Origin of the sequence: Roseomonas genomospecies 6 (genome assembly GCF_008365375.1) — a bacterium.
In the GTDB taxonomy this organism is placed as follows: domain Bacteria; phylum Pseudomonadota; class Alphaproteobacteria; order Azospirillales; family Azospirillaceae; genus Azospirillum.
The window spans coordinates 1-92,298 of the sequence record NZ_QOKW01000025.1; the positions used below are offsets into that span (position 1 = coordinate 1).

Annotated in this window: 82 protein-coding genes, 3 tRNA genes and 1 rRNA gene; 40 read left to right on the forward strand and 46 right to left on the reverse strand. The window is 68.7% G+C overall.

The window, feature by feature from the left end; all coding sequences use genetic code 11:
• Positions 1-105, forward strand: a 5S ribosomal RNA gene (rrf, locus tag DS843_RS24005); the annotation flags it as partial.
• A 272-nt stretch (positions 106-377) separates the two neighbouring features.
• Here the strand turns inward: rrf and DS843_RS24010 are convergent.
• The 17 genes from DS843_RS24010 to DS843_RS24090 all read right to left on the reverse strand — a co-directional run bounded on the left by DS843_RS24010 (position 378) and on the right by DS843_RS24090 (position 13,094).
• Positions 378-452 (reverse strand) — tRNA-Gly (locus DS843_RS24010).
• A 4-nt stretch (positions 453-456) separates the two neighbouring features.
• Positions 457-533, reverse strand: a tRNA-Asp gene (locus tag DS843_RS24015).
• A gap of 4 nt (positions 534-537) precedes the next feature.
• Positions 538-613: transfer RNA gene (locus DS843_RS24020), tRNA-Asn, on the reverse strand.
• Positions 614-705: 92 nt separating this feature from the next.
• The gene (locus DS843_RS24025) at positions 706-1,080 is read right to left on the reverse strand and encodes a response regulator (protein WP_149471363.1); all 375 of its coding nucleotides are present in this window, start codon (positions 1,078-1,080) and stop codon (positions 706-708) included.
• A gap of 125 nt (positions 1,081-1,205) precedes the next feature.
• The gene (locus tag DS843_RS24030; protein WP_149471364.1) at positions 1,206-2,651 is read right to left on the reverse strand and encodes a TadE/TadG family type IV pilus assembly protein; all 1,446 of its coding nucleotides are present in this window, start codon (positions 2,649-2,651) and stop codon (positions 1,206-1,208) included.
• Positions 2,648-3,247 (reverse strand): TadE/TadG family type IV pilus assembly protein, encoded by a 600-nt coding sequence (locus DS843_RS24035; RefSeq protein WP_149471365.1) that lies wholly within the window; start codon positions 3,245-3,247, stop codon positions 2,648-2,650. The genes DS843_RS24030 and DS843_RS24035 overlap by 4 nt, the downstream gene beginning before the upstream one ends.
• A gap of 5 nt (positions 3,248-3,252) precedes the next feature.
• Positions 3,253-3,804, reverse strand: a complete 552-nt coding sequence (locus DS843_RS24040; protein WP_149471366.1) for a TadE/TadG family type IV pilus assembly protein — start codon at positions 3,802-3,804, stop codon at positions 3,253-3,255.
• Positions 3,805-3,813: 9 nt separating this feature from the next.
• Positions 3,814-4,650, reverse strand: coding sequence for a tetratricopeptide repeat protein (locus DS843_RS24045; RefSeq protein WP_286192287.1), 837 nt, complete (start codon positions 4,648-4,650; stop codon positions 3,814-3,816).
• Positions 4,647-5,645: a type II secretion system F family protein gene (locus DS843_RS31640; protein WP_149471367.1), complete on the reverse strand. Its 999-nt coding sequence runs from the start codon at positions 5,643-5,645 to the stop codon at positions 4,647-4,649. Before DS843_RS31640 ends, DS843_RS24045 begins: the two co-directional genes overlap by 4 nt.
• Positions 5,642-6,607 (reverse strand): type II secretion system F family protein, encoded by a 966-nt coding sequence (locus DS843_RS24055; protein WP_149471368.1) that lies wholly within the window; start codon positions 6,605-6,607, stop codon positions 5,642-5,644. Before DS843_RS24055 ends, DS843_RS31640 begins: the two co-directional genes overlap by 4 nt.
• A 15-nt stretch (positions 6,608-6,622) precedes the next feature.
• Complete coding sequence (locus tag DS843_RS24060) at positions 6,623-8,011, reverse strand: TadA family conjugal transfer-associated ATPase (protein WP_208852305.1); 1,389 nt, start codon at positions 8,009-8,011, stop codon at positions 6,623-6,625.
• A complete protein-coding gene (locus tag DS843_RS24065; RefSeq protein ID WP_149471369.1) occupies positions 8,008-9,219 on the reverse strand; it encodes a CpaE/TadZ family protein in 1,212 nt (403 codons plus the stop codon). The genes DS843_RS24060 and DS843_RS24065 overlap by 4 nt, the downstream gene beginning before the upstream one ends.
• A complete protein-coding gene (locus DS843_RS24070; protein ID WP_286192288.1) occupies positions 9,216-9,896 on the reverse strand; it encodes a CpaD family pilus assembly protein in 681 nt (226 codons plus the stop codon). The genes DS843_RS24065 and DS843_RS24070 overlap by 4 nt, the downstream gene beginning before the upstream one ends.
• A 23-nt stretch (positions 9,897-9,919) precedes the next feature.
• Entirely contained in the window at positions 9,920-11,365 is a 1,446-nt protein-coding gene (locus DS843_RS24075; RefSeq protein ID WP_286192289.1) for a type II and III secretion system protein family protein, read from the reverse strand.
• Between the two features lie 38 nt (positions 11,366-11,403).
• Positions 11,404-12,279 (reverse strand): Flp pilus assembly protein CpaB, encoded by an 876-nt coding sequence (gene cpaB / locus DS843_RS24080; RefSeq protein ID WP_286192290.1) that lies wholly within the window; start codon positions 12,277-12,279, stop codon positions 11,404-11,406.
• On the reverse strand, positions 12,270-12,842 hold the full coding sequence (locus DS843_RS24085) for a prepilin peptidase (RefSeq protein WP_149471372.1): 573 nt from the start codon (positions 12,840-12,842) through the stop codon (positions 12,270-12,272). Before DS843_RS24085 ends, cpaB begins: the two co-directional genes overlap by 10 nt.
• A gap of 39 nt (positions 12,843-12,881) precedes the next feature.
• Positions 12,882-13,094, reverse strand: a complete 213-nt coding sequence (locus DS843_RS24090; protein WP_149471373.1) for a Flp family type IVb pilin — start codon at positions 13,092-13,094, stop codon at positions 12,882-12,884.
• 722 nt (positions 13,095-13,816) lie between these two features.
• Between DS843_RS24090 and DS843_RS24095 the strand changes: the two genes are divergently transcribed.
• The 7 genes from DS843_RS24095 (at position 13,817) to DS843_RS24125 (ending at position 22,061) form a co-directional block, all read left to right on the forward strand.
• Complete coding sequence (locus DS843_RS24095; protein WP_149471374.1) at positions 13,817-14,971, forward strand: cytochrome-c peroxidase; 1,155 nt, start codon at positions 13,817-13,819, stop codon at positions 14,969-14,971.
• Between the two features lie 149 nt (positions 14,972-15,120).
• Positions 15,121-16,401 (forward strand): imelysin family protein, encoded by a 1,281-nt coding sequence (locus DS843_RS24100; protein ID WP_149471375.1) that lies wholly within the window; start codon positions 15,121-15,123, stop codon positions 16,399-16,401.
• A 109-nt stretch (positions 16,402-16,510) separates the two neighbouring features.
• Positions 16,511-17,767 carry a di-heme oxidoredictase family protein gene (locus DS843_RS24105; protein WP_149471376.1) on the forward strand — a complete coding sequence of 419 codons (1,257 nt, stop codon included), beginning with the start codon at positions 16,511-16,513 and terminating at the stop codon, positions 17,765-17,767.
• 34 nt (positions 17,768-17,801) lie between these two features.
• Complete coding sequence (locus DS843_RS24110; protein WP_286192291.1) at positions 17,802-18,929, forward strand: imelysin family protein; 1,128 nt, start codon at positions 17,802-17,804, stop codon at positions 18,927-18,929.
• 3 nt (positions 18,930-18,932) lie between these two features.
• Positions 18,933-20,042, forward strand: coding sequence for a DUF1513 domain-containing protein (locus DS843_RS24115; protein ID WP_149471377.1), 1,110 nt, complete (start codon positions 18,933-18,935; stop codon positions 20,040-20,042).
• Between the two features lie 134 nt (positions 20,043-20,176).
• Positions 20,177-20,434: a hypothetical protein gene (locus DS843_RS24120; protein ID WP_149471378.1), complete on the forward strand. Its 258-nt coding sequence runs from the start codon at positions 20,177-20,179 to the stop codon at positions 20,432-20,434.
• A gap of 43 nt (positions 20,435-20,477) precedes the next feature.
• The gene (locus tag DS843_RS24125; protein WP_149471438.1) at positions 20,478-22,061 is read left to right on the forward strand and encodes a gamma-glutamyltransferase family protein; all 1,584 of its coding nucleotides are present in this window, start codon (positions 20,478-20,480) and stop codon (positions 22,059-22,061) included.
• A gap of 40 nt (positions 22,062-22,101) precedes the next feature.
• Here the strand turns inward: DS843_RS24125 and DS843_RS24130 are convergent, their stop codons facing one another.
• A complete protein-coding gene (locus DS843_RS24130) occupies positions 22,102-23,448 on the reverse strand; it encodes an amidase (RefSeq protein WP_149471379.1) in 1,347 nt (448 codons plus the stop codon).
• A gap of 40 nt (positions 23,449-23,488) precedes the next feature.
• Positions 23,489-24,571, reverse strand: a complete 1,083-nt coding sequence (locus tag DS843_RS24135; protein ID WP_149471380.1) for an Ldh family oxidoreductase — start codon at positions 24,569-24,571, stop codon at positions 23,489-23,491.
• 186 nt (positions 24,572-24,757) lie between these two features.
• Between DS843_RS24135 and DS843_RS24140 the strand changes: the two genes are divergently transcribed.
• Complete coding sequence (locus tag DS843_RS24140) at positions 24,758-25,336, forward strand: hypothetical protein (RefSeq protein ID WP_149471381.1); 579 nt, start codon at positions 24,758-24,760, stop codon at positions 25,334-25,336.
• A gap of 417 nt (positions 25,337-25,753) precedes the next feature.
• Complete coding sequence (locus DS843_RS24145; RefSeq protein WP_149471382.1) at positions 25,754-26,233, forward strand: hypothetical protein; 480 nt, start codon at positions 25,754-25,756, stop codon at positions 26,231-26,233.
• 27 nt (positions 26,234-26,260) lie between these two features.
• Here DS843_RS24145 and DS843_RS24150 read toward each other — a convergent pair whose 3' ends face one another.
• Positions 26,261-27,277, reverse strand: a complete 1,017-nt coding sequence (locus DS843_RS24150) for a sensor domain-containing diguanylate cyclase (RefSeq protein WP_149471383.1) — start codon at positions 27,275-27,277, stop codon at positions 26,261-26,263.
• Between the two features lie 310 nt (positions 27,278-27,587).
• On the opposite strand from DS843_RS24150, the gene DS843_RS24155 reads away from it, so the two are divergent.
• Positions 27,588-28,898: a solute carrier family 23 protein gene (locus DS843_RS24155; protein WP_149471384.1), complete on the forward strand. Its 1,311-nt coding sequence runs from the start codon at positions 27,588-27,590 to the stop codon at positions 28,896-28,898.
• Between the two features lie 76 nt (positions 28,899-28,974).
• Here DS843_RS24155 and DS843_RS24160 read toward each other — a convergent pair whose 3' ends face one another.
• From DS843_RS24160 to glf, 4 genes are all read right to left on the reverse strand, one after another.
• Complete coding sequence (locus tag DS843_RS24160) at positions 28,975-31,929, reverse strand: PAS domain-containing protein (RefSeq protein ID WP_149471385.1); 2,955 nt, start codon at positions 31,927-31,929, stop codon at positions 28,975-28,977.
• Between the two features lie 236 nt (positions 31,930-32,165).
• Positions 32,166-33,932 (reverse strand): ABC transporter ATP-binding protein, encoded by a 1,767-nt coding sequence (locus DS843_RS24165; RefSeq protein ID WP_149471386.1) that lies wholly within the window; start codon positions 33,930-33,932, stop codon positions 32,166-32,168.
• Complete coding sequence (locus DS843_RS24170; RefSeq protein WP_149471387.1) at positions 33,929-35,092, reverse strand: beta-galactosidase; 1,164 nt, start codon at positions 35,090-35,092, stop codon at positions 33,929-33,931. Before DS843_RS24170 ends, DS843_RS24165 begins: the two co-directional genes overlap by 4 nt.
• Before the next feature lie 228 nt (positions 35,093-35,320).
• Entirely contained in the window at positions 35,321-37,636 is a 2,316-nt protein-coding gene (gene glf, locus DS843_RS24175; RefSeq protein WP_149471388.1) for a UDP-galactopyranose mutase, read from the reverse strand.
• Positions 37,637-38,198: 562 nt separating this feature from the next.
• Here glf and DS843_RS24180 point away from each other — a divergent pair.
• Positions 38,199-38,591, forward strand: coding sequence for a ribbon-helix-helix domain-containing protein (locus tag DS843_RS24180; RefSeq protein WP_149471389.1), 393 nt, complete (start codon positions 38,199-38,201; stop codon positions 38,589-38,591).
• An 84-nt stretch (positions 38,592-38,675) separates the two neighbouring features.
• Here DS843_RS24180 and DS843_RS24185 read toward each other — a convergent pair whose 3' ends face one another.
• The 3 genes from DS843_RS24185 to DS843_RS24195 form a co-directional block, all read right to left on the reverse strand.
• On the reverse strand, positions 38,676-40,247 hold the full coding sequence (locus DS843_RS24185; protein WP_149471390.1) for a GMC family oxidoreductase: 1,572 nt from the start codon (positions 40,245-40,247) through the stop codon (positions 38,676-38,678).
• A 28-nt stretch (positions 40,248-40,275) separates the two neighbouring features.
• Positions 40,276-40,794, reverse strand: coding sequence for a twin-arginine translocation signal domain-containing protein (locus DS843_RS24190; RefSeq protein ID WP_149471391.1), 519 nt, complete (start codon positions 40,792-40,794; stop codon positions 40,276-40,278).
• A gap of 104 nt (positions 40,795-40,898) precedes the next feature.
• The gene (locus DS843_RS24195) at positions 40,899-41,294 is read right to left on the reverse strand and encodes a VOC family protein (RefSeq protein ID WP_094306072.1); all 396 of its coding nucleotides are present in this window, start codon (positions 41,292-41,294) and stop codon (positions 40,899-40,901) included.
• A gap of 192 nt (positions 41,295-41,486) precedes the next feature.
• On the opposite strand from DS843_RS24195, the gene DS843_RS24200 reads away from it, so the two are divergent.
• The 7 genes from DS843_RS24200 to DS843_RS24225 all read left to right on the forward strand — a co-directional run bounded on the left by DS843_RS24200 (position 41,487) and on the right by DS843_RS24225 (position 48,573).
• Entirely contained in the window at positions 41,487-41,873 is a 387-nt protein-coding gene (locus DS843_RS24200; protein WP_149471392.1) for a hypothetical protein, read from the forward strand.
• 102 nt (positions 41,874-41,975) lie between these two features.
• Entirely contained in the window at positions 41,976-42,875 is a 900-nt protein-coding gene (locus DS843_RS24205) for an MBL fold metallo-hydrolase (RefSeq protein WP_149471393.1), read from the forward strand.
• A gap of 107 nt (positions 42,876-42,982) precedes the next feature.
• Positions 42,983-43,525 (forward strand): ankyrin repeat domain-containing protein, encoded by a 543-nt coding sequence (locus tag DS843_RS24210; protein ID WP_149471394.1) that lies wholly within the window; start codon positions 42,983-42,985, stop codon positions 43,523-43,525.
• Positions 43,526-43,651: 126 nt separating this feature from the next.
• Entirely contained in the window at positions 43,652-46,315 is a 2,664-nt protein-coding gene (locus DS843_RS24215; RefSeq protein ID WP_149471395.1) for a tetratricopeptide repeat protein, read from the forward strand.
• Positions 46,312-47,424 carry a glycosyltransferase family 9 protein gene (locus DS843_RS24220; protein ID WP_149471396.1) on the forward strand — a complete coding sequence of 371 codons (1,113 nt, stop codon included), beginning with the start codon at positions 46,312-46,314 and terminating at the stop codon, positions 47,422-47,424. Before DS843_RS24215 ends, DS843_RS24220 begins: the two co-directional genes overlap by 4 nt.
• Before the next feature lie 218 nt (positions 47,425-47,642).
• Positions 47,643-47,768 carry a hypothetical protein gene (locus DS843_RS31900; protein WP_286192292.1) on the forward strand — a complete coding sequence of 42 codons (126 nt, stop codon included), beginning with the start codon at positions 47,643-47,645 and terminating at the stop codon, positions 47,766-47,768.
• 103 nt (positions 47,769-47,871) lie between these two features.
• Entirely contained in the window at positions 47,872-48,573 is a 702-nt protein-coding gene (locus DS843_RS24225) for an SDR family oxidoreductase (protein ID WP_149471397.1), read from the forward strand.
• A 78-nt stretch (positions 48,574-48,651) separates the two neighbouring features.
• Here DS843_RS24225 and dctP read toward each other — a convergent pair whose 3' ends face one another.
• The 3 genes from dctP to DS843_RS24240 all read right to left on the reverse strand — a co-directional run bounded on the left by dctP (position 48,652) and on the right by DS843_RS24240 (position 51,991).
• Positions 48,652-49,644 (reverse strand): TRAP transporter substrate-binding protein DctP, encoded by a 993-nt coding sequence (gene dctP, locus DS843_RS24230; protein ID WP_286192293.1) that lies wholly within the window; start codon positions 49,642-49,644, stop codon positions 48,652-48,654.
• A 173-nt stretch (positions 49,645-49,817) separates the two neighbouring features.
• Entirely contained in the window at positions 49,818-50,960 is a 1,143-nt protein-coding gene (locus DS843_RS24235) for an MFS transporter (RefSeq protein ID WP_167525446.1), read from the reverse strand.
• A gap of 140 nt (positions 50,961-51,100) precedes the next feature.
• Positions 51,101-51,991 carry an HpcH/HpaI aldolase/citrate lyase family protein gene (locus DS843_RS24240; protein WP_149471400.1) on the reverse strand — a complete coding sequence of 297 codons (891 nt, stop codon included), beginning with the start codon at positions 51,989-51,991 and terminating at the stop codon, positions 51,101-51,103.
• Between the two features lie 135 nt (positions 51,992-52,126).
• On the opposite strand from DS843_RS24240, the gene DS843_RS24245 reads away from it, so the two are divergent.
• The 10 genes from DS843_RS24245 (at position 52,127) to DS843_RS24290 (ending at position 61,843) form a co-directional block, all read left to right on the forward strand.
• Positions 52,127-52,624, forward strand: a complete 498-nt coding sequence (locus DS843_RS24245) for a MaoC family dehydratase (RefSeq protein ID WP_149471401.1) — start codon at positions 52,127-52,129, stop codon at positions 52,622-52,624.
• 35 nt (positions 52,625-52,659) lie between these two features.
• Positions 52,660-54,066, forward strand: a complete 1,407-nt coding sequence (locus tag DS843_RS24250; RefSeq protein WP_149471402.1) for an MmgE/PrpD family protein — start codon at positions 52,660-52,662, stop codon at positions 54,064-54,066.
• A gap of 24 nt (positions 54,067-54,090) precedes the next feature.
• Complete coding sequence (locus tag DS843_RS24255; RefSeq protein WP_208852306.1) at positions 54,091-55,269, forward strand: acyl-CoA dehydrogenase family protein; 1,179 nt, start codon at positions 54,091-54,093, stop codon at positions 55,267-55,269.
• A gap of 159 nt (positions 55,270-55,428) precedes the next feature.
• Positions 55,429-56,619, forward strand: a complete 1,191-nt coding sequence (locus tag DS843_RS24260) for a CaiB/BaiF CoA transferase family protein (RefSeq protein ID WP_149471403.1) — start codon at positions 55,429-55,431, stop codon at positions 56,617-56,619.
• A complete protein-coding gene (locus DS843_RS24265; protein WP_149471404.1) occupies positions 56,616-57,380 on the forward strand; it encodes a GntR family transcriptional regulator in 765 nt (254 codons plus the stop codon). Before DS843_RS24260 ends, DS843_RS24265 begins: the two co-directional genes overlap by 4 nt.
• Before the next feature lie 82 nt (positions 57,381-57,462).
• The gene (locus tag DS843_RS24270; protein WP_149471405.1) at positions 57,463-57,672 is read left to right on the forward strand and encodes a hypothetical protein; all 210 of its coding nucleotides are present in this window, start codon (positions 57,463-57,465) and stop codon (positions 57,670-57,672) included.
• Positions 57,669-59,054, forward strand: coding sequence for an amidase (locus tag DS843_RS24275; protein ID WP_149471406.1), 1,386 nt, complete (start codon positions 57,669-57,671; stop codon positions 59,052-59,054). Before DS843_RS24270 ends, DS843_RS24275 begins: the two co-directional genes overlap by 4 nt.
• Before the next feature lie 14 nt (positions 59,055-59,068).
• A complete protein-coding gene (locus DS843_RS24280) occupies positions 59,069-59,674 on the forward strand; it encodes a TRAP transporter small permease (RefSeq protein WP_149471407.1) in 606 nt (201 codons plus the stop codon).
• A 53-nt stretch (positions 59,675-59,727) separates the two neighbouring features.
• Positions 59,728-60,999 carry a TRAP transporter large permease gene (locus DS843_RS24285; protein WP_149471408.1) on the forward strand — a complete coding sequence of 424 codons (1,272 nt, stop codon included), beginning with the start codon at positions 59,728-59,730 and terminating at the stop codon, positions 60,997-60,999.
• A 67-nt stretch (positions 61,000-61,066) separates the two neighbouring features.
• Positions 61,067-61,843, forward strand: a complete 777-nt coding sequence (locus tag DS843_RS24290) for a GntR family transcriptional regulator (RefSeq protein WP_149471409.1) — start codon at positions 61,067-61,069, stop codon at positions 61,841-61,843.
• A 12-nt stretch (positions 61,844-61,855) separates the two neighbouring features.
• Here the strand turns inward: DS843_RS24290 and DS843_RS24295 are convergent, their stop codons facing one another.
• The 16 genes from DS843_RS24295 to DS843_RS24370 form a co-directional block, all read right to left on the reverse strand.
• Positions 61,856-62,698 (reverse strand): ABC transporter permease, encoded by an 843-nt coding sequence (locus tag DS843_RS24295; protein ID WP_149471410.1) that lies wholly within the window; start codon positions 62,696-62,698, stop codon positions 61,856-61,858.
• Between the two features lie 2 nt (positions 62,699-62,700).
• On the reverse strand, positions 62,701-63,642 hold the full coding sequence (locus DS843_RS24300) for an ABC transporter permease (RefSeq protein ID WP_149471411.1): 942 nt from the start codon (positions 63,640-63,642) through the stop codon (positions 62,701-62,703).
• On the reverse strand, positions 63,639-65,237 hold the full coding sequence (locus tag DS843_RS24305) for an ABC transporter substrate-binding protein (RefSeq protein ID WP_149471412.1): 1,599 nt from the start codon (positions 65,235-65,237) through the stop codon (positions 63,639-63,641). The genes DS843_RS24300 and DS843_RS24305 overlap by 4 nt, the downstream gene beginning before the upstream one ends.
• A 219-nt stretch (positions 65,238-65,456) precedes the next feature.
• Positions 65,457-66,473, reverse strand: coding sequence for a helix-turn-helix transcriptional regulator (locus DS843_RS24310; protein ID WP_149471413.1), 1,017 nt, complete (start codon positions 66,471-66,473; stop codon positions 65,457-65,459).
• Positions 66,474-66,630: 157 nt separating this feature from the next.
• Entirely contained in the window at positions 66,631-67,038 is a 408-nt protein-coding gene (locus tag DS843_RS24315; RefSeq protein ID WP_149471414.1) for a glycine-rich domain-containing protein, read from the reverse strand.
• Positions 67,039-67,599: 561 nt separating this feature from the next.
• Positions 67,600-70,086, reverse strand: coding sequence for a sensor histidine kinase (locus DS843_RS24325; protein WP_149471415.1), 2,487 nt, complete (start codon positions 70,084-70,086; stop codon positions 67,600-67,602).
• On the reverse strand, positions 70,073-70,747 hold the full coding sequence (locus DS843_RS24330) for a response regulator transcription factor (protein ID WP_149471416.1): 675 nt from the start codon (positions 70,745-70,747) through the stop codon (positions 70,073-70,075). Before DS843_RS24330 ends, DS843_RS24325 begins: the two co-directional genes overlap by 14 nt.
• A gap of 38 nt (positions 70,748-70,785) precedes the next feature.
• Positions 70,786-71,664 (reverse strand): universal stress protein, encoded by an 879-nt coding sequence (locus tag DS843_RS24335; protein ID WP_149471417.1) that lies wholly within the window; start codon positions 71,662-71,664, stop codon positions 70,786-70,788.
• A gap of 13 nt (positions 71,665-71,677) precedes the next feature.
• Complete coding sequence (locus tag DS843_RS24340) at positions 71,678-72,334, reverse strand: TerC family protein (RefSeq protein WP_149471418.1); 657 nt, start codon at positions 72,332-72,334, stop codon at positions 71,678-71,680.
• A 27-nt stretch (positions 72,335-72,361) separates the two neighbouring features.
• Positions 72,362-73,894 carry a tripartite tricarboxylate transporter permease gene (locus DS843_RS24345; RefSeq protein WP_149471419.1) on the reverse strand — a complete coding sequence of 511 codons (1,533 nt, stop codon included), beginning with the start codon at positions 73,892-73,894 and terminating at the stop codon, positions 72,362-72,364.
• Positions 73,895-73,921: 27 nt separating this feature from the next.
• Positions 73,922-74,410: a tripartite tricarboxylate transporter TctB family protein gene (locus tag DS843_RS24350; protein ID WP_149471420.1), complete on the reverse strand. Its 489-nt coding sequence runs from the start codon at positions 74,408-74,410 to the stop codon at positions 73,922-73,924.
• Between the two features lie 72 nt (positions 74,411-74,482).
• On the reverse strand, positions 74,483-75,460 hold the full coding sequence (locus DS843_RS24355; RefSeq protein WP_149471421.1) for a Bug family tripartite tricarboxylate transporter substrate binding protein: 978 nt from the start codon (positions 75,458-75,460) through the stop codon (positions 74,483-74,485).
• Between the two features lie 38 nt (positions 75,461-75,498).
• The gene (locus tag DS843_RS24360) at positions 75,499-76,473 is read right to left on the reverse strand and encodes a Bug family tripartite tricarboxylate transporter substrate binding protein (protein ID WP_149471422.1); all 975 of its coding nucleotides are present in this window, start codon (positions 76,471-76,473) and stop codon (positions 75,499-75,501) included.
• Between the two features lie 53 nt (positions 76,474-76,526).
• Positions 76,527-76,694 carry a hypothetical protein gene (locus DS843_RS31365; protein WP_167525448.1) on the reverse strand — a complete coding sequence of 56 codons (168 nt, stop codon included), beginning with the start codon at positions 76,692-76,694 and terminating at the stop codon, positions 76,527-76,529.
• A 339-nt stretch (positions 76,695-77,033) separates the two neighbouring features.
• Entirely contained in the window at positions 77,034-79,934 is a 2,901-nt protein-coding gene (gene polA / locus DS843_RS24365) for a DNA polymerase I (protein WP_149471423.1), read from the reverse strand.
• 101 nt (positions 79,935-80,035) lie between these two features.
• Positions 80,036-80,698 carry a DUF6766 family protein gene (locus tag DS843_RS24370; RefSeq protein ID WP_149471424.1) on the reverse strand — a complete coding sequence of 221 codons (663 nt, stop codon included), beginning with the start codon at positions 80,696-80,698 and terminating at the stop codon, positions 80,036-80,038.
• A gap of 176 nt (positions 80,699-80,874) precedes the next feature.
• Here DS843_RS24370 and DS843_RS24375 point away from each other — a divergent pair, with 176 nt between their 5' ends.
• The 11 genes from DS843_RS24375 to DS843_RS24425 all read left to right on the forward strand — a co-directional run bounded on the left by DS843_RS24375 (position 80,875) and on the right by DS843_RS24425 (position 92,291).
• Positions 80,875-81,423: a hypothetical protein gene (locus DS843_RS24375; protein ID WP_208852307.1), complete on the forward strand. Its 549-nt coding sequence runs from the start codon at positions 80,875-80,877 to the stop codon at positions 81,421-81,423.
• A gap of 1,072 nt (positions 81,424-82,495) precedes the next feature.
• On the forward strand, positions 82,496-82,756 hold the full coding sequence (locus DS843_RS24380) for a BRO family protein (protein WP_149471425.1): 261 nt from the start codon (positions 82,496-82,498) through the stop codon (positions 82,754-82,756).
• Between the two features lie 13 nt (positions 82,757-82,769).
• Positions 82,770-83,927 (forward strand): hypothetical protein, encoded by a 1,158-nt coding sequence (locus DS843_RS24385; protein ID WP_149471426.1) that lies wholly within the window; start codon positions 82,770-82,772, stop codon positions 83,925-83,927.
• A gap of 440 nt (positions 83,928-84,367) precedes the next feature.
• Positions 84,368-85,486 (forward strand): hypothetical protein, encoded by a 1,119-nt coding sequence (locus tag DS843_RS24390; protein ID WP_149471427.1) that lies wholly within the window; start codon positions 84,368-84,370, stop codon positions 85,484-85,486.
• A 772-nt stretch (positions 85,487-86,258) separates the two neighbouring features.
• The gene (locus DS843_RS24395; RefSeq protein WP_149471428.1) at positions 86,259-86,513 is read left to right on the forward strand and encodes a hypothetical protein; all 255 of its coding nucleotides are present in this window, start codon (positions 86,259-86,261) and stop codon (positions 86,511-86,513) included.
• A 236-nt stretch (positions 86,514-86,749) separates the two neighbouring features.
• Positions 86,750-88,297, forward strand: coding sequence for a hypothetical protein (locus DS843_RS24400; RefSeq protein WP_149471429.1), 1,548 nt, complete (start codon positions 86,750-86,752; stop codon positions 88,295-88,297).
• A gap of 54 nt (positions 88,298-88,351) precedes the next feature.
• Positions 88,352-89,545 (forward strand): hypothetical protein, encoded by a 1,194-nt coding sequence (locus DS843_RS24405; protein WP_149471430.1) that lies wholly within the window; start codon positions 88,352-88,354, stop codon positions 89,543-89,545.
• A 695-nt stretch (positions 89,546-90,240) separates the two neighbouring features.
• The gene (locus DS843_RS24410; RefSeq protein ID WP_149471431.1) at positions 90,241-90,486 is read left to right on the forward strand and encodes a hypothetical protein; all 246 of its coding nucleotides are present in this window, start codon (positions 90,241-90,243) and stop codon (positions 90,484-90,486) included.
• Positions 90,487-90,887: 401 nt separating this feature from the next.
• Entirely contained in the window at positions 90,888-91,397 is a 510-nt protein-coding gene (locus tag DS843_RS24415; protein ID WP_149471432.1) for a hypothetical protein, read from the forward strand.
• A 24-nt stretch (positions 91,398-91,421) separates the two neighbouring features.
• The gene (locus DS843_RS24420; RefSeq protein WP_149471433.1) at positions 91,422-91,688 is read left to right on the forward strand and encodes a tape measure protein; all 267 of its coding nucleotides are present in this window, start codon (positions 91,422-91,424) and stop codon (positions 91,686-91,688) included.
• 225 nt (positions 91,689-91,913) lie between these two features.
• Positions 91,914-92,291 carry a hypothetical protein gene (locus tag DS843_RS24425; protein ID WP_149471434.1) on the forward strand — a complete coding sequence of 126 codons (378 nt, stop codon included), beginning with the start codon at positions 91,914-91,916 and terminating at the stop codon, positions 92,289-92,291.
• Positions 92,292-92,298 lie beyond the last annotated feature (7 nt).

Sequence of the window (92,298 nt, forward strand, 5' to 3'; positions counted from 1 at the left end):
TGGCGAGGCTCCCAACACCCGATCCCATCCCGAACTCGGCCGTGAAACGCCTCAGCGCCGATGGTACTGCGTCTCAAGACGTGGGAGAGTAGGTCGCCGCCAGGTCACCACGGCACACGCCAGACCAAAACCGGTCCGGACGCAGCGGAACATTGTACAGTCACGCGACAATCGGCTTCATGAACGACAAAGCCGGCGCTTCTCCGCAAGGGAAGCGCCGGCTTTTCGTCGTGTGCTAGGGGGCTGGAGTTGGGTCCCCTCCCTGACCCTTCCTCACCTTCGGCGGGGGCGGGGATTGGGGGGCGGGGAGCCTGAAATGAAGAAGGGCCGCTTGTTGGACAAGCGGCCCTTGAAGACACTCGGAAGTGCTTCGAAACTGGAGCGGGCGAAGGGATTCGAACCCTCGACCCCAACCTTGGCAAGGTTGTGCTCTACCCCTGAGCTACGCCCGCAATGTGGCGCGAGTGACGGGACTTGAACCCGCGGCCTCCGGCGTGACAGGCCGGCGCTCTAACCAACTGAGCTACACCCGCAATATGGCTCCGGATGCTGGACTCGAACCAGCGACACGCGGATTAACAGTCCGCTGCTCTACCGACTGAGCTAATCCGGAACGGAGGCCGGCTTATACGGCTCTCTGCGGCGGAGCGCAAGCGGGAACTTCACCGGTCGGCGATTTTTTTCCGCTTCCGTCCGGCAGCCTCCTCAGGCGACGCCGAGCAGGGCCTGCACCGCCCGGACGATGCTGTCCTCGGAGAAGGGCTTCTGGACCACGGAGAGCTGGCCCGGCTCTTCCTTGGGCAGGTTGTCGCTGTAGCCGGTGGTGACCAGGATGGGCAGCTCGGGGCGCTGCTCCTGCATGCGGGCGATCAGGCTGGTGCCGTCGAAATGCGGCATGCGCAGGTCGGTGATCAGGATGTCGGCGGGATCGTTCTGGTCGATCTTGAAGGCATCGAACCCGTTGCGCCCGATGCTCACGCGGAAGCCGCGCTCCTCCAGGGTTTCGGCAATGGTGACCGCCACCACCGGGTCGTCTTCGGCAACGATCACATGGAAGGTCTGGGCGGACGTCTGGGACATGGCGGGCGGGCCTTTCGTGTGCACGGTCCCGAATCCTGTAGCCCATCGGACGGCGGCGGACCAATGCGCAATAGGTCATAAACCGCCACCCCCATCCGTCCTCCAACCCGCCGTTCCGCCTCCGCTCAACGGATGATCCGCAGGTTGCTGAGCTGGCCGGCGATGGTGCGGAACACCGTCTGCAGCTCCGCGGAGGTCGGCGAGTCGAAATAGTGGTTCGGGCCGGGAGAGGCGCAGCGTTCGTAAAGGGCGCGGGTGGCGCTGTTGGCGCTGTCGCCGACGGTGATGGTGAACAGGGTGATCCCCGCCGCCTTCATGTTGCTGCACAGGGCCAGCATGCGGTTGTCGATCGCCGTCGTCACCTGGCTGGCGTTGGTGGTGCCCAGCAACCCGTCGCCGATGCGCTGGTAGCTGGTGTAGTCGCCCTGCGGCTTGTACTTGAACCACTCGTTGTTGCCGTCGGTCAGCAGGACGACCGCCTTGGTCATGTCGGGCGTCCCGTAATCGAGCGGCAGCGTGTTCGGCGTCGTGCCGCCCCACAGGCCGCGCCATCTCGGCGACAGGGTGAACCACCCCGCCTGAAGCCCCTGGTTCGCCATGGTGCCGCCGCGGTTCACCGGCTTCAGCCCGGCGATCTTGGCGAGCAGCGCCGACCGGTCGTTGGTCAGCGGCATGATCGGCGGCGGACAGCCCAGGTTCGGGCCGGCCATGTCATTGGTCTGGCGGTAGGTGCCGTCGTCCGTGATGTTGTTCGGGGTCCAGGGGTTGTCGTTGTTGTTCCCGCTGTATTGGTTGTTCGGGTACCAGAAGGGCTTGAAGGGGGCGCCGGACGGCGGAGTGTCCGTCTGGTCCTGCGACTGCTGGGTACGGGCCAGGACGCAGCCGCGCCAGCCCTGGGACGCCCATTTGGTGGCGTCGTAGCTGCCCGCTGCCAGCCAGTTCGTGCGGGTCTTGCCGATGTTGACCTCCGCCGCGTAGGGGGCGATGGAGACCCACAGGTTCTTTGGCGGGGTGGTGCCCGGCCCGAACAGGATGTTCACGAGGTCGGTGGCGGCGGTGCGCAGCTCCCCGATGCGGTTGTTGGTGGCCATGGAGCCGGTGACGTCCAGAACCAGAGCGAGTTCCAGCCCGGCGTTGGCGCGTTGCACCTCGTTGGTGACGGAGATGGTGAGCTGGTTCACCCGCAGGACGCGCAGGAAGGTGGTCGGCAGGGTGGCGGTGACGGTCACGCCGACGCGCTGGTTCGTCTGGTCCAGGGTCACCGCAGGGGTGCCGATGGTGGCGCCCATGAAGCCCGGCGGCAGGTTGGCGGCGACGAACATGGCGATGTCCCGCTGCGCCTCCGCCGTGGAGTTCAGCATCTTGCCGGCGGCCAGCGCCCCGGCGTCGATGGCGGTCTGAAGCCGCGACTGGATCAGGAACGCCCGCCCGTAATCCACCGCCAGCCCGACCATGCCCAGCAGGGGCACCGCGGCGGCGGCGAACATCAGCGCGGTGGCCCCCCGCCGGTCCCGCCGCACCGCACCCAGCGAGGTGAGAAGGCGGCCAACCGGTGCGAGCAACGTCCTCATGGCCCGGTCTCCAGCGTGGTGAGCGTGCCGAGCCGGGGCTGGTAGACGGCGCTGGCGTAGAGCGTCGTGGAGGTTCCGGCGTTGCCGAGCCACGGTCCGCTCAGCAGATAGGGGGTGAAGCGGTAGAACAGCTCCGTGAAGATGGCGTTGTCGCCGGGCTGCTGGGTGAAGCCGGGTGGCAGGGTGGCGACCCCGCCCGCAGCACCCAGATGGCTGGTGGCGGAGCCGGTGCCGGCCCGCTCCTGCCACATCACGCGCGACCCCTGGCCCATGTTGGCGACCGAGGAGACGATCACCTGCCCGCCGGCCAACAGGTCCAGCGGCTGGGCGACCTCCGTCGCGGCGAGGAACAGCACGCCGACCTCGTTGCCCTTCACCACCGTCATGCCGGCGCGCAGCTTGTCGAACTGGGTGGCGATGTCGCTGACGTTGGCGGCGGTGCGGTTCAGCGTCAGGGTGATGCCGACGTAGCGCACCACGTCCACCGTGGCGGTGACCAGCACCAGAAGCACCGGCGCCAGGAGCGCCATCTCCAGCGCCGCGATGCCGCGCCGGTCGCGCAACGGAGTCCGGTGGAACGGACGGGGTTTCGCCATGCCGGTCACTCCTCCACCATGAAGGGTTCGTTGCGCACGGCCAGCCGGGCTTCGTGGACCATCTCCGTCCGGCCCAGCACCACGGCGCCCAGCCCGGTCAGCGTCGGCTGTGTGTAGCGCAGCGCATAGACGACGACCTGCCCGCTGCCGCCCAGCGCCGCCCCGGTCTGCCCGGCGTCCCAGTTGGCGGAGCCGCAATTCAGGTCGGTGAGCGCGGTGGAGGGCGGGATGCCCCCGTTGATCTGGCCCAGCGCCGTGAAGGAGGCGTAGCTGTGGCTGCGCACCGTCAGGCGGCGCTGGTCGAGCACGCGATGGGTCAGCCGATGCACCGTGTCGCAGATCTGGGAGCGCCGGTCGGTGAAGCCGGCCGCCAGCTCCCCCGTGAAGCCGCTGCGGGCGGCGGCGCGGGCGGCGTGGTTCAGCAGCCCGTCCACGGTCAGGGTGTAGGCGACCTCGGCAAGGGCGATCATGCCCGCGATCAGCACCGGCGAGACGAGCGCCAGCTCCAGCGCGGTGGCGCCCCGGCGGTCCCGGGGAAGGGGGAAGCGGTTGCGCATGGGGCCGCCTCACGGCTTGGCGGCGACGAGGTGGCGCGCCGACTCGTAGAAGGCCAGGTTGGAGCGCACGTTGGCGTCGTCGAGGTCGAGCCGGGCCACGCGGGCCGCCGCCTCCAGATCGCCCTTCAACCCATAGGCCAGCGCGAGGTTCTGGCGCACGCGGGGCGAATCCACCCCGCCATGGACGAGGTTCTCCAGGATCGCCACCCCCTCCGCGTTGCCGTTCAGCGCCAGCGACAGGCCGAGATTCGCGGTGGCCGTCACGTTGTTCGGCTCGGCCTGGAGGACGTTGCGGTATTCGGCCTGGGCCTCGGCGTGCCGCCCGGCGAGGTCGAGGGCGACGCCGCGGTTCAGCCGGGCGCGCCGGTCGTCGTCGTTGCGGCGCAGAAGCGCGTCGAAGCGGTTCAGCGCGTCGGCCGGGCGGTTGGCGCGGATCAGCGCGCGGCCCAGCGCCGTCTGCACCTCCACATTGTCGGGCACGGCGGCGGCGGCCTTCTGAAGCTCGACCACCGCGTCGGCGGCGGCGCCGCTCTCCGACAGCGTCTCGCCGAGCCCGAGAAGCGCGCCGACATGGCCGGGCGCCTGATCCAGCACCGCGCGGTAGAAGCGCACCGCGGAGCCGGTGTTCCCCGCCTCCTGAGCGGCGCGGGCGAGGCGGAGCTGCACGCGCGCCTTGTCGTCCAGCGTGGCGTTCGCGGTCGGGCCGCTCCTGGACCCCACAGGCCCGCCCCCCGGCGCGGACGCGCAGGCGCTGACCGACAGCAGCAGAAGGACGGCCGCCGCGGCGCGGCCCAGACCGGAGAGGCGCTTCCCGGAAAGACGCTTGTGGGACGGGATGGCGATCATGGCTGACCTCCCTTGCTGGTCTGGCTGGAGTGGATGGGCTGGTTCGTGCTGGTGCCGTCGAAGCTGCGCGACACGTCGAGCATGGCGGGGCCGCCGACGACGATGAAGACGCAGGGCAGGATGAAGACCACCATGGGCAGGGTCAGCAGGACCGGCAGGCGGGCCGCCTTCTCCTCGAACCGGGCGAGGCGCTGGGCGCGCATCTCCCCGGCCAGGACGCGCAGCGCCTGGGCCAGCGGCGTGCCGTAGCGCATGGCCTGGATCAGCGTCGTCGCCATGCCGCGCACGCCCTCCATGTCCAGCCGGGCGGCCAGATTGGTCAGGGCGCCGCCGCGGTCGGACAGAACGCGCATCTCCGCCGCGGTGGCCGACAGTTCGGCGCTCAGCGCGGGATAGGCGGTCGCCACCTCGCGGGCCACGCGGTCCACCGCCGCCTCCAGGCCGAGACCGGCCTCGCCGCAGATCACCAGCAGGTCGAGCGCGTCGGGCAGGCCGTTGCGCACCTCCTCCAGGCGGCGGTCGCGCATCCGGCCCAGCGCCAGATCGGGCAGCCGCCAGCCGAGCAGGGCGCCGGCAACGATCTGCGCCGCCGCTCCCGGCGCGCCGATCAGCGAGGGCAGCAGGTCGCCCGCCGCTGCCGGGACCAGCGCCATCCCGGCGCCGATGCACAGCAGCTTGATGCCGAGAAGGGAAGAGAGGTGGCCAGGCTGGTTGTAGCCGGCGGCGATCAGGCTCCGGCGCATCCGCTCCCGGTCGGCGGACCCGACCAGCGGCGTGCGCGCCAGCCACGAGCCGACCCGGCGCAGCAAGCCCTGGCGCTCCGTCTCCGGACCGGCGGGCCGCGCGGTGCCGGCGCGCAGAAGCTCCAGCCGGGCCAGCAGCCGCTCGCGCAACGCGCAGGAGCGCAGCCCGGCGACGCCGGTCAGGATCATCAGCACGCCGAAGCCGAGGAGGACCGGCTGCGGGATCAGGCCGCCCAAACCGCCCCCGCTCATGACAGGGTCCTCCGGATGAGGAGCTGCATGGAGCCGACGCCGACCAGCAGCAGCCCGCCCGCCACCGCCAGCATCGTCTGGCCGCTCGGCTCGTCGATCAGCCGCATCGCGTAATCGGGGTTCAGCATCGCCATGCCGCCGCCGGCCAGGAAAGGCAGGGCGGCCAGCACGGCGGCGGAGCTGCGCGCCTCCGAGGTCAGGGCGCGGGTGCGCATTTGCACCCGGCGGCGCTGGCGGATCATGTCGGCCAGATTTTCCAACGGTTCCGTCAGGTTGCCGCCGGTCTCCCGCTGAAGAAGCAGGGTGACGACGAAGAAGCGGAACTCCGGCAGGCGCACGTTGGCGGCGGCGCGCCCGAGAACGGTTTCCAGGTCGATGCCCATGGCCGTCTCATCCACGATGCGGCGGAACAGAGGGGCGATGGGCTCGGGCAGTTCGCTGCCGACCATCCGCAGGCTTTCCGACACCGGAATGCCGGCGCGGGTGGCGCGGACGACGAGGCTGATCGCGTCGGGAAGCTGGTTCATCAGCGCTTCCAGCGTCCGGCGGCGGCTGGCGGCGAAGACCACGCGCGGGGTGACCAGAAGGGCCACGGCGGCGGCGGTCATGGCGCCCGCCTCGCCCAGCACCGGCCCGCCCAGCCACCAGCACAGGGCGGCGGCCACCGCGGCGGCGAGCAGCGCCCGCCACAGCCGGATGCCCGGCGGCAGATAGACGGTCTGGCGCCGGGCGTAGAAGCGCGACATGCGCCGCTTCACCCGGTCGGCGAAGGTCAGGGAACCGGCGCCGGTGATGTCGGGGCTGCCGTCCTCGACCACCGCCCGCGCCTGCGCCGACAGGGCGGCCAGCCGGCGGCGCAGCGCCTTGCGGCGGCGGAACGCGCGCAGCGTGGACAGGGCGAACAGCAGAGTCCCGACGCCGAGGAGGAGGGTGGCGAGCTGAAGGGCCTGGATGCGGTCCATCGCGGGTTCCTCCCCCTACAGGCCGGCGGTGGCGGCGTTCCAGGCCGCCTCCTGCCCGAAATAGGCCAGCCGCTCCGCGAAGCGCGGGCGCAGGCCGGTGGCGGCGTAGCGCCCCTCCAGAATCCCGTCGCGGCTCTCCCCGCGGAATTCGAAGGTGAACAGGTCCTGGGTCAGGATCACGTCGCCCTCCATGCCGACCAGCTCGGTGACGTGGGTGATGCGGCGCACGCCGTCGCGCATGCGCTGCACCTGGACGATGACGTTCACCGCCCCGGCGATCTGTTGGCGGATGGCGCGGCTGGGCAGGTTCATGCCGGCCATCAGCACCATGTTCTCGACGCGGCTCAGCGCGTCGCGCGGGTTGTTGGCGTGAATGGTGGACATCGACCCGTCATGGCCGGTGTTCATGGCCTGGAGCATGTCGAACGCCTCCGCCCCGCGCACCTCGCCGATGATGATGCGGTCGGGCCGCATGCGCAGCGCGTTGCGGACGAGGTCGCGCTGCGTCACCTGCCCCTGGCCTTCAAGGTTGGGCGGGCGCGTCTCCAGCCGCACGACGTGGGGCTGCTGGAGCTGGAGTTCGGCGGCGTCCTCGATGGTGATGACGCGCTCCGTCTCCTCGATCTGGCGGGACATGGCGTTGAGCAGCGTTGTCTTGCCCGACCCGGTGCCGCCGGAGATGATGACGTTCAGCCGGCAGCGCCCGATGATCTCCAGCGCGCGGGCCATCGGCTCCGACATGCTGCGGAACTCCACCAGCTCGCGGAAGCCGATGGTGCGGCGGGCGAATTTGCGGATGGAGATGCAGGCGCCGTCCAGCGCCAGCGGCGGCACCACGATGTTGACGCGGCTGCCGTCGGCCAGCCGGGCGTCCACCATGGGGCTGGATTCGTCCACCCGCCGCCCGACCGCCGAGGCGATGCGCTGCGCGATGTTCAGCAGATGCCCGGCGTCGCGGAAGCGCACCGGCATCTCCACCAGCTTGCCGCGCTGCTCCGCGAAGGTGCGGGAGGGGCCGTTGACCATGATGTCGGTGATCCCGTCGTCGGCCAGCAGCGGTTCCAGCGGCCCCAGCCCGATCATGTCGTGGACCAGCTCCGTCGCCAGCGTGGCCTGCTCGCGCCCGTTCAACTGGCTGCGGCTGGCCGTGGCGATGTCGTCGATCAGCCGTTCCACCAGCGGGCGCAGGGTCTCCGCCGGCATGTCGGCGATGGTCGCCGGGTCGATGCGCGCCAGCACCTGCGTGCGGATGTCGTTCAGCGAGCGGTTGACCGGGCGCACCGCGGCCAGGGGCGGCGGGGAGGGCGCCGCCACCGGAGCGGGGGCGGGCCTCGGCTCCTCGGGCGGCGGACTCGCCACGGACAGAGGCGCGGGTGCGGCCTTGCGGCCGAACAGCGTGCTCATCGCCGCACCCAACGGCGGAACAGGCCGTCCTGCGCGGCGGGCCGCCCGGCGACATCGGCGCCCAGACGCTCCATGGCTTCGCGGAAGCGGCGGCAATGGCGGAAGGCCGGCTCGCCGACGCCCGCGGCGACCGACAGCGGCACCGGGCGGTAGGGCAGGGCGTGCTCCGGCGGTTCGCCCAGCGTGCGCATCAGGTCCGCCGCCGGAAGCTCTCCCGGTGCGCCGCGCCGGTTCAGGACGGTGACGAGGCGCCCGCCGCCGGACCGCCGCCCCACGGCGGCGCGCAGCCGCACCAGATCGCGAAGCCCCGCCACGCTGGCGTCGCCCACCAGAACGGCGATGGACGCCGCCTCCAACGCGGCGCGGGCGGCCCCGCCCTGGGCGCGGCCCGCGTCCACGACCACGTAATTGTGACGCGCCTGCAACCGGGTCAGCACCGACAGGGCGGCGGCCGGGGCGATGTCGATCACGTCCTCCACCGGCTCTTCCGCCGCCAGGACGGACAGCCGGTCCGACGCGGCGACCATGGCGCGTTCCATGAACACGTCGTCCACCCGGTCGGGCGCCTCCACCGCCTCGCGCAGCGCCGGCTCGGGCCGCAGGTTCAGGGCCAGCGCCACGGTGCCGCTTTGCAGGTCCAGATCCACCAGCGCCGTGCGCCCGCGCGCTCCGTCGGCCAGCCAGCAGCCCAGATGCACCGCGACCGTGGTCGTTCCCACCCCGCCCCGCGCTCCGACCACCGCCACCAGCTTGCCCAGCCGGCCCGCCGCGTCGTCCGCCGCGGTTCCAGAGCAGGCGGCGCGCAGCGCGCCTTCCAGCAGGTCGCGGGACAGCGGCTTGAACAGATAGTCGGTGACACCGATCCGGCGCAGGTCGCGGTAAAGGCCGATGTCGTTGCTGTCGCCGACCGCGATGACCCGCACGGACGGGTCGCAGACCCCGGCAAGGGCCTCCATCGCCGCCAGCGGGTCGGCGACGCCGGTGATGTCGACCAGCAGCAGGTCGGGCGAGCGCTGGCGCTCCAGGTCGCGGGCGGCGCTGCGGATGTCGCCGGTCCGCACCTCGCAGGGCAGCAGGGACGGGGCGGTGCGGTTCAGCAGGGCGGCGCTGGCCGCGTCGGCGACGTAGGCGAGCAGGCGGGGGCCGGCGGCGCGGGCGGCGTCGGCCTGGGACGGCGCGTCGCCGAGAAGGGTGGCGAGCAGGCTCATTGGTCCTCCTGGCTTCCGTTCATGGCGGGGGACAGGATGAAGGCGCTGGTGCTGTTGCCCTTCACGAAGGGCTTCACCTTGTCGGCGCGGTAGCGCTGGACGGCGCCGGCCATGCGCTGCCCGTCGGCGGGAACGGTCTCGCGGCCCTGCAGGAGGTCGCGCGGGTCGGCCAGCATCAAAGCGAGGTTGCGCTGGTTGCTGCATCCCAGCGCCTCGGTCGGGCTGTTCTGGTACCAGCCGCTGTAGATGTCGCTCCACGCCTGGCAGTCGGGAGCCAGCGCGACGTAGGTGGTCACCTGGAGCGCCGGGGCGCCGGTCTGGTCGGGGGCGAAGGTGACGTTCTCCGGCGGCACCCCGGCCTCGCCCAGCAGGGAGGCGACGGCGGCCCGCGCCGGGGCGCCCAGCATCGGGCCGGTGACCGCCACATGGGGGGTGGTGTCGCGGCCCAGCCCGGCCACTGTGCGGGTCACGCGGGCGCGCTCCTCCGCCGCGATGGCGCCGCTGCGCGGGTCGATGGCGAAGGGGACGGCGTTGCCGATGGCCCTCACGGCGGGCACCTCGGCGGTGGGCATCGGCGGGGGCGTCTGCGGCACGGCGCAGCCGCCCAGCAGACCCGTGAGGAGCGGCAGAAGCAGCGTCGGCGTTCGCATGGCTTTGGAAAGCATGGCTCTGGGCATGGCGCTGTGCTCCGCGAAAGGGGTCATTGGAGGCTGAAGCCGGCGTCGCCGTGCAGGCGGGTGGCGCCCGGCCCGATGGTCAGGGGGGCGGCGCCGCCACCGGCGCTGCCGCCGCCCGCGGGGGGCTGGAGGCTCTGGGCGCGGTTCAGGAAGATGCGCTCCACGTCGGTCGCCGCGACGAAGCCGTCGGTGGGGGCGGAGAGCGCGTTGGCCGCGGACACCGGGCGGACGAGGTAGGGAGTCACGACGATGACCAGCTCCGTCTCGTTGCGGCGGAACTTGCTGGAGTGGAACAGCGCCCCCAGAACCGGCACGTCGCCCAGCCCCGGCACGCCGTCCAGCGTCGCCGAGGTGTTGTTCTGGAGCAGGCCGGCAATGGCGAAGCTCTGCCCGCTGGCCAGTTCGATGGTCGTCTCGGCGCGGCGCACCGACAGGCCGGGGATGCGGATGGAGTCGACCACGACGGCGCCGTTGTTGGTCAGTTCGCTGACCTCCGGGCGGACGCGCATGCTGATCTGGCCGCCGCCCAGCACGGTCGGGGTGAAGTCCAGGCTGACGCCGTACTTCTTGAACTGGATGGTGGTGGTGCGGTCGTACTGGGCGACGGGAATGGGGAACTCGCCGCCCGCCAGGAAGCTGGCGGTCTCGCCGGACAGGGCGGTCAGATTCGGTTCGGCCAACACGGTGATCAGCCCGTCCTCGGCCAGCGCGTCCACCACCGTGTTGATGTCCACCCGCCCGTTGCTGGAGCGGTAGCTGCCGCCGAAGGAGTTGGTGGGGGGGATGGCACGGATCAGGTTGCCGGCGGCGTCCAGAATGGGGCGCCCGGTGGCGATCCCGAAGGCGAAGGAGCCGATGTTGAACATGCTCTCGAAATTGACGCCCAGCTCCTTGGTCACCTGGCGCGACACCTCGGCCACGCGGACGCGCAGGTTGACCTGGGCGGGGGCGGCGACGGTCAGGCGGTTGGTGACGGTCTGCCCCTGCCCGACGTAGCGTTCGGCCAGCTCCACCATCTGCCGCGCCGTGGCGGGGGAGGAGACGGTGCCGGTCAGCGTGATCCCGTTGCCGGTGCTCTGCACGTCGATGGCGGCGTTGGGCACCTGGGCGACCAGCTTCGACCGCAGATCGCTCACCGGCATGGTGACCACGACGCTGAAGGAGGCGAGCGGCTTGTTGTCCGCCGACAGGGCATAGACGCTGGCCCGGCCCGGTGCCTTGGCGACGATGAAGAAGGCCTGCGGGCCGGACGCCTGCACGTCGGCGATCTCCGGGGCGGAGGTGAAGACGCTGGCCGCCGGGGCCGGCAGGTTCACCGGCTGCCCGCCGCCGACCTCCAGCGTGATCTCGCGGGGGCGCTGCTGCGACTGGGCGGGCGCCGCGGCCAGCGCCGCGAACAGCCCGGCGAGGAGGGCGGTCGCGGCGATTTTGAAAGCTGCGGCCCGGCCCATGGTGGTTGTCATCGTCATCGTCATGGTCTTCGTCCCCCCTGGATCGGCGCGCCGGTTCAGCGTTCGAGTGATTCCGTCTTGGACCCGCGGATGATGAGCAGCGTGGGCCGGCGGGCGGCGGGCGCCTCCGCGTTGTGGGGTGCGGGAAGCTGGCGCAGGGCCGGCGACACGTCCTCGGCCCAGGTGGGTGCGGAGGTGGGGTCCGCTTCCCCGGTCCCGGCGCTTTCGTCGGCAAGCAGGCTGCGCAGCGCGAGAGAGAGCTTGCCCATGGTGGCGGCGACGGTGACCGTCTCGCTCTGGCGGGCGGTGACCTCCAAAGTCACGGTGCGGGGAATGCGCCCTTCCGGGCCGCCCTTCCCCATGGACGCCTCGCCCAACTGCTGGTCGATGGCGATGACGCGCAGGTTCTGGAGCACGGTTTCGCCGACCGCCCGGCTGCGCAGGTCGCGCCCGGCGTGGGATTCGAAATTCTGGGTCAGGATCAGGTCCACCCGGTCGCCGGGCCAGATCAGCCCGCCGGTCGCGCTGACCGCGTCCACCGCCACCGACACGGCCCGGCTGCCCGGCGACAGGACGGCGGCGAGGAAGCCGCGCTCCCCCGGCGCCACGATGTGCCCGGCCATGATCGGCTCGCCCGACGCGAAGGACCGGCGGGTGACGGCGCCGCTGTAGGCGCTTTCCGCCACGCGGCCCCGCACCATGTAGCCATCCCCCAGACGGCCCGGCGGCCAGGGTTCCCAGCGCAGATCCTCGGCGCGCAGCAGCATGCCGGTGGAGATCGGACGGGCGGCGACCAGCACGGAGTCCATGGGCGCCGCCGGGGCCGGGACCGCGACCGCGGGGGCCGGCGCCGGCAGCATCGAGAAGGACACGTAGCCCACCAGCGACAGCCCGACGAGCAGCAGGGACAGGAATAGCACTCTCAGAACCATGCCGCTCCTCCGGTGGGGTTGGAAAGGGTGAGCAGCCCGCCGGCGGCCAGGGCGACGCCGTAGGGCACGGAATGGCGGGTGGCGATGCGGTGCGCCTCCGCCGCCAGGAGATGAGTCAGGACGCGGGCCGGTTTGGGACGCCCGCCGAAGCGGCGCAGCAGCCGGCGCGCCGGGCGCGCGTTGCGCAGGGCCAGCCACCCGGCGAGATAGAGAAGGGACAGAACCCCGCCGGCCAGCGCGGTGGCGGTCGCGAAGGGTGCCGCCCGCTCCACCCCGACCAGCAGCAGGAGGGCCGAGGCCAGCTTCACGTCCCCGCCGCCCAGCCAGCCCCGTCCGTGCAGGACGCACAAGCCCAGGAACAGCGCGGCGGCGGCGGCAAGGCCGGCCCACGGAAAGGGCGCGCCCTGCCACAGCGGAACCGCGAGGCCGAGCGCGGCGAGCAGGATGGACACCGTGTCCGGGATGGTGCGCCGGCACAGGTCGTCCGCCGCCGCCCAGCCCAGCGCAAGCCCCGCCATGGGCAGTGCCAGGAATGAGGGATCGAAACCGGCGATCGTTTCCATGGCGGGAGCTTTGCGTGGGAGGGGGGAAGCCGGCAGCGCTTACGGAATGGAGGTGGAGGTGCCGCTGACCGTTCCGCCGATCCCGGTGAACAGGGCGCTGACGTTGGTGCCGAAGGTGCGGGCGCCGCCGATGATGACGAGAGCGACCAGGGCCGCCGCCAGACCGTATTCGAGGGCCGTGATGCCCTTGCGGTCCTTGGCGGCGCTGCGGACGGGGGAGAGAATCGCGCGGATGTTGGCGAACAGGGTCATTGTTTGTCTCCGTCGATAATTGCGCTAAGAAGGGTTTCCGCTTCGATCTTGCGAAGCAGCGGGGATCGATTACTGATTTTCAGGGAATGCACGGCGTTTGTGATTGGAAGCATGTCCAAGCACGGCTTTTTAATAAACCTATCGATAGGGGTAGTCCGGCGGGCAGCCTGCGTTGTCTTCGCAATGCACGATGCAACTTTCCGCGTCGCTTCCATGCAAAGGCGCAGGGGAGGGCATGAGCAAAGGCGCGGCCACAAAGACGCGGAAATGATCACCCGTAAGAGGAACCGAATGACCGCTGGGCTGCTTTGAAGGAAATTGCCCGGAAAGTGGAAATATTATCGGCCTAAACCGAACCCGTGATCGTTCGCTCCATCCGGCGCGCGCGGAGCATTTGGACTCCCGCCGGTGGTGCCGCTCCACCCCGGAATGGCGGCAAGCCCTCCAGTCGGCGAGGCAGAATCGGTAGCCGGAGCGGGGTACCCTATCGGTCGTTCCAAAGCGACCGGATCGGATCGACCATCCGGGAACCGCGCAGGACGAACGACAGCGGCGGGTTAATCCCTCCGGTCCTACGACCAGTGGCAATAGGTCGCACCTTCGTGATAATGAGAATAACTATCATGCAGGCCGAAGGGCATGGATACTGTCGGCGGGTCCCGCTTCGGATCGCCCCCTCAAGGGTCGCCCCGGGACCGCTGCCGTCGAGGAGCGAGCATAGGATGTCATTGTTCGGCAAACACAATCTGCCCGTCGCGGCGCTGGCCGCGCTGCTGATCGCCGGCGCTTCCGGTGCTGCGGCCGATCCGGCGGAGGCGCAGAAGGCCAAGGCCGAGTTGGGCAAGGCGCTGTTCTTCGACAACAACCTGTCCTCCACCCGCAGCCAGTCCTGCGCGACCTGCCACAACCCCGATTTCGGCTTTGCCGACCCGCGCGGCGCCGCATCGGTGGGGGCGGATGGAAAATCGCTGGGCGACCGCAACGCGCCGACCGCCGCCTATGCCCATCTCGCCCCGCGCTTCGGCTTCAAGGCCAACGGGACGCCCTTCGGCGGGCAGTTCCACGACGGGCGGGCCGCCACCCTCCAGGAGCAGGCCGGCGGCCCGCCGCTGAACCCCGCCGAGATGGCCATGGCCTCCAAGGCGGAGGTGATGGAGCGGCTGAAGGAGAACCCGGACTACGCGCGGCGCTTCGTCGCGCTCTATGGCGCGGGGGTGCTGGACGACGCCGACCGGGCCTACGACGCGATGACCGACAGCATCGCCGCCTTCGAGAAGACCGACGTCTTCTCACCCTTCGATTCCAAGTACGACCGGTATCTGCGCGGCGAATACAAGATGACCGGCGAAGAGGAGCTGGGGATGACCCTGTTCTTCTCGCAGCAGTTCACCAACTGCAACGTCTGCCACCAGTTGAACGCCATGCCGGCGGCGAAGAACGAGGTCTTCACCAACTACGAGTACCACAACATCGGCGTCCCGGTGAACGCGGAGCTGCGGGCGGCAAACGGGGTGGCGGCGACGCACATCGACCATGGGCTGGCCGGGAATCCGGCGGTGAACGGCCAGAAGGCGCATGACGGGAAGTTCAAGACGCCGACCCTGCGCAACGTCGCGGTCACCGGCCCCTACATGCACAACGGCGTCTTCAAGGACTTGGAAACCGTCGTCCGCTTCTACAACACGTACAACAGCACCAAGCCGGCGGACCAGATCAACCCCGAAACCGGAAAGCCCTGGGGCAACCCGGAGGTCGCCAAGACCCTCTCCATCAAGGAACTGGAGGAAGGCCCGGCGCTCGATGACCGCCGGATCAAGGCGCTGGTGGCCTTCATGAAGACGCTGACCGACGCCCGCTACGAGCCGCTGCTGAAGTAGGGGGGCGGGCCGGCGGGGGCGGAAGCGGCAAAGCGCGCCCGACCGGACAATTCCATCTTGACAATGAGAGTGATTAGCGGCGCATGTTGAGAATGCTTCGCACTATCATGGCTTGACGCCACCGCTCACCGACGCTTGAGGAGACCTTCATGTTCAAGCACGCCTCCGGCCTTGCCGCCGCGGCTCTCATCGCGCTGGCGCCGCTCGCCGCCGACGCCCAGACGTCCAAGCCCGCCTACAAGGATGTGGTGAAGACCTATGCGGACATCGCCCAGGCCAGCTACGAGGACGCCGCCAGCACCGCCAAGGCGCTGAAGAAGGCCGTCGATGCGCTGGTGGCCAACCCGTCGGACGCCACTCTGGCCGCCGCCCGCACGGCCTGGCTGAACGCCCGCGTCCCCTACATGCAGACCGAAGCCTTTCGCTTCGGCAACCCGATCGTCGACGAGTGGGAGGGCAAGGTCAACGCCTGGCCACTCGACGAAGGGCTGATCGATTACGTGGACGACGGCTACGCCGGTGGCGACAGCAACCCCTTCGCCAAGGCGAACGTGATCGCCAACCCGAAGATCAAGGCCGGCGACAAGACCATCGACGCCCGCAAGATCACCAAGGAACTGCTGGCCGACAAACTGCACGAGGCCGGCAAGGTCGAGGCCAACGTGGCGACCGGCTACCACGCCGTCGAATTCCTGCTGTGGGGCCAGGATCTGAACGGCACGGGTCCGGGGGCCGGCGACCGCAAGGCCACCGACTTCGCCAAGGGCAAGGACTGCACCAACCGCCATTGCGACCGCCGCGCCCAGTTCCTGACCGTCGCCACCCAGATGCTGGTCGAGGATCTGGAGGAGATGGCCAAGGCCTGGGGCGCCAAGGGCAAGGCCCGCGCCTCCATCGCCAAGGCCAAGGAATCGGAGGGCGTCGCCCGCATCCTGACCGGCCTCGGCAGCCTCAGCTACGGCGAGTTGGCCGGCGAGCGCATGAAGCTCGGCCTCATGCTGCACGATCCGGAGGAGGAGCATGACTGCTTCTCCGACAACACGCACAACTCGCACTATTACGACCAGATCGGCATGGTCAACGTCTACAACGGCAGCTACACCCGCGTGGACGGCAAGGTCGTGACCGGCCCGTCGCTGTCGCAGTATGTCGCCGCCACCGCGCCGGAGGCCGACGCCAAGGTGAAGGAGGCGATGACCGCCACCACCGCCGCGATGAAGGTCATGAAGGACACCGCCGACAGCGGCAAGATGGCCTACGACCAGATGATCGGCACCGACAACGCCGAGGGCAACGCGATCGTCGCCACCGCGGTGGATCGTCTGGTCGATCAGAAGAAGGCCCTGGAAGGCGTCGTCGCCGCCCTGGGCGTCTCGGTCGATCTGGCCGGTTCGGACAGCCTCGACAACCCGTCCGCCGTCGGCAAGTAAGCCGACGGACCACGGGCCGCGCCCTTTCCTTCCGGTGTGGAAGGAGGGGGCGCGACCCGGCTCTTGCCGTCATGGAATGGGGCGGACCGCCGGAACCGATGCCTTGCCGATGAAAGCCCGTTTCGCCTTCCTGCTCGCCCTGCTGCCGGCCCTGCCGGCGGTGGCGGGCGACCTCGACGTCCGGATCGGCGAGAAGCTGTTCCGGCGGATGTGGGTCAGCGCCCCGACGGTGACTCACGCCAACGACGGGCTCGGTCCGCTCTACGACGCGCGCTCCTGCGCCGCCTGCCACCCGGCGGCCCGCCAGGGGCGCCCGCCCGATCCCGCCGCCCCCGACGACCGCGGCGTCGGCTATGCGGTGAAGCTTGGCGGGGACCCCGTTTACGGGCGGCAGCTCCAGACCAACGCGGTGCTCGGCTTCGCCGTCGAGGGGCGGCCCGTCCTGACCTACCGCGAGGAGACGGTGCGCTTCCCCGATGGAGACACGGCGACGCTGCGCCGCCCGGCGCTCTCCGTCGCCGACCTCAATTACGGGCCGCTGGCCGAGGCGACGGCCATCTCCGCCCGTGTCGCCCCATCGGTGCGCGGCATGGGCCTGCTGGAGCGCATTCCCGAGGCCGACATCCTGGCCGGCGCCGATCCGCAGGACCGCGACGGCGACGGCATCGCCGGGCGCCCCAATTGGGTGGCGCCGGATGGCGCGCGGCAGTTCGGGCGCTTCGGCTGGAAGGCCGTCCACCCGACGCTGCACCGCCAGAATTCGGAAGCCTTCAGCCTGGACATCGGCATGTCCACCCCGGCCTATCCGGACCCCTGGGGCGACTGCACCCCGGCGCAGACCGACTGCCGGAACGCGCCGCACGGCGACTCGCCGCAGTATGAAGGGCTGGAGATCCCCTCCACGGTGATCGGGCTGATCGACGGCTATCTGCGCACCCTGCCGCCGGACGGCGGGCTGGAGCCGCCGCGCGACGAGGCAGGGAGCGCGCTGTTCGCCGCCGCCGGCTGCGCCGCCTGCCACCGTCCCTCCTTCACGACGGCGGAGGATGCGGCGCATCCCGCCCTGTCCCGCCGGACCATCTTCCCCTACAGCGACCTGCTTCTGCACGATCTGGGCGACGATCTGGCCGACGGCGTGGCGATGGGCGAGGCGCGGGGACGCGACTGGCGCACGACGCCGCTGTGGGGCATGAAGCGGCTGGCCGGTTCCGATGGGAATCTGGCGCTTCTCCACGACGGGCGGGCGCGCAGCGTGACCGAAGCCATCCTCTGGCACGGCGGCGAGGCTGAGAAAGCGCGCGGCGCCTTCATGGCCCTGCCGCGCGGCGACCGCGAGAGGCTGGTGCGCTTCGTCCTGGGGCTGTAAAGACCGTACTGTTTGAATGGCATAGGTGATGAGAATGCAACGCCGCCGCATGATCGGCCTGATGTCGGCCGCCGCCCTGTCGATCCTCCTGCCGGGGCGGCTCGCCCTGGCGGCGCGGGAGCCGGCGGGGGATGCCGCCGTTCTGGGCGGCCTGGTCCGCACCCACATCCTGCCGCGCTTCGACGCGCTGGCCGATGCCGCCGGAGTCTACGCGGAGCGGCTAGGGCGGTTCGCCGCCGCGCCGACGGCGGACGGGCTGGAGGGGTGCCGCGCCGCCCACCGCGCGGTTTACGACGCCTGGGCCGGCGCCCAGCATCTGCGCGTCGGGCCGCTCTCGACGGAGCTGCGCGCCGACCGCATCGCCTTCTGGCCGGAGCGCGCCGGGGTGGTGCAGCGGCAAATCCTCGCCATGCTGAAGGCCCGCGACCCGAAGCTGCTGGAGCCGGGCGGGCTGGCCCGCCAAAGCGCCGCGGTGCAGGGGCTGACCGTGCTGGAGCGGCTGCTGTTCGACGAGGGCGTCACCGCCGCCGGGTTCGAGGGGGCCTCCTCTGGGGGTGATGAGGCTGGGCGCTTCCGCGGCGCGCTTGCCGCCGCTGTGGCGCAGAACGTCCTCGCCATCACCCGCGAGGTCCGCGACGGCTGGAAGGCGCTGGAGGTGCCGCTGACCGCCGGGGAGCCGACTCCGCTGGGTCCCGACGCCGGGGCCGCGGTCAACGCGCTCTTCTCCAGCGCGCTCACCGCTTTGCAGGTGGTGGCCGACCAGAAGCTTCTGGCCCCGCTCGGCCCCAACGCCGGGGAGGCCAAGCCCGCGGTGGCGGAGGCGCTTCGCAGCGGCCAGTCGGCGCGCAACGTCCGCATCAACCTGGAGGCCCTGCGCGCCCTGATGCTGGGCGAGGGCGGCGGCCCCGGCCTGACCGCGCTGCTGCCTTCCGGCGATGCCGGGGTCCAGGCCCGCCGCACGCTGGAGGAAGGCTTCACCGCCGCGATCCGCGCGGCGGAGGCGATCCCCGCCCCGATCAACGTCGCCGTCGCCGACCCGGCGATGCGCAAGACCGTGGAGACCGCCCTGCAACGGGTGAAGGACGTGCGCACCCTGATGACCGGCACGGTGGCGCCGCTGCTGGACATCAGCATCGGCTTCAACGAGCTGGACGGAGACTGAGCGATGGACGCGACCCGCCGGGGCACCCTGCTCCTGATTGGCGGCGGCCTGCTCGGCGCCCTCCTGGGGCCGGCGCGGGCGGATACCGCCGGGGGGACGCTGTTCCTCAACGCCTACGCCACGGCGGCGGCCTCGCCGGACTATGGTGTGGCGGCGCTGGACGGGGCGGGGAACGTGCGCTTCGCCACCCCCACGCCGGGCCGCGCCCACGGCGTCGTCCCGCACCCGGCGCGGGCCGAGGCCGTCGCCTTCGCCCGCCGTCCGGGCCGGTGGTTCATGCCGCTGTCGCTGGTGGACGGGCGTCCGGGTCCGGTGATCCGCGCGCCGGAGGACCGCCGCTTCACCGGCCATGGCGCCTTCTCCGCGGACGGGCGGCTGCTCTATGTGGCGGAGGACGACGTGCCGCGCGAGGCCGGGTCCATCGGGGTGTACGACGCCATGGACGGCTACCGCCGCGTCGGCGCCATGCCGACCCACGGGCTGGGACCGCACGAGCTTCTGATGATCGCGGACGGCACGGTCCTGGCGGTCGCCAACGGCGGCGTCATCACCCATCCGGACACGGGACGCGCCAAGCTGAACCTGGACGAGATGGACTCCTCCCTGACCTATGTGGAGGCGTCGACCGGTCGGCTGCTCGATCAGGCGCGCCTGCCGGAGGAGCACGCGAACCTCGGCATCCGCCACATCGCCGCCCTGGCGGACGGCGGCATCGCCTTCGGCGCGCAGGACGAGCGGCCCATCGGGATGCTCCAGCCGCTGACCGGAACGCACCGTCCGGGCGGCGGCGCGGTGCGCCTGTTCGAGACGCCGGACGACGCGCTGTCCCGCTTCGAGGGCTACATCGGCAGCGTGGCGGCGGACCGGGGCAAGGTCGCGGCCAGCTCCCCCAAGGGCGGCATCGTCGGGCTGTGGGACGACGCGACGGGCGCGTGGCTGGGGGCGGCGGCTCTGCCCGACGGCTGCGGGCTGGCTCCGGACGGCGACGGCTTCCTGGCGAGCAGCGGGCTGGGCGACCTCCGGACGGTCGGCACGGCGCCGGCTCTGCCCGGCGACGGTCTGCGGCTCGCCGATTTCCGCTGGGACAATCATATGACGCGCTTTGCCATATGACGCGCATCGCCACATGACGCGCGGCATCTGACGCCTCTATGAAAAAGCGCCGGGCGGCAGCCTGGGCGGTGGCCCGCCGGCTGCGGTGCTGGTAGGCTGAGGACTCTGCTGCCAAGCCACTGCCGCCGGACGCCATGATCGTCGATGAATATCTGGGGTTTCGCGCCGGGGATGAGGTTCTCGATCTTGCGGAGCTGACCGCCGGAACCGCGCGCATCAAGGAACTTCACCTCGTGCCCTGCGATTGGGCGAACGGGCCGACCGTCATCGCCGTGATGGTCAACGGCGCGGAACGCTACGTCATCCAGCTCAAGAAGGTGCACGCCCACGGCGCGGAGGAGCCGGAGGGACGGGGGCGCCGCGTGGTGCCGCTGCGCCGCAGCCCGCATTAATCTCTTCATTGACCCATTCCCCGGCCCGGAGGTTCCCATCGTGATGCGTGACTTCTGCCGGCCCGGGCGGTCGGCGCTGGTGGCGGGGGAGGCCGCCGTGGCCACATCCCACCCGCTGGCGAGCGCTGCGGCGCTCGAGATCCTGGCGGTGGGCGGCAACGCCGTGGACGCGGCCATCGCCGCCGTCGCGGTGCAATGCGTGGTCGAGCCGCACATGACCGGCATCGGCGGCGATTGTTTCGTCCTTTACGCCCCGGCCAACGGGCCGGTGGTTGCCCTGAACGGCAGCGGGCGCGCGCCTGCCGCCGCCAGCGTGGAGCGTCTGGCCGGGCTGGGCGTCACCGGCGAGATTCCGCGCCACAGCGCCCATGCCGTCACCGTGCCGGGCGCCGTCGCCGCCTGGACGCGCCTGCACGCCGATCACGGGCGGCTGCCGCTGGACCGGCTGTTCCTCCGCGCCATCCGCTACGCCGAGGAGGGCTACGGCGTCGCCCCGCGGGTGGCCCGGGACTGGGCGGCGGCGGTCCCCCTGCTGGCCGCGGACGAGGGCTGCCGCGCCGTCTTCCTGCCCGGCGGACGCGCGCCGCGCGCCGGGGAGCGCCACGCGCAGCCGCTGCTCGGCCAACGGCTGCGCGACATCGCGGCCCACGGGGCGGCGGCCTTCTACACGGGCGCCACGGCGGACTCGCTGGTCGCCTTCCTGCGCGCCCGCGGCGGGCTGCACACGCTGGACGACTTCGCGGCGGCGGAGGACGGGGCGGAGTATGCGGCGCCGATCGCCACCGACTACCGCGGCTATGAGATCCTCGAATGCCCGCCGAACGGCCAGGGCCTCGCCGCGCTGATGATCCTCAACGCGCTGGGCGGCTTCGACCTGTCGCCGTCGGTCGGCGACGCGGACCGTCACCATCTGCAGGCCGAGGCGACCAAGCTCGCCTACCACCACCGCGACGTCCTGGTGGGGGAGGGTGGGCCGGACGCGGCGGCCTCTCTGCTGTCGGCGGAGGCGACGGCGGCCCTGCGCCGCCGCATCGATCCGGCCCGCGCCCAGGCGCCCGCCCTGTGGACGGAGGCGGAGCACAAGGACACGGTGTATCTCTGCGTCGTGGACCGCGACGGCAACGCCATCTCCTTCATCAACTCGATCTTCCACAGCTTCGGCAGCGTGCAGCTCGACCCGGCGACCGGCGTGCTTCTGCACAGCCGCGGCACCTCCTTCCGCCTGACGGAGGGGCACCCGAACGCCCTGGCGCCGCGGCGGCGCCCGCTGCACACCATCATCCCCGGCCTGATCCGCAAGGACGGGCGCGCGGTCTGCCCCTTCGGCGTGATGGGCGGCCATTATCAGGCGGCGGGGCACGGGGCCTTCGTGTCGGCGGTGCTGGACCGCGGGCTGGACGTCCAGACGGCCATCGACCAGCCGCGCAGCTTCGCCTTCAACGGCGTTCTGGAGATCGAACCCTCCGTGGCGGAGGATACCGCGGCGGAACTGGCGCGCCGCGGCCACGCGGTGGTCCGCCGGAGCGAGCCGCTGGGCGGCGGGCAGGCGATCTGGATCGACCACGCGGCGGGCCTGCTGATCGGCGGTTCGGACTCGCGCAAGGACGGCTGCGCCCTGGGGTTCTGAGGCGGGTGGGGGCCAAACGCGAAGTCTCGCCCCCCTCTCTCTACGCCTCCGGCCCCACCACCGGCTCCACCGCCGCGGCAATGGACAGCAGGCGGCGGTCGGCCCCCGCGGCACCCACCAGCATGAGGCCGCTGGGAAGGTCGCCGGCACGCTGCATCGGCAGGCTGACGGCGCAGCGGTCCAGGAAATTGAACAGCGCGCAATTGCGCAGAAGCAGCAGGTTCAGCCGCGTGAACTCCGCGTCCTCCGCGAAGGCGTCGATGCGGGGCGCCAGCAGCGGCACGGTGGGCATCAGCAGCGCGTCGTAGTCCGCCGTGGCCCGGTCGGTGCGGGCGATGAGGTCGGCGCGGCGCTGCGTCACCTCGATGTGGTCGGCGGCGCTCATGGCATGGCCGCGCTCGATCCGGACGCGGACGCGCGGGTCGTAGAGGCCGCCCTTCTCGGCCAGCAGGGTGCGGTGCCAGTGGGCCGCCTCCGCCGCGGGGAGGCCGCCCTTGGCGTTGGCCGGGCCGATCTCCTCAAGCTCCGCCAGAGGGATTTCCACGATGCGCGCCCCGGCCTCCGACAAGCGGCGGCAGGCAGCGTCGAAGGCGCGGGCCACCGGCTCCTCCAGGCCGTCAAGCACGACCGCCTGCGGCACGGCGAAGCGCAGTCCGGCCAGCCCGACCGGCGGCGGCACCCACTCCGCCTCGCCGGCCAGGACGGCGTCGGCGATGGCGCAGCATTCCACCGTGCGGGCGAGCGGCCCGATGGAGTCCAGCGACCAGGACAGCGGAACGGTGCCGCGCAGCGACACCCGGCGCTGCGTCGGCTTGAAGCCGACGATGCCGCACAGCGCCGCCGGGATGCGGACCGACCCGCCCGTGTCGGTGCCCAGCGCCAGCGGCACATAGCCCGCCGCCACCGACACCCCGGCGCCCGAGGAGGAGCCGCCGGGGATGCGCGTGGGGTCGGCGGGGTTGCCGGGGGTGCCGTAATGCGGGTTCAGCCCGACTCCGGAGAAGGCGAACTCCGTCATGTTGGTCCGCCCGACCACCACCGCCCCGGCGGCGCGCAGCCGAGCCACCGCGTCGGCGTCGCGGGTGGCGGGGGGCGCGCCCTCCAGCGCCCGCGACCCGGCCCGCGTGGTGCGCCCGGCCTCGTCGAACAGATCCTTGACGGAAATCGGCAGCCCGGCCAGCGGGGAGGGGCGCAGCCCGGCGCGGCGCAGCTGGTCCTGGGCGTCCGCCGCCGCGCGGGCCTGTTCGGCGTGCAGGGCGGTGAAGGTCTTCCGCGCCTCCTCGCCCCCCGCCTCGATGGCGGCGAGGGCGGAATCGACGAGCTTGCGGCTGGTGGTGGCGCCCGCGTCGAGCTGGCGGGACAGGGTGGAAATGGTGGGCGTCGTCATGATGGCGTGAACCAACCGGTTTCGAAGGAGGGGCGGTACGTCAGGAGTCGCCGGCCAGGGCGCGCAGCTCGGCCAGACGGGCGGGGTCCAGCGGGATGCCGTCGCGCAGGCTGCGCGCGCGGCGGGCGTAGCGGCGCTCGCCCGGCATGCGGTCCTGACCCGCCTCCTTCACGTCCCCGATCAGCCCGGCGACGCGGTCGGCGAAGGCGCCGGTGCCGCCGCGCTCCGGGTCGATGACGATGAAGAGTTGGCCGGTGCAGGGCGTCTCGGCGCCGGGATGGGCGGACCAGTCCACCTCGCGCGAGAATTTGCCGCCGGTCAGCGCCGCCGCCAGAACCTCGATCATGAAGGCGATGGAGCCGCCCTTGTGGACGCCGGATTGCCCGCCGAAGGGCAGAAGCGCGCCGCCGTCGAGGACCGCCTTCGGGTCGGTGGTGGGCTTGCCGTCGCGGTCCACGCCGGAGCCGGGGGGAATGGAATGCCCCTCCCGCGCGGCGATGCGCACGTCGCCGTTCGCCATGGAACTGGCGGCCTGGTCGAAGACCATCGGATCGCCGCCGGCCACCGGGGTGGCGAAGGCCATCGGGTTGGTGCCGTAGACGGCGGACCTGCCGCCCGGCGGAACGACGCAGGCGAAGCTGTTGACGAAGGACAGGGCGACCAGCCCTTCCCGCGCGAAGGGCTCCACATCCGGCCACAGCGAACTGAAATGGTGGGAGTTGCGGATCGCCATCACGGCCACGCCGCTGGCCCGCGCCATCCCGACCAGCCGGTCCCGCGCGGCAAGAAAGGCGGGCTGCGCGAAGCCGTTGGCGGCATCGACGCGCAGGAAGGCGGGGCCGGCCTCCTCCACCGTCGGTTCGGCCCGCCCGTCCACCCAGCCGCTCTTCAGCGAGCCGACATAGCCGGGAATGCGGAACACGCCGTGGCTGGTGGAGCCATCGCGCTCGCAGGAGGCGCAGTTCTCCGCCAGGATGGCGGCCACGCGCTCCGACGTGCCGTGGCGCAGGAAGACGCGCTCCAGCAGAGCCACCAGATCGCCGAAGGCGACCGGCGTGGCGGCGGTCGTGGATGTCTGCGCGAAGGCCGCGGCGGCGCGGCGGCTGGGGGTTTCGTCGCTCATGCTCGTCCCTTCCGGATTTCTTGTGTGCCCTGAGGCGTTTGGCCCGGACTCTTGCCGGTCCGGCGACCACGGGACGCACCATAGCGCGCGGCGGCGGCGCGGGCGAACGGGAATGGCGTCCGTGTTGCCTGACCGCTTCGAATGCGCGAATATGCGCGCCGGATTTCGATCAAATGGAGAAGGCGGATGCATCACCCGGAGGCTCTGGAGCCCATCGTCGGCTTCCTGCGCGGAATCGGCATGGAAATCGAGTATGGCGAGCGGGCCCACAACGGCTTTCTGCCGGGTGTGAACATCCACGGCGGGGTGATTTGGGTCGATCCCGAGACTCTGCTCGGCCCGGGCGACCTGCTGCACGAGGCCGGGCATATGATCGTCGTCCCGCGCCGCTACTGGTCCCGGCTGGGGACGGATCTGCAGGAGGACATCGAGACCCTGCTGCGGGAGGAGACCGGTCCGGACGGAAGCCCCGACCCGATCCTCACCATGGCGGCCCGGCAGGGGGAGTTCATGTCCCAGGCCTGGTCCTACGCCGTCGTCCAGCACCTGAACCTGCCGATGGACTGCCTGTTCTTCCCCGGTTCCTACAAATACGACCAGTATGAGGGGACGCACCCGATGCTGGCGTGGCTGGAGCAGGGGACGCACATCGGTCCGGCGGCGCTGGCCCGCGCCGGGATGACCGGCTTCTCCGGAATGTTCGCCTATGTCGAGAACAACGGCCTGCCGGCCTTTCCCCGGATGAGCCGCTGGACGCTGGATTGACCGGCGGGCATCAATCGAAGCCCAACTGTTCGCAATCCTAATTGTTTGACTTTCCAGGCTGATTTTGGATGGCGGCAGGGAACCATGCCGCTGTCCGGCCCGTTGTCTGGGACGTCTGATGGCCGTCGGCGCCTCTGCCGCCGGTCTCCATGGAACTCCGGCACGGAGGAGCGGCAAATTGCCGCGTTCCTCGCCCCGCGGGCGTGAAAACGCGCGGAATCAGCCCTGCCATGCTTCCGGTGGGTGTTGATCGGGCGAATGCTGCGGTGCACAATAACTCAAGAGCCGGAAAGGCGCCAAGGGCGCTTGTTCTGGATCAAGGTCAAGGGCCGATGCCCGTGGCAAAAAGACGGGGTCCGACAGACTCCGTTTGCAGCGCCGGTTGCAGCGATTGAGTGTTTTGTAAGAGGGACCACGATGCGCGATCATTCCAGCCGCCATGACGACTCCGTTTTCGAATCCGGAGTCCTCTGGGGAACCTCCATCGCCGGCATCGCGCTGTCGGGTCTCATGGCCGTCACATGGAATCCCGCGGACGCGGCGTCTTCCGGGGCGGCCTCGGCCATCGTGGACCATGGCGCCCACCAGCTCGACCACGCCGCCTGCACGGAGGAGCTGTCGACGCTGCTGGCCCGCTTCCGCGACGACCCGCAGGTCCTGTGGATGTGGGTGGAACAGAGCGCTCCGGCGGGTCACGGCCTGATCGTGCGCACCAAGAACATCTCCGTGTCGCGCGACGCCCCGCGTCCCTACGCCTTCCGTCCCAACGCCGCCGTGAAGCCGGAGGAGGTCTGCGGCTTCACCAGCAATTCGGTGCACGCGCTGTCGATGGGCGGCATCGCCCAGCCCTACGGTGTGACCGCGCCCGACCCCTGGAGCGTGGCCGCCGGCCCGTAAGGGACGAAGACCCGCAGGGGCGGGCCGTCAGGCGACGACCGACCGCCGGATCTTCTTTTGGACATACATGGCGGCATCGGCGGCGCGCAGCGAGTCGTCCGGAGTCGTGGAGGCGGGGTCGGCGCTGACCACCCCGAGGCTGGCCCCCGGATAGTCGAAGGAACAGCCGCTCAGGCTGTAGCGGCCCTGGATGAGCGGGGCCAACCGGTCGCGCAGCGACTCGGCGGCGGCGTCCCCCGCCGCGCCGGGCGTGGCGCCCATGCCGACGACGACGAATTCGTCGCCGCCCAACCGGCCCAGCGTGTCGCCCGCCCGAAGGCCCGCGCCGATGCGCCGCCCCACCTCGATCAGGAATTCGTCGCCGGCCTCGTGCCCGTGGGTGTCGTTGATGGCCTTGAAGCCGTCCAGGTCGATGAAGCCGATCAGCACGCTCTGTTCGGCCCGTCCGGCCACGGCGAACAGCCGGTGCAGTTCCGTGACGACGGCGCGCCGGTTCGGCAGGCCGGTCAGCGCGTCGGTGTAGGAGTAGGATTCCAGGGTCGCGTTCAGCTCCCGGAACTGGGTCAGAAGCTGCTCGCGCTGGATGTGAAGGGCGATCAGCGAGGCGAACAGGCGCAGCACCTGCTCCCCCTTGGGCGTCAGCGGCTTGCTCTCCGAACTGGCGGCGCAGAGCGTTCCGAACAGGCTGCCGTCGTCCAGATGGACCGGGGTGCTGACATAGGTCCGGATGCCGAGCGCCGCCGCCGCCTCGCAGTCGCCCCAGCAACCGGGCACATCGTCGCTGTAGAGCCGCCCTTCGTCCAAGGCCCGCTTGCACAGCGTGCCCTCCCACGGGACGGCCAGCCCCTCGGGGATGTTCAAGGTCTTGGTGTTGCAGGAAAAGAGGATGCGCTGGATGCCGTGTTCCAGCTCGATCCGGGTGAGGTAGGTGGCCTCCAGCTCCGTCACCAGCTCCAGCAGAGAGAGCAGGGGCCGGGTCAGCTCCTCCACGGTCTTCGCCGACGAAAGGGTGTCGGTGAGTTGAGCGAACAGTTGGTCAGCCATCGGATCAGCCATTCCAGAATGCCGGCGCGCCGTTCCCGCGGTGCGTGCGGCGGCGCAACGTCAAACCCAGTAACGAGTGCTTTTATTAGGGCCAAGCCTAATAGAAAGCCGATGCCGAGGCAATGAACGAGTGCTTCGTCTTCTCCCGAGGCGCGGCGTGGGGCCACGGCCTGCGTGAGGGGCCGTTCGGGGAGAAGGCGGTTCATGCCGTAAGCGATTTGCCGAGAAATTCCGCATGGTGGCGTTTGACCGGGCATGCCGCCGCGGAGTAACCCTTGCCCTGCAACCATCGTTACAGGAACCGCAGTTCATGACAGCACCGCGCGACCGGGTGCTGGACGTCCACGAGCGTCCGCCCCCGGCCACTTTCCTCCTGCTCAGCCTCCAGCATCTGTTCGCCATGTTCGGCGCGAACGTCCTGGTGCCGATCCTCACCGGCCTGGACCCGTCGGTGGCGCTGGTCACCAGCGGGCTGGGCACCCTGATCTATCTGGCCTTCACCAAATGGCGGCTGCCCGCCTATCTGGGCTCCTCCTTCGCCTTCATCGGCCCGATCGTCGCCGCCACCCAGATCGGCGGCACCGGCGGCGCGCTGGTCGGTGCCTGCGCGGCGGGCGCCGTCTATGTGGCGGTCGCCCTGCTGATCCGCGCCTTCGGCGTCCGCTGGCTGCTGGCCATCCTGCCGCCGATCGTGGTCGGTCCGGTGATCGTGGTGATCGGCCTCGGTCTCGCCTCGGTCGCGGTCGGCATGGCGCAGAACACCGCGGGCGGCGGGGAGTACAGCCTGCCCCATTTCCTGCTGGCGCTGGCGACCCTGGGCAGCATCTTCCTCTATTCGATCGTGTTGCGCGGCTTCTTCACCGTGGTGCCGATCCTGCTGGGCATCCTGACCGGCTACGTCCTGGGCGTGCTGTTCGGCATGGTCGACTTCGGACCGGTCGCCGCGGCCCCGTTCCTGCGGATGCCGGACTTCCATCTGCTGTTCTCCGGCATGAAGGAGGGCGTGTCGGCCTGGGCGATGATCCTGCTGGTGGCGCCGGTGGCCCTGGTCACCATCGCGGAGCACATCGGCGGGCAGATCGTGCTGAGCCGCGTGGTGGGCCGCAACTTCATCGCCGATCCGGGGCTTCACCGCTCGGTGTTCGGCGACGGCGTGGCGACCATGGTGGCGGGCGCGCTGGGCGGTCCCCCGGCGACGACCTACGGCGAGAACATCGGCGTTCTGGCCGTGACCCGCGTGTTCAGCGTGTGGGTGATCGGCGGGGCCGCGACGCTCGCCATCGTCCTGGGCTTCGTGGGCAAGCTGTCGGCTTTCCTGTCCAGCATCCCCACGGCGGTGATGGGCGGCGTGTCCATCGCGCTGTTCGGCGTGATCGCCTCCTCGGGCATCCGCACGCTGATCGAGGGCAAGGTGGATCTGGGGGACAAGCGCAACCTGCTGATCTCCTCCACCATCCTGGTGATCGGCATCGGCGGCGCGTCGCTGAAGTTCGGCGACGGCGGATTCGTCGTCTCCTCCATGGCGCTGGCGGCACTGATGGGCGTGCTGCTGAACGCCGTCCTGCCCGGACGCGGCACCGGCGGCGACGCCGAGGCCATCCTGTCCTCCGACCACATCTGAGGCCTCCGCAGGCGCGGGACCCGGCGGGTGGTCGCGTCGGGTCCCCTCCCTCCTCCGCCTTCGGTGGGGGAGGGATTCATGTTTCCTCCCCCGCCAGGATCGCGTCGATCCGCCCGACCAGATCGTCGATCCGGTAGGGCTTCGCCAGAACCGGGATGCCCGTGGCGCGGGCGATGTCCTCGCTGTAGCCGGTCGCCAGGATGACCGGCAGGCCGGGCCGCCGGTCGCGGGCCTCGCGGGCAAGGTCGATGCCGCTCATCCCGCCGGGCATCACCACGTCGCTCAACAGCACGTCCACCCCCTGGTCCGACAGATAGGGCAGGGCTTCCTCCGCCGTGGCGGCGGACAGCACGGCGAAGCCGGCGTCCTCCAGCGCGGTGCTGAGGGTCATGGCGACGATGGGGTCGTCCTCCACCACCAGCACGCGGCCGTTGCGCCGCGGACGGATCAACGGCGGAAGTCCGGCCGGGGGACAGGCGGGTTCCACCGCCGCCGGCACCAGCCCCGAACGGCGGAGCAGAAGATGCACCGTCGTGCCCCGGCCCGGCGCGCTGTCGATCCAGGCGGTGCCGCCGGTCTGCCGGGCGAGGCCGTAGACCTGGGCCAGCCCCAACCCCGTTCCCTTGCCGACCTCCTTCGTCGTGAAGAATGGCTCGAAGGCGCGGGCGGCCACCGCGGCGGGCATGCCGCTCCCGGTGTCCGACACGGACAGCCGCAGGAAGTCGCCCTCCACCCCCCGCGGGTCGCCGTGGGGCAGGACCGCGTTGACCGCCTCCACCGTCAGCCGTCCGCCGAGCGGCATGGCGTCGCGGGCGTTGACGGCAAGGTTGATGATCGCCAGCTCGAACTGCGTCGGGTCCACCTCGACCGGCCAGAGATCCTTGCCGAAGCGGAGATCCAGCGTGATGTCGGCGCGCAGCGCCCGTTCCAGCAGGGCCGACATGGCGAGCACCCGGTCCCGCACGTCGATGGACTCCGGACGCAGGCTGTCCCGCCGGGCGAAGGCCATGAGCTGCTGCACCAGCTTGGCCCCGCGCTCCACCGCCTGCTGCCCGGCGCCGAGCAGGGCGTGGACCTGCGGCTCCTCCGTGCGGCGCGCGATCATCGACAGGCAGCCTTCGAGCGCCTGGAGCAGATTGTTGAAGTCGTGCGCCACGCCGCCGGTCAACTGGCCGACCGCCTCCATCTTCTGGGCTTGGCGGAGCTGGTCCTCGGCCTGCCGCAGGGCGGCGTCCGCCTCCTTCTGGGCGGTGATGTCGCGCCCGACGGCGTGGATGAAATGATCGTCCGGAACGGCGATCCACGACAGCCACAGATAGTGCCCGTCCTTGTGGCGGTAACGGTTCTCGAAGCGTGGGATGGTGTGCCCGGCGCCCAGCCGCGCCGCCTCGGCCCCCGTGCGCTCCAGATCGTCCGGATGCACCAGATCGTAGAAGCTGCGCCCCAGCAGCTCCTCCTCCGTCCAGCCCAGCAGGCTCGTCCAGGCCGGATTCACCGCTCCGATGGCGCCGTCGAATCCGGCGACCAGCATGATGTCGGTGGACAGGCGCCACATGCGGTCGCGGTCGGCGGTGCGTTCCGCGACGCGCTTCTCCAAGGTGGCGTTCAGGTCCCGCAGAGCTTCCTCGGCCCGCTTGGCCTCGGTGACATCACTGCCTTCGCAGAAGATGCCCGTCACCCGCCCGTCGGCGTCCTTGATCGGCTGGTAGACGAAGGTGATGAAGCGTTCCTGCGCCGGCGCGCCGGGGTGCCGGGCGATCCGCACCGGCAGGGCATGCCCGACGAAGGGTTCCCCGCTGTCGAACACGCGGCCCAGCAGCTCGAAGAAGCCCTGGCCGGTGACTTCCGGCAGGGCCTCATGCACCGGCTTGCCGATCAGGGGGCGATCGCCGACCAGCCGCCGGTAGGAGTCGTTGGCCAGTTCGAAGACAAGATCCGGGCCGCGGAACACGCACATGAAATTGGGCGACTGACGGAAGAGGGTGCGCATCCGCTCCCCCTCCGCGGCCAGACGGGCGTTGGCGCGGTGCAGCGATTCCTCCGCCTTCGCGCGCTCCAGGGCGGACCATGTGCGCTCCGCCACCTCCTCCACCAGCCGGACCTCGTCCGGGTGCCAGCGCCGGGGCTTCCGGTCGTGGACGTAGAGGGCCGCGACCATCCGCCCGTTCTTCAGCAGGCTGGCCGTGACGAGCGAGCCGACCTCCAGCGCCGCGAAGGACGCCAACTGGTCCGGCGCCGCGCAACGCGGGTCCGCCGTGGTGTCGTCGACGGCCAGTGTCTCGCCGCTGCGCAGAGCCTCCAGAATCTCCGGCCCGAAAGCCAGCAGGTCGTGGGTGCCGGCTTGATGGGCGACGGTCCCGTCGGTCCAGTTCCGCTCCGTCGTGAAGAAGCGCGCGGTCTCGTCCACCACCCCATAACCGACGCGGCTGGCGCCCAGATGACGGCCCAGGGCCTCCTCCGCCGCCGCCGCCACCTTGAACGGGTCGGAAAGCTGGCGCAGCCGGGCCTCCAGTTCCAAATGGAAGGTGGTGCGCCGGGCGGCGAGCACCTGGGCGGTCGTCTCGGTGGCGGCGCAGAACATGCCGGGGATGCGCCCGTCCTCGCCCCGCACCGGCGTGTAGGAGAAGGTGAACCAGGCATCCTCGCGGAAGCCGTAGCGCTCCATGGGGATCAGCAGATCCTCGAACCAGGACGCCTCGCCGGCCAGCGTGCGGTCGACCAGCGGCCTGATCTGGTGCCAGATGTCCGACCACACCTCGGCGAAGGGGCGGCCCAGCGCGTCCGGGTGCTTGGCCCCGAAGATCGGCACATAGCCGTCGTTGTAGAGGAAGGACAGCTCCGGCCCCCAGGCGACGAACATCGCCTGACGGGAGGACAGAACGACGCTGACGATGGTGCGCAGGCTTTGCGGCCAGCCTTCGGGAGGGCCGAGCGCGGTGGACGCCCAATCATGGGCGCGCATCCGCTCGCCCATCTCGCCCCCGCCGGAAAGAAAATCCAGGTCGCCGCCGGTCACCGGCAGATCCGTCATGCGCCGGCTCCGGCTTGTTTGGACGGAACGGCGGGCAGGGGCTTGGGCAGGGGCTTGGAATGGCTGACGTCGGTCAGGGCTTTCATTGCGCTTTCGGGCCGCGGCGGGGGTTGCGTCTGGTGTCTTAACACAGGACGCCCGGAAAGATACCCCGTCGAAGGGCGGCCGTCCCTGGCCGATCCGGCTGGTGCGGCCCCCGTGCCACGCTTCGGGGGCCGCAGATCCCCGTCCCTTGGCTAATCCGCCGCGAATCCCTGCGCCTGGAGCTGCCACAGGGAGTTGAACAGACCGCCGCGCCGCCGCAACTCGGAGGGATGGCCGTCCTCCGCGATGCGCCCGTCCACCAGAACCAGCACCCGGTCGAAGGCCGACACCGTGGACAGCCGGTGCGCCACCGCGACCACCGTCCGCCCCTGGGCCAGATCGGCCAGCGCCGCCTGGATCTCCTGCTCCGACTGGGTGTCGAGCGCGGAGGTCGCCTCGTCCAGGATCAGGATCGGCGCGTTCTTCAGGAAGGCGCGGGCGATGCCCAGCCGTTGCCGCTGCCCGCCCGACAGCCGCACGCCCCGCTCGCCCACCATCGTGCCGTAGCCCTCCGGCAATTGCCGGATGAAGCCGTCGCAGAAGGCGTGGCGGGCGGCCTCGAACACCTCCTCGTCGCTGGCGTCGGGGCGGCCGTAGCGGATGTTCTCCAGGATCGGGCGGTGGAACAGCGCGATGTCCTGCGGGACCACGGCGATCTTGGCCCGCAGGTCGTCCTGGGCGAGCGCGGTCAGCGGCTGGCCGTCGATGAGAATGTCGCCGCGCTGCACGTCGTCCAGCCGCTGGATCAGACTGATGATGGTGGATTTGCCTGCCCCCGACGGCCCGACCAGCCCGACCTTCTGCCCCGCCGGGATGATCAGGCTGAAATCCTCCAGCACCCCGCGCCCTTCAGGATAGCGGAAGGACACGGCGTCGAAGGCGATGGCGCCGCCGCCCGGCACGGCGGGTTGGGCCGGCACGGGGTCCAGCACGTCGTGCGGGCGGGCGATCACCCGCAGGCTCTCGTCGATGGCGCTGACCTGCTGGGTGGCGGTGACCAGCGCGAAGGCGAGATCGCGGGAGCCGTGCAGGATGCGGAAGGTCAGCGCGCTGACGATCACCACGTCGCCGGTCGTGATCGTCCCGTCCCGCCACAGCAGCAGCGCCCACAGCAGCATCGACCCGGCCATCACCCACAGGCAGATGTCGTGGACGACGCGGGTCTTCTCCAGATGCATCCAGCTTCGGCGGTGCGCCCCGGCCTCCACCGTGAAGGACCGCCGGAGGCGCTCGCGCTCCCGTCCGCGGGCGGAGAAGGCCTTCACCGTCCAGACGTTGGACACCACGTCCACCAGCTCGCCGTTGGTGCGGGCGGACTGTTCGGCGAAGGCGTGGTGCACCGCCCGGCCGCGCAACCCCAGCCCGACGATGGCGAAGGCGACCACCAGGGCGAACAGCACCAGCGCCGCCGCCATGCCCCAATGGATGGTCAGCAGCACCAGCACCGCCCCCAGGAAGTCGGTGACCGGCGGGACGATGTTCCAGGTCAGGGTGCGGAAGATGGTGGTGGCCGCGTGCTCGGTGGCGGCGATGCGGTTGCCCAGCGATCCGGCCAGATGCGTCGAGAAGTAGCGCATCGAATGGCCGGTCAGGTGCTGGAACAGGTCGAGCCTCATGTCCACGCCGGTCGCCAGCACGGTCCGGCAGCCGAGCCAGCCGCCCAGCCGCCACAGCACGTTCTCCGCCGCGATGAAGCCCAGGAACAGGCCGAGCGGCGTCCAGACGTCCGCCGCCGCCCGGTCGGGGGAGGCCATGGCGTCGATCAGCAGCTTCATCCCGTACTGGACGGCGACCGCGCAGCCGGCGGCCGCCACGATCACCGAGAACAGCCCGCCGAAGGACCAGGGCCGCCGCCGGATGTAACGCAGCAGGAAACGGCCCGGACGGTCCGGGATGGCGTCCGTGTCGGAGCCGCTCATTGAGCCGCCTGGAATTCCGGCTGCCCGAATTCCCGTTGGCCGAGCAGGGCACCGATGCGGGCCTGCCCGCGCTTCAGGGCGGCGGCCAGCGGCTGGTGGAGGCAACGCCCGCCGTTTTCGTCGCACAGGCCGTAGAGACCGGTCTCGCAATGGCGATCGTTGGTCCAGCCGGGATAGTCGAGAATCGGGTAGAGGCAGAGTCCCTCCACCGGCACGCCGGCGCGCAGAGCCGTCACCACCTGCTCCGTCACATAGTCGAGCCAGGGCGCGCGGGCATCGCCCTCGGCCCCGGTTTCCGCCACCAGCACCGGGCGCCCGTAGCGCTCGTGCACCGCCCCCAGGATGTCGGCGAAGGGGCGGTAGCGCGGGTCGTCCCGCCCGATGGTGCCGCCCTTCAGGAACCACTGGTTGTCGGAATAGTAGTTGACCCCGATCACGTCCAGATACTCCGGCTTGCCGCCCAGCCCCGGCCAGGCATAGCCGCCGATCATGTCCCACGCCTCGTATTGGGCCAGCCGGGCGGCCTCGGCGGCTCCGGCGTCGCCCTTGCGGTCGGGGCGGGGCAGGACGTGGATGACCGGATCGACCTGCACGATGCGGGCGCGCGGATCGGCGGCGCGGATCGCGTCGATGGCCGCGATGCTGGCGCGGACAAGCTGATGCTTGAGTTCGAACCCGCGCCGCTCGGCCATCGGGTTGAAGCGCTTCATGTCGCCGCCGGCCCAGGCCCAGAAGGAGATTTCGTTGACCGGGCAGTAGGCGGGCGCCTCCACGCCCTCATCCCGCAGCAAGGCCGCGGTGGCTCCGGCGAAGCGGGCGAAGCGCTCCACAAAGGCGGGGCGCCAAATGTCGATGTCGTCCGGCCAGCCGTAGTGGCAGAGGTCCCAGATGACCTGGACCCCGGCTTCCCGCGCCGCCCGGACCATGGGGAGCAGGCTGGACCAGTCGTACCGGCCCGGCGCGGTCTCGATCCGGTGCCAGCGCACGCCGTCGCGCACGGTGCGCAGCCCATGGGCGGCCATGCGCCGGTAGTCCTCGGCGGCCAGCCGGTCGTGACCGGTCGCCGCGATCAGGTCCAGCCGGCGCCCGTCGTGCCGCCGGTGCGTCGAGCACTCGAAGCCGCCGAGGAAGACGCTGTCGAACAGGGTGGGGATGTGCATAGGGGTGCTCTGTGTTTTTGGGGCGTTTGGGATGTGCGGAGTCTTGCCCCCTCCCTAACCCTCCCCCCGCTCTCGGCGGACCGAAGGTCCGCCTGCCGCGTCAGCGCAAACCAAAGGTTTGCGCGAGAGCTTCGCAGGGGAGGGGATAACTCCCTCCCTTGCCGAAGGCGGGGGAGGGAAGGGGCCCACGAAGTGGGAAGGGTGGGGGCAAGTGCGATGACGCTCCCGCTAATCCCCCATCCCCGCGACCCGCACCTCCCGCTCCGCACCCAGCGAGCCGAAGGCCCGCGCAGCGGCGGCCAGACCGCGGCTCTGCTGCTCCTCCTTCTCGATGCGGGCGTAGACCGCCAGCGCCTGCGCCACCACCTGATCCATGTTGTAGTAGCGGTAGGTGCCCAGCCTGCCCAGGAAGATCACGTCCGGCGTGCCGTCCGCCAGCGCCTGGTACTTGCGGAACAGCTCCTGGTTCTCCGGGCGGGGGATCGGATAGTAGGGATCGCCCTGCGCGGACGGGTATTCGTAGGTGATGCTGGTCTTCGGATGCCGCTGCCCGGTCAGGTGCTTGTACTCGGTGACGCGGGTGTAGGGCACCCCCTCCGACGGTTCGTTTACCACGGCGACGGGCTGGAACCACTCCCGGTCCACCGTCTCGTGCCGGAAAGACAGGGAGCGGTAGGGCAGCTTGCCGAAGCGGTGGCCGAAATACTCGTCGATGGGGCCGGTGAAGACGATGCGGTCATAGGCGATCTCGTCCCGCACGTCGTCGAAATCGGTGTTCAGCATCACCTTGATGTTCGGGTGGTCGAGCATGCTCTCGAACATCCGCGTGTAGCCGTGCAGCGGCATCGCCTGGAAGCTGTCGGCGAAGTAGCGGTCGTCGTCGTTGGTCCGCGTCGGCACGCGGGCGGTGACGGCCTTGTCCAACTGCGACGGGTCCAGGCCCCACTGCTTGCGGGTGTAGCCGCGGAAGAATTTTTCGTACAGCTCCCGTCCGACCGCGCCGACCACCACGTCCTCCGACGTGCGGATGTCGGCCACCGGCTCGGACCGGCTCTTCAGGAAGGCGGCGACGCCGGCCTCGTCCAAGTCCAGGCCGTAGAGCCGGTTGACGGTGGTGCGGTTGATCGGAATGGGGACGAGTTGCTCGTCCACCCGCGCCAGCACCCGGTGCTCGTAGGGGCGCCACTTGGTGAAGCGGGACAGATAGTCCGCCACCTGCTGCGAATTGGTGTGGAAGATGTGCGGGCCGTAGCGGTGGATCAGCACGCCCGCGTCGTCGTAATGGTCGTAGGCGTTGCCGCCGATGTGCGGGCGCCGGTCGATCAGCAGGACGCGCTTGTTCAGCCCCGCCGCCAGACGTTCCGCCAGCACGCTGCCGGCGAAGCCCGCCCCGACGATCAGGTAATCGAAGCCGGACCTGCGGCCCGCCGCGCGCCCGTTGACGTGCTTGGCCGGATACCCGACCGGATGAATCGCCGGTGCCGGGCGATGGGCCGGAGGTGCGGCGCGCCCGCGCTGGCGGGCCTGATCCATCAGCGCCTTCATGCGGCCCTGGGTCTTGTCCCAGGACATGTCGCGCAGGACATGGTCCGCGGTGGCGCGCAGCCGATCCGGGTCCGCGGCGTCGGCCAGGGCGGCCTCGACGGCGGCGACGAAATCCTCGGGAGCGTCGGCGATGCGCACGACGCCGCTGCCGCCGTAGCCGCGCACCACGTCGGTGATGGAGGTGGAGACGACCGGGCGCCCGGCGGCGAGATACTCCGGCGTCTTGGTCGGGCTGATGAAGCGGGTGGACTCGTTGCGCGCGAAGGGCATCAGGGCGACGTCCCAGCCCGCCAGATAATGGGGCAGGTCGTCGTAGCTCTTCGGGCCGAGATAGTGGATGTTCGGGCGGCGGGGCAGGTCGGCCGGGTCGATCTTCACCACCGGGCCGACCAGCACGAACTGCCAGTCCGGCCGCGCCGCGGCGGCGGCGTCCAGCAGGGCGATGTCCAGCCGCTCGTCGATGACGCCGTAGAAGCCCAAGCGCGGGTGCGGGATGGCCGTCTGGTCGGCGGGTTCCTCCGCGATGCCGCGGGCGGCGGCGAAATGGGCGACGTCCACGCTGCTGGGAAAGGCGTGCGCGTTGGGATGCAGGCCGCGCTTGGCCTCGTACAGGCTGACGCCGCCGGTGAACACCACATCGGCCCGCGCCAGCAATTGCCGCTCGCGCTCGATCAGTTCCGGAGGCGCGCCGTGGAAGGCCGACAGCTCGTCCATGCAGTCGTAGACCACCAGCGCCCCGCGCAGATGGCCGGACAGGCCGAGGCTCATCGGTGTGTAGTACCAGAGGATCGGATCGGTCACGCCCTCCTCCGCCAGATGGCGGTCGAGCAGTTGGCGCTGCGCGGTTTCGGACTCCTGGCCATCCATGCCGGCGGGAAGGCGGGGGACCAGGACATGGACGCCCTCATCCTCGCGCACGTCCAGCCAGGGCTCCGGCGTGTCGTTGTGGATCGGCTCCTCGACGAACAGAACGCGGTGGTCGCGCGCGAACCGCGACATAAGATGTTGGGGGCGCTGATAAACAAAGCTCCAACGCAGGTGTGAAAAGCAGATCAGGGTTTGCCGGGGATGATCGGTGCTCGTGGAGCGTGGAGAGTCGGCGGTCTGGCTGGTTCTTTTTCGGTTTCTGCCGATAGGGAACTGATGTTGGCCGGCCCAACTCATGCTTCCGTCCTCTCTTCAGTGATGCTGCCGGGAGTTCGCCACGAATACATTGGATTTTTGCGGCGCAGCGGATTGACGTCGTAAACCGGAAACCAATAACGGGGTCATGCAGGGCGGGTTCCGTGACAGAAATGCGCTGCGCAAACGGTTCCCCGATTTCTCATGGCTAGTTCTTTTGCGGCGGGTTGGCCGTGGTAAGCGCTTCTTTCAGCGGGCGGGGGTGGTATCAAGGGAAGACTTGGCGTCGCCGAGCCTTTTCCGCGCACCCGTATTTGCCAATCAATACTACGATGTCTTCAACCCAGAGAGGTGGCAGTCCCGGTAATTTGATGCGCCATGCTGATTTTCAGTGCATAGTGCAGTCAAGGAGCCGGGGCAGTCTGGAAGGAGACAAGGGATGTGCCGAATTTTCGCCGGTCAGGACCCTGAACGCTTCCGCATGGTAACCCGGCGGGTTCGCCTTAGCGGTCATTCGACGAGCGTCTGCCTGGAGGCGGCCTTCTGGGGCACGCTGGAGGAAATCGCGGCGATGCAGGGTGTGTCGCTTGGGCGCTTCCTGTCAAAGTTGCACGATGAAGTCTTGGCGCGCGGGGTGGAGCGGCGCAACTTTGCCGGCCTGCTGCGCTGCGCCTGCCTGACCTATGCCCAGGAGGTCAAAGGCCACCGCCCCTGCGTGGAAGAGCTTGAGCGGGAGGCGCGCACCGATTTTGCCGCGGTGGCCGCCGCCGCCCTTCCGGCGGGAATTCCGGCCTCGGTGGCGGCCCCTGAAAAAGAACGCGAGACGGTGTGAGAGCAAAAGAAGGCCCCCCTCCTCCGTCCGGAAGAGAGGGGCTGATGAGAAACCGTTATCCCGAATACTGGGACAGGGCAGCGATCAGATCGCGTTCTTTGCCATCTGGCCGGCGATGTAGTCGGCCTGACGCAGCGCCAGCGCCACGATGGTCAGGGTCGGGTTCTCCGCCCCGCCGGTGGTGAACTGCGAGCCGTCGGACACGAACAGGTTCGCCACGTCGTGGGTCTGTCCCCACTTGTTCACCACGCCGTCGCGGGCATTCCCGCTCATCCGGTTGGTGCCCAGATTGTGGGTGGAGGGGTAGGGCGGCGTCGGGAACGTCCGGGTCGCACCCACGGATTCATACAGCGCCATGCCCTGCCGGTAGGCGTGCCGGCGCATGGCGGCGTCGTTGGGATGATCGTCGAAATGGACGTTCGGGACGGGCATCCCGTACTTGTCCTTCTTGTCGGCGTGCAGGGTGACGCGGTTGCTCTCCTGCGGCATGTCCTCCCCCACCAGCCACATGCCGGCCATATGGTCGTAGCCGTCGAGCGCGGAGGTGAATTCCCGCCCCCAGGCGCCGGGATCGAGGAAGGCCGCCATGAAGGGCAGGCCGAGCGACAAGGTTTCGATCTCGTACCCGCCGACGAAGCCGCGGTCGGGCTTGTTCTTCGCCTCGTCGCGGATGATCCCGGCCATGGTGGTTCCGCGGTGCATGCGCACCGGCTTCTCGAACACGCCGTAGACCGAGCCGGTCATGTGCCGCATGTAGTTCCGCCCCACCTGGCCGGAGGAGTTGGCGAGCCCGTCGGGGAACATGGAGGACGCGGAGTTCAGAAGCAGCCGGGGGCTTTCGATGGAGTTGCCGGCCACCGCGACGATGCGGGCCTTCTGGCGCTGGATCGCCCCGTCCTTGTCGGCGTAGACGACGCCGGTCACCTTGCCCTTCGCGTCATGTTCGATCTTCAGCACCTGGGCGTTGGCGCGGACCTCCAGCTTTCCGGTTTCCTCGCCCTTGGGAATCTCGGCGATCAGGGTGGACCATTTCGCCCCCGATTTGCAGCCCTGGAAGCAGAAGCCGATCTGCTGGCAGGCCCCCCTCCCGTCGCGGGGTTCGGAATTGATCGCCATGTTGCCGGTGTGGCACTCCGTGTAGCCCATCTTGTCGGCGCCGGCCTTCAGGACCTTGAAGTTGTTGTTGCCGGGCAGGCCGGGGATGCCGTTGGTGCGGGTGACGCCCATGCGGTCCTCCGCCATGGCGTACCAGGGCTCCAACTCCTCCAGCGTGATCGGCCAGTCCAGCAGGTTGGCGCCCGCGACCTCGCCGTAGGTGGTGAGGGTCTTGAACTCGTGCGGCTGGAAGCGCAGCGCGGCACCCGCCCAATGCACCGTGGAGCCGCCGACCGCCTTGACGATCCAGGCCGGCAGGCCCGGGAAGTCCCGCGCCACCCGCCAGCTTCCCGAGGTGGTGCGCGGGTCGAGCCAGGAGATCTGGGCGAAGCTTGCCCATTCGTCGTTCTGGAAATCCTCCATGTTGTGGCGTCCGCCGGCTTCCAGGATCACCGTCCTGATGCCCTTCAGCGCCAGTTGCGTGCCGAGCGTGCCGCCGCCCGCCCCGGAGCCCACGATCACCACGACGCCGTCGTCGTTCAGGTCGAATTTCGCTGCCATGGCTGAAGCATCCTTCCTGAGACGGTGGTCAGAGCCACTCGATGTCGTTGAATCCGCGGTCGATGTAGCCGCCCTTGGACGCGCTCTCGCCCTCGTAGCCGAAGAGGGGCCAGACCTCCTGGTTGTTGTAGAGGCCGGTCACCAGCCCGCCGCGCACCGCCTGGAAGAAGGGATCGTTCTCGATCTCGTGCAGCAGGCGGACCCGGTCGGCCTCCCAGCCGATGTCGGCGTAGGGCGCGTCGTGCTTGGCCTTGGCCAGCCGGTCGAGCTTCGCCATGCCGGCCTCGTACAGATCCTTCAAGGCGGCGTCGGCGGCGGCCTTCTCGTCCTGCGCCTTCATGGCGACGGCGTAGAAGCGGTCGGCCAGCCGGTCGTGCGGGTAGATGTCGCGCGACACCCGGATCAGCGAGCGCATGGTGTCCGGCGCCAGCGCCTTGGTCTCATAGCCCCAGGCTTCCCGCGGGCAGAGGATCGCCCCGCCCGACACCAGGATGGCGGCCGCCGTGGCGGCGGTGGCCGAGGCCGCCAGGAAGGCGCGCCGGTCCATGGTGGGTTTTGGGGCGGGCTTTGAGGCTGGGTTCGTCGAAGAAGGCATCGCTTCCTCCCATGACCATTATGATTCTTGATGATTCTTGTTTCGGGGTGGCCGCGTCAGCGGTAGCGGCCATGGCGCTGGAGGACCTCGATCTTGTAGCCGTCGGGGTCCTGGACGAAAAAGAAGCGGGCCATGAGCGCGCCGTCCCGCGCGAACTCCTTGATCGGGTTGGGGCCGTAGCCGAGCGCGGTGAAGCGCCGGTGCTCCCCGTCCAGATCGTCCACGCAGACGGCCAGATGGCCGTAGCCGTCGCCATGGGCGTAGGGTTCGGTGCGTCCGTGGTTGATGGTCAGCTCGATCTCGAAGTCGTTCTCGGCGTTGCGCAGATAGACCAGGGTGAAGCCGTCGAAGGCGTAGCGGTCGGCGCATTCCAGGCCGAACGCGCGGGCGTAGAAGTCCCGCGACCGCTCCTCGTCGAGGACCCGGATCATCATGTGGATGGCCTTGGCCATGGGGGCTGGCTCCGTTCCGGTGGGTGGCTCCAGCCTGAATGCTAGTCATGCTGATTGTTGGCGTGGCAGTAAGTATCTACTACAGGCCGGACGCGGAGGGGGTAGCCCGGACAGTGGTACTCTTCCCGTCTTTCGGGGGCACCCCGCGCGCCGCGATGGCGTATCCTGCGGCTCCCGGAAATGGAGGTTCCCGTGCGACACACGACTGGCCGAATCCTCGCCGCCGCTCTTCTCGCGACGCTGGCGGCCATGACGGCGACAACGGCGGCTCAGGCCGCTCCCCCCGCGTCGGACTGGCGCGGCTGGCTGTCCGGCAAGACGGACGGGCTGCGCGACGGGGCGGAGCGCGCGATCATCCTGGGCGGCGCCCTGCTGTATCAGAACCGGCACACGGCGGCGGGGCTGACGCTCGGTTGCTTGGCCGGTGGGGCGGTGGGGGCGACGGGAGCCGTCGCGGCGGGTGCTGCGACCGGTGGGGCGGCCCTGCCGGCGACCGGCCCGGCGACGGCGCTGGGCTGCGCGCTGGGCGCCGCCGCCGGAGCGGCGATGGGGCGCCCGCTCGATCATCCGATGGAATAGTCCCCTGCGCTCCGTGACGGGGAACCATCGCAGGCACCCTCAGTTTGCCTACGAATGGTGAGCGGGCACGCCCCTCACCGGTCGCAGCAAGGAGGATGGGGCATGGCGCGGCAGATCCCTCTCGATTCCGCGGGGCGTGCCGACGATCCGGGGCGGGACCGGGCGCGCGACGACGGCACCCATGAGATCGCTCCCGATCTGGCCTACCGCCGCCTCGCCATCGTCAATGTGGTCTTCGTCGGCGCGCCCGGAGCGGGCGACCGGCAGTGGGTGCTGATCGACGCCGGGGTCATGGGCACGGCGGGCCTCATCGCCAAGGCCGCGGAGGAACGGTTCGGGCCGGCCTCGCGCCCTGCGGCCATCGTCATGACCCACGGGCATTTCGATCATGTCGGCGCTCTGGAGGAACTGGCGGACCGTTGGGAGGCGCCGGTCTACGCCCATGGCCTGGAGCATCCCTATCTCGACGGCAGCGCCTCCTACCCGCCGCCCGATCCATCGGTGGGCGGCGGCCTGATGTCCCTGATGGCGCCCCTCTATCCCCGTGGGCCGGTGGACGTGAAGCGCTGGCTGCGCGGCCTTCCGGAGGATGGCGGCGTGCCGGGGATGCCCGGATGGCGCTGGCTCGCGACGCCGGGGCACAGCCCGGGTCACGTCTCCTTCTGGCGCGAGGCGGACCGGACCGTCATCGCGGGCGACGCCTTCATCACGACGCGTCAGGAATCGGCCTACGCCGTGGCCGTCCAGGACCCGGAGATGCACGGCCCACCCATGTACTACACGACGGATTGGGAAAAGGCGCGGGAGTCGGTGGCGCTTCTGGCGGGGCTCGAACCCGAACTTGCGGTGACGGGGCATGGTCCCGCCATGCGGGGGGCCGGGATGCGGGCGGCGCTCCACGACCTCGCCCGCGACTTCGACCGGATCGCCGTGCCGGAGCAGGGGAAATACGTCCGGAATCCCGCAAGGGCCGAGGACGGCAGCGCCTATCGGCAACCGTGAACGGTCCCTCCGGTTGCTGAAGACGCGCCGGAGGGGGTGGCGCAACAAAGCGGCATGGCGGCTGTTTCACCGGTTTGAGCCGAAGCCTTGACCGGGGGAGCGCCGCCATGGGTGCGCAGGGGGAACCGCAACGGGAACCACGCCCGGAGCTGGACGAGGACACCATCGCCTTCGCCGGGAAGCTGTTCCATTGGGCGCGGAGCGGCGGCACCGCCGAGCTGACGGAACTGCTGGAGATGGGCCTGCCGCCCAACCTGCGGAACGACAAGGGCGACAGCCTGCTGATGCTGGCCAGCTACCACGGCCATGCGGAGCTTGCCCGCGCCCTGATGCGCCATGGCGCCGATCCGGAGCTGGCGAACGATCGGGGCCAGACGCCCCTGGCCGCCGCCGCCTTCAAGGGGGACGGCGCGGTCCTGCGCGTTCTGCTGGAGGAGGGGGCGGCGGTGGACGGCTGCGGGCCGGACGGGCGGACGGCGCTGATGACCGCCGCCATGTTCGACCGGGTGGAGATGGTGGACTTCCTGCTCGCCAGCGGCGCCGACCCCGGCGCGCGGGACACGCGCGGCCTGACCGCCCGCGAGGCGGCGCTCGCCATGGGCGCCGCGAACGCCGCCGCCCGGTTGGGGGCCGGCGGGGAAGCCGCCTGAACCGGTCTCCGGTGGGGCGGACCCGTATTTCCCCGGTGCGACCGACGCATCCGTACCCGCGGCGGCGCGGGCGCGCTACACTGCGCGTCCCGAACCCCCGCCCGCGGGCCAGACACACGGACCGTCATGAGCGCCAGCCGCGACCTTTCCCCCTCCAGACTTCAGGAGACGCTGGCGCAGGCCGTCGTCCATCACCAGAACGGACGGCTGGCGGAGGCGCGTCCCCTCTATGAGCGGGTTCTGCGTCAAGCGCCGGACCAGAGCGACGCGCTGCATCTGCTGGGCCTTCTGAAGGCGCAGACCGGTGAGCCGGACGCCGGGATCGCGCTGATCCGCAAGGCCGTGGCGAAGGACGGCCGGCAGCCGGTCTTCCGCCTCAACCTGGGCCGCGTGCTGGAAGCGGTCGGGCTCTGGGCGGAGGCCGCGGACGCCTACGGCCACGCCGCCCGCCTCGCCCCGCTGGACCCCGGTCACCACCGGCTGGAGGCCAATGCCCAGACCAAGCTGGGACGGACGGAGGACGCGGCCCGCGCTTTCCGCCGCCTGCTGGCCCTGGCGCCGGAGGATGGGGAGGCCGCCAACGCGCTGGCCGACGCCCTGTACGACCTGGGGCGGCCCGGCCCGGCGGCGGATTGGTACGGACGGGCGCTGGCGCTCGGCCCCGGTCAGGTGCTCGCCGCCTACAACCAGGGGGCCGCGCTGCGCGACGCGGGGCGTCCGAGCGATGCGCTCGCCGCCTTCCGCCGGGCCGCCGGGCTGGCGCCGCTGCTGGTCCAGGCGCTGGAGCAGGTGGCCGGGCTGTCCCACGCGCTGGGCGACGGGGCGGGAACGGCGGAGGCGGGGCGACGTCTGATGGCGCTGGAGCCCGGCCACGCCGAAGGAGCGAAGATTCTGGGCGCGGCGCTGGCCGCCGTCGGACCCTGGCTGGAGGGGGCGGCGTGGCTGGAGCGGGCGTCGGTCCTGGCCCCGGCGCCCGACGCCCTGCTGGTGCTCGGCAACCTGTGGCAGGAGCGGGGGCATCCCGCGGAGGCCCCGCGCTGCTACCGACGCGCGCTGGCGCTGGCCCCGGATTCGGCGCAGGCGCTGACCGGGCTGGGCATGGCGCTGTCCGCCCTGGGACGGATGGAGGCGGCGGCGACCGCCGCCCGGCGCGCCGTCTTCATGGTGCCGGAGGAGGCGGGCCACGCCCTGAACGCCGGGTCTGTCCTCCACCGGGCGAAGCGCGGGGAGGAGGCGCGGGCCTGGTTCCGGCGCGCCGTGGCCTTGCAGCCCGACGGGGCCGCCGGCTGGACCAACCTCGGCACCCACGCCATCGAGGCCGGCGCCTTCGACGAGGCGGTCACGCTGCTGCGCCGGGCGCTGGCCCTGCGCGCGGCGGAGCGGGAGGCGTTGGCAAGCTCCAACCTCGGCGTCGCGCTGATGGCGCTGGGCCGCCATGGCGAGGCGGTGGCCGCCCTGCGCGCCGCCCTGGACCGCGCGCCGGAGGATGCGGAGGTGCGGTCCAACCTGCTGTTCTGCCTGTGCTTCGACGAGGCGGCGGACCTCGGCGCGGTGTTCGCGGAGCATCGGCGCTTCGAACAGGCGGTGATGCCGGTGCCGCCCGCCGCCCCGCGCTTTGCCCAGCATTTCGCCCAGCATTTCGGTGACACGGACCGCGACCCGGACCGCCGCCTGCGCGTCGGCTACCTGTCCCCGGATTTCCAGCGCTATCCGGGGCCGGGCTATCACTTCCTGCTGCCGCTGATCGAACGCCACGACCGGGCGGCGGTGGAGGTCACCTGCTATTACGCCGACCTGCCGAAGGACGCCGCGACGGCCCGCTTCGCGGCGCTGGCCGACCGCTGGCGCGACGTCGCCGCCATGCCGGACGGGGAGCTGGAACGCCTGATCCGCGCGGACGGGATCGACGTGCTGGTGGACTGCGGCGGGCACATGTCGCGCAACCGCATGCCGCTGTTCATCCGCCGCCCGGCGCCGGTCCAGGTCAGCCTGCCGCTCTACCCGAACACGACGGGTCTGACGGCGATGGACTACCAGTTCTCCGACCATCGCTTCGCCGCGGAGAGCGCCGACGCCCTTCATACGGAAAAGCTGATCCGCCTGCCGGGAAGCGTGCTCTGCTACCGCCCCGCGGAGTCCGCCGTCGCACCTCCCGCCCGCCCGCCGGTGGAGACGGCGGGGGTGTTCACCTTCGGCTCCTTCAACAACCTGACGAAGCTGAACGGCTCCACCCTGGCGCTGTGGGCGCGGGTGCTGGCGGCGGTGCCCGGCGCGCGGCTGATGCTGAAATGGCGGGGGCTGTCGGGTGGCGGGGTGGCGCGGCGGGTGCTGGACGCCTTCGCCGCCCATGGGGTGGAGGAATCGCGGCTGCTGCTGCGCGGCACGACCCCGGACCCTTATGAGGACTATGTGCGGCTGGACTGCGCGCTGGACCCCGTTTTTGCCAACGGCGGGACGACCACCTGCGACGCGCTGTGGATGGGGGTTCCCATGCTGTCCCTGGCGGGGGAGGCGATGATTTCCCGCTGGGGTGCCACCATGCTGGGCAGCGTCGGGCTGGACGCGCTGCTGGTGGAGCGGGAGGAGGATTATCTGTCGCTCGCCGTCCGGCTGGCCACCGACCGCGCCTTTCTGGAGGCGCAACGCGCCGGGCTGCGGGAGAGGATGGCACGCTCCCCCTTGATGGACGAGGCGGGCTACACTGCGGCGGTCGAGGCCGGCTACCGCATGGCGTGGCGGCGCTGGTGCGCCGGTCTGCCGCCCGCCCGCATCGACATGAGCGCGGCATGACGGACGCCGTGTTCGACCTTTCATCCGCTCGGCGCATCCTGGTGGTGAAGCTGGACGAGGTGGGGGACTTCGTGCTCGCCACGCCCTTCCTGCGCGGGCTGCGGGCCTCGGTTCCGCAAGCGCGCATCCTGCTGGCGGTGCGCCCCGCCGTGGCCGACCTCGCCGCGACCTGCCCGTATGTGGATGCGGTGGTGGCGCCGCACCCGAAGCCGGACGGCGGCATCGACCTGCGCGCCGTCACGCCGGGCGCCGCCGCGTCCTTCGCGGAGGCGTTCCGGGCCGGTTTCGACCTGACGCTGGTGCCGCGCTACGACTTCGACCGGCATGGCGCCACGGCGTTGGCCGCGAACAGCCGCGCCCGCGCCGTCCTGGGCTTCTCGGAGACGGTCACCCCCTGGAAGGCGTCGGGAAACGCGGGCTTCGACCGCGCCTACACCCACCCGCTGAGGCCCCCGCCGGGCCGCCACGAGGTGGAGCAGACCCTCGCCCTGCTGCGCTTCGCGGGCGGCGTTCCGGACGATGCCGGGGTGGAGGTGCACCTGACGGCGGAGGACCGGGCGGAGGCCGCCCGCCTGCTGTCCGGCGCGGCGGGGGAGCGCGTGATCGCCGTGGCGCCGGGCGCCGCCGCCTCGCGCCGCGAATACCCGCCGGACCGGCTGGCGGCGGTGGTCGCCATGGTGGCCGGAGCGCTCGGCGCGCGGGTGGCGGTTCTCGGCACCGAACCGGAGCGGGGGGCCGCCGCCCTCATCGCCGCGGCCTTGCCGGGGCGGGTGACCGACCTCACCGGGCGGACCGGGCTGCGTCCGGCGGCGGCGGTGATCGAGCGGACGGCGGGGCTGATCGCCATGGATTCCGGTCCGGCCCATCTGGGAGCCGCCGTGGGCGTGCCGGTCGCCGTCTTCTCCTGCCATCCGGAGGGCGGAAACCCGAACCACTACCACGCGCCGGAGCGATTCCGCCCCTGGAGCCCGCGGGCGCTGGTGCTGCGGCCCGCCGGGGCATCGCCGCCCTGCCCGGCGGAAAGCTGCACGGCGGCCGAGGCGCACTGCATCGCGTCGATCCCTCCGGATCGGGCGGCGTCGCAAATCCTTGAACTGTTCAGCCGGTAAAGGCCCCCGTTCGACCGCACCCTCCCATCCCTGTGGCAGCCAAGCAACCTTTGGCGGTGCCGGGATGACGAAACCCAGCAAAAACGCCGCTTTCCGTTGTGTGGCGGGCCTGCATCACCCCCCGATATTTTGCGATATGGAAACCACGCCCCTGGCACGAACGGCCCGACAAACCGTATCTTATTCGCACTGCAACATCGGTCGGTTCGTGAGGGAACATGAAGTCGTTCTTGTCCTCGCTTCAGCGGGATTGGGCGTCCTGGAGCCCGGTCGAGCGCGTCGTCGCAGTCGGCTTCGTCACGGTGGCGCCGGTCGCTTCGGTGGCCTTTCTCCTCACCCTCTGACCGCACCCTCTCTGACCGCCGGCTTCCCTCGCCCGTCCATCCGGTGCGATACAGGAGGGGAAGGAACGGAGGAACCGTTCCGGCAGGAGAGGGATGAAGAACCATGGGCGATAAGGTTGCCATCATCACCGCGGGCGGCAGCGGCATGGGGGCCGCGGCGGCGCGGCGTCTGGCGGCGGACGGCTTCAAGGTCGCGGTGCTGTCCTCCTCGGGCAAGGGCGAGGCCCTGGCGGAGGAGCTGGGCGGGATCGGCGTGACCGGATCGAACCAGTCCGCCGAGGATCTGGAGCGTCTGGTGAACCGGACGATGGAGCGGTGGGGCCGCATCGACGCGCTGGTGAACAGCGCCGGCCACGGTCCCCGCAAGCCTCTGCTGGAGCTGACCGACGAGGACTGGCACAAGGGGATCGAGGTCTATTTCCTGAACGTGGTCCGCGCGGTGCGGTTGGTGACCCCGGTGATGGTGCGCCAAAAGGGCGGGTCGATCGTCAACATCTCCACCGCCTGGGCCTTCGAGCCGAGCCCGATGTTCCCGACCTCCGCCGTCGCGCGGGCCGGGCTGGCCTCCTTCACCAAGCTGTTCGCGGACCAGTACGCCGCCGACAATGTGCGGATGAACAACGTGCTGCCCGGCTGGATCGACAGCCTTCCGGCGACCGAGGAACGGCGCCGGGGCGTGCCGATGGGCCGCTACGGCAAAAGCGAGGAGATCGCGGCGACCGTCGCCTTCCTCGCCTCCGACGGGGCCGGCTACATCACCGGGCAGAACATCCGGGTGGACGGCGGCCTGTCCCGGTCCGTGTGAGCGGATTTTGAAAAGAACGGCGCGGGCGGGGTCCGGACCGGACCGCCGCCCGCGCCGCAGGGCGAAGCGGGGGACGCTTCAGCTCTTGTTGCCGACGATGCTCTGATACTGCTTCCAGATTTCCGGATAGCGCCGGACATACTCCTGGTTCACCTTCGTGGCGATCTCGCGGAACTTCGCCCGCTCGGTCTCCGGAGCCACGGCCAGCCGTCCGCCCTGGGCGATCATCTGGTCCATGGTCTTCTTGTCGGCGTCGATGGCGCGCTGCCACTGCTTGGCGACGATCTCGTTGGTGGTCGTCTCCACCACCTGCCGCAGGTCGTCGGGCAGGCCCTTCATCCACTTGTCGTCCACCAGGACCGAATAGGTCAGCAGGCTCATGCCCGGCACCAGGGAGGCCACCTTGGCGGCGTTCGTGCCGACCATCTCCCAGCCGCCGGCGGAGGTGTAGATTCCGTCGATGGCCCCCTGCATCAGGGCCGCCGCCATTTCGGAGGCGGGCATGGACACCGGGCTGGCCCCGAACTCGCGCATCAGCGATTGCAGGACGCGCCCGCCGGTCAGGCGGACCTTGCTGCCCTTCAGGTCGCCGATGGAGTCGACCTCCTTGTCCTTGAACAGGAAGATCAGGTCGGCGGTCCGCATCAGCCCCATGACGCGGATGCCCTTGTCGGCCACCAGCCCGGAGAGCAGCTTGGCGACCTCCTTGGCGGTTTCCGGCTTGGACATGGCCTCGTCGGTGACGGCGAAGGGCAGGTTCACCACGCCGTATTGCGGCGCGATGCTCTCAAGCTGCACGCTGACCGGCCAGACCATGTGCACGGCGCCGGAACCCAGCGCGGCGACGGCGTCCTTGTCCTTGTAGAGGGTGCCGGAATGGAAGACCTTCGGCTTGATGCGGCCCTGCGAGCGCTCCTCGATCATGGCCGCATACTCGTCCATCATCTTGGCGGTCCAGTGCGACGTCGCGATCTCGTCCGTCATCACCATTTCGATCGGCGCCGCCGTCTGCGCCCGGACCTGCTCCGGCGCTCCGGCGGCCAACCCGGCCACCGTCAACCCGATCAGCACCGTCCTTGCCACAAACGGTTTGAATCGTGACGGATCGAACATTGGCATCCCTCCCATGGCTGCGTTCGGACGCTTCTGGCCCGCTTGTCCGAACGATCATAGGGCAAAACAATGGGCGATGCCAACATTATTGTACGGACAACTCTACGCGATAGGGCCTATCACCTCCGACGTCACGCCGTCCGGCGCGACCACCACAGAACCGACGCCGCCCCGGCCAGCGGAAAGGCGGTCATCAGGGCGAAGGTCTCGCCGTAGCTGCCGACGCTGTTGAACAGGGTGGCGAACAGCGCCGGCCCGACGACCACGCCGGAGAAGGTGAACATCAACGCCCCGCCCGTCGCCGTGCTGGCCGTTCCCGGCGGGGCGACCCGCGCCACTTCCGCCAGGAACACGCCGTTCCAGCCGATGGCCGCCGTGCCGAACACCGTCAGGATGGCGAGCACCGCGGGCACCGGCCAGCTTGGCGCCAGGGTGGCGGTGGCGAGGGCGGCGGCGGCGGACAGGACCCCGATCCCGCCCAGGACGGCCACGCCGGAGCGCAGCCGGTCGGCCAACAGGCCCCAGCCGATGCGCGCCGCCGCCCCCGCCGCCTGCATCACCGACACGGCGAGACCGGCGGAGACGATGGACCAGTCCAGGTCATGGACCAGCATGTTCACCGTGAAGGCCATCAGCGAGAGCTGGATCGCCGAGAAGCAGAAGCCCATCAGCGCGAAGCCGCGCAGCGCCGGAACCCGCCAGACCAGCCGCGGCCCTTCCATCAGGTTGCCGCGGATCGGCAGGCCGGGGCTGCGGTCGTCGTCCCACATCCGGCGCCCCGGCGTGTAGATGACCAGCAGCAGCGCGAACATCCCGGCCACCGCCACCGCCGCCCCGCGCCATCCCGCCATTTCCCCGATTCCCGGCAGCAGCAGCCCGGCCAGCACGCCGGCCAGCGGCACGCCCGTCTGCTTCAGCGAGAAGACGAGGTTGCGCCGGGCCGGCGGGGTGAAGCGGTTCAGCAGGTGGGAGGAGGAGGGGTTGACCAGCCCATAACCGATGCCGATCAGCACCGACGCCAACGCGGCGACCCACAGCAGGCCGGTGGCGATGCCCAGGCACCCCACCATCCCCAGGGCCATGGCCAGGATGCCCACCGACCCGGCCCCCCAGCGCCGCACCACCAGCCCGGCGAAGGCCGAGACGAAGGCGGCGGCCCCATAGATGACGCTGATCTGGTAGCCGACCGCCTCCGACCCCACCCCCAGCGAGGCCGCGGCCAGCGGGGCCACGGTCGCCAGGGTCAGGACGGACAGGGTGGCGACGGTCTGCACGCTGGTGACTTCCGCCAATAAGAGCGGGAACGGGGCGGGCGGTGTTTCTTGCGTGGGCATGGGAGTCCGGACAAGTGGCGGGGGCGCGGCGCTGATGGGCAGGCGGTTGGACGGGCGATCCTGGGCAGGCGATTCCGGGCCTACAGCATTCCGGCGCGCCGGGCCAATGCCAGGATGCGATGGGACCCCTGCACCAGCGGGCGTTCGACCAGTTTGCCGTCCAGCGTGCAGACGCCGCCGCCCGCGGCCTCGAAGGCGGCGAGGACCCGCCCGGCCTGGACGACCGCCTCCGGCGACGGGGTGTAGGCGTCGTGGATGGCGGCGATCTGCTTGGGGTGGATGGCCGAACGCGCGGTGAAGCCATGCAGGACGCTGCGCGCCAGTTCCCGCCGGTAGCCCTCCTCGTCGTCCAGCGCGATCCAGGGCATGTCCAGCGCGTCCAGACCGAAGCGGGATGCTGCGTGCACGACGCGGCTGCGGGCGAACAGCAGCGGCTCCCACTCCAGCGGCACGCGCAGCTCCCCCGACAGGTCGGCCCCGCCGAACATCAGGAAGGACAGGCGGGGGGAGGCCGCGGCGATCGCCATGACGTTCTCCAGGCCGGCGGCGCTCTCGATCAGCGCGCCGAGCGTGCCGGGGAGGCCCTGCTCGTCCAGAAGGCCGGCGGCCAGCCGCACATCCTCCGCCCCGTCCACCTTCGGCAGCAGGATGCCCGCCCAGCCCGGCGCCCCGCCGTCCGTCAGGGCCAGTATGTCCAAGAGGCCGGTGCGGCTGCGCAATGAATTGGTCCGAACGAAAACCGCCGGGCCGGACTCCGTCGGGCGTTCGCGCAGGAAGGCGCAGACGGCGGCGCGGGCGCCGTCCTTGTCGGCGGGGGCCACCGCGTCCTCCAGATCGATGATCACCGCGTCGGCACCCGCCGCCAGCGCCTTGGCGAAACGATCCGGGCGGGCGCCGGGAACGAACAGGTAGGAACGGTGGGCGGAGGCCGGTGCGGGGGCCGGAGCGGGGGATTGCGGATTGTTGGCCATGAAAACGCTTTCCAAGGTTGGAGGGGCGTGTTATTTGTACGTACAACATGCTATCACAGACTTGGATCATGTCACCCTGAAATGATCCGGTCCACCGCCGATCCCCTTCGATCCGCAGACAAGAGATGCCCGCCCATGCCTGACATTCTGGAACCGCGGACCATCGTCGCCGACCTGGGCCGCTACCTCGAGGACTTCACCGTCGGCGACGTCTACGAACACCGCCCCGGCCGGACGATCACCGAAGCGGACAACATCCAGTTCAGCCTGCTGACGATGAACCGCCACCCCATGCACTGCGACCACGCCTTCGCCGAAAAGTCGGAGTTCGGCAAGCCGCTGGTCAACAGCGGGCTGACGCTGGCCATCGTGCTGGGCATGACGGTGGACGACGTCTCCTACAAGTCCGTCGCCAATCTCGGCTGGAAGGAGATCAAGCTGGTCGCCCCGGTCTTCCCCGGCGACACGGTCTACGCGCGCTCCAAGGTGCTGGACGTGCGCGAATCCAGGAAGCGTCCGACCCAGGGCATCGTGACCACCTACACCGAGGGCTACAAGGCTGACGGCACGGTCTTCCTGACCTTCGAACGGGCCAGCCTCGTGCCCAAGCGGGGTCACGGCATCGGCGACTGATCCGGACAATTCGAGAAGAACAAAAGGGAGGACCCATGCCCGCCACCGATCCCACGACGGAATCCATTGCCGCCACGTTGGCCGCCTTCGTCGCCGATACCCCCGACGACGCCATCCCGGAAGAGGTCCGCAGCCGCGCGCCGCACCACATGCTGGACGCGGTCGGCATCGCGCTCGCCTCGACCCGCTACGACTTCGCCCACAAGACGCTGACCGCCCTGCGCGGGCTGGCGGGGGAGGGGCCGGTGCCGGTGATCGGCATGCCCGCCTCGCTGCCCGCCCGCGACGCGGCGACGGTCAACGGGCTGCTCTGCCACGGTCTCGACTACGACGACACGCACATCGGCGGCGTCATCCACCCGACCGCCAGCGTGCTTCCCGCCGTTCTGTCGGCGGCGGCGATGACCGGTGCGGACGGGCGGTCGGTGGTCAGCGCCTATGTGCTGGGGGTGGAGGCGGCGGCCCGGCTCGGCTCGGTGGCTCGCGGCGGCTTCCACCAGGTGGGCTTCCACCCCACGGGCATGATCGGCGTGTTCGGCTGTGCGCTGGCCGCGGGGCGGCTGCTCGGCCTGACCCGCGCGCAACTGGCCGCCGCCCAGGGCATCGCCCTGTCGATGGCGAGCGGCAGCCTGGAATTCCTGGAGGACGGCGCCTGGAACAAGCGGCTGCATCCCGGCTGGGCGGCGGCGGCGGGCATCACCGCGGCGGCGCTGGCCCGCGAGGGCTTCGTCGGCGTCACCCGCCCCTACGAGGGCCGCTTCGGCCTGTTCAACGCCTATCTCGGCAAGGAGGCCGGGCGCGCCGAGCTTGGCATCGCCACCGCCGGCCTCGGCGAGACGTGGGAGTTGATGGCGACGGCGATCAAGCCCTATCCGGCCTGCCACTTCACCCACGCCTGCGTGGACGCGGCACTGGCCTTGCGCCGGGACGGGCTGGACGTCGCCCGCATCCGCCGGATCGAGGCGCTGGTCCCCGAACAGGTCGTCAAGACCGTCTGCGAGCCGGAGGCCAACAAGAAGCGCCCCGCCAACTCCTACGACGCGCAGTTCAGCGTGCCCTTCCTGGTCGCCGCCGCGCTGGTACGCGGGCGCCTGACCCTGGCGGAGTTGGAGAACGACGCGCTGGGCGACGCGGCGATCCTCGACGTGGCGTCGAAGGTGTCCTACCGCCACGACCCGGACTCGCCCTTCCCGAAGGCCTATTCGGGCGAGCTGGTCGTCACGCTCGACGACGGGCGGGAGCTGCGCCACCGCGAGCACATCAACCGCGGCGCCGCCGACCGCCCGCTGTCCAACGCCGACATCGTGGACAAGTACCGCGGCAACGCCGCCATGGCCGTCCACGAGACCGCCGCCTCCCGCATCGAGGACGCCGTCCTCGGCCTCGACCAAGCCCCGCGCGCGGCGGACTCCCTGTCCGTCCTGTCGCCGTCCGTCCGCTGACCATCCTATCCGGGGAAGCTGCCCATGAGCGCCACCACTGCCACCATGACCGACGCGGAACGCGACGAGCAGGAACGCCTGATCCTCGACAGCGTGGACCGTTTCCTCGACCGCCACGTCAAGCCGGTCGCCCTGAAACTGGAGCACGACGACATCTACCCCGACGAGATCGTCGAGCGGATGAAGGAACTCGGCCTGTTCGGGGCCACGATCCCGGAGGAGTATGGCGGGCTGGGCCTGCGCCCCTCCACCTACGCCAAGATGATCGAGCGGATCTCGACGGTCTGGATGTCCCTGACCGGCATCATGAACTCGCACCTCATCATGGCCTTCATCGTCAACAAGACGGGAACGGAGGAGCAGAAGGCCGCCTTCCTGCCGCGCTTCGCCACCGGCGAGCTGCGCGGCGGCCTCGCTCTGACGGAGCCGGACTGCGGAACCGACCTTCAGGCCATCCGCACGGTGGCGCGGCGCGACGGCGACGATTACGTCATCAACGGCTCGAAGACCTGGATCACCAACGGCATCCAGGGAAGCTGCTTTGCCCTGCTGGTCAAGACCGACCCCACCGCGCAGCCCCGCCACAAGGGCATGTCGATGGTCCTGGCCGAGAAGGGGCCGGGCTTCACGGTCAGCCGCAAGCTGGAGAAGCTGGGCTACAAGGGCATCGATTCCGCCGAGCTGGTCTTCGAGGACTACCGCGTCCCGGCGGACCGGCTGATCGGCGGGGTGGAGGGCCGCGGCATGGCCTGCGCCATCTCCGGCCTGGAGCTTGGCCGCGTCAACGTGGCGGCGCGCGGCGTCGGCGTGGCCCAGGCGGCGCTGGACGAGTCCGTGAAGTACAGCCAGCAGCGCAAGACCTTCGGCAAGCCGATCCACGAGCATCAGGCGGTGGCGATGAAGCTGGCCGACATGGCGACCCGCGTGTCGGCGGCGCGGCTTCTGGTCCAGCAGGCGGCCAACGCGCTCGACCGCGGCGAACGCTGCGACTACGAGGCCGGCATGGCCAAGCTGTTCGCGTCGGAGGCGGCGGTGGAGAACGCCATGGACGCCATGCGCATCCACGGCGGCTACGGCTATTCCAAGGAGTTCGTGGTGGAGCGTCTCTACCGCGACGCCCCCCTGCTGTGCATCGGCGAGGGCACCAACGAGATCCAGCGCATCATCATCGCCAAGCGGCTGATCGAGCAGAATCCGGTGTGAGGGGGCGTTCCTGAACTGGGCCCCCCTCCCGGCCTCCCCCCACTTCGCGGGGGGAGGAGTTAAGCCCTCCCCCGCCGAAGGTGGGGGAGGGTTGGGTGGGGGCCCGACGCAACCACGCCCACTCCCCACACCCCGCACACCCCACCAGGGAGACACCGCGTGCTACCCCTCGAAGGCGTTACCGTCATCGCCGTGGAGCAATACGGCGCCGGCCCGTTCGGCACCATGCTTCTGGCCGACCTCGGGGCCGAGGTCATCAAGGTCGAGAATCCCGCCGAGGGCGGGGAGATCGGCCGCCATGTCGGCCCCCATTACTTCGGCCCCGGCAACAGCCATTTCTACCAGTCCTTCAACCGCAACAAGCGCAGCATCACCCTGAACCTGAAGCACCCCGAAGGCATGGCGGTGCTGCACGAGCTGGTGCGCCACGCCGACGCCGTGCTGGACAATCTGCGCGGCGACCTGCCGGACAAGCTGGGACTGACCTACGAGCATCTGAAGGCCGTCAACCCGAAGATCGTCTGCGCCCATCTGTCCGCCTACGGGCGGCAGGGGCCGCGGCGGGCATGGCCGGGCTACGACTATCTGATGCAGGCGGAGGCCGGCTACCTGTCGGTGACCGGCGAGCCGGACGGCCCGCCCGCCCGCTTCGGCATGTCGGTGGTGGACATGATGACCGGCCTGATGACCGTCTTCGGCCTCGTCTCCGGCGTGGTCGGGGCGCGGGCCAGCGGCCAGGGCACGGACGTGGACGTCAGCCTGTTCGACACGGCGCTGCACAACATGACCTATCTCGCCACATGGTACCTGAACGGCGGTCACAACCAGGGGCGGGAGCCGCGCTCCGCGCACCCCTCTCTGACCCCGTCGCAGCTTTACCGGACGCGGGACGGCTGGCTTTTCATCATGTGCAACAAGGAGAAGTTCTGGCCGGTGCTCTGCGACCGGATCGGCAAGCCCGAATGGGCGGAGGACCCGCGCTTTCGCAGCTTCAAGGACCGGCTGGCCAACCGCGAGGCGCTGACCGTCCTGCTGGACGAGGCGCTGAGCCACCGCACCACGGCGGAGTGGGTGGAGATCCTCGGCGGCGCGGTTCCCGCCGCTCCGGTCCTCGACATCGCCCAGGCGCTGGAGAATCCCTTCGTCCGCGAGAGCGACCGGGTGGCCGACTTCACCGGTCCGGACGGAACGGACGCGGTGCGGATGCTGACCGGGCCGGTGCGCATCGGCGGCGAGACGCTTCCCACCCGCCCCGCCCCGGCTCTGGGCGCCGACACGGAGGATGTGCTCGGCCGCATCGGCATCGGGCCGGAGCGCATCGCCGCCCTGCGGGAACAGGGGGCGCTGTGAAGACCGCCGTTCGCCAGACCACCGCCCGCCCGTCCGCCCCGGAGGGGCCGCGCTTCCAGGAAATCCTGGAGGCGCTGCGCGCCGACATCACGGACGGGCGGATCGGGATCGGCGAACGGCTGCCGACCGAGCAGGAACTCTGCCTGCGCTTCTCCGCCAGCCGCTACACGGTGCGGGAGGCGTTGCGCCGGCTTCAGGATCTCGGCCTGATCGCGCGCCGCCAGGGCTCAGGGTCGGTGGTGACCGCCGCCCGGCCCGACGGGCGGTTCCACAACGCGCTGTCCAGCCTCGCGGAGATCGGGCAGTACGCCTCCTCCACCCGGCTGGAGGTGCTGGCGGTGGAAAAGATCCTGGTGGAAGGGCGGACGGCGGAGCTGCTCCAGTCGCCGCCCGACACGCCCTGGGTCCGGGTCGTGGCGCTGCGCCGCCAGCCGGGGGAGCGGACGCCGCTCTGCTACACCGAGGTGTTCCTGCCCGCCGCCTTCGACGACGTGGCTCAGGCCATCGGGACCTTTCCGGTCGCCGTCTACGCCGTTCTGGAAAACCGGTACGGCCTGCGGATCGAGGAGGTGGTGCAGTCCATCGAGGCCACCTCGGCGGACGCCAATCTGGCCTCGCGCCTGTCGGTGGAGGTCGGCACCCCGATCCTGGTCGTGATCCGGCATTATCTGGATGCCGAAGGAAAAGTGCTGGAGGTGGCGGTCAACAGCCACGCCGCCGGGCGATACCGCTATGAAATGACGCTTCAACGCTCCGGATGAGACACGGGGGCCGCCAAAGGCCCCACCCGCGGAGAACGGCCGGAAGAGCCGCGCGGGAGCAGCACCGGAAGGGAGGGAAGGAATGACGGAACACTCCATCGGGGACAGCGCCGCCTGCGCGCGGACCCTGGCCGCGCTCCAGGGGGTGGCCCTGGACGATGCGGACGCCGCCCTGTGCGGGCGCCTGCTGGCCGCCGTGCCGGGCATCCTGGCGGCGGCGCATCCCGGCGGCCCGCTGTTCGACGTGCCGCCGAACGCCCACACGGCGCTGATCGCCGGGGAGCGGGCATGACCGATCCCGCCACGCTGACCCTGACGGAGGCCGCAAGGGCGGTCCGCGACGGCGCCCTGCGCGCGGAGGCCCTGGCGGACGCCTGCCTGGACCGCGTCGCCCGGCTGAACCCCACCCTCAACGCCTTCCTCTCGGTCGAGGCGGAGGAGGCGCTGGCCGCCGCCCGCCGAGCCGATGCCGAGATTCGGGCCGGGCGGCTGCGCGGGCCGCTGCACGGCGTGCCTCTGGCCCACAAGGACATGTTCCACCGCGCCGGGAAGCCCTGCACCTGCGGCTCCCCGATCCGCCGCGGCTTCCGCCCGGAGCGGACGGCCACGGTGCTGGAGCGGCTGGACGCGGCGGGGGCGGTGACTCTCGGCACGCTGCACATGGCCGAATTCGCCATGGGGCCGACCGGGCACAACGCCCATCTCGGGCGCTGCCGCAACCCCTGGGACCCCGACCGCATCACCGGCGGCTCCTCCTCCGGGTCCGGCGCTGCGGTGGCGGCGAGGCTGGCTTTCGGTTCGCTGGGGTCGGACACCGGCGGATCGGTGCGGCTTCCCGCGGCGCTCTGCGGCGTGGTCGGGCTGAAGCCGACGCAGGGGGCGACGCCGATGGACGGCGTGATGCCGCTGTCGGAAAGCCTGGACTGCGTCGGCCCGCTGGCCCGCAGCGCGGAGGACGCGGCGACGCTGTTCTCGCTCATCACCGGGCGGACGGACGCCGCGGAGGGGATCGGCCAGGGGGTGGAGGGCCTGCGGCTGGGCATCCCGAACCGGTTCTACTGCGACGGGCTGGACCCCGCCGTGGCCGCCGCGCTGGAACAGGCGCGGGCGGTGCTGGAGCGGGCGGGCGCCCGCTTCGTGGAGGTGGACATCCCCGACCACGAACCCTACGGCGACCTCGCCAACCTCGTCTTCACGCCGGAGGCGGCGGCCATCCATGCGCCCTGGCTGCGCGAGCGTCCGCAGGATTACGGCCCGCAGGTGCGCGCCCGCCTGCTGCAGGGGCTGATGGTGCCGGCGGCCACCTACCTCCAGGCGAAGCAGCTCCGGGCGCTTCACCTCCGGGCGATGATCGACGGCCCCTTCACCCAATGCGACGCGCTGTTCGTTCCCGCCCTGCGGAGCCGCGTGCCGACCGCCGCGCAGACCGATGTGGGGGCCGGGCCGGCGATGGCGGCGGTGGTCGCCGGGGTGGCGGCGCTGACCCGCCCGGTCTCCTATCTGGGCCTGCCGGCGCTCGTCACGCCCGCGGGCTTCGACCCGGACGGGATGCCGGTGGCACTCCAGCTCATCGGGCGCCCGCACGCGGAGGCCACGCTTCTGCGCATCGCCGACGCCCATGAACGCGCCGCCGGATGGCTGCGCCGCGTCCCCAAGACACAGGTCTTCTCGTGAAGGGAGTTCCGCCCATGCCGGGAACCGATACATTGACCTCCGCGCCTCCGCACGGCCATGCCGCCGCTGCCGACGCGCGGCCGGCAGCCGCTTCGCCGCCGGGCCGCGGCCTGCCGGTCTGGTGGAGCTTCATCGAGGACCGCATCCTCCTGAACGTCGCGACCATTCTGATGATGGCGGCGATCGGCTTCATGTTCTACGAGGCGGCCAGCCGCTCCCTCCTGTCGGAAAGCCATTGGTGGGCGGAGGAACTGGTCCGCTTCCTGGTGGTGTGGAGCGTGCTGCTGTCGCTGGGCGTCGGCACGCGCCACGGCCACTACATCCGCATGGACCTGCTGCTCAACCTGATGCCGCGCCGGGCGCGGCTGGCGCTCGCCTGGCTGAACAGCCTGATCGGGCTGGCCTTCAGCGTCCTTCTGGTCATCGCCGGCGTGCAGGAGGTCTCGCACCTTCAGGCCGTGGGCATGTTCACGGAATCCAACCTCGACCTGCCCCTGTGGCTGGTGCGGCTGGTGCTGCCGCTGGGCGGGGTGCTGTACGGCTTCGCCTTTCTCGGCAACATCGTCCTGCTGCTGCGCGGCCACGACCCCGACCCGCCCGCCGAAGGCGAGAACCTGTAGGCGCCGGCCATAAAAGGGCCAAAAAAGGGCCAGAAAAGGGGAGAGGAGACACCATGACCACCGTCATCGCCGTCGTCAGCCTGCTGTTCTTCGTGGCCGCGGGCGTGCACATCGCCCTGGCGCTGGGCGTCATCGCGGTCGGGCTGCTGACCTTCAACTTCAACATCCCGGTCGTCCTGGTCGCGCAGATGGCCTGGGATTCCGTCGACAAATACGCGCTGGTCTGCATTCCGTTCTTCATCTTCGCGGGCAACCTGATGTCGCGCGGCAACCTCGCGCTGGTCATCCTGGAACTGGTCGGCACGCTGATCCGCTACTTCCGCGGCGGCATCGCCCTGGCGCTCGCCATGTCCAGCGTGTTCTTCGCGGCGGTCAACGGGTCGTCGGTGGCCTGCGCCGTGGCGCTCGGCCCGGCGGCGGTGAAGCTGATGCCGAACGAGGGCTATCCGCCCCGCTTCGCCGCTTCGCTGGTCGCGGTCTGCGGCACGCTGGGGCTGATGATCCCGCCGTCGCTGACCTTCATCCTGATCGGCTCCATCGTCGGGCTGCCGATCACCGACCTGTTCATCGCCGGCATCGTGCCCGGCCTGTTCGAGGCGCTGCTGCTCGGCATCACCACGCTGATCGTCAGCCGGGTCAAGGGCTACGGCCATGTCGGGGAGCGACCGGACTGGAAGGGCTTCGGCCAGCGCCTGCCGGGTGCGGCCGGAGCGCTGATGATGCCGGTGCTCATCATCGGCACGATCTACATGGGCTGGTTCACCCCGACGGAGGTGTCGGCGCTGGCCGCCGTCTACGCGGTGGTCCTGGTGACGCTGGTCTACCGCACGGCCAACCTCGTCGCGGTGTGGGAGACGGCGCGGGAGTCGGTGCTCCAGACCGTGATGATCTACGGCGTGCTGCTGGGGTCCGGCCTGCTGACGGCGGTGCTGACCCGCCTCGGCCTGTCCGCCGAACTGACCGCGATGCTGAAGGACGCGCAGGTCTCCCCCTTCGAGTTCCTGCTGGCCGTCAACCTGCTGCTGCTCGTCATCGGCATGTTCCTGGACGGCGTGTCGATGATCGTCCTGCTGTCGCCGATCCTGTTCCCGATGGCGCAGGCGGTGGGGGTGAACCCGATCCATTTCGCCGTCATCATGACCGCGCTGGTGGAGGTGGCGACCCTGACGCCGCCGGTCGGCCTGAACCTGTTCGTGATGAGCCGCATCACCAAGATGCCGCTCCATTCCATCGTGAAGGGCGTGCTGCCCTTCTACGGAATGCGGCTGGTCGCGCTGGTCGCCATCAACGCTTTCCCGGCCCTGTCGCTGGTCCTGCTGACGTAGTCTGCGTTCGCACGCCGGTTGCATCGGCGCGCCGGCTCGTCCATCTTCCGGCATCATGGGGGACGCGATGTCGGAAGAAGCGGACGGCGTGAGGGAAGGCGGCGGCGAAAGCGCAGCGGAGAGGGCGGAAACCCCGCTCTACCAGGAGATCGTCCGCACCCTGCTGGAGGAGATCGACGCCGGCGCCTACGCCGTCGGCGACCGCCTGCCGACCGAGCAGGAACTGTGCAGCCGCTTCGCCGTCAGCCGCCACACGGTGCGCGAGGCGCTGCGCCGGCTTCAGGAGATGGGCTACATCCTGCGCCGGCAGGGATCGGGATCGGTCCTGGCGGCGCGCCGCGCGGACGGACGCTTCGTCAACTCCATCAGCACCCTGGACGAGCTGGTCCAGTACGCCACCTCGACCCGCCTGGAAATCCTTTCGGTGGACCGCATCATCGTGGAGGAGGAACTGGCGGGCCGGCTGGGCTGCCGTCCCGAGACGCAGTGGTTCCGCGTCAGCGCGCTGCGCCGCACCCGCGAAACGTCGGAGCCCTTCTCCTACGTCGAGGTCTACATCGACGCGGCCTATTCCGACGTGGTGCGCAACCTGGACGTCGTGCAGTACGCCATCTACACGGTGCTGGAGCAGCGCTACGGCGTCCGCATCGCCGAGGTGATGCAGGACATCGAGGCCGCCCCGGCCAGCCTGAACGTCGCCTCGCGCCTGCATGTCCCGCCGCAGTCGCCGATCCTCGTCATCACCCGGCGTTATTTCACCGAGGACGGACGTCTGGTGGAGATCGCCGTCAACACCCATCCCGGCGCCGGCTTCCGCTACACCATGACGCTCCAGCGGCGCTGAGGGGCCGGGCCGCTACGGGCGCCGCCGGAAGGGCCGCGGCCATCGGAACGGCGTTCCGCGCGGGTCGAGGCCCTCGCGCAGGCTCTCGGCCAGCAGGTTGATGGAAAGCGCGATGGCGGCGACGGTGACCGTCGTCGCGGCGATCAGGTGCGGGGCGCCGCGCAGGTCGGCCAGACCGTCGCGGATCAGGGTGCCCAGCGACACCGACGGCTCCTGGATGCCCAGACCCAGGCCGCTCAGCGTGGCCTCCGCCACCATGACGGGACCGATGGACAGGGCGGCGCGGATGGCGACCGGCCCGGCGATCGCCGGAAGGAAATGATGGAGGACCGTGTGCAGCGGCCCCGCGCCGAGGGCGGCGGCGGCGGCCACATGCTCGGCGGTGCGGTTCGACAGGGTCAGCGCCCGGCACCAGCGGACATGCGAGGGCCACGCCGCGAAGGCGAGCGTCAGCACCACGGCATCCGTGCCCGGCCCCAGAAGCGCCGAGGCGACAATGGCGAGCGACAGTTCGGGAAAGCCGTGAAGCAGATCGGCCAGCCGCAGAACCGCCGCGTCCACCCGCCCGCCGATCCAGCCCGCCACCCCGCCCAGCGCGAAGCCGAGCCCCACGGCAAGGCCGAGCGCCAGCCCGGCGATGGCGAAGGAGGTTCCCGTCCCGGCGATCAGCCGCGCCGCGACGTCGCGGCCCAGCCCGTCGCACCCCAGCGGGTGGGCGGCGGACGGCCCGGCCCAGGCCCGCCCGAGATCCATGGCGGACGGATCGAGCGGAAGCAGAAGCGCGGCCAGGGCCAGCGCAGCCGCCAGCGCCGCCGCGAGCAGAAGGCCGGCGCGCCCGGCAAGGGAGCGCGCCATGGTCACGGCGCCTTCCCGCCGTCGCGCAGCCGTGGGTCGGCGAGGCCGATCAGCAGTTCGGCGGTCAGGCTGACGGCGACCTGCATCAGGACGAAGACCAGGACCGCGGCGCCGGCCACCGGGTGATCGCGCGCCAGCACCGCCTGGACGGTCAGCCGCCCGATCCCCGGCAGGGCGAAGACGGCCTCGACCGCCGCCGTTGTGGTGAGGATCGTGCCGGTCACCGATCCGATCCCCGCCGTCAGCGGCACCAGCGCGTTCGGCAGGGCGTGGCGCATCAGAACGGCGGCCCGCCCGAGCCCCTTTGCCTGCGCGGTGCGGATGAAATCGCGCCCCAGCACGTCCGTCACCAGCGTATGCGTCAGGCGGGCGACGATCGCCGCCGCCGGCAGGGCCAGCGCCGCGACGGCCCATGGCGCCGTGCCCGAGCCGGCCAGCATCAGCCACGTCGCCAGCGCCAGCGGCGGCACGGACAAGGCCAGCACCGATCCGATGGTGAGGGCCGTGCCCGGCCACGACCGCCGTCCGCCGGCCGCGGCGAGACCCAGGGCGAGGCCGGCGGGCAAGGCCAGCGCGGCGGCGCCCGCCAGCAGACCCAGCGTCACCGGCAGGGCCTCGCCCACAAGCTCCGTCACCGGCACGCCGCCGTAGCGCAGAGACTGGCCGAGGTCGCCCCGCAGCAGGGCAAGGGCGTAGGACAGGAATTGAGCGGCCAACGGCCGGTCCAGACCGGCGTCCTCGCGCAGCCGACGGACCATCTCGGGGTCCGCGGCCCCACCGTCCACCATCAGCATGACCGGATCGCCCGGCAACGCGCGGGACGCCAGAAAGCTCGCCAGCACGGCGGCCCCGCACAGGATCAGCAGCCCCGGCAGGCGCCGGACCAACCGCCAGGGCAGGCGGCGCCGAGAGGGAGGGCGCCCGGTGACCCCGCGTCCCGTCACGGCAGCCGGGTGGAGCGGTAGTCCGGTGTGCCGTCGGGCCGGATCACCATCCCCGTCACGCCCGGGCGGACCAGCGCGACGAACTGCGGCACCGGCAGGGGCACGGCCACAGCCTCCTCCCGCAACAGGTCTTCGGCCTCGCGGTAGAGCGCGCCGCGGGCGGCGGGATCGGCGAGGCCGCGCGCCCGGTCCATCAGCCGGTCGAAATCCGCGTTGTGCCAGCGGCTGCGGTTGGTCGGGCTGGCGCTGTGCCACTGGCTGGCGAGCTGGTCCACGGGATCGGGGAAGTCCGCCGTCCAGCCGTTGATGAACAATGCCTCGCGCCCCTCGTTGATCGCCGCCACGTAGACGGCGCGCTCCTGAATCCGCACGCCGACCGGTATCCCCAGCACCGCGCCGAGCTGGGCCGCGACGTAGGTCGCCTCCTCCCGCACGTTGGGGGCGCCGGCGATCTGGAGCGGTGGCAGGCCGCGCCCGTCGGCGTAGCCGGCCTCGGCCAGCAGAGCCTTGGCCCGGTTCGGATCGGCCCGGTTCGGATCGCCCCGGTTCGGATCGTCAGGCGCCGGCGTCGGCGCGTCGGGACGGTAGCCGCCCAGGCCGGGCGTGACGAAGCCGTTCGCCAGCACGGCCCGCCCGGCGTACAGACCGTCCAGGGTGGCCGCCCGGTCGAGCGCGTGCCGCATCGCTTCGCGCACGCGGCGGTCGCGGAAGGGCGGGTACAAGCTCTGGTTCAGGGCGAGGTAGCGCACCTGCGCGCGGGCGAAGGCCCGGACCTGCCCGTCGTAGCGGGGCTGGCGCACCACCGTGCGCACGACGTTCTCGGGAAGCGGTGCTACGTCGAGATCCTTGGCGTCATAGCGCGCCAGCAGCGTGTTGGCATCGGGCAGAACCGCCAGCGAGACCCCGTCCACGGCGGGGGCGCCGCCCCAGTAGCCGGCGTGCGCCTCCAGACGCACCGAATCGCCCCGCCGCCAGGACAGAAGGCGGAAGGGGCCGGTGCCGCCGGACGCCCGCTCGTGCCACGCGGCCCCGAACTCGGCCTCCATCCCGCGGTCGACGAACAGGAACGGGTAGAGCGGGAACAGCGCGTCGGGTTCGGTCAGCCGCACCACGACGGTGTGGGGATCGGGAATGGACACGCCGGCCAGCGATGCGGCGTCCCCCTTCTGCAACGCCGCGGCCCCCTCGATTCCACGCAGATAGAAGGCGCTGTAGCCGGGCTGCGGCTTGCGCGTCAGGTGGCGTTCCCAGGTCCACAGGACGTCGGCGGCGGTGAATTCCCGTCCCGAATGGAAGCGCACGCCCGGACGCAGGGTGAAGCGCCAGGTCCTTCCGCCGTCCGGCGTCTCCCAGCCGGTGGCCAGCGCCGGAACGGCGTTGCCCCCGGCGTCCATGGCGGTGAAGCCCTCATAGACCTGCCGCAGGACCCCCGCGGTAACCAGACCGGGAAAGACGAACGGGTCGATGGTCGTCAGGTCGTCGGACAGGCTGGCCCGCAGGGTTCCCGCCTTCGCCGGAAGCGCGACGCCGCCCGCACCGGCACCGATGGCGGCCAGAAGAATCAGGAGCAGGCGCAGGAGCGTGGACAGGGACATGGGCGGAACGTCGCGGCTCGTGGACCGGTGGCGGGACAACCGGACGCGCCCGTCTCCTTCGCGGCTTCAAGCCAGGGCGGAGCCGGAGCGGCGCCGGACGTCCGACATATGTATGCACAAGCGTGCGGCCATATCCAGATATTCACGCGCCCGGTGTCGTGGCGGGCAGGATAACCGGATTCCGTCAGATGCGCGACCCGAAATGCCAGCAGATCATCGTCACCTGACGCACGATTCCCGCTGGTTGCGCAGTCCGGTCTTGCCCAGGATGGAGGAGACCTGGTTGTAGACGGTGCGCCGTTCCACCCCGCGGTCCTCGGCGATCTCGTCCACGCTCCGCCCGGAACAGAGGGCCAGCGCGATCTCGGCTTCCGAGGTGGTGATCTGGAGCAGGTCGGAGACGGCGCGCGCCGACACGGTGGGCAGCGCGTCGGGATCGACGAGGGTCAGCAGAAGGATGCCGTCCATCGGGCCGTTGCCTCCGACGCTCGGGGCCGGCGGTTCCGACAGGGTGGCGAAATAGGGCGCGGGCTGGTCCATGCGCGACACGCGCAGCGTGACCGGTGTGCGGGTGCGGCGGCGGAAGAATCCGGCGGCCCGCTTGGTCAGCTCCGCCTGCTCGGCGGGCGCGTCCGGGATGCACAGCCGACCGCCCAGGACGGCCAGCCCATCCCCCCGCGACACGATGGAGACGAAGGACCGGTTGCCGTCGATGACCTGACAGCGCGGCGTCAGCAACGCCGCCGGGTAGGGCAGCGCGTCAAGAAGCCGCACGACGAAAGAGGGCTGGTTCGGCTGCGGCAGAACGCCGCTGTTCAGGGAAAGAAGGCTGTCGAAGCCGCCCCGGAAACTGTCCATCACGTTGTTGGTCACGTCGCGGCGGATCTGGTACCACCAGCCGTCCGTGTCATCCAGCCTCTCGTAGGTGATCTGGATGATCCGCCCGTCGGAATGCAGCGTGAAGGACTGCCAGAACCGGTTGAACCGGCGCACGTCCTCGGCATAGCCGATCCACCGCTCCGGGTCGGAATAGATAGCGTCCGACCGGAACTTCTTGTGCTTGACGCATTCCCACACGATGTCCCGGAACGTGACGGAGTTCGAGAAATCGATGAAGGGATAGATCGTCTTCTGCTTGTCGTTGGTCGCCAGCAGCGTGTCGCTCTTGTCGAAGACGGTCAGAGCGGCGTTCATGTCCCTGGCGCGGCTGGAAAGATCTTGGAACAACTCAGACATCAATCCCTCCCTCCCGATACCAGGGTTGACGGGCCGCTCCCCCTGACGGCGGCCGGAACGGTCCATCAGGGGGGCGGCTGCGGGACGGCCCGCCGCTCCATCGAATTTAGCAACAAGCAGGCCGCATTATGCAACGGTCAATACGATGGTATGACGATCAGGCCGCCTCGACCGTGAGATAGCAGGCGGCGAGTTCCTCCGCCGGGACCTCCACGCCGAGCGTCGCACGGAAGGCGTCCTGGGTGTTGGCGACGGCCTTTTCCCAGGTCTTGGCGTCCGGGGCGTCCGGGTGATGGTGGACCCGGCCGCCGACGAGCCGCATCATGTCCGCCTCGTAGCGGTCCATGAACAGGATGTGCTCGTGCCACGCCGCATCCGCCGCCTTCGTCGGCACCAGGATCAGGTTCGGCTTCGCCGCCACCACGACCAGGAACTGGCGGTAGGCCTCGACCGACTCCGTGGCCTGCTCCGACGTGTAGCCGGCCATTTCGAGCCGCTTGTTGATGAAGGAGAGGTCGAGGTTCGCCGGCTGGACGGTCGAGGCGTGTTCGCGGTTGTCGTTCATGCTGAATGATCCTTTTCGGAAGGGGATGTGTTTCACTTCAAACGTCTCTGCCCGAAGAGGCCGGCCCGTGGTCCGCGGCGAAACGGCGGTCACCGGGAAGCGGGGCCGAATTCAAGCGGGAGAGGTCCTGACCGGCGGCGTCCGGCATGATCCGGCCACCGCCATGGGCAAACCGCCAAGGCTGCATTCGCGTGCGCAGCGCACCCCGTAAGCTTTTGCAACAGGCCCGCCATGCGCCCCTCCTGCATACCCGGGTGTATCATAGTGATGGTTGTGGAGCCGCTCAAGCGGATATCGCGTATTTGTAATTAATCAGGTCGGCTACGGCTCCCTTGAATGGCATACGTATGTAACGTGCGCCGTATCAGTTGTCGTTCTTCGGTGTGAAACATTGCGGCCGGTTGATTTGTTTCCGTCGCCGTCCGCAAAAAAAGGTCGATGATTTCCGTTTAAGGTTGCAGAGATGCTTCACCGAGCCCTGCCTTCGGGTGTGATGTCTTCAGGGAAGCTCTTTTTCCTTGCCGCTGCTCCAGGCTCCGCCCGCAAAGGCTTCGCGGCGGGTCAGGGCAGCAGGATGGCCGATTGCCACTGTTGCAGGAACCGCTCCCGCTTCAGCCGGTCCAGGAAGACCAACAGGGCCGGGCTGAGCGCGATGGGGTGCAGCGGCGCCGCCGTGCTGGAGCGCAGGCCCGACGCCGACGCCTCCCGCTTGATGCCGGAAGAGATGGCGTAGAGGGCGGAACGGTCGGCCACCACCTCCTGGCCGCGCGGCGACAGCAGATAGTCGATGAACTGGCCGGCGAGCTGCGGGCGGGAAGCGGTGCCGGGGATCACCGCCACGCGGGAGATGACCAGCGTGTAGTCCTCCGGCACCACGATGCCGATGGGCGCTCCCGCCGCGGCCCGCGCCCGCGCGTAGGAGCCGAGAACGTTGTAGGCAATCAGCACCTCCCCCCGCTCCACCATGTCGAGGATCTCGCCGGAACAGCAGGCCAGCCGCGCGTGGGCGTTGCCCATCATCGCCACCAGTTGCCAGTACTGGCCGAAGAGCAGAGCGTCGTGGGCGGCCAGCAGATAGCCGATGCCGCTGGCGGCCGTGTCGTAGGTGGCGACCCGCCGGCTGAAGCGCGCCGGATCGTCCCGCAGCAGGCGGATCAGGGCGGGGCGGGTGCGCGGGGCCTGATCGGCGGCCAGAAGGTCGCGGTTGTAGGCGATCACCGCCGGCTCGAAGGTGAAGCCGAACGCCTCGTCCCGCCAGTTGGCCCAGTCCGGCAGCGCGTCCGTCAGGGCGGAGCGGTGGGGCTGGGTGTAGCCGTCGTTGACCAGCTTCACCTGAAGGTCGGAGGCGGAGCTGATGAGCAGATCGGGCTTCTCCGCCGCGGGCTGCCGGATGGCCTCGGCGTAGAGGTCGGCGGTGTCCATGTCCTTGTACTCGACCGTGACGTCCGGGCGGAGTTGCTGGAAGTCGAGGACCAGCGGCTCGATGGCCTGCCGGTCGGTGGCCGAATGGATGCGCAGCCGCTCCCGCTCGCCGCCGGGAGCCGGGTAGGTGATCACTTGCGCCGCCTGCGCCCAGGGTGCCCACAGCAGGGCGAACAGGACCAGCAGGGGCAGCAGGGTCCGGCCCGCGCCTCCCCCCGCCACGGCGGCGGCGCTCTCGGCCACCGGAAAGTCGATGCGCGCGATCAGCCCGCCGCCGGGGCGGTCGAGCAGGGCGAAGTCCGCCCCGTGCGCCTCCACCACCGACGTCACGATGGCCAGCCCCAGACCGCTGCCCGCCACCCCCGCGGCGGAACTGCCGCGCCCGAACCGTTCCAGCACGCGGCGCTTCTCCGCGTCCGGCACGCCGGGGCCGCGGTCGGCGATCTCCACGCGCAGGCCGCGCCCGTCCGGCAGGGGCGCCAGCGTCAGGTCGATGGGGCCGGACGGGCCGGCGTACTTCACCGCGTTGTCGAGCAGGTTGGTCAGCGCCTCGCGCAGGCTGATGGCGTCGCCGGGGACGGTGGCCGGCTCCGCCGCGCGGTCGATGTCCAGGCGGATCGGCGTGTCGCCGGCCACCGCCCGGGCGCGCTGGAACACCTGCTCCAGAAGGGCGCCGAGATCGACGTCCTCCGGCTTCAGCGCCTCGCTGCGGTGGATCACCATGGCGTGGTTGAGAAGCTGGCTGGTGAGCTGGCTGGCTTCGACCGCGTTGCGGTGCACGCGCTGGGCGATGCGGTGCAGGGCGTCGGGATCGTCCTCGTCGATGGCGAGTTCGGCCTGAAGGCGCAGGCTGGCCAGCGGCGTGCGGATCTGGTGGGCGGCGTCCGCCAGGAAGGTCTGCATGGTGTCGAGATTGGCCTTGAGCCGCGCCATGAGCTGGTTGATCGCCTGGACGAGCTGCGACACCTCCTGCGGCGGCGGCATGGCGATGGGGGAGAAGTCGTGGGGCTGCCGCTCGCGGATCATCCGCTCCAGCGACCCCAGCGGGGCCAGCGCCTGCCGCACGCCGAACCAGATCAGCCCACCCGCCGCGACGACGGTGAAGGCGATGGGAAGGAAGGCGTTCGCCAGGATGTCGCGGGCCAGCGCCCCGCGCTCCTCCCGCGTCTGGGCGACGGCGATGGTGACCCAGCCGCCAAGCTCCGGCTGCGCCGCGAAGCGCTTCAGGACGGCGACCCGCACCGGCATGCCGCGGAAGACGGCGTTCCCGAACCGGGTGGCATCGTCGCTTCCGGTCCTCGCCGCCGTCACCGGCAGGTCGTGGTAGCCGGTGACCAGTTCGCCGTCCGGCGCGGTGATCCGGTAGAACACGCGGTCGCGCCGGGCCTGGGCCAGGATGCCCAGCGAGGAATAGGGCAGGTCGACGGAAAAGCGCCCGTCCTCCACCCGCACCGTGTCGGAGATCGACAGGGCCGACGCCATCAGCAGCCGGTCGAAGGCGGCGTCGGCGGCGCGCTGGGCGTAGGCGCTGACGAACAGGAACAGGCCGGCGGTCAGGACGGCGAGCACGCCGAGCAGCCGGATGAACAGCCGCCGCCGCAGCGAGAACCCCTCAGCCTTCGGCACACACTTCCGCCACATAACCCAGCCCCCGAACCGTCCGGATCTCCACCGACGCGCCCTCCAGCTTGCGCCGGAGGCGGGAGACATACAACTCGATGGCGTTCAGCGCGGTGGGCTGGTCCAGGCTGAACAGCCGGTCCATCAGATCCTCCTTCGACAGAACGGTGTTCAGGTTGCTGAGGAACAGCTCCAGCAGCCGGAACTCGCGGCCCCCCAGATCGACGGGCCGTCCATCGACCAGCACCTTCTTGGCCGCGGAATCGAAGACCAGATTGCCGAACTGCGTCCGCGAGGAGGCGAGCCCGTGCGAGCGGCGCAGCAGGGCGCGGCAGCGGGCCTCCAGCTCCCGCAGGTCGAAGGGCTTCACGATGAAGTCGTCGGCGCCGAGGTCGAGCAGATCGATCCGCACATTCACCTGAGACCGGGCGGTCATCACCAGCACCGGCGTGGCGTCCCGGCGCTGGCGCAGGCGGTTCAGCAGCGTCTGCCCGTCCACCCCCGGCAGCATGATGTCGAGCAGGACGAGCTGGTACGCCTCCTGGCGCAGCAGCTCCTCCGCCTCATCCCCGGTCGGCGCCCAATCGACGGCGTAGCCCAGCTTGCGCAGCCGGTGGACGATGGCGTCGGCCAGATCCTCGGTGTCCTCGATGACGAGTATGCGCATGGTCCGTCTCCCGGTGCCGGGGCACCGTAATGCACAAATCAGTGCGCCATGAAGATGGGAATGGCGGGCGGTTCGCGCAGCACGTCCAGCGTCACGCCGCCCCACACCCGTTCCCGCACGCGGCTGTGGCCGTAGGCGCCCATCACCAGCAGATCGCAGCCGGCCTCCACCGCCGTATCCTGCAAGGCCCGCCCGACGGCGCGGCCCGACGCCGCGACCTTGCGGATGGATGCCGCGACACCGTGCAGGGCGAGGTAGGCCGACAGGCGGTCGGGGTCTGCGGCTCGCCCGGGATCGGCGACCTCCGCCGACAGGACGACCACCTTGCCGGCCCGTTGCAGAAGGGGCAGCGCCGCGGCGACCGCCCGCGAGGCCGCCGCCCCGCCGTCCCAGGCAACGGCGACCGCGGAGCCGACCGACGCCGGTTCGGTTGCCGGAGCCAGCAGCAGCGGGCGGCCCGAGCCGAACAGGGTGGCCTCGATGGCCGGACCCATGGCGTTGGTGCCGTCGGAGGTCTGGGCGATCACCACCAGATCGGCGAGCCGCGCCTCCTCCGCCAGGGTTTCGGCCAGCGGGCCGGTCGCCTGCTGCCAGGAGGCGGACAAGCCGTCCGCATCCTCGCCGCCGCCAGCCAGGCTGTCCGCCTCCGCGGCGCCGAAGCGGGTGCGGAATTCCTCGAACAGGTCGTGGGCAGCCCCGACCACCCGCGCCTGATCCTCCTGTCCGATGCGGATGAGCTGCTCGACCAGCGCCTTGGGAATGGCGGCGCTTTCGACCGAGGTGCGGATCTCGACCTGCGGCATGACGCTCAACCCTTCCACATGGGCGCGGAAGCGGTCGGCGAGCAGAAAGGCCGTGGCGATGGCGCGGTGGTCCAGCGGGCGGCCGGTCAGGGGGACGAGTATCTTCTTGATCATCGCAAGCGCTCCGTCACGATAGGCCGGTGGTGTGCATCAGGACTTCGTTGCTGCCGCGCCAGATCATGTCGAGCGCCACATAGGTGATGATGAGGAGACCGACCCAGCCGACCCAGCGGTGCTTGTGCAGGACATGCGCGATCATGTTGGCCGCGGCCCCCATCAGCACCACGGACAACAGCAGGCCGATGACCAGGATGGTCGGGTGATCCTTGGCGGCACCGGCCACCGCCAGCACGTTGTCGAGCGACATCGACACGTCCGCCACGATGATCTGCCACACCGCCGCGCCGAAGGTGGTCGTCGCCACCGCCGCGCCGACCGCGGCGTCCCCGGGCCCCGTCGCCGCCAGCGCCTCGTCGGGGGCCACCTCGTCCGCCCCGTGGGAGCGCAGCTCGCGGAACATCTTCCAGCAGACCCACAGCAGCAGGATGCCGCCGGCCAGGGTCAGGCCGATGATGGCGAGAAGCTGGGTGGTGATGAGGGCGAAGAAGATGCGCAGCAGGATCGCCGCGCCGATGCCCCAGAAGATCACCTTGCGGCGCTGCTCCAGGGGCACCGCGGCGGCGGCCATGCCGACCACGATGGCGTTGTCGCCGGCCAGAACGAGGTCGATGGCGATGACCTGTCCCAAAGCGGCGAGCTGGGACCAGAGATCGACGCTTTCCATGGAAATGTCCTTCGAGGGATGGAGGTCTTACGTCGCGGGATGGGTGCCCGACGGCGACGAGCGGCCGGTGTCGCCGCCCGTGCTCTTCCGGTGGCGCAGGACCAACGGGCCGATCACCAGCAGGGCGGCGATGATGAGCAGGACCGCCGAGATCGGGTGGGTCAGGAAGACCGACGGGTCGCCCTGGCTGATCGCCAGCGCGCGGCGGAACTGCTGTTCGGCCAGCGGCCCCAGGATCAGCCCGACCACGCAGGGCGCCACCGGCACGTTCAGCACCCGCATGCCGAAGCCGACCAGCCCGATCACCCACAGGATGATCAGATCGACGATGTTGTTGTTCAGCGTGTAGGCGCCCAGCGACGAGAATACCAGGATGCCGGCGTACAGCCAGGGCCGGGGGATCAGCAGCAGCTTCACCCAGAAGCCGACCAGCGGCAGGTTCAGCACCAGCAGGAGCACGTTGCCGATGTAGAGGCTGGCGATCATGCCCCAGACCAGTTCCGGGTTGTTGTCGAACAGCGTCGGGCCGGGTTGCAGGCCGTATTGCTGGAAGGCGGCCAGCATGATGGCGGCGGTCGCCGAGGTCGGCAGGCCGAGCGCCAGCAGCGGCGCCAGAACGCCCGCGGCGGAGGCGTTGTTGGCGGCCTCCGGACCGGCGACGGCCTCGATGGCGCCCTTGCCGAACTCCTCCGGCTTCTTCGCCAGACGCTTTTCCACCAGATAGGACAGGAAGGTCGGGATCTCGCTGCCGCCCGCCGGCAGGGTGCCGATGGGGAAGCCCAGCAAGGTGCCGCGCAGCCACGGCTTCCAGGACCGGCTCCAGTCCTCGCGGCTCATCCATTTGGAGCCCTTGAGCGCGTAGATCTCCTCCGTCTCGAAGCGGTGGCGGGAGGCGACGTAGAGAGTCTCGCCGACCGCGAACAGGCCGACCGCGACCACCACCGTGTCGATGCCGTCCAGCAGTTCCGGAACGCCGAAGGCCAGACGCGCCTGACCGGTCTGCATGTCGATGCCGACCAGACCCAGCGCCAGCCCCAGGAACAGGCTCGCCAGACCGCGCGCCAGCGAGCTTCCCAGGACGGCGGTGACGGTGGTCAGTGCCAGAACCATCAGCGCGAAATACTCCGCCGGGCCGAACAGCAGAGCCAGCTTGACCATCAGCGGGGCGACGAAGGTCAGCGCCGCGGTGGCGATGGTGCCGGCGATGAAGGACCCGATGGCGGCGGTGGCGAGCGCCTGGGCGCCGCGCCCCTGGCGGGCCATGGCGTGGCCGTCGATGGCGGTGACGATGCTGCCGGACTCGCCCGGCGCGTTCAGAAGAATCGAAGTCGTCGAGCCGCCGTACATCGCGCCGTAATAGATGCCGGCGAACATGATGAAGGCGGAGGTCGGCTCCAGCCCGTAGGTGACCGGCAGCAGCAGCGCCACGGTCAGCGCCGGGCCGATGCCGGGCAGCACGCCGACTGCGGTGCCCACCGTCACGCCGACCGCCGACCACAGGAGATTGTAGGGTGTCAGCGCCACGAGGAAGCCGTGGCCCAGGGCGGCAAGGGTTTCCATTGTGCAGTTTCCTTCCCGAAGCGGGGCTTATTCGGCGTCGGCTGACGTGAGCCGTTCGACGATGCTGCCCTCGGGCAGGTTCAGGCCGAGCCCGTAATTGAAGGTCACGAAGGTGAAGGCGGCGAGAGCGAGGCCGATGGCCAGATTGACCGCGAGCCGCCTCCCCCCGAAGGCGCGGGCGACCGCGGCGAACAGGATGGTGGTGGAGGGTATCCAGCCCAGCGTCTCCAGCAGCAGGAACTGGGCGGCCAGACCCGCCGCGACCAGCGCCACCGCCCAGAGGTCCAGTTCCAGCCCTTCCGCATGGGCGACCGCCCCGGTGAAGGCTTCGCGCAGCAGGGACAAGCCGACCAGGGCGAGGCCGCCCGAGATCAGATAGGGAAACAGGGCGGGGCCGACCACCGCCCGGCCGACGGAGGGGGTCAGCATGGTTTCGACCGCGATCAGGCCCCCGAGCGCGATCAGCCCGCCGCCAAGCACCGCCTCTCCGGCGCGCATGCTTCGACCGGTGGTCATCGGTTCATCCTCCCAAAGTGTTTTCTTATGAACCGGCGGGCGTGGCGCCGTAGACCCGCCCGCCGGGCACCCTCACTTCACCAGACCGAGATCCTTCAGCGTGCCTTCGATCTGCGTGCGCTCCTGCTTCAGGAAGGCGGCGAACTCGGCGGAGGGCTGGTAGAGGTCGATCCAGCCGCGCTGCTTCACGGCCTGCTTCCACTCGTCGCTGGCGACGGCCTTGGCGACGGCCTCCTGGAGTTCCTTCAGCTCCGCCGGCTTGGCGGAGGACTGGGCGAAGACGCCGCGCCAGTTCACGAACTCCAGGTCGATGCCCTGCTCCTTCATGGTCGGCGTGTCGGAGCCCGGCAGGCGCTGCGGGGCGGAGACGGCGATGGCGCGCAGCTTGCCCGCCTGGAACTGCGGGGCGAACTCGCTGTAACCGCCCATGCCGAGCGTAACGTGGCCGCCGAGCGCGGAGGCCAGAAGCTCGCCGCCGCCCGCGGTGGCGACGTAGTTGACCTTGTTCGGATCGACGCCGACCGCCTTGGCGATCAGGCCCGCCAGGATCTGGTCGCTGCCGCCCGCCGAGCCGCCGCCCCAGGACACCGAGCCGGGGTCCGCCTTGAACTTCCGGATCAGGTCGTCGAAGGTCTTGATGGGCGACTCCGGGGGAACGACGATGGCGGTGTATTCGCCGGTCAGCCGGGCCAGAGGGGTCACCTGATCGAGCGTCACCGCCGATTTGTTGGTGACGATGGCGCCCAGCATGATCTGGCCGCCGACCAGCACCGTCGGCGTGCGTTTCTTCGCGGTGACGAACTGGGCGAGGCCCACCGTGCCGCCGGCGCCGGGGATGTTCACGACCTGGATGTTGGAGGCCAGCTTCTGGTCCTGAAGAACCTGCTGGAGGGTGCGGGCGTGCTGATCCCAACCGCCGCCGGGGCTGGCCGGGGCGATGATCTCCAGGCCCTTGATCTCGGCGAGCGACGGGGTGGCGGCGAGGGAGGCCGTGGCGAGCACGGCGGCGGTCAGGACGCCCTTCACGGCGCCCGGCATGCGGATGGACATGGCGTTTCGCTCCATGGATGTGTTTATCGTTGCGGCAATCACGGCTTGACGAGGCCGAGGTCCGTCAGGACGCCTTCGATCCGCGTCCGCTCGTCCTTGATGAAGGCGGCGAACTGGTCGGGCGGCAGGTAGAGGTCGATCCAGCCGCGCTCCGCGGCGATGCGCTTCCAGTCGTCGGTGCGGACCATGGCGCCGACCGCGTCGTCCAGGACCTGCTTTTCCGACGCCTTAAGGTTGCCCGGCGCCATCACGGCGCGCCAGTTGACCAGTTCCACATCCACGCCCTGCTCCTTGAAGGTCGGGATGTCCACGCCGGGGACGCGCTGCGGGGCGGAGATCGCCAGCGCCCGCAGCTTCCCGGCCTGGAGCTGCGAGGCCATCTCGTTGTAGCCGCCGGTCGCCACGGTGATGTGGCCGCCGAGCACCGACGCCATCATCTCGCCGCCCGCACCGGCGGCGATGTAGTTCATCTTGGACACGTCGCCGCCGACCGCCTTGACCAGCAGGGCGTAGAGGATGTGGTCGGGGCTGCCGACCGCGAAGCCGCCCCAGGAGACGGAGCCGGGATCGGCCTTGAACTTCCTGACGAGGTCGTCGAGCGTCTTCAGCGGCGAATCCGCGGCCACGACGATGGGCTGGTATTCGCCGGTCAGCCGGGCCAGCGGAGTCACCTGATCGAGCGTCACCGGCGACTTGTTGATGAGGATCGCGCCGATCATTCCCAGGCCGGAAATCATCAGGCCGGGATTGCGCTTCTTGGCGGTGACGAACTGGCTGAGGCCGATGGTGCCGCCGGCGCCCGGGATGTTGACCACCTGGACGCTGGAGGCCAGCTTGTGGTCCTGAAGGACCTGCTGCATCGCGCGCGCATGCTGGTCGTACCCGCCACCGGCGTTGGCGGGGGCGATGATCTCCAGATTCTTGATCTCCGCGGACGCGGGTGCGGCGAACAGGGCGGCAGCGGCCAGCACGGCCGCCGCCAGCATCCCCTTGGCGGGGTTGCCGAGGCTCATGGTGTTTCCTCCGGATGGGCTTTTTGCTTTTTTGGCGTGGCGCTTGGCGCGCCTTACGGGGCCTTGGCGGTGGGCTGCCGCGGACGCGCCTCGTGGATGATGACGGAACCGCCGGCCCCCGCGCCGCAGGCGGCGCCATGGAAGGGCAGGGTCCGTTCATCCGCCGGTTCGGTCTTCGCCGTGGTGTCCGCCGGCTTCTTGGCTGCGGGTTCGATCGCCATGGTGGGCTTTCCAGGACGGTGGTTGGCTATTCCAACTGTTTAACAGGCGAACCTGTCATGAACCTGTCAGCCACCAGCCGGGCACGCAAAAATTCGGCGCCCCACCCCGAATGAGGCGGAGACCGGCCTTCGGCGGTTGTTCTCCCGTGAAGGTGAAGGTGAAGGTGAAGGTGAAGGTGAGGGGGGCCAACCTTGCCATACGCGCTGACATGAGGTCAGAGCGATGTCGGGAGCGCCGGTGGGGGAACGAGGGCTTGTCCTTTTCAGGCGAAGGATGACGCCGCCCTTACGGACCGGCCCTTCGGTCCACAGTCCCCCGATCCACAGTCTCCGCAACCCTCAATGCGCCTCGTCCCAGTTGCCGCCGATGCCGGCCTCCGCGACCAGAGGAACGCCGAGCGTGGCGGCTCCCTCCATAACCTCGCGCACCAGCTTGGCGGCGGCCTCGGCCTGATCCTCCGGGGCTTCGAACAGCAGTTCGTCGTGGACCTGAAGCAGCATCCGCACGTCGTCGAATCCGGCCTCCTTCAGGGCGTCGGGCACGCGGGCCATGGCGCGCTTCATGATGTCGGCGGCGGTGCCCTGGATCGGGGCGTTGATCGCCTGACGTTCCGCGAAGGCGCGGCGCGCCGCGTTCTTCTCGTGGATGCCGGGGATGTAGCAGCGCCGCCCGAACAGCGTCACCACATGGCCGTTCTGGCGGGCGAAGGCCTTGGTCCTTTCCATCCACACCTTCAGTTCGTGGAAGCGCTCGAAATAGGCCTTGATGAAGGCGTTTGCCTCGCCCGGCGCGATGCCGAGCTGGCGGCCCAGCCCGAAGCCGGAAATGCCGTAGATGATGCCGAAGTTGATCGCCTTGGCCTTGCGCCGGATTTCCGAGGTCATCTGGTCCAGCGGCACGCCGAAGACCTGGCTGGCCGTCGCCGCGTGAATGTCGATGCCGTCGCGGAACGCCTGTTTCAGGGCGGCGATGTCCGCCATCTCCGCGACCAGCCGCAATTCGATCTGCGAATAGTCGACGGAGATCAGCTTGTGCCCCGGCGCGGCGACGAAGGCGCGGCGGATCTTGCGGCCTTCCTCCGTGCGGACGGGGATGTTCTGCAGGTTCGGATCGGTCGAGGACAGGCGGCCCGTGTTGGTCGCCGCCATGGCGAAGGCGGTGTGCACCCGCTCCGTCCCCTCCACGATCTGGGCCTGGAGCGCGTCGGTGTAGGTGTTCTTCAGCTTCGCCAACTGCCGCCAGTCCAGCACGCGCTGGGCGATGACGTGGCCCTGCTCCGCCAGCTCCTCCAGCACGCTGGAGTCGGTGGAGTAGGCGCCGGTCTTGCCCTTCTTGCCGGTGCCGAGCTTCATCTCATCGAACAGGATTTCGCCGAGCTGCTTGGGCGAGCCGATGTTGAAGCTGCGCCCGGCGTGCCCGTGAACCTCCTTTTCGATCTCCGCCATGCGGACGGCGAGGTCTTGCGAGAGGCGGGCCAGCGCCGCCCGGTCCACCCGGATGCCGCAGGATTCCATATCGGCGATCACCGGGACCAGCGGGCGTTCCAGCGTCTCGTAGACGGTGACCATCCGGTCGTCCACCAGCCGCGGCTTCAGCACCCGCCACAGCCGCAGCGTGACGTCGGCGTCCTCCGCCGCGTAGGCAAGCGCCTTGTCCAGCGGCACGCGGTCGAAGGTGATCTGGCTCTTTCCGCTGCCGCAGACCTCCTTGAAGGGGATGGTCTTGTGGGCGAGATGCAGCTCCGCCAGCTCGTCCATGCCGTGGCCGTGGGCGCCGCCCTCCAGCACGTAGGAGATCAGCATGCTGTCGTCGATGGGCGACACGCGCACGCCGTGGCGGGCGAAAAGCTGATGGTCGAACTTGAAATTGTGCCCGATCTTCAGGATCGCCGGGTCCTCCAGCACCTCCCGCAGGGCCTTCAGCGCGTCCTCCGCCGGGATTTGCTTCGGCGTTTCCGGCGCCTCGAAGGACAGCTCCCCGCTGGCTGCGGCGTTGGGGGCCTGATGCGCCAGGGGGATGTAGCAGGCCAGCCCCGGCTCCGTCGCGAGCGAGATGCCGACCAGCGTCGCCGTGGCGGGGGTCAGCGAGTCGGTTTCCGTGTCCACGGCCAGGATGCCGGTGGCGCGGGCGCGTTCCAGCCAGACGGCCAGGGCGTCCAGGTCCTGCACCAGCTCGTACCGCTGCTCCACGTCGGTGGGCGGAGCGGGGCGGCTGCGCGGCGCGTTTGCGGGCTCCGCCGAAGCGGTTGGGACGTCCTTCACCGGAGCCGCGGACGGCGTGGAGGAGGGGAGCGCACCGTCGGCGATGGTGCCGTCCTTGCGCATTTCCGCCTCGACGCGGCTGACGATGGTGCGGAAGCCCTGGGCCCTCAGGAAGTCGATCAGCTTCTGGTGGTCGGGCTCGCGGACGCGCAGTTCCTCCAGCGGTTTCGGCGCCGGGGCGTGGTCGTCGAGCAGGACGAGGCGGCGGGAGATCCGCGCCTGTTCCGCGAAGTCGATCAGCTTCTGGCGGCGGGCCGGCTGCTTGATTTCCCCGGCGCGGGCCAGCAGCGACTCCAGGTCGCCGTATTCGGTGATGAGCTGCGCGGCGGTCTTCACGCCGATGCCCGGCACGCCCGGCACGTTGTCCACGCTGTCGCCGGCCAGAGCCTGCACGTCCACCACCTTGTCAGGGGCGACGCCGAACTTCTCGAACACCTCGTCGGGACCGATGGGCTTGTTCTTCAGCGGGTCGAGCATCCGCACGCCGGGGCGGACGAGCTGCATCATGTCCTTGTCGGACGACACGATGGTGACCTCGCGTCCGGCCTCGTTCGCCAGCCGCGCGTAGGTGGCGATCAGGTCGTCGGCCTCGTAGCCCTCCAACTCCAGGCAGGGCAGGCAAAAGGCCTCCGTCGCCTCGCGGATCAGGGCGAACTGGGGCTTCAGCTCCTCCGGCGGCTCGGGTCGGTGGGCCTTGTATTCGGGATAGAACTCGTTGCGGAAGTTCAGCCGCTTCGAATCGAAGACCACCGCCACGGCGGACGCCTTCAGATCGGCCAGCAGCTTCAGCAGCATGTTGGAGAAGCCCAGCACCGCGTTCACCGGCGTGCCGTCCGGACGGTTCAGCATCGGCAGCGCGTGGAAGGCCCGGAAGATGAAGCCCGACCCGTCCACCAGATACAGGCCGCTGCCGTCCCCGGCGGGTGCGGGGGCTTCGGTGACGGTCTGGAGCGTGTCGGTGGTCTTGTCGTCGGACATGGTGCGGCCTCTTCCCTTCGGGGCGATACCATGGCCGAAGGCGGCCCGAGAGTCGAGCCTGCCCGACGCCGCCGGAAGGCCAGCCGCGGAGAGCCGGAATCTCAGTCGCCGGTTTCGCTGTGCGGCGCGGCGACCGGCTTGGATTCGGGGGAGCCGCGTTCGCGCAGATAGATGCCGAGCACGACCAGCACGCCCATGGACAGGAACTCACTCTGCCAGTTCTGGAAGCTTTCGTACCAGAATTCCGGATCGGCGAGGGTTTCGCCCATGGACCTGGTCGGCTGGTGGTGCCACGCGGCCTCTTCGTTCGAGCGCCGCGTGCTGCCGGCCAGATGCAGGGTGAAGGACAGCACGAACAGGGTCACCAGGGCGATGCTGAGCGAATGGGAGTAGAGCCGCAGCAGGAGGCCGCCCCGGTGCACCGGCCAGGGCGCGTCGGGGTCGCCGCGCCGCCGTTCGGGCGCCTCGTCCTCCGGGTTGGCCTCCCCCGGCTTCCTGGACTCAGAGGAGCCCTTCTGGACCAGGATGGCGGTCAGGAGCACATAGACCGACATCTGGAGGAACTCGCTCTCCCAGTTCTCGAAGGTCGCCGACAGGAAATGGCCGGTGGTCAGATAGTCGAGGAATCCGACGGGCGGCTGGGCGTGGAGGCGAAGCTCCTCCGCCAGAGCGCGCCATCCGGCGAGCACCTGCCCGATGATCGAGACGAGAAACAGTCCGAACAAGGCGACCGACAACCCGTTGTCCCGCAGGAAGCGACGCATGTGCTGCCCCCTTGCCTGATGCCAAGCCCCAGTCCGTCAACGCCTGGCCGGGCCGGAGGTTTCGCCGGCGCTCCATGACCCGCAACCGCGACCGCCCGAAGAGCCTCGTCAGGAACCTCGAAAGGTGCGGTTCTGTTGATGGGTGGCCTCCCACAACAACCCTTGGTCCACCTCCCATGAACCCGTACGTCGCCGGAGCCATCGCCGGTCTGGCCGGTACCGCCGCCATGACGGCGGCCATGCGCGCGATGTTCCGCGCCCTGCCGGAACAGGACCGCTATCCCCTGCCGCCGCGCCTCATCACGGACCGCGTCGTCGGCCCGACCGGGCTGATGGACGCCCTGGACGAACCGGAGCGCCGCGATCTGACGCTGGCCCTGCATTACGGCTATGGCGCCGCCGCCGGGGCGCTCTATCCGGCGGTGGCACAGCGGATCGGCGGGCCGGTGGTGGCGACGGGAATCGGCTATGGCCTTGCGGTCTGGGGCGCCAGCTATCTGGGATGGATTCCCGCGATGCGCATCCTGACCCCCGCGACCCGCCATCCGCGCGCCCGCAACACCCTGATGCTGGCCGCCCATGTGGTGTGGGGAGGGGTGACGGGGGTTACCGCGGCGTATTTGGTAGGTGTGAGCGGGAGCACCGGTTTTGACGGCGTGCCGCGACAGGAACGCTGGAATGCGAACGGGGCAAAAACGAAAAGAGCTCAGCCCGTATCAGGCTAAGCCCTTGAGAAAACTGGCGGACCCGAATGGATTCGAACCATCGGCCTCTGCCTTCGGAGGGTAAGTATCGACGATTTATTTCTTTGTCTTTACAATCCACAATATGTGCGATTTCAGTAATCTCTACGTCCAATATCTATGCTTTATATGACTTCATTTTGACTTTTACATTCATGCCCGACATATCCCGGCAGAAATGCCGGGATTGACTGGCGGGTCACACCTCTGAAATGCAGTGGATGTGCAATTGCAAGCGCCTAACAGAAAGGGGGGCTAGAAGCCCCCCGTGCTTTGTGCTTCGGTAGACGATCCCCCTACCAAACTACGAAATAACCTCTCGTCCAGCCTCCCATTCGTCGTGCCTTCCGATCCGCAGCACGCTTTGAGGCATGAACGCTCAGCAGTGTGTCGCCATCGTAAACGAAATACATCGTTGCGCCTCTGTCTCTCGAGTGCGCCTACGTGCGGGGGGAGGAAAATGACTCGTCCTTGCTCATCAAGTCGAGCATGTCCGAAATGATCGCCAAAATGCCAGTGAGCGCGTCAGCCGCATTCACCTCACCACGCATGACCTCACTCATCAGGCGGTTGACAGAGTCAACAAGCTCGCAGGTATTCATAACCAACAACCTCGTCAGACAACCACAAAACGGGGAAAAGATACAAAAACAGGACGTCATGTCAATACCGAAGAATGTGCATTCTCAACATGCGCAGCCTAAAAAACAGCATCCAAAGCGCGTTTAAGGGCCGTGCGAAGAAGCTTGCTAGCTTCCTTCTTCATTGCAGGGGAAAGGTGCATTCAAGCGCACGACTAAGCCGCATTCTCGGGGATCTCATGACCAAAGTACTTTAGTCGCGCAAGGGCGATTGCTTGAACAAGACGCGGCGCTTGATCGCCAAAACTCAGGTTAACATCCCAAGCGGAAAGGTTGCGGACTCTCACCCCACCTATGGCCCGACTGCGCGAGGGTCCAATTCCCTTCCTCATAGAAGACGGACATCCCCCGGCTAACTCGGTTCCTCGTAGAGCGACAACCGAGCGGCGCTAATTCCCTTCCTCATAGAGACGATGATCCAACGCCGCACCGTCACCGGCAACGGCGAGATGTGGTTCTGCGTCAAGGACGTTGCAGCCGCTCTCGGAGTCCAGATGGACGCTACCAGCTACGTCAAGTACCACGGCATCAAGCCTGACGAGATTAAAAGCTACGCCATAGCTAAAACCCCCGGTCGGCCTCCGCTGTTCATCAACGCAACGGCAGTCCGCCGTGTGGCCCAGCGCTCGAACAAACCCGCCATCCCGGCGGGCCTTTTGAGCAAAGTACTTTAGGAGACCCCCCACCATGTTTGACACCGCTATCGCGGAACAGGCGACCGTCGATCTGGCGGTGCCAACCTCCAAGGGTGACCTGACCGTCGCCCAACCGGACATCGAGGCCCAACTCACCGGCATCGCCCAGGCGATCAAAGTGGAGATGAAACGCACAGTCGAAACGGTCATCAAGATCGGGACGCTGCTGCTCCAGGCCAAGGAACTGACCGCCGACCCGAAGTGCGGGATCGACGGGCCGAACCCCGACGCGCGGTTCGGGAAGTGGGTGCGTTCGAATTTCGAACACACCCACGGACGCACCGTCCTGTCGCAGATGATGAACGTCGCCCGCGTCTACGGCGACCGTGATCCGTCCGAACTTGCGGGCTTTGCCCATTCCATCCTCTACGAACTGGCCGCGCCCTCGACCCCGGCGGACACCCGCGCGCAGATCGAGGCCAGCATCACCAGCGGCACCCGCATGACCGTCTCGGACGTGAAAGGCGCGATCCGCGATGCCCGCGATGCCCGCGATGCCCGCGATGTCCGCGATGCCCGCGATGCCCGCGATGCCCGCGATGCCCGCGATGCCCGCACGTCTTCCCCTGCGCCGCAGGACGAGGACGAGGACGCGAGCGACGACGTACCGTTCGATGTGGACCCGCCGAAGACCTCGACCGCACCGACCGTGCCGGATACAACCTCCAACGTTGCTGAGAACGACAACGAAGGGGAAACGAACACGGTGGGGATATTCGACAGAAAGCGCGACGAGGAAGGTGAGTTCCGGGCCGAAGTCGCAAACCTGATCAACATCAGGTGCGAAATGACCAGTGACCTGTTCATTCAGGACTTCGTCAAGAACGCCAAACCGGACTACTTCGTGGATCTGGCAAAGACGAAGCTTCTGGACGAACTTCGCGCTGGATGCTCTGCCGAGGACGCCATCGCCCTGGCACAGCAGACCATTCGTGAGGCGGAGGAAAAGCTGCGCGAGCAGATCGATGCCATCCTCATCGAGGCGAGCAACAAGGCCATGGCTTCGTTCATGAAGCAGGTGGATTCAAACAAGGTGCTGAACGACCCGACCTCTGGGAAGCTGCTTCAGCGCGTGCTGGATTACCGCAGCAGCAGCCTGCAAGAACGCCGAACGGCGCTGAAGGCCCTACAGAACAAATCCAAGAACTGACACCAGAAAGACCCGCCATAACCGGCGGGTCATTTTGCAAGGTCAACCAAACTATGAGCTTTTCAGTACTATGGCAAGTTACAAGGACATCAAGATTGCAACCACGGCAGTGCTTGAGGATTTGGCCACCAACGATCACCGCCTGACCAAGGAAGAGATTTTCGCCCGCGTGCGGAAGTACAACAAGCGCATCAGCGGAAGCGAAGAGAATTACATTCTCTTTGGCGAAGCACTTCGCATACTGGCGCACCGAAGCGCGGTTCGCCGCGACACCTGCCGAAGCCATCGGCTTCGCTCTCGACCGCTACGCCCGCATCGGATAAACGTTAGTGAGAGCAACGAGGGGAAAACAGTACGGTAGATATATTCGACCGCATTGTGACGAGGTAGCCGTATTTTCCACATTGGATGTAAGTCCAATCATTAGAGGTAGGAAACATATGACAATAAACTGGGATCGTCATTGGCAATTCTATGCCGTTCGACCGACGTTCTGTGAGAAACCAAACGAAGGAATTATGTGGCCTAAAAGAAGTATCCAAGAAATACAGGAGCATAATTCCAATATAATGCTTGGATGGGAAGCTTTCATATTTAAGCTGCCAAACCCTTTTCTGATGTCGAATGAGTGTCCAAAAATCTGTAAAATTTCCTGGAAAGGAAAGGACGCCTTTATTTATCCTCCGTTCCAAATTAATGAGCCTCAAGAAATCGCGGGTGCTTTCAAGGACGCAGTGATACCAAATCGCCTGTCGTTTCCGCATACGTCAGGCACACAGCTACCTTCGCATGCAATAGGTGGTCTCAGCACTCAGTACCAGTCATCCGATGGAGATAAGCAATGCCATGGAATTCGTATTGATGCTGAACAAGGATTTGAAGTTTCAAGTTTCCTGAAGCTCTTCAGCGACCATGTTGCCCAGAATGCATTTCAGTGGTGGCTTAGGTCACCCGATACGCCATTTCATGGTCCACTCCGCTTTGTTGTCGAGCTAGACAAAGATCACGGGGTCCGCGAGATGATGAGATACAGCGGAGCGCAATCTATTGAGGGTACGTGGTTCACAGCACGGCAAACGCAGTCCTTATTCGGATTTGAGCGTCTGATAACTCCTGAGATATGGCATCGGTGCGTTATTGATGCGTCCTTGGAATGGAAAGTAGAAACAGGAATAATGTCATTTATTGATGCAATTTGTCACTACAAAGCAGAGGACGACGAGCGATGCATTCTCAACCTTGCTATATGCTTCGAAATATTGGAGAGCAAGAGGCAAATTTTAGACAAGGGGCGCGCACATTCGTCAAACAAAAAGCTACTTGAGCACAGCATTCTCGCATCAGGAAAGATAAAAGATATATTAAGAAAGCTAATTATTGATCGCGACCATGTTTCTCACGGGCGGAAGCCATATATTATTGGATCAACGCAAGAAATAAGTATGTCTGATTACTTGGAAGCGATTCTTGAGGTAGTTAACAGATACATCAAACTACTGAAGCCTGGAGAGTATGAGGAAATGTTGAAACAAGATTTGCATAGTACACGAAAATCATAAGAGATGAAATTTCTTTGACGCACCCGCCACCGCGAATATATCGCAAAGCTACAAGATGTTACGAGGCTGATGCCTGAATATCACGACGCAAAATGTAGTGCGTCGCTTCGCAACATCTTGTATACCCTCTCCGCCGCGAGACATCACGCCACGTCGAGAGGCAGAATCCCTATTTTGCCTGTCTCAAGTCCCATTTTCGAATAATCGCCTAAGGTCCATTATGACAAACCGGCTGCTCAAAGCGCTCCTAATCACTTGTGATTATTGAATTTTTAGCAACCTATCCACAACAGGCCATTCATTCCCATGGAGAGTTATTTTATCCTAGCCATTTCGCAGCTTGGCTGTACAGTCTGCTGAGCCGCACTACTCAATTCAATGCTCTGCAAAGCCTCTCGGGAGCGTTGCAGGGGCGTGAAAGTGGCGGAAAACCTAACGGAATGGCGTTGAAGGCCGGTTTTCGCGCAACGTTTGACCCTGGAAATCAAGCGTTTTCGCAAAGCCGTGGAAAGCCATCGCATGGGGTGCCGCAATGGTTTGGGTAATGCTTCGAGGGGACCCACAAGGGGTAGTATCCCCTCCCGCTGGGAAAGGCCGCAGGTGGTGGGGGTGGGGCGTGATAATGTCCAGCGTTGAGTGCGAATGAAGCAAGATCATCCTTAGCTTGGACTTTTTTTGTTCAACTCGTGTACAAACGTGATGAACTGTAGTATAATTCTGCGAATTGTTTCGAAAAATGGAGTCAACATCACATCTGAGAAAGGACAAAACGATGCTAGTACGTGAAAGGGTATTGATGGAGCCTGATCCATCACGCTTCGCCACCTATGAGGAACTTGCGAAGTTGCTCGGCATTCAGGCGGACAGCGTCAAGGCCGCAGTATGCCGCTACGCGATCCCTCGCGTGATGTACGCGAAGAAAGCCTATGTCGATAAGGCCGCTGCCCTGAAGATGTGGGGCGTTACTCTGGAGTTGCCCGAAGAAGCCATTAAGCGGCAGGTGGCGACCGTGAACTCAATTCGTTAACCGATAACGTAAGGATGAACAAGATGACGTTTGATTTTCACTAGGCCATTTCCGCCGATTGGACGGCAACTCTTGCCTTTGGTTCTGGAAAAGACACCAAGAAAGGCGAATGGAAGAACGACTCTATTAACCGTCATCAGCTTATCGAGGGCTTGACGACGCATAAAGTCGGCGCGAAAGACGGGCCTTGCTTTCTTCAAGGTGAGTGCGCCGAAGGCATCCGCCTGAACAGCGCCATGAGTCGCCTGTTCATCGTCGGCATCGACGTGGATAACGGCATGCCGGGTGCGGAGATTGATCGAATCATCTCCGAACGCGGGCTGTTCGCCATCCGCTACACCACCCATTCCCACGGACGCGACGTGACCGAGGTGCGCAAGGATGACCTTGTCCGTTTCCAGCGGGACAACCCCGGTGCAGGCGTGCAGGAGTATCTGGCGACGAAGAAGGGCTATCTTTCCCCCATCCTCGACTCCATCGCCGCGACGGATGAGGCCATGACCGCGAACGGTCTCGTGATGCGGGTGACGCACGCACCGATGGACAAGAACCGGGTGATTTTCGTGCTGGCGAGGCCGTGGGCTGTGACCGACTACCCGACGCAGGATGAGGCACGGAAAGCCTGGAAATCAGCATACAAGGCGTTTGCGGCGTGGTTGGGTATCGAGGTGGATGAATCCTGTAGCGAGGTCGCACGCCTCTTCTACCTCCCCCGTCACGCCGAGGGCGCACCCTTCGAAACGAAGGTTCACGAAGGGCGCGCGGTCGATATCTTCGCGCTGCCCACGAGCGGCGGGGCGAACCCCTACCTTGACGCAGCGAAGGGGATGGGGGCTGCAACGGGCGAAGGCGAGACCTACCAGACTTTGCGGCGATGGGCGGGGGCGGGCTTCGCCAATGCCTTCCTGATGGGCGACTTCCTGGCGGAGTGTGCGCCCGACCGGCTGCGGAGCGAGTTCGACCGTGACGCGGCGAAGCGGCACATCGAATGTCCCTATGCCGATGAACACACCGACCCGACCAAAGGAGGCGGGACCTTCGTCATGAACGCGGGCGACGGAAACACCTCTGCCGGGTTCGTGGTGAAGTGTATGCACGGGCATTGCGCCGACCGTGACCGGTTGCACTTCGTCGAAGGGATGCTTCGGGACGGTTGGTTCACCCTCGCGGACATGGCCGACCCGCGTTGGTATCTCGACGTTGAGGGGCTGGAGTTCGGGGACCTGCGCGCGACCCTGTTGGGGGAGACGGTGCTTGACCGGCTTACCGAAGGATTCGACGGCGGGACCGCGCTCGAAAGCGGCGACGGGATCACGCTGGACTATGGACGCGCGGCGCTGGCGGACTTGGTGCGGCGCGGGGCCGATGACTTCGAGGCCATCGCGTTGTGCCAGACCCTTGCGGAGAAGGGGAAGCGTCTGGGACTGACCAAGACGGATTGGAGAAGGCTCTACCGCCAGATCAAGGACGAAGCGAAGGCGACGACGCGAGCGTCCGACAAGAAGGCGAACAGCGACACCCGACCAACCGTGTTCGTGGATGCGGACTTCCGCGAGGCCGTGGGCAAAGTACTTTCGGTGCTGGTGGAGGGGAACACGCCCCCACGCCTGTTCAAGTTCAACAGCACCCTGTCCCGCGTCGAGCGTCTTGACCGCGACCAACTGTCGATCCGCCCGCTCGATGACAGGAAGTTGCGCCGCGAATCCTCTCAAGTGGTCAGGTGGTTAAAGCCGTCTGATGGGGATGACTTCCGTGAAGTCGCTCCGCCGATGGACGTGATTTAGGATATTCTGGCGACACCTCCTAATGAACTCCCGTTCCCGGTTCTTGATGGTGTCGTGGGGACTCCCTTCTTCACGAAGGACGGGCGGTTGCACCAAACACCGGGTTACGACGAGGTGTCACGAATCTACTACTTCCCATCCAACGGGTTCGTGCTACCGCCGGTGTCAGACAAGCCGTCTCCCGAAGAAGTCGCCCGCGCAAAGGGACTCCTCCTTGACGATGTGCTGGTGGATTTCCCGTTCTACGGAATGGTTGAGGCGGAGCGGGCGCACGCGGTCGCGATGCTTCTCCAGCCCTTCGTGCGCCAGATGATCGAAGGCCCCACGCCGGTGTACTGGGTCCACAAGCCCGCGCCTGGAACCGGAGCGGGGAAGCTTATCAACACCGTCTCCATTCTTGCGGTGGGGACCGATGCCGAGGCCATCACCGAAGAACGCAGCGAAGACGGCTGGCGCAAGAAGATTACAATGGCAATGCTGTCCGGTTCACCGCTGTTCTTCCTCGACAACGTGAACTATCCGTTGGACTCGGGAGCGCTGGCGTCCGTGATCACTCAGCGTTTCTGGCGTGACCGATTGCTTGGATCGAACGACGAAGTCAACGTTCCGGTGAAGTGCCAGTTCATCATGACGGGAAACAACGTCACGATGTCCGGTGAACTTCTGCGTCGCTGTGTCCGCATTTTCATCAACGCGGGGCTTGCAGACCCGACCACGCGGACGGGGTTCAAGCACCCAGACCTTGAGGCATGGGTGAAGGAGAACCGCAGCGAACTGGTTTGGGCGTGTTTGACGCTGATTCAACACTGGATCGCGTCAGGCAAGCGGAAGTTCGACGGGAAGCCCCTGGCGTCCTTCGAGGCTTGGAGCAGCGTCATGGGCGGGATTCTCGCGTCCGCTGGGATTGACGGCTTCCTTGCGAACCGTTCGACGATGATGAAGGACGGGAACGAAGAGCTTCAGGCGAAGACAGCATTCGTTCAGGCGTGGTGGGATCGTTATGGCGGAGGCAACGTCACCACAGGCGACGACCTGTTCGACATCGCGTCCGACAGTGAACCGGCCCTCGACATCCGGGGTGGGACGGACACCGCGCGGAGACGGTCGCTCGGCATGCTGGTAAGGGCGATGAAGGACCAACTCTTTGAAATCTCAGAGGAAGGAGGCGAGACGATCACGGTCAAAGTGGTCAATGGTGTCGGGAACGCGCATAAGAAGGTTGCCGGGTGGCGGCTTGAGCGGCAGTGAAGCGGCGGGGGGGTGGTTCATCTCCCGCCCTACCGGCGGGTAGTGCGGGGGCCTGCGGGGAGTGTGCGGGGACTCCCCGCGTGACTCCCCGCAAGAAAAACCAAGGTTTTTCAATGGTTTAGAGTGCTTTGCGGGGAGTGCGGGGACTTTCTCCTATTTCTGAGTATGCAAATCAAATTTTTTTGAGCACACGCATAGCAATCGATCACGCGAGAAAAAAATGCGAAGTGTGTGTGTAAAACGCGGGGCCAAGTCCCCGCAGTCCCCGCGGAAGCGTATAAGTCATTGATAATGAAGAGTTTTTCTTGCGGGGACCCCGGTGAAGAGTTCCCGCAAAAGTCCCTGCACTCCCCGCAAGTCCCCGCTGGTCCCGCCTCTGACCTTCTCATAACAAATCACCACATCGTGGGGCGCTTCAGAAACAATAGAAGGGGCGACAACCTACCAATTAAACGCCGCTTATGCTATAATACACCATAACGTCATCCCTGTTCTTCAATCCTAATAAAAGCGCCACTTGCATCTTGCGGTGGCGCTTTTATTTTGAGCCGCTATATTGCATTATTCAACAACTTGTCGTATAATATTGAAATTGTTTTGGTAAGCCATAAAACACCTCTAGACGGGGCGGAAGAGTAAAACGCAACGCGCTTGCTCTTCCGTATCCTGTCCACCATTCATAAGGAGCGTTGGCTATGCATGTGACATCGTTCAACAACCTTCCCACCACACCAGAATTCATTCCCGTTGGAGAATTTGCCCGCATCATCGGCTTGCATGTCGAAACCGTCCGCCGTGCATATCGAAAAGGCTTCTTCGCCGGATATACGGTGCGCCAAGGGCGCGGGCGGGGAGGCGAAATTTATATCTCGTCTGAATTTCTACGCGAACGCGCCATCTCTTTCCCGACATCCCCAAAAACCAAGGATGAAAAGCAATGACCGATTTCGTTCTGACAGCCGGTATCGACTTCGTCAGCGCATAGAAGCAGGTAGACAAGTTCGTCGCTGAGACGGAACGCAAGGTCAAACGCCTGTCCGATATCCTGGCACGCGCCAACGCGCCGGGCGGCTCCAATTCCCGTCCTGGCATCTCGGGCGGCTCGAATGCCGGGCGCAACGCCGTCGATATTGCACGGCAAGCCATAGCCAATGAGCGCGCCTATCAGGCCGCTCTGACCCGTACCGAATCGATGGTTCAGCGCATCGGGCGGCAGATGGACGGCAACGCTGATATGATCAACCGCGCCCGCGCAGCCCTGTCTTCTTACAACAGCACCCTCCAGACGTTCGGTGCCCGGTCCATGGAAGGCGCGAAGGCGTAGGGCGAATTCGCCCGCAGCATGAACACCCTCAACCATGAGATCGCGCGCACCAACGGCTTGCTACCGACCCTGAACCGGGGCTTCGGTGGAGTCATCTCCGCGCTTGGTACCTTGTCCCCTGCGGCGGGCGGCGTGGCGCGAGACGTGGGCACGGTTGCAACGGGCCTACGCGCCGCTGGCGTGGCCGCTGGTGCGGCTGTGGGTGTTGTCGGCGGGGTTGCCTTGAGCTTCACCGCACTGAGTGTAGCGGCCCTCGCAGCGGGCGCGGCAATGGCAAGGCCGGTTGATGCCATGAACCTGCTGATCGGGAAGCTGAACGCCTCCACCGGCAGTATGGAATCGGCCAAAGTACTTTACGCCGATACGGTCGCCATCGCGAACCGCCTTGGCGTGGCCGTGGGTGACGTGGGTTCGGCCATGGCCCGTTTCGCGGGTGTCGGTAAGGATATCGGCTTGGCGAACAGCGACGTTTCCAGCCTTACCGAAACCTTCCTCAAGTTGGGCAAGGTGTCCGGTCAGACGGCGTAGGAAGCGGCTTCCTCCCTGACGTAGCTGTCACAGGCTCTTGCCAGCGGTAGGCTTCAGGGGGACGAGTACCGGTCCCTTGCCGAGAACATGCCCGCCCTGACTCGCGAAATCGCCCGCACGATGGGCGTGACGACAGGGGAGTTGAAAGGGCTTGCCAGCGCTGGGCTAATCACCACCGACATCGTGTTGAAGGCGCTGCGCAACATGACGGATCAGGTGAACAAGGACTTCGCCAGCATCCCCCGCACCGTTGAACAGATCAACACCGCTATCAGCAATCAGTGGGATTAGCTTCTCATCAACTTGGATAGCAAGTTGCGCCTGAGCGACTTGTACAAGTTCTTTTTGTAGCTACTGGAAAAGGCACTTCAGGCGGCGAACAACATGCTTGCCGGTCCCAAGCCCACCGAACGGGTTGCTGACCTTCAGGGGTAGATTGCAAGGCTGGATTCGTAGATTGCTCGGAACCCTATCGGTTGGATGCGGAAAGGGCTTCAGAACCAACGTGCTGAGCTTGTGAGGGAACTGGACGCGGTTCAGACGGATATGGTCCGCGCTGCCGTAGACGCCGGACAAGCCACCATCGATGCGGACAACCGGGCTTGGGAACAGCGTGTCAGCGTTGCCAAGCGCGGTACGAAAGACATCATCGAAGCGAACGACCCGATTGCAAAAGCGCATGCCGAGTATGCCAAGAGCCTTGAACAGCTAAACAAGTTCAAGCCTGATATCGGCGCTGAGGAGTACGAGACGGCTTTCAAGGCGATCACCAAAGGTCGTGTCCCATCGCGTGGTGTAGGAGCTGTGGGTAACCGGCCCGCCGAAGCGTCCCCTCACAGCTGGCGTAGGCGGGCCGGTTATCCACAGCGGACGGTCATCGAGGTTCTTCGGTAGAGTCTGG

What these genes read in the sequence shown, in the direction of transcription:
- DS843_RS24095 (WP_149471374.1), top strand. Translation starts at nt 13,817, where the DNA reads ATGTCATTGTTCGGCAAACACAATCTGCCCGTCGCGGCGCTGGCCGCG.
- DS843_RS24070 (WP_286192288.1), bottom strand. Translation starts at nt 9,896, where the DNA reads ATGCCCAGAGCCATGCTTTCCAAAGCCATGCGAACGCCGACGCTGCTT.
- DS843_RS24060 (WP_208852305.1), bottom strand. Translation starts at nt 8,011, where the DNA reads ATGAGCACGCTGTTCGGCCGCAAGGCCGCACCCGCGCCTCTGTCCGTG.
- DS843_RS24385 (WP_149471426.1), top strand. Translation starts at nt 82,770, where the DNA reads ATGTTTGACACCGCTATCGCGGAACAGGCGACCGTCGATCTGGCGGTG.
- DS843_RS24185 (WP_149471390.1), bottom strand. Translation starts at nt 40,247, where the DNA reads ATGGCAGCGAAATTCGACCTGAACGACGACGGCGTCGTGGTGATCGTG.
- DS843_RS24410 (WP_149471431.1), top strand. Translation starts at nt 90,241, where the DNA reads ATGCATGTGACATCGTTCAACAACCTTCCCACCACACCAGAATTCATT.
- DS843_RS24035 (WP_149471365.1), bottom strand. Translation starts at nt 3,247, where the DNA reads ATGGCGAAACCCCGTCCGTTCCACCGGACTCCGTTGCGCGACCGGCGC.
- DS843_RS24155 (WP_149471384.1), top strand. Translation starts at nt 27,588, where the DNA reads ATGACAGCACCGCGCGACCGGGTGCTGGACGTCCACGAGCGTCCGCCC.
- DS843_RS24395 (WP_149471428.1), top strand. Translation starts at nt 86,259, where the DNA reads ATGCTAGTACGTGAAAGGGTATTGATGGAGCCTGATCCATCACGCTTC.
- DS843_RS31365 (WP_167525448.1), bottom strand. Translation starts at nt 76,694, where the DNA reads ATGGCGATCGAACCCGCAGCCAAGAAGCCGGCGGACACCACGGCGAAG.
- DS843_RS31900 (WP_286192292.1), top strand. Translation starts at nt 47,643, where the DNA reads ATGAAGTCGTTCTTGTCCTCGCTTCAGCGGGATTGGGCGTCCTGGAGC.
- DS843_RS24130 (WP_149471379.1), bottom strand. Translation starts at nt 23,448, where the DNA reads ATGACGACGCCCACCATTTCCACCCTGTCCCGCCAGCTCGACGCGGGC.
- DS843_RS24350 (WP_149471420.1), bottom strand. Translation starts at nt 74,410, where the DNA reads ATGACCACCGGTCGAAGCATGCGCGCCGGAGAGGCGGTGCTTGGCGGC.
- DS843_RS24065 (WP_149471369.1), bottom strand. Translation starts at nt 9,219, where the DNA reads ATGAGCCTGCTCGCCACCCTTCTCGGCGACGCGCCGTCCCAGGCCGAC.
- DS843_RS24085 (WP_149471372.1), bottom strand. Translation starts at nt 12,842, where the DNA reads ATGGAAACGATCGCCGGTTTCGATCCCTCATTCCTGGCACTGCCCATG.
- DS843_RS24180 (WP_149471389.1), top strand. Translation starts at nt 38,199, where the DNA reads ATGTGCCGAATTTTCGCCGGTCAGGACCCTGAACGCTTCCGCATGGTA.
- DS843_RS24030 (WP_149471364.1), bottom strand. Translation starts at nt 2,651, where the DNA reads ATGAGGACGTTGCTCGCACCGGTTGGCCGCCTTCTCACCTCGCTGGGT.
- DS843_RS24330 (WP_149471416.1), bottom strand. Translation starts at nt 70,747, where the DNA reads ATGCGCATACTCGTCATCGAGGACACCGAGGATCTGGCCGACGCCATC.
- glf (WP_149471388.1), bottom strand. Translation starts at nt 37,636, where the DNA reads ATGTCGCGGTTCGCGCGCGACCACCGCGTTCTGTTCGTCGAGGAGCCG.
- DS843_RS24040 (WP_149471366.1), bottom strand. Translation starts at nt 3,804, where the DNA reads ATGCGCAACCGCTTCCCCCTTCCCCGGGACCGCCGGGGCGCCACCGCG.
- DS843_RS24315 (WP_149471414.1), bottom strand. Translation starts at nt 67,038, where the DNA reads ATGAACGACAACCGCGAACACGCCTCGACCGTCCAGCCGGCGAACCTC.
- DS843_RS24105 (WP_149471376.1), top strand. Translation starts at nt 16,511, where the DNA reads ATGAAAGCCCGTTTCGCCTTCCTGCTCGCCCTGCTGCCGGCCCTGCCG.
- DS843_RS24270 (WP_149471405.1), top strand. Translation starts at nt 57,463, where the DNA reads ATGACGGAACACTCCATCGGGGACAGCGCCGCCTGCGCGCGGACCCTG.
- DS843_RS24250 (WP_149471402.1), top strand. Translation starts at nt 52,660, where the DNA reads ATGCCCGCCACCGATCCCACGACGGAATCCATTGCCGCCACGTTGGCC.
- DS843_RS24360 (WP_149471422.1), bottom strand. Translation starts at nt 76,473, where the DNA reads ATGAGCCTCGGCAACCCCGCCAAGGGGATGCTGGCGGCGGCCGTGCTG.
- DS843_RS24390 (WP_149471427.1), top strand. Translation starts at nt 84,368, where the DNA reads ATGACAATAAACTGGGATCGTCATTGGCAATTCTATGCCGTTCGACCG.
- DS843_RS24150 (WP_149471383.1), bottom strand. Translation starts at nt 27,277, where the DNA reads ATGGCTGACCAACTGTTCGCTCAACTCACCGACACCCTTTCGTCGGCG.
- DS843_RS24355 (WP_149471421.1), bottom strand. Translation starts at nt 75,460, where the DNA reads ATGTCCATCCGCATGCCGGGCGCCGTGAAGGGCGTCCTGACCGCCGCC.
- DS843_RS24145 (WP_149471382.1), top strand. Translation starts at nt 25,754, where the DNA reads ATGCGCGATCATTCCAGCCGCCATGACGACTCCGTTTTCGAATCCGGA.
- DS843_RS24370 (WP_149471424.1), bottom strand. Translation starts at nt 80,698, where the DNA reads ATGCGTCGCTTCCTGCGGGACAACGGGTTGTCGGTCGCCTTGTTCGGA.
- DS843_RS24090 (WP_149471373.1), bottom strand. Translation starts at nt 13,094, where the DNA reads ATGACCCTGTTCGCCAACATCCGCGCGATTCTCTCCCCCGTCCGCAGC.
- DS843_RS24400 (WP_149471429.1), top strand. Translation starts at nt 86,750, where the DNA reads ATGAGTCGCCTGTTCATCGTCGGCATCGACGTGGATAACGGCATGCCG.
- DS843_RS24285 (WP_149471408.1), top strand. Translation starts at nt 59,728, where the DNA reads ATGACCACCGTCATCGCCGTCGTCAGCCTGCTGTTCTTCGTGGCCGCG.
- DS843_RS24375 (WP_208852307.1), top strand. Translation starts at nt 80,875, where the DNA reads ATGAACCCGTACGTCGCCGGAGCCATCGCCGGTCTGGCCGGTACCGCC.
- DS843_RS24115 (WP_149471377.1), top strand. Translation starts at nt 18,933, where the DNA reads ATGGACGCGACCCGCCGGGGCACCCTGCTCCTGATTGGCGGCGGCCTG.
- DS843_RS24165 (WP_149471386.1), bottom strand. Translation starts at nt 33,932, where the DNA reads ATGAGCGGCTCCGACACGGACGCCATCCCGGACCGTCCGGGCCGTTTC.
- DS843_RS24195 (WP_094306072.1), bottom strand. Translation starts at nt 41,294, where the DNA reads ATGGCCAAGGCCATCCACATGATGATCCGGGTCCTCGACGAGGAGCGG.
- DS843_RS24110 (WP_286192291.1), top strand. Translation starts at nt 17,802, where the DNA reads ATGCAACGCCGCCGCATGATCGGCCTGATGTCGGCCGCCGCCCTGTCG.
- DS843_RS24045 (WP_286192287.1), bottom strand. Translation starts at nt 4,650, where the DNA reads ATGATCGCCATCCCGTCCCACAAGCGTCTTTCCGGGAAGCGCCTCTCC.
- DS843_RS24160 (WP_149471385.1), bottom strand. Translation starts at nt 31,929, where the DNA reads ATGACGGATCTGCCGGTGACCGGCGGCGACCTGGATTTTCTTTCCGGC.
- DS843_RS24345 (WP_149471419.1), bottom strand. Translation starts at nt 73,894, where the DNA reads ATGGAAACCCTTGCCGCCCTGGGCCACGGCTTCCTCGTGGCGCTGACA.
- DS843_RS24295 (WP_149471410.1), bottom strand. Translation starts at nt 62,698, where the DNA reads ATGGCGCGCTCCCTTGCCGGGCGCGCCGGCCTTCTGCTCGCGGCGGCG.
- polA (WP_149471423.1), bottom strand. Translation starts at nt 79,934, where the DNA reads ATGTCCGACGACAAGACCACCGACACGCTCCAGACCGTCACCGAAGCC.
- DS843_RS24340 (WP_149471418.1), bottom strand. Translation starts at nt 72,334, where the DNA reads ATGGAAAGCGTCGATCTCTGGTCCCAGCTCGCCGCTTTGGGACAGGTC.
- DS843_RS24120 (WP_149471378.1), top strand. Translation starts at nt 20,177, where the DNA reads ATGATCGTCGATGAATATCTGGGGTTTCGCGCCGGGGATGAGGTTCTC.
- DS843_RS31640 (WP_149471367.1), bottom strand. Translation starts at nt 5,645, where the DNA reads ATGAGCGGGGGCGGTTTGGGCGGCCTGATCCCGCAGCCGGTCCTCCTC.
- DS843_RS24205 (WP_149471393.1), top strand. Translation starts at nt 41,976, where the DNA reads ATGGCGCGGCAGATCCCTCTCGATTCCGCGGGGCGTGCCGACGATCCG.
- DS843_RS24075 (WP_286192289.1), bottom strand. Translation starts at nt 11,365, where the DNA reads ATGACGATGACAACCACCATGGGCCGGGCCGCAGCTTTCAAAATCGCC.
- DS843_RS24290 (WP_149471409.1), top strand. Translation starts at nt 61,067, where the DNA reads ATGTCGGAAGAAGCGGACGGCGTGAGGGAAGGCGGCGGCGAAAGCGCA.
- DS843_RS24380 (WP_149471425.1), top strand. Translation starts at nt 82,496, where the DNA reads ATGATCCAACGCCGCACCGTCACCGGCAACGGCGAGATGTGGTTCTGC.
- DS843_RS24305 (WP_149471412.1), bottom strand. Translation starts at nt 65,237, where the DNA reads ATGTCCCTGTCCACGCTCCTGCGCCTGCTCCTGATTCTTCTGGCCGCC.
- DS843_RS24245 (WP_149471401.1), top strand. Translation starts at nt 52,127, where the DNA reads ATGCCTGACATTCTGGAACCGCGGACCATCGTCGCCGACCTGGGCCGC.
- DS843_RS24275 (WP_149471406.1), top strand. Translation starts at nt 57,669, where the DNA reads ATGACCGATCCCGCCACGCTGACCCTGACGGAGGCCGCAAGGGCGGTC.
- DS843_RS24190 (WP_149471391.1), bottom strand. Translation starts at nt 40,794, where the DNA reads ATGGACCGGCGCGCCTTCCTGGCGGCCTCGGCCACCGCCGCCACGGCG.
- DS843_RS24220 (WP_149471396.1), top strand. Translation starts at nt 46,312, where the DNA reads ATGACGGACGCCGTGTTCGACCTTTCATCCGCTCGGCGCATCCTGGTG.
- DS843_RS24140 (WP_149471381.1), top strand. Translation starts at nt 24,758, where the DNA reads ATGCATCACCCGGAGGCTCTGGAGCCCATCGTCGGCTTCCTGCGCGGA.
- DS843_RS24055 (WP_149471368.1), bottom strand. Translation starts at nt 6,607, where the DNA reads ATGGACCGCATCCAGGCCCTTCAGCTCGCCACCCTCCTCCTCGGCGTC.
- DS843_RS24100 (WP_149471375.1), top strand. Translation starts at nt 15,121, where the DNA reads ATGTTCAAGCACGCCTCCGGCCTTGCCGCCGCGGCTCTCATCGCGCTG.
- DS843_RS24240 (WP_149471400.1), bottom strand. Translation starts at nt 51,991, where the DNA reads ATGGCCAACAATCCGCAATCCCCCGCTCCGGCCCCCGCACCGGCCTCC.
- DS843_RS24135 (WP_149471380.1), bottom strand. Translation starts at nt 24,571, where the DNA reads ATGAGCGACGAAACCCCCAGCCGCCGCGCCGCCGCGGCCTTCGCGCAG.
- DS843_RS24225 (WP_149471397.1), top strand. Translation starts at nt 47,872, where the DNA reads ATGGGCGATAAGGTTGCCATCATCACCGCGGGCGGCAGCGGCATGGGG.
- DS843_RS24310 (WP_149471413.1), bottom strand. Translation starts at nt 66,473, where the DNA reads ATGTCTGAGTTGTTCCAAGATCTTTCCAGCCGCGCCAGGGACATGAAC.
- DS843_RS24025 (WP_149471363.1), bottom strand. Translation starts at nt 1,080, where the DNA reads ATGTCCCAGACGTCCGCCCAGACCTTCCATGTGATCGTTGCCGAAGAC.
- DS843_RS24415 (WP_149471432.1), top strand. Translation starts at nt 90,888, where the DNA reads ATGAACACCCTCAACCATGAGATCGCGCGCACCAACGGCTTGCTACCG.
- DS843_RS24255 (WP_208852306.1), top strand. Translation starts at nt 54,091, where the DNA reads ATGAGCGCCACCACTGCCACCATGACCGACGCGGAACGCGACGAGCAG.
- DS843_RS24210 (WP_149471394.1), top strand. Translation starts at nt 42,983, where the DNA reads ATGGGTGCGCAGGGGGAACCGCAACGGGAACCACGCCCGGAGCTGGAC.
- DS843_RS24125 (WP_149471438.1), top strand. Translation starts at nt 20,478, where the DNA reads ATGCGTGACTTCTGCCGGCCCGGGCGGTCGGCGCTGGTGGCGGGGGAG.
- DS843_RS24215 (WP_149471395.1), top strand. Translation starts at nt 43,652, where the DNA reads ATGAGCGCCAGCCGCGACCTTTCCCCCTCCAGACTTCAGGAGACGCTG.
- DS843_RS24170 (WP_149471387.1), bottom strand. Translation starts at nt 35,092, where the DNA reads ATGCACATCCCCACCCTGTTCGACAGCGTCTTCCTCGGCGGCTTCGAG.
- cpaB (WP_286192290.1), bottom strand. Translation starts at nt 12,279, where the DNA reads ATGGTTCTGAGAGTGCTATTCCTGTCCCTGCTGCTCGTCGGGCTGTCG.
- DS843_RS24335 (WP_149471417.1), bottom strand. Translation starts at nt 71,664, where the DNA reads ATGATCAAGAAGATACTCGTCCCCCTGACCGGCCGCCCGCTGGACCAC.
- DS843_RS24280 (WP_149471407.1), top strand. Translation starts at nt 59,069, where the DNA reads ATGCCGGGAACCGATACATTGACCTCCGCGCCTCCGCACGGCCATGCC.